This is a genomic window from Kitasatospora setae KM-6054 (genome assembly GCF_000269985.1).
Classification (GTDB): Bacteria; Actinomycetota; Actinomycetes; order Streptomycetales; family Streptomycetaceae; genus Kitasatospora; species Kitasatospora setae.
The window spans coordinates 2117592-2232934 of sequence record NC_016109.1 but is presented as its reverse complement, the minus strand read 5'-3'; the positions used below and the strand labels follow the sequence as shown (position 1 = coordinate 2232934).

At 74.4% G+C, this 115343-nt stretch carries 99 protein-coding genes and 1 pseudogene (2 of these 100 cut by a window edge); 56 read left to right on the top strand and 44 right to left on the bottom strand.

The window, feature by feature from the left end:
• The 3 genes from treY to glgX all read right to left on the bottom strand — a co-directional run.
• Nucleotides 1-1531, bottom strand: partial view of a malto-oligosyltrehalose synthase gene (treY, locus tag KSE_RS09865; RefSeq protein WP_014135149.1) — the 5' portion only. Its footprint begins 860 nt before the window's first position; only the first 1531 of its 2391 coding nucleotides appear in the window; its start codon is at nucleotides 1529-1531; its stop codon lies off the left edge, out of view.
• Nucleotides 1532-1610: 79 nt separating this feature from the next.
• The gene (locus tag KSE_RS09860) at nucleotides 1611-2432 is read right to left on the bottom strand and encodes an SDR family oxidoreductase (protein ID WP_231873354.1); all 822 of its coding nucleotides are present in this window, start codon (nucleotides 2430-2432) and stop codon (nucleotides 1611-1613) included.
• Between the two features lie 112 nt (nucleotides 2433-2544).
• A complete protein-coding gene (gene glgX, locus KSE_RS09855) occupies nucleotides 2545-4653 on the bottom strand; it encodes a glycogen debranching protein GlgX (protein WP_014135147.1) in 2109 nt (702 codons plus the stop codon).
• Nucleotides 4654-5055: 402 nt separating this feature from the next.
• On the opposite strand from glgX, the gene KSE_RS09850 reads away from it, so the two are divergent.
• A complete protein-coding gene (locus KSE_RS09850; RefSeq protein WP_014135146.1) occupies nucleotides 5056-6303 on the top strand; it encodes an SAV2148 family HEPN domain-containing protein in 1248 nt (415 codons plus the stop codon).
• A 127-nt stretch (nucleotides 6304-6430) separates the two neighbouring features.
• Entirely contained in the window at nucleotides 6431-7138 is a 708-nt protein-coding gene (locus KSE_RS09845; RefSeq protein WP_014135145.1) for an exonuclease domain-containing protein, read from the top strand.
• A 39-nt stretch (nucleotides 7139-7177) separates the two neighbouring features.
• Here the strand turns inward: KSE_RS09845 and KSE_RS42755 are convergent, their stop codons facing one another.
• The 3 genes from KSE_RS42755 to KSE_RS09830 form a co-directional block, all read right to left on the bottom strand.
• Nucleotides 7178-8194 carry a polysaccharide deacetylase family protein gene (locus KSE_RS42755; protein WP_014135144.1) on the bottom strand — a complete coding sequence of 339 codons (1017 nt, stop codon included), beginning with the start codon at nucleotides 8192-8194 and terminating at the stop codon, nucleotides 7178-7180.
• Between the two features lie 150 nt (nucleotides 8195-8344).
• Nucleotides 8345-9223, bottom strand: a complete 879-nt coding sequence (locus tag KSE_RS09835; protein ID WP_014135143.1) for a phosphotransferase — start codon at nucleotides 9221-9223, stop codon at nucleotides 8345-8347.
• A 32-nt stretch (nucleotides 9224-9255) separates the two neighbouring features.
• Entirely contained in the window at nucleotides 9256-11460 is a 2205-nt protein-coding gene (locus KSE_RS09830) for an MMPL family transporter (RefSeq protein WP_051055756.1), read from the bottom strand.
• Nucleotides 11461-11962: 502 nt separating this feature from the next.
• On the opposite strand from KSE_RS09830, the gene KSE_RS09825 reads away from it, so the two are divergent.
• The 3 genes from KSE_RS09825 (at nucleotide 11963) to KSE_RS09815 (ending at nucleotide 16603) form a co-directional block, all read left to right on the top strand.
• Complete coding sequence (locus KSE_RS09825; RefSeq protein WP_014135141.1) at nucleotides 11963-14131, top strand: MMPL family transporter; 2169 nt, start codon at nucleotides 11963-11965, stop codon at nucleotides 14129-14131.
• A gap of 297 nt (nucleotides 14132-14428) precedes the next feature.
• Nucleotides 14429-14632, top strand: coding sequence for a cold-shock protein (locus KSE_RS09820; RefSeq protein ID WP_014135140.1), 204 nt, complete (start codon nucleotides 14429-14431; stop codon nucleotides 14630-14632).
• A gap of 186 nt (nucleotides 14633-14818) precedes the next feature.
• Nucleotides 14819-16603: a DEAD/DEAH box helicase gene (locus tag KSE_RS09815; RefSeq protein WP_014135139.1), complete on the top strand. Its 1785-nt coding sequence runs from the start codon at nucleotides 14819-14821 to the stop codon at nucleotides 16601-16603.
• 157 nt (nucleotides 16604-16760) lie between these two features.
• Here the strand turns inward: KSE_RS09815 and KSE_RS09810 are convergent, their stop codons facing one another.
• On the bottom strand, nucleotides 16761-17213 hold the full coding sequence (locus KSE_RS09810; protein ID WP_014135138.1) for a MarR family winged helix-turn-helix transcriptional regulator: 453 nt from the start codon (nucleotides 17211-17213) through the stop codon (nucleotides 16761-16763).
• Between the two features lie 144 nt (nucleotides 17214-17357).
• On the opposite strand from KSE_RS09810, the gene KSE_RS09805 reads away from it, so the two are divergent.
• Nucleotides 17358-17879 carry a hypothetical protein gene (locus tag KSE_RS09805; protein WP_014135137.1) on the top strand — a complete coding sequence of 174 codons (522 nt, stop codon included), beginning with the start codon at nucleotides 17358-17360 and terminating at the stop codon, nucleotides 17877-17879.
• Between the two features lie 157 nt (nucleotides 17880-18036).
• Here the strand turns inward: KSE_RS09805 and KSE_RS09800 are convergent, their stop codons facing one another.
• Both KSE_RS09800 and KSE_RS09795 read right to left on the bottom strand, forming a co-directional pair.
• Nucleotides 18037-18552 (bottom strand): methylated-DNA--[protein]-cysteine S-methyltransferase, encoded by a 516-nt coding sequence (locus KSE_RS09800; RefSeq protein ID WP_014135136.1) that lies wholly within the window; start codon nucleotides 18550-18552, stop codon nucleotides 18037-18039.
• Entirely contained in the window at nucleotides 18549-20114 is a 1566-nt protein-coding gene (locus KSE_RS09795) for a DNA-3-methyladenine glycosylase 2 family protein (protein ID WP_014135135.1), read from the bottom strand. Before KSE_RS09795 ends, KSE_RS09800 begins: the two co-directional genes overlap by 4 nt.
• A 278-nt stretch (nucleotides 20115-20392) precedes the next feature.
• On the opposite strand from KSE_RS09795, the gene KSE_RS39835 reads away from it, so the two are divergent.
• Nucleotides 20393-20950: a DUF4365 domain-containing protein gene (locus KSE_RS39835; protein WP_014135134.1), complete on the top strand. Its 558-nt coding sequence runs from the start codon at nucleotides 20393-20395 to the stop codon at nucleotides 20948-20950.
• Nucleotides 20947-22221: a hypothetical protein gene (locus KSE_RS09785; protein ID WP_014135133.1), complete on the top strand. Its 1275-nt coding sequence runs from the start codon at nucleotides 20947-20949 to the stop codon at nucleotides 22219-22221. Before KSE_RS39835 ends, KSE_RS09785 begins: the two co-directional genes overlap by 4 nt.
• Nucleotides 22222-22338: 117 nt before the next feature.
• Here KSE_RS09785 and rsgA read toward each other — a convergent pair whose 3' ends face one another.
• Together rsgA and KSE_RS09775 are read right to left on the bottom strand one after the other, a co-directional pair.
• Nucleotides 22339-23460: a ribosome small subunit-dependent GTPase A gene (rsgA, locus tag KSE_RS09780; RefSeq protein ID WP_014135132.1), complete on the bottom strand. Its 1122-nt coding sequence runs from the start codon at nucleotides 23458-23460 to the stop codon at nucleotides 22339-22341.
• 301 nt (nucleotides 23461-23761) lie between these two features.
• Complete coding sequence (locus KSE_RS09775) at nucleotides 23762-24979, bottom strand: YihY/virulence factor BrkB family protein (RefSeq protein ID WP_014135131.1); 1218 nt, start codon at nucleotides 24977-24979, stop codon at nucleotides 23762-23764.
• Between the two features lie 182 nt (nucleotides 24980-25161).
• Here KSE_RS09775 and KSE_RS46310 point away from each other — a divergent pair, with 182 nt between their 5' ends.
• The 11 genes from KSE_RS46310 to KSE_RS09725 all read left to right on the top strand — a co-directional run bounded on the left by KSE_RS46310 (nucleotide 25162) and on the right by KSE_RS09725 (nucleotide 34918).
• Nucleotides 25162-25245, top strand: a complete 84-nt coding sequence (locus tag KSE_RS46310) for a putative leader peptide (RefSeq protein ID WP_318264789.1) — start codon at nucleotides 25162-25164, stop codon at nucleotides 25243-25245.
• Nucleotides 25246-25435: 190 nt separating this feature from the next.
• Nucleotides 25436-27157: a nitrite/sulfite reductase gene (locus KSE_RS09770; RefSeq protein WP_014135130.1), complete on the top strand. Its 1722-nt coding sequence runs from the start codon at nucleotides 25436-25438 to the stop codon at nucleotides 27155-27157.
• Nucleotides 27154-27330, top strand: coding sequence for a hypothetical protein (locus KSE_RS43340; protein ID WP_014135129.1), 177 nt, complete (start codon nucleotides 27154-27156; stop codon nucleotides 27328-27330). Before KSE_RS09770 ends, KSE_RS43340 begins: the two co-directional genes overlap by 4 nt.
• Nucleotides 27314-28012, top strand: a complete 699-nt coding sequence (locus KSE_RS09765; RefSeq protein WP_014135128.1) for a phosphoadenylyl-sulfate reductase — start codon at nucleotides 27314-27316, stop codon at nucleotides 28010-28012. The genes KSE_RS43340 and KSE_RS09765 overlap by 17 nt, the downstream gene beginning before the upstream one ends.
• Nucleotides 28013-28075: 63 nt before the next feature.
• Nucleotides 28076-28642, top strand: a complete 567-nt coding sequence (gene cysC, locus KSE_RS09760) for an adenylyl-sulfate kinase (RefSeq protein ID WP_014135127.1) — start codon at nucleotides 28076-28078, stop codon at nucleotides 28640-28642.
• Nucleotides 28639-29577, top strand: coding sequence for a sulfate adenylyltransferase subunit CysD (cysD, locus tag KSE_RS09755; RefSeq protein WP_014135126.1), 939 nt, complete (start codon nucleotides 28639-28641; stop codon nucleotides 29575-29577). Before cysC ends, cysD begins: the two co-directional genes overlap by 4 nt.
• A gap of 3 nt (nucleotides 29578-29580) precedes the next feature.
• Nucleotides 29581-30900 carry a sulfate adenylyltransferase subunit 1 gene (locus KSE_RS09750; RefSeq protein WP_014135125.1) on the top strand — a complete coding sequence of 440 codons (1320 nt, stop codon included), beginning with the start codon at nucleotides 29581-29583 and terminating at the stop codon, nucleotides 30898-30900.
• A gap of 236 nt (nucleotides 30901-31136) precedes the next feature.
• Nucleotides 31137-32285 (top strand): aliphatic sulfonate ABC transporter substrate-binding protein, encoded by a 1149-nt coding sequence (locus KSE_RS09740; protein WP_051055156.1) that lies wholly within the window; start codon nucleotides 31137-31139, stop codon nucleotides 32283-32285.
• Nucleotides 32286-32413: 128 nt separating this feature from the next.
• Entirely contained in the window at nucleotides 32414-33217 is an 804-nt protein-coding gene (locus KSE_RS09735) for an ABC transporter ATP-binding protein (protein ID WP_014135123.1), read from the top strand.
• On the top strand, nucleotides 33204-34109 hold the full coding sequence (locus KSE_RS09730; RefSeq protein ID WP_014135122.1) for an ABC transporter permease: 906 nt from the start codon (nucleotides 33204-33206) through the stop codon (nucleotides 34107-34109). Before KSE_RS09735 ends, KSE_RS09730 begins: the two co-directional genes overlap by 14 nt.
• A 5-nt stretch (nucleotides 34110-34114) precedes the next feature.
• Nucleotides 34115-34918, top strand: a complete 804-nt coding sequence (locus tag KSE_RS09725) for a sirohydrochlorin chelatase (RefSeq protein ID WP_014135121.1) — start codon at nucleotides 34115-34117, stop codon at nucleotides 34916-34918.
• A gap of 216 nt (nucleotides 34919-35134) precedes the next feature.
• On the opposite strand, the gene KSE_RS09720 is transcribed toward KSE_RS09725, so the two are convergent.
• Complete coding sequence (locus tag KSE_RS09720) at nucleotides 35135-35554, bottom strand: DUF7878 domain-containing protein (protein WP_014135120.1); 420 nt, start codon at nucleotides 35552-35554, stop codon at nucleotides 35135-35137.
• A gap of 17 nt (nucleotides 35555-35571) precedes the next feature.
• Nucleotides 35572-35931, bottom strand: coding sequence for a hypothetical protein (locus tag KSE_RS09715; protein WP_014135119.1), 360 nt, complete (start codon nucleotides 35929-35931; stop codon nucleotides 35572-35574).
• A 79-nt stretch (nucleotides 35932-36010) separates the two neighbouring features.
• On the opposite strand from KSE_RS09715, the gene KSE_RS09710 reads away from it, so the two are divergent.
• On the top strand, nucleotides 36011-36313 hold the full coding sequence (locus KSE_RS09710; protein ID WP_033258185.1) for a hypothetical protein: 303 nt from the start codon (nucleotides 36011-36013) through the stop codon (nucleotides 36311-36313).
• Here the strand turns inward: KSE_RS09710 and KSE_RS39830 are convergent.
• A protein-coding gene (locus KSE_RS39830; protein WP_106437899.1) for an IS5 family transposase occupies nucleotides 36279-37084 on the bottom strand; the annotation gives its coding sequence in 2 pieces (ribosomal slippage) (nucleotides 36279-36769 and nucleotides 36769-37084; 807 coding nt in all). The genes KSE_RS09710 and KSE_RS39830 overlap by 35 nt on opposite strands.
• A 322-nt stretch (nucleotides 37085-37406) precedes the next feature.
• Complete coding sequence (locus tag KSE_RS09695) at nucleotides 37407-37913, bottom strand: MarR family winged helix-turn-helix transcriptional regulator (RefSeq protein WP_014135116.1); 507 nt, start codon at nucleotides 37911-37913, stop codon at nucleotides 37407-37409.
• 167 nt (nucleotides 37914-38080) lie between these two features.
• On the opposite strand from KSE_RS09695, the gene KSE_RS09690 reads away from it, so the two are divergent.
• The gene (locus tag KSE_RS09690; protein WP_014135115.1) at nucleotides 38081-39532 is read left to right on the top strand and encodes an MFS transporter; all 1452 of its coding nucleotides are present in this window, start codon (nucleotides 38081-38083) and stop codon (nucleotides 39530-39532) included.
• A 116-nt stretch (nucleotides 39533-39648) separates the two neighbouring features.
• On the opposite strand, the gene KSE_RS09685 is transcribed toward KSE_RS09690, so the two are convergent.
• The 3 genes from KSE_RS09685 to KSE_RS09675 all read right to left on the bottom strand — a co-directional run bounded on the left by KSE_RS09685 (nucleotide 39649) and on the right by KSE_RS09675 (nucleotide 41700).
• Nucleotides 39649-40371, bottom strand: coding sequence for a DUF305 domain-containing protein (locus KSE_RS09685; RefSeq protein ID WP_014135114.1), 723 nt, complete (start codon nucleotides 40369-40371; stop codon nucleotides 39649-39651).
• Complete coding sequence (locus tag KSE_RS09680; RefSeq protein ID WP_014135113.1) at nucleotides 40368-41099, bottom strand: DUF3105 domain-containing protein; 732 nt, start codon at nucleotides 41097-41099, stop codon at nucleotides 40368-40370. The genes KSE_RS09685 and KSE_RS09680 overlap by 4 nt, the downstream gene beginning before the upstream one ends.
• Before the next feature lie 112 nt (nucleotides 41100-41211).
• Nucleotides 41212-41700 carry a hypothetical protein gene (locus tag KSE_RS09675; RefSeq protein ID WP_014135112.1) on the bottom strand — a complete coding sequence of 163 codons (489 nt, stop codon included), beginning with the start codon at nucleotides 41698-41700 and terminating at the stop codon, nucleotides 41212-41214.
• A 301-nt stretch (nucleotides 41701-42001) separates the two neighbouring features.
• Between KSE_RS09675 and KSE_RS45750 the strand changes: the two genes are divergently transcribed.
• Complete coding sequence (locus KSE_RS45750) at nucleotides 42002-43516, top strand: protein phosphatase 2C domain-containing protein (RefSeq protein ID WP_014135111.1); 1515 nt, start codon at nucleotides 42002-42004, stop codon at nucleotides 43514-43516.
• Between the two features lie 19 nt (nucleotides 43517-43535).
• On the opposite strand, the gene KSE_RS09665 is transcribed toward KSE_RS45750, so the two are convergent.
• Nucleotides 43536-44138 (bottom strand): TetR/AcrR family transcriptional regulator, encoded by a 603-nt coding sequence (locus KSE_RS09665; RefSeq protein WP_014135110.1) that lies wholly within the window; start codon nucleotides 44136-44138, stop codon nucleotides 43536-43538.
• An 83-nt stretch (nucleotides 44139-44221) separates the two neighbouring features.
• A complete protein-coding gene (locus KSE_RS09660; protein WP_231873152.1) occupies nucleotides 44222-44941 on the bottom strand; it encodes a GntR family transcriptional regulator in 720 nt (239 codons plus the stop codon).
• A gap of 135 nt (nucleotides 44942-45076) precedes the next feature.
• Between KSE_RS09660 and KSE_RS09655 the strand changes: the two genes are divergently transcribed.
• The 3 genes from KSE_RS09655 (at nucleotide 45077) to KSE_RS45745 (ending at nucleotide 48981) form a co-directional block, all read left to right on the top strand.
• Nucleotides 45077-45313: a hypothetical protein gene (locus KSE_RS09655; protein ID WP_014135108.1), complete on the top strand. Its 237-nt coding sequence runs from the start codon at nucleotides 45077-45079 to the stop codon at nucleotides 45311-45313.
• Nucleotides 45310-45555, top strand: a complete 246-nt coding sequence (locus KSE_RS09650; protein WP_014135107.1) for a hypothetical protein — start codon at nucleotides 45310-45312, stop codon at nucleotides 45553-45555. The genes KSE_RS09655 and KSE_RS09650 overlap by 4 nt, the downstream gene beginning before the upstream one ends.
• Nucleotides 45556-45675: 120 nt before the next feature.
• A complete protein-coding gene (locus KSE_RS45745; protein WP_014135106.1) occupies nucleotides 45676-48981 on the top strand; it encodes an SdrD B-like domain-containing protein in 3306 nt (1101 codons plus the stop codon).
• 85 nt (nucleotides 48982-49066) lie between these two features.
• Here KSE_RS45745 and KSE_RS09640 read toward each other — a convergent pair whose 3' ends face one another.
• Genes KSE_RS09640 through ureA form a run of 3 tightly spaced genes read right to left on the bottom strand, consistent with a single transcriptional unit; the run spans nucleotide 49067 to nucleotide 52622 of the window.
• On the bottom strand, nucleotides 49067-50113 hold the full coding sequence (locus KSE_RS09640) for an agmatine deiminase family protein (RefSeq protein ID WP_014135105.1): 1047 nt from the start codon (nucleotides 50111-50113) through the stop codon (nucleotides 49067-49069).
• A 30-nt stretch (nucleotides 50114-50143) separates the two neighbouring features.
• On the bottom strand, nucleotides 50144-51865 hold the full coding sequence (locus tag KSE_RS09635) for an urease subunit alpha (protein ID WP_014135104.1): 1722 nt from the start codon (nucleotides 51863-51865) through the stop codon (nucleotides 50144-50146).
• Nucleotides 51866-51902: 37 nt separating this feature from the next.
• Entirely contained in the window at nucleotides 51903-52622 is a 720-nt protein-coding gene (ureA, locus tag KSE_RS09630) for an urease subunit gamma (protein WP_014135103.1), read from the bottom strand.
• A gap of 308 nt (nucleotides 52623-52930) precedes the next feature.
• On the opposite strand from ureA, the gene KSE_RS09625 reads away from it, so the two are divergent.
• Nucleotides 52931-53437, top strand: a complete 507-nt coding sequence (locus KSE_RS09625) for an ATP-binding protein (protein WP_014135102.1) — start codon at nucleotides 52931-52933, stop codon at nucleotides 53435-53437.
• Nucleotides 53438-53720: 283 nt separating this feature from the next.
• Entirely contained in the window at nucleotides 53721-56051 is a 2331-nt protein-coding gene (locus KSE_RS09620; protein WP_014135101.1) for a SpoIIE family protein phosphatase, read from the top strand.
• A 21-nt stretch (nucleotides 56052-56072) separates the two neighbouring features.
• Here the strand turns inward: KSE_RS09620 and KSE_RS09615 are convergent, their stop codons facing one another.
• The 5 genes from KSE_RS09615 to KSE_RS09595 form a co-directional block, all read right to left on the bottom strand.
• Nucleotides 56073-57089, bottom strand: coding sequence for a DUF2637 domain-containing protein (locus tag KSE_RS09615; protein ID WP_014135100.1), 1017 nt, complete (start codon nucleotides 57087-57089; stop codon nucleotides 56073-56075).
• Between the two features lie 153 nt (nucleotides 57090-57242).
• Nucleotides 57243-58115 (bottom strand): (2Fe-2S)-binding protein, encoded by an 873-nt coding sequence (locus tag KSE_RS09610; RefSeq protein WP_014135099.1) that lies wholly within the window; start codon nucleotides 58113-58115, stop codon nucleotides 57243-57245.
• Between the two features lie 94 nt (nucleotides 58116-58209).
• Entirely contained in the window at nucleotides 58210-58989 is a 780-nt protein-coding gene (locus KSE_RS09605) for a hypothetical protein (protein WP_051055154.1), read from the bottom strand.
• A gap of 299 nt (nucleotides 58990-59288) precedes the next feature.
• Nucleotides 59289-60179: a hypothetical protein gene (locus tag KSE_RS09600; protein ID WP_014135097.1), complete on the bottom strand. Its 891-nt coding sequence runs from the start codon at nucleotides 60177-60179 to the stop codon at nucleotides 59289-59291.
• A 301-nt stretch (nucleotides 60180-60480) separates the two neighbouring features.
• Nucleotides 60481-61215 carry a nucleotidyltransferase family protein gene (locus KSE_RS09595; RefSeq protein WP_014135096.1) on the bottom strand — a complete coding sequence of 245 codons (735 nt, stop codon included), beginning with the start codon at nucleotides 61213-61215 and terminating at the stop codon, nucleotides 60481-60483.
• A gap of 260 nt (nucleotides 61216-61475) precedes the next feature.
• Between KSE_RS09595 and moaA the strand changes: the two genes are divergently transcribed.
• Nucleotides 61476-62507, top strand: a complete 1032-nt coding sequence (gene moaA / locus KSE_RS09590) for a GTP 3',8-cyclase MoaA (RefSeq protein ID WP_014135095.1) — start codon at nucleotides 61476-61478, stop codon at nucleotides 62505-62507.
• Nucleotides 62508-63083: 576 nt separating this feature from the next.
• Nucleotides 63084-63833: an HNH endonuclease family protein gene (locus tag KSE_RS09585; RefSeq protein ID WP_014135094.1), complete on the top strand. Its 750-nt coding sequence runs from the start codon at nucleotides 63084-63086 to the stop codon at nucleotides 63831-63833.
• Nucleotides 63834-63952: 119 nt separating this feature from the next.
• On the opposite strand, the gene KSE_RS09580 is transcribed toward KSE_RS09585, so the two are convergent.
• Both KSE_RS09580 and KSE_RS09575 read right to left on the bottom strand, forming a co-directional pair.
• Entirely contained in the window at nucleotides 63953-66433 is a 2481-nt protein-coding gene (locus KSE_RS09580) for an ArnT family glycosyltransferase (protein WP_014135093.1), read from the bottom strand.
• A gap of 156 nt (nucleotides 66434-66589) precedes the next feature.
• The gene (locus KSE_RS09575) at nucleotides 66590-67765 is read right to left on the bottom strand and encodes an alpha/beta hydrolase (protein WP_014135092.1); all 1176 of its coding nucleotides are present in this window, start codon (nucleotides 67763-67765) and stop codon (nucleotides 66590-66592) included.
• 181 nt (nucleotides 67766-67946) lie between these two features.
• On the opposite strand from KSE_RS09575, the gene KSE_RS09570 reads away from it, so the two are divergent.
• On the top strand, nucleotides 67947-69806 hold the full coding sequence (locus KSE_RS09570; protein ID WP_014135091.1) for a HEAT repeat domain-containing protein: 1860 nt from the start codon (nucleotides 67947-67949) through the stop codon (nucleotides 69804-69806).
• A 74-nt stretch (nucleotides 69807-69880) separates the two neighbouring features.
• On the opposite strand, the gene KSE_RS44470 is transcribed toward KSE_RS09570, so the two are convergent.
• Both KSE_RS44470 and KSE_RS09560 read right to left on the bottom strand, forming a co-directional pair.
• Nucleotides 69881-72244, bottom strand: coding sequence for a glycosyl hydrolase family 18 protein (locus KSE_RS44470; protein ID WP_051055153.1), 2364 nt, complete (start codon nucleotides 72242-72244; stop codon nucleotides 69881-69883).
• Between the two features lie 162 nt (nucleotides 72245-72406).
• Complete coding sequence (locus KSE_RS09560) at nucleotides 72407-73867, bottom strand: MFS transporter (protein WP_014135089.1); 1461 nt, start codon at nucleotides 73865-73867, stop codon at nucleotides 72407-72409.
• A gap of 94 nt (nucleotides 73868-73961) precedes the next feature.
• Here KSE_RS09560 and KSE_RS09555 point away from each other — a divergent pair, with 94 nt between their 5' ends.
• The 4 genes from KSE_RS09555 (at nucleotide 73962) to KSE_RS09540 (ending at nucleotide 80624) form a co-directional block, all read left to right on the top strand.
• On the top strand, nucleotides 73962-74858 hold the full coding sequence (locus tag KSE_RS09555; RefSeq protein ID WP_014135088.1) for a LysR family transcriptional regulator: 897 nt from the start codon (nucleotides 73962-73964) through the stop codon (nucleotides 74856-74858).
• 133 nt (nucleotides 74859-74991) lie between these two features.
• Nucleotides 74992-76083, top strand: coding sequence for a Nickel transporter NicT (gene nicT / locus KSE_RS09550; protein WP_014135087.1), 1092 nt, complete (start codon nucleotides 74992-74994; stop codon nucleotides 76081-76083).
• A gap of 263 nt (nucleotides 76084-76346) precedes the next feature.
• Entirely contained in the window at nucleotides 76347-78776 is a 2430-nt protein-coding gene (locus KSE_RS09545) for an endonuclease/exonuclease/phosphatase family protein (RefSeq protein ID WP_014135086.1), read from the top strand.
• A gap of 189 nt (nucleotides 78777-78965) precedes the next feature.
• A complete protein-coding gene (locus KSE_RS09540) occupies nucleotides 78966-80624 on the top strand; it encodes an FAD-binding dehydrogenase (protein WP_014135085.1) in 1659 nt (552 codons plus the stop codon).
• A 110-nt stretch (nucleotides 80625-80734) separates the two neighbouring features.
• Here the strand turns inward: KSE_RS09540 and KSE_RS09535 are convergent, their stop codons facing one another.
• Nucleotides 80735-81235, bottom strand: a complete 501-nt coding sequence (locus KSE_RS09535) for a DinB family protein (RefSeq protein ID WP_014135084.1) — start codon at nucleotides 81233-81235, stop codon at nucleotides 80735-80737.
• Nucleotides 81236-81330: 95 nt separating this feature from the next.
• Between KSE_RS09535 and KSE_RS09530 the strand changes: the two genes are divergently transcribed.
• The 4 genes from KSE_RS09530 to KSE_RS09515 all read left to right on the top strand — a co-directional run bounded on the left by KSE_RS09530 (nucleotide 81331) and on the right by KSE_RS09515 (nucleotide 86630).
• A complete protein-coding gene (locus tag KSE_RS09530) occupies nucleotides 81331-82095 on the top strand; it encodes an aminotransferase class IV (protein ID WP_014135083.1) in 765 nt (254 codons plus the stop codon).
• Between the two features lie 148 nt (nucleotides 82096-82243).
• Complete coding sequence (locus KSE_RS09525; protein ID WP_051055151.1) at nucleotides 82244-83866, top strand: purple acid phosphatase family protein; 1623 nt, start codon at nucleotides 82244-82246, stop codon at nucleotides 83864-83866.
• A gap of 176 nt (nucleotides 83867-84042) precedes the next feature.
• Entirely contained in the window at nucleotides 84043-84456 is a 414-nt protein-coding gene (locus KSE_RS09520) for a hypothetical protein (RefSeq protein WP_014135081.1), read from the top strand.
• Entirely contained in the window at nucleotides 84453-86630 is a 2178-nt protein-coding gene (locus tag KSE_RS09515) for a tetratricopeptide repeat protein (protein ID WP_014135080.1), read from the top strand. Before KSE_RS09520 ends, KSE_RS09515 begins: the two co-directional genes overlap by 4 nt.
• A gap of 7 nt (nucleotides 86631-86637) precedes the next feature.
• On the opposite strand, the gene KSE_RS09510 is transcribed toward KSE_RS09515, so the two are convergent.
• From KSE_RS09510 to KSE_RS39820, 3 genes are all read right to left on the bottom strand, one after another.
• Nucleotides 86638-87492 carry a methionyl-tRNA formyltransferase gene (locus tag KSE_RS09510; protein ID WP_014135079.1) on the bottom strand — a complete coding sequence of 285 codons (855 nt, stop codon included), beginning with the start codon at nucleotides 87490-87492 and terminating at the stop codon, nucleotides 86638-86640.
• 76 nt (nucleotides 87493-87568) lie between these two features.
• The gene (locus KSE_RS09505) at nucleotides 87569-88192 is read right to left on the bottom strand and encodes a DUF6879 family protein (RefSeq protein ID WP_014135078.1); all 624 of its coding nucleotides are present in this window, start codon (nucleotides 88190-88192) and stop codon (nucleotides 87569-87571) included.
• Nucleotides 88185-88454 (bottom strand): hypothetical protein, encoded by a 270-nt coding sequence (locus tag KSE_RS39820; protein ID WP_014135077.1) that lies wholly within the window; start codon nucleotides 88452-88454, stop codon nucleotides 88185-88187. The genes KSE_RS09505 and KSE_RS39820 overlap by 8 nt, the downstream gene beginning before the upstream one ends.
• 326 nt (nucleotides 88455-88780) lie before the next feature.
• On the opposite strand from KSE_RS39820, the gene KSE_RS09500 reads away from it, so the two are divergent.
• Nucleotides 88781-89113 (top strand): YnfA family protein, encoded by a 333-nt coding sequence (locus KSE_RS09500; RefSeq protein ID WP_014135076.1) that lies wholly within the window; start codon nucleotides 88781-88783, stop codon nucleotides 89111-89113.
• A gap of 10 nt (nucleotides 89114-89123) precedes the next feature.
• On the opposite strand, the gene KSE_RS09495 is transcribed toward KSE_RS09500, so the two are convergent.
• Together KSE_RS09495 and KSE_RS09490 are read right to left on the bottom strand one after the other, a co-directional pair.
• Complete coding sequence (locus tag KSE_RS09495) at nucleotides 89124-89618, bottom strand: hypothetical protein (protein ID WP_014135075.1); 495 nt, start codon at nucleotides 89616-89618, stop codon at nucleotides 89124-89126.
• 243 nt (nucleotides 89619-89861) lie between these two features.
• Nucleotides 89862-91073: a pyridoxal phosphate-dependent aminotransferase gene (locus KSE_RS09490; protein ID WP_014135074.1), complete on the bottom strand. Its 1212-nt coding sequence runs from the start codon at nucleotides 91071-91073 to the stop codon at nucleotides 89862-89864.
• A 99-nt stretch (nucleotides 91074-91172) separates the two neighbouring features.
• On the opposite strand from KSE_RS09490, the pseudogene KSE_RS09485 reads away from it, so the two are divergent.
• The 5 genes and pseudogenes from KSE_RS09485 to KSE_RS09465 form a co-directional block, all read left to right on the top strand.
• Nucleotides 91173-91526: pseudogene (locus tag KSE_RS09485) on the top strand (winged helix-turn-helix transcriptional regulator); the annotation flags it as partial.
• 68 nt (nucleotides 91527-91594) lie between these two features.
• The gene (locus tag KSE_RS09480; RefSeq protein WP_014135072.1) at nucleotides 91595-92098 is read left to right on the top strand and encodes a hypothetical protein; all 504 of its coding nucleotides are present in this window, start codon (nucleotides 91595-91597) and stop codon (nucleotides 92096-92098) included.
• 49 nt (nucleotides 92099-92147) lie between these two features.
• Complete coding sequence (locus KSE_RS09475) at nucleotides 92148-92657, top strand: hypothetical protein (RefSeq protein WP_014135071.1); 510 nt, start codon at nucleotides 92148-92150, stop codon at nucleotides 92655-92657.
• Nucleotides 92658-92737: 80 nt separating this feature from the next.
• On the top strand, nucleotides 92738-93283 hold the full coding sequence (locus KSE_RS09470; RefSeq protein WP_014135070.1) for a sigma-70 family RNA polymerase sigma factor: 546 nt from the start codon (nucleotides 92738-92740) through the stop codon (nucleotides 93281-93283).
• Between the two features lie 155 nt (nucleotides 93284-93438).
• Nucleotides 93439-94353, top strand: a complete 915-nt coding sequence (locus KSE_RS09465) for an IS982 family transposase (protein WP_014135069.1) — start codon at nucleotides 93439-93441, stop codon at nucleotides 94351-94353.
• 17 nt (nucleotides 94354-94370) lie between these two features.
• Here the strand turns inward: KSE_RS09465 and KSE_RS09460 are convergent, their stop codons facing one another.
• Nucleotides 94371-96485: an MMPL family transporter gene (locus KSE_RS09460; protein WP_014135068.1), complete on the bottom strand. Its 2115-nt coding sequence runs from the start codon at nucleotides 96483-96485 to the stop codon at nucleotides 94371-94373.
• A gap of 166 nt (nucleotides 96486-96651) precedes the next feature.
• Here KSE_RS09460 and KSE_RS09455 point away from each other — a divergent pair, with 166 nt between their 5' ends.
• The 8 genes from KSE_RS09455 (at nucleotide 96652) to KSE_RS09420 (ending at nucleotide 104135) form a co-directional block, all read left to right on the top strand.
• Nucleotides 96652-97677, top strand: coding sequence for a MerR family transcriptional regulator (locus KSE_RS09455; RefSeq protein ID WP_014135067.1), 1026 nt, complete (start codon nucleotides 96652-96654; stop codon nucleotides 97675-97677).
• Between the two features lie 79 nt (nucleotides 97678-97756).
• Nucleotides 97757-98215 carry a MarR family winged helix-turn-helix transcriptional regulator gene (locus KSE_RS09450; RefSeq protein ID WP_231873151.1) on the top strand — a complete coding sequence of 153 codons (459 nt, stop codon included), beginning with the start codon at nucleotides 97757-97759 and terminating at the stop codon, nucleotides 98213-98215.
• 116 nt (nucleotides 98216-98331) lie between these two features.
• Nucleotides 98332-99387: a Dyp-type peroxidase gene (locus KSE_RS09445; RefSeq protein WP_014135065.1), complete on the top strand. Its 1056-nt coding sequence runs from the start codon at nucleotides 98332-98334 to the stop codon at nucleotides 99385-99387.
• On the top strand, nucleotides 99384-100184 hold the full coding sequence (locus KSE_RS09440) for a family 1 encapsulin nanocompartment shell protein (protein ID WP_014135064.1): 801 nt from the start codon (nucleotides 99384-99386) through the stop codon (nucleotides 100182-100184). Before KSE_RS09445 ends, KSE_RS09440 begins: the two co-directional genes overlap by 4 nt.
• A gap of 304 nt (nucleotides 100185-100488) precedes the next feature.
• A complete protein-coding gene (locus tag KSE_RS09435) occupies nucleotides 100489-101727 on the top strand; it encodes a cytochrome P450 family protein (RefSeq protein WP_014135063.1) in 1239 nt (412 codons plus the stop codon).
• Nucleotides 101724-102017 carry a cytochrome P450 gene (locus KSE_RS09430; protein ID WP_014135062.1) on the top strand — a complete coding sequence of 98 codons (294 nt, stop codon included), beginning with the start codon at nucleotides 101724-101726 and terminating at the stop codon, nucleotides 102015-102017. Before KSE_RS09435 ends, KSE_RS09430 begins: the two co-directional genes overlap by 4 nt.
• Nucleotides 102014-103264: a cytochrome P450 family protein gene (locus tag KSE_RS09425; RefSeq protein ID WP_014135061.1), complete on the top strand. Its 1251-nt coding sequence runs from the start codon at nucleotides 102014-102016 to the stop codon at nucleotides 103262-103264. The genes KSE_RS09430 and KSE_RS09425 overlap by 4 nt, the downstream gene beginning before the upstream one ends.
• 85 nt (nucleotides 103265-103349) lie before the next feature.
• Complete coding sequence (locus KSE_RS09420; protein ID WP_014135060.1) at nucleotides 103350-104135, top strand: SGNH/GDSL hydrolase family protein; 786 nt, start codon at nucleotides 103350-103352, stop codon at nucleotides 104133-104135.
• Between the two features lie 17 nt (nucleotides 104136-104152).
• Here the strand turns inward: KSE_RS09420 and KSE_RS09415 are convergent, their stop codons facing one another.
• Nucleotides 104153-104539 (bottom strand): PPOX class F420-dependent oxidoreductase, encoded by a 387-nt coding sequence (locus tag KSE_RS09415; RefSeq protein ID WP_014135059.1) that lies wholly within the window; start codon nucleotides 104537-104539, stop codon nucleotides 104153-104155.
• 29 nt (nucleotides 104540-104568) lie between these two features.
• Entirely contained in the window at nucleotides 104569-105879 is a 1311-nt protein-coding gene (locus tag KSE_RS09410; protein ID WP_014135058.1) for a glycosyltransferase 87 family protein, read from the bottom strand.
• Between the two features lie 289 nt (nucleotides 105880-106168).
• On the opposite strand from KSE_RS09410, the gene KSE_RS09405 reads away from it, so the two are divergent.
• Both KSE_RS09405 and KSE_RS09395 read left to right on the top strand, forming a co-directional pair.
• Entirely contained in the window at nucleotides 106169-108508 is a 2340-nt protein-coding gene (locus tag KSE_RS09405; RefSeq protein WP_014135057.1) for a Tex family protein, read from the top strand.
• A gap of 490 nt (nucleotides 108509-108998) precedes the next feature.
• Nucleotides 108999-109304 (top strand): hypothetical protein, encoded by a 306-nt coding sequence (locus KSE_RS09395; RefSeq protein WP_014135055.1) that lies wholly within the window; start codon nucleotides 108999-109001, stop codon nucleotides 109302-109304.
• 50 nt (nucleotides 109305-109354) lie between these two features.
• Here the strand turns inward: KSE_RS09395 and KSE_RS09390 are convergent, their stop codons facing one another.
• Together KSE_RS09390 and KSE_RS45735 are read right to left on the bottom strand one after the other, a co-directional pair.
• On the bottom strand, nucleotides 109355-109918 hold the full coding sequence (locus tag KSE_RS09390) for an NUDIX domain-containing protein (RefSeq protein ID WP_051055148.1): 564 nt from the start codon (nucleotides 109916-109918) through the stop codon (nucleotides 109355-109357).
• Nucleotides 109919-110037: 119 nt separating this feature from the next.
• A complete protein-coding gene (locus KSE_RS45735) occupies nucleotides 110038-113178 on the bottom strand; it encodes a hypothetical protein (protein WP_014135053.1) in 3141 nt (1046 codons plus the stop codon).
• A gap of 386 nt (nucleotides 113179-113564) precedes the next feature.
• On the opposite strand from KSE_RS45735, the gene KSE_RS09380 reads away from it, so the two are divergent.
• Complete coding sequence (locus KSE_RS09380; protein WP_014135052.1) at nucleotides 113565-114113, top strand: hypothetical protein; 549 nt, start codon at nucleotides 113565-113567, stop codon at nucleotides 114111-114113.
• A gap of 53 nt (nucleotides 114114-114166) precedes the next feature.
• Here the strand turns inward: KSE_RS09380 and KSE_RS09375 are convergent, their stop codons facing one another.
• Nucleotides 114167-114799: an FMN-dependent NADH-azoreductase gene (locus KSE_RS09375; RefSeq protein WP_014135051.1), complete on the bottom strand. Its 633-nt coding sequence runs from the start codon at nucleotides 114797-114799 to the stop codon at nucleotides 114167-114169.
• 146 nt (nucleotides 114800-114945) lie between these two features.
• On the opposite strand from KSE_RS09375, the gene KSE_RS09370 reads away from it, so the two are divergent.
• On the top strand, nucleotides 114946-115343 hold the 5' portion of the coding sequence (locus KSE_RS09370; RefSeq protein ID WP_033259370.1) for a TetR/AcrR family transcriptional regulator. The gene runs 244 nt beyond the window's last position; the window shows 398 of its 642 coding nt (coding positions 1-398); the start codon lies at nucleotides 114946-114948; the stop codon falls past the right edge of the window.

The following is a 115343-nucleotide window of genomic DNA, read 5'->3' as shown; positions in this document are numbered from 1 at the left end:
GCGCCGTCATCGAGGCCGGCCACAGCCGCTCCTGCTCCGCGCACCAGCGGTGGAAGCCGTCCACCGGCAGCCCCGGCCGCTCCGGCAGGCCGCCCACCTCGTTCAGCGACAGCAGCGCGTTGAACCGGTAGAACGCGGTGTCCTCCACGCCCTTCGCCGCCACCGCCGACGCCGTCTGCCCGAACCGGTGGCAGAACTCGTCCCGGGCCGCCGACCGCCCCAGCCGACCCAGCGCCAGCTCCCGCACCAGCCGCTCGGTCGCCGGGGCGTCCGGCGCGGGCGCCAGCGCCGCCACCGCCTCGGCCGGCGCCTCCTCGCCCGGCACCACGTACGGCCGGTACACCGGGTAGCCGGTCAGCAGCCCCTCCAGCGCCCGGCGCACCGCCAGCGGCGAGTGGTCCGCCAGCTCCGGGCCCTCCGCGCAGATCCGCCCCACCAGGCGCACCAGCCGATCGGTCTCCGCCGCCAGCGCCCCGCCCGGCGCCACCATCTCGGCCCGCCCGGCCCGGCTCGCCGCCGCCGCGTCCAGCGGCTCCCCGGCGTCCCGCCGGTAGGCCGCCACCAGCTTCTCCGCGCCCCGCGGATCGGTCAGCACCCCGTCGATCCGGCGCAGCGCGTCGTACCCCGTCGTCCCCGCGCACGGCCAGTCCGCGGGCAGCGCCTCGTCGCCGGTCAGGATCTTCTCCACCACCGTGTACGCCCCGCCGGTCGCCTCCGCCAGCCGGCGCAGGTAGCCGCGCGGATCCGCCAGCCCGTCCGGGTGGTCGATCCGGAACCCGGCCAGCACGCCCTCCCGGTGCAGCCGCAGCAGCACCGCGTGGGTCGCCTCGAACACCTCCGGGACCTCCACCCGGACGGCGATCAGGTCGTTCACCGTGAAGAACCGCCGGTAGTTGACCTGCTCGTCGGCCAGCCGCCACCAGCACAGCCGGTACCACTGCCGCTCCAGCAGCTCCGGCAGCGGCAGCCCGGCGGTGCCGGGCCGCAGCGGGAACTCGTGGTCGTGGTAGCGCAGCACCTCGCCGTCCACCACCAGCCGCTCCAGCACCGCGCCCAGCCGGTCGCCCAGCAGCGGCAGCAGCAGCCGCCCCCGCTCCGGCGCGTCCACCGGCCCCGGCTGGGCCTGCCAGTCGATGTCGAACCAGGCCGCGAACGGGTCGTCCGGGCCGTTCCGCAGCACCTGCCACAGCGGCCCGTTCAACCGCTCCGGCACCGGCAGCGCCATGTGGTTCGGCACCACGTCCGCGATCAGCGCCAGCCCGTGCGCCGCCGCCTCCGCCGCCAGCTCGCGCAGCGCCCCCTCGCCGCCGAGCTGCTCGCTGATCCGGCCGTGGTCGACCGTGTCGTAGCCGTGCGTCGACCCCGCGACCGCCTCCAGCAGCGGCGACAGGTGCAGGTGCGACACGCCGAGCGCCGCCAGGTACGGCACCGCCCGGCGGGCGTCGCGCAGGGTGAAGTCCGGCTGCAGCTGGAGCCGGTAGCTGGCCGTCGGCGGGACGGCAGTCTCGGGGCGTGCGGCGGCTGACGTCATACCCGCATGCCTACCCCGGCGGTCCGCTGCCCACCGCCCGTACTGCGCCGAACGGGCGCCCCACCGCCCGCCCCGCCGCTCAGACCGGATCCGGCACCGGCGCCTCGCCCGCCAGCTCCCGGGCCGCCGCGAACTCCGCCGCCTCCCCGGCCAGCGCCGCCGCCACCAGCGCGTACGCGTCCGGCCCGACCGGCACCCGCACCGGCCCCGACTCCGCCGCGACCGCGCGCAGCACCAGCTCGGCGAACGCCTCCGGCCGGTTCAGCTCCGCCGCCTCCGCCATCCCGCGCAGCGCCCCGCGCATCGGCGCCAGCGCCTCCCCGTACTCCGGCAGCCGGGCCGCCGTCTCCGCGACCGACGTCCCGTACGAGGTGGCGAACCCGCCCGGCTCCACCACCGTCACCCGGATCCCGAACGGCGCGGCCTCCGCCGCCAGCGCCTGGCTCATCCCCTCCAGCGCGAACTTGCCCGTCACGTACGCCCCCAGGCCGGGGAAGGCCATCCGGCCGCCCACCGAGGAGACGTTCACGACGTGCCCGCCGCCCTGCGCCCGCATCAGCGGCAGCACCAGCCGGGTCAGCCGCCACGGCGCCACCGCCAGCACCTCCAGCTGGTCGCGCAGCTCCTCGTCGGAGACCTCCTCGACCGCCCCGAACAGGCCCACCCCGGCGTTGTTCACCAGCACGTCCACCCCGCCGAACCGCTCCCGGGCCAGCTCCACCGCCGCCGCGCAGTCCGCGGCGCTGCGCAGCTCCAGCCGGGCCCGGACCACCCGCTCCGGGAGCTCCTCGGCCAGCGCGTCCAGCGGCGACGCCCCCCGGCTGGTCGCCACCAGCCGGTCCCCGCCCGCCACCACCGCTCGCGCGAGCGCCAGCCCCAACCCCGACGAACAGCCGGTCACCAACCACCGACGAGACACTTCGTACCCCCTCTGATCTGCGGTTTCGTACTGTGCGAGGGGGTACCCGGGGGCGGCCGGGGTTAGGCGTGCGGGTCGGGGGCGAACCGGCGCACTACGCCGGGCGCTGGAGCACCATCAGCGCGCGGTCCGGCAGGCGCAGGGTGTCGCCGGCCTTGACGCGCGGGCCGGTGCCGCGGGCGGGGAGGGCCGGGAGGGCGGTGTCGACGACGACCTGCCAGGCCTCGCCGTGGTCGGCGGGGACGGTGAAGACCAGCGGTTCGAAGTGGGCGTTGAAGAGCAGCAGGAAGGAGTCGTCGACGATCTTGCCGCCGCGCCGGTCCGGTTCGGAGATCGCGTTGCCGTTGAGGAAGACGGTCAGCGACTTCGCGTACGAGGTCGACCAGTCCTGTCCGGTCATCTCCTCGCCGGCCGGGGTGAACCAGGCGATGTCGGTGAGGTCGTCGCGGGTGCCGGAGACCGGCCGGCCGTGGAAGAAGCGGCGGCGGCGGAAGACCGGGTGGTCGCGGCGCAGCCAGATCATGCCCTGGGTGAACTCCAGCAGCGCGGCGTCCGCGCCCTCCCAGTCCACCCAGGTCAGTTCGGAGTCCTGGCAGTACGCGTTGTTGTTGCCGCGCTGGGTGCGCCCGGCCTCGTCGCCGTGGCCGAGCATCGGGACGCCCTGGGAGAGCATCAGGGTGGCGATGAAGTTGCGCTGCTGGCGGGCCCGCAGCTCCAGCACGGCGGGGTCGGTGGTGTCGCCCTCGGCGCCGCAGTTCCAGGAGCGGTTGTGCGACTCGCCGTCCCGGTTGTCCTCGTGGTTGGCCTCGTTGTGCTTGTCGTTGTAGGAGACCAGGTCGCGCAGGGTGAAGCCGTCGTGGCAGGTGACGAAGTTGATCGAGGCGATCGGGCGGCGGCCGTCGTCCTGGTAGAGGTCGGCGGAGCCGGTCAGCCGGGAGCCGAACTCGGCCAGCGTGGCGGGCTCGCCGCGCCAGAAGTCGCGGACGGTGTCCCGGTACTTGCCGTTCCACTCGGTCCACAGCGGTGGGAAGTTGCCGACCTGGTAGCCGCCCTCGCCGAGGTCCCAGGGCTCGGCGATCAGCTTGGCCTGCGAGACCACCGGGTCCTGCTGCACCAGGTCGAAGAACGAGGAGAGCCGGTCGACCTCGTGGAACTGCCGGGCCAGCGTCGCCGCCAGGTCGAACCGGAAGCCGTCGACGTGCATCTCGGTGACCCAGTAGCGCAGCGAGTCCATGATCATCTGGAGCACGTGCGGACTGCGCATCAGCAGCGAGTTGCCGGTGCCGGTGGTGTCCTCGTAGAACCGCTGGTCCTTGGCCAGCCGGTAGTACGAGGCGTTGTCCAGGCCGCGGAAGGACAGCGTCGGACCCAGGTGGTTGCCCTCCGCGGTGTGGTTGTAGACCACGTCGAGGATCACCTCGATGCCGGCCGCGTGCAGCGCCTTCACCATCGACTTGAACTCCTGCACCTGCTGGCCGCGGTCGCCGGTGGAGGAGAACGAGGAGTGCGGCGCGAAGAACCCGACCGTGTTGTAGCCCCAGTAGTTGGACAGCCCCAGGTCGCGCAGCCGGTGGTCGCGGACGAACTGGTGCACCGGCATCAGCTCGATCGCGGTCACCCCCAGCTTCGCCAGGTGCTCGATCACCGCCGGGTGCGCCAGCCCCGCGTACGTGCCGCGGATCTCCTCCGGGATGCCCGGGTGCCGCCGGGTCAGGCCCTTCACGTGCGCCTCGTACAGCACCGTGCGGTGGTAGTCGGTGCGCGGCGGCCGGTCGGTGCCCCAGTCGAAGTACGGGTTGATCACCACCGAGTGCATGGTGTGCGGCGCCGAGTCCAGGTCGTTGCGGCGCTCCGGCGCCCCGAAGTGGTAGCCGTACACCGACTCGTCCCAGTCGATGTGCCCGCTCATCGCCTTCGCGTACGGGTCGAGCAGCAGCTTCGCCGCGTTGTGCCGCTGCCCCAGGCCCGGCTGGTACGGGCCGTGCACCCGGAAGCCGTACCGCTGGCCGGGCTGCACGCCCGGGAGGTAGGCGTGCCGGACGAAGGCGTCGGTCTCGCGCAGCTCGACCACCGTCTCGGCGCCGTCCTCGGCGATCAGGCACAGCTCGATCCGGTGCGCGCTCTCGGAGAACACGGCGAAGTTGGTCCCGGCGCCGTCGTAGGTGGCACCGAGCGGGTACGGCTGCCCCGGCCAGACCTGCATGAGTCCTCGACTTCCCTGAGCCAGACGCGAATCGGCGCTCCGGCGGGGTGATTCCCGGCGGAGCGCCCGGCCATGTGCGGGGCGTCGGAGGGGTGACGCACGGCACACCCGCATACTCCCCAACGGCGGCCGGAACTCCGCGCCCATTCACGCGTTGTTCGCCCGAACGGGTGTCCCAGGGGCCCGGCCCGTCGGCGTGGCGTGCCCGCGCGGTGACGGACCGTCGGGAGCCGTCCCGGTTGCTGTCAAGAGGGCTGCGGCCCGGCCGCGCCGGGCGATACGCTTGATCGTCCGGATCGCGAGCCCCGGGCCCACGCGGCGTGCGAGCAGTGGCCGCCGGCGTGGACGGATTCGGCGGACGCGCCGTCACCGCAGGGCGGCGGACGAGAGGTGAGGTAGCGGATGGGGTTCCCCGCCGGCGGCGACGGCACGGACCCGCGGGCCGGCGGCAGCGAGGCCCCGACCCTGATCGTCCGCGGCGGCCGCGGCCCGCTGCCCCCGCAGGGCGGCCCGCTGGAGGGCATGCCGCCCGCCTGGGCCGCCGAGCAGTGGGACGACGCCTACCGCCGGGTCCGGCTGGCCGGCCGCGCCTACGTCTGGCTCAACCTGGTCGAACAGCGGATGCGCGCCCTGGTCGACGAGGTGCTGCGCCCGGTCTACGCGCCCGCGCACGGCGAGGAGTGGGTCACCGCCGCCGCCGGACCGGCCGGCGAGGAGTGGGTGCACCGGGCCGCCGCCGTCCGCGAGGTCTCTCGCCGCAAGGGCTACCTGCTCGACCCGGTCGACGACGAGCCGCTGGTCTTCCTCACCCTGCCGCAGCTGCGCGAACTGATGGTCCAGCACTGGCCCTGCTTCGAACCGCACCTGGTCGACCGCCGGGAGATCGAGCTCGCCCTCGACGAACTGGAGGTCGCCCGGCACGTGGTCTCCCGCAACCGGGCCCTCACCCGCACCGTCCTCGACCAGACCGAGCGGGCCGCCGCCCGGGTGCTCGCCCTGCTCGACGGCACCCACGGCGGCGTCCCCGCCGACGTGGTCGAGGAGTTGGTGGCCGGCCGCTACGCCGACGTGGTCGCCGTCCACCCCGACCGGGTCCGGCTGCAGCGCGACCTGCCGGTCGAGGACCTGCTCGACGGCGCCCGCCGGCTCGACGCCGTCGGCATCGGCCTCGGCATGCTCTGCCAGAACTACACCGGCAAGCGGCTGGTCCGGCTGGCCGGCGACGGCTGCCGGATCCGGCTGCTGTTCCTCAACCCGGCGAGCAGCGCGGTGCGCCGCCGCGAACGCGAACTCGGGATCGGGCGCGGCGAGTTGGGGCGCGCCGTGGAGATGAACATCATGCACGTGCGGCGGGTCCGCGCCCGGCTGCGCGACCAGGGCAGCTTCGAGATCCGGGTGTTCGACGACCTGCCCCGGTTCACCGCCTACCTGGTCGAGGGCCCCCGCACCACCGGCGCGGGCGGCCGCCGCCGCTCCACCGACCTCGGCGTCGTCCAGCCCTACCTGCGCAGGGCGCGCGGCATCGAGTCGCCCGCGCTGGTGCTGCGCGGCGGCGCCGGACAGGAGTCCGGCGGCACCGAACCCGGGCTGCTGGAGGTCTACCGCGAGGAGTTCGAGGACCTCTGGGGCGACTCCCGGCCGGTCTCCTGAGCGGTCTGCTCAGCGGCCCCCGGGCGGCTCCCGGGCGGCTCCCCGAACGGGTGGGCGCCGTGGGCGCTGTCACTGCGGCGCGCGATGATGGACCCGTCTTGGCAGTGCTGACGGAAGGACACACCCCATGACCTGGTGGAAGGGGCCGCTCACCGGTTTCGACCTGGAGACCACCGGCACCGACCCGGAGGAGTCCCGGATCGTCACCGCCGCCGTGGTCGACACCCTCGGCGGCGGCGTGCAGGGCGCCACCACCTGGCTGCTCGACCCGGGCGTCCCGATACCGGACGAGGCCGCCGCGATCCACGGCATCACCGACGCCGAGGCCCGCGCGAACGGCCGCCCCGCCGCCGAGGCGATCGAGGAGATCGCCCGCACGCTGGCCGAACGGCTCGCCGCCGGGCGCCCCGTGGTCGCCTTCAACGCCCCGTTCGACCTCTCGCTGCTCGACGCCGAACTGCGCCGCCACGGCCTGCCCACGCTCGCCGACCGCCTCGGCGGCCCGGTCGCCCCGGTGGTCGACGCGATGGTCGTCGACCGCGCGCTGGACAAGTACCGCAAGGGCTCGCGCACCCTGCAGCGGGTCTGCGAGGTCTACGGCGTCGAACTGCGCGACGCCCACGAGGCCGGCAGCGACGCGCTCGCCGCCGTCCGGGTCGCCGTCGCCCTCGGCCACCGGTACCCGGCCCAGGCCGGCGACCTCCCGCTGGACGAACTGCACCGCCGCCAGGTCGACTGGCACCGGGACTGGGCGGCCGGCCTGCAGAGCTGGCTGCGCCGCAAGGACCCGGCGGCCGTGGTCGACCCGCGCTGGCCGCTCAAGGCCGCGTCCTGAGCCCTCCCCGGACGGGCCTCCCCGGGCGGGCCCGCCGGGTCAGGACTGCGGGAAGTCGAAGGTGTAGCCCTGCGCGACCAGCCAGGGCAGCAGCTGCTTGAGCGCGGCCACGGTCTGGGTGCGGTCGCCGCCGCCGTCGTGCATCAGCACCACGCCGCCCGGCCGCAGGTTCTGCTGCACGTTGGAGACGATCGCCTGCACGCCCGGGCGGGCCCAGTCGCGCGGGTCGACCGTCCAGCCCAGCGACTTCATGCCCAGGTCGGCGCCGATCCGCTCGTTCTCGGCGGTGAAGTCGCCGCCCGGGGCGCGCCACCAGGTGACCGCCGGGTCGCCGCCGGCCGCCTTCTCGATCATCGCCTTGGCGTCGCCGATCTCGGCGACCTGCTGCTCGTGGGTCTGGGCGTGCATCGGCTGCGGGTGGTCCACGGTGTGGTCGCACAGCCGGTGGCCCTCGGCGAGGATCCGCTGCACCGCCGCCGGGCGGGCCTGCGCGTTGGTGCCGATCTCGCAGAACGTCGCCTTGGCGCCGTACTGCGCCAGTAGGTCCAGCACCTGGCCGGTGGCCGGGCCCGGCCCGTCGTCGAAGGTCAGCGCGACCGTCCTGCCGCCCGAGGCGGTGTGCCGCAGCACCCCGGTGGCCGGCGCGTGGGTGGACGGGGACGCGGCCGGCGCGCTGGCCGCCGGGGCGGACGGGGCGGTGGGGCTCGTGGTGGCCGAGGCGAACGGCGAGGCGGGCGCGCCGGTCGGCGTGCCCGCGGGGCTCGCGGACGGTGTACGGGTGCTGGTCGGCGTCGAGGTCGCGGTCGGGGTCGCCGTCGCCGCCGCGGAGGACTCGTCCGCGCCGGGCGTCGGCCGGGCCGCCCCGGTGGTGCTCCCGCCGCTCGCCCCGGTCGTGCCGCCGCTCGCGCTCGGCGACGCCGAGCGGTGCGCGGCGTCCCCCGCCGCGGTGGGGGAGCCCGGCGCGCCGCACGCCACCAGCAGGGCGGAGGTGCCGAGCAGCGCGGCGGCACCGAGCAGAAGGGGACGACGGGGGTTGGGTATGCGGGACTTCACCATGGGGCGACTCCTGACGTCGTACCCGCCGCCGGGGGGCGGGGCGTCCGGTACGACGCCAGGCACGAGCGGGGTGGTTCCGTCCGGATGTGCGCCGCGCCACAAGGCGGTTGGTGTGCGCTCCGCCACAGGGCGGGGACCGGACGGAAGCGGTCAGAACGCGAACCAGCGTACTGCCGTCGCCCCTTCGCGCAAGGAGTCCACCCGGCGCCTGAACTCGGCCGCAGCGGCCGGGTTCCCGGCCGCCTGCTGGGCGACCCACGCGGCGCTCGCGGTCTCCCTGGCGCCGCGCAGCACCGCGAAGCCCGGCCAGGCGCGGACGTCCCACCCGTAGGCGGCGTCGAACGCGGCGACCTCCTCGGCCGGGACGCCGTAGCGGTCCTGACTGAGCGCCAGCACCACCAGGTCGTGCTCGCGGAGGTCCGCCGCCATGTACTCCAGGTCGAGCAGCACCGGCCCGTCGGCGGTCACGTGCACGTTGCGCGGCAGCGCGTCGCCGTGGATCGGGCCGGGCGGCAGGGCCGGGGCCAGCTCGGCGATCGCGGTGACAAAGGTCTCTTTTCGGACACGGAGGAAGTCCGTGTCGGCCGGGTCGACGTGCCCCTCGGCCGCGGCCAGCCAGCCGTCCACCGGCGCGAGCAGCTCGCGCCGCCCCAGCGGGACGGGCGCGGCGGGCAGCGCGTGCAGCGCGGTCAGCAGCGGGGCCAGGTCGACCGGGCGGGCCGGGCGGACGGCCGGGGGCAGCCGGTGCCACCAGGTCACCGGGTGGCCGCCGACCACCGTGACGGCCGGCGCGGCCGGGCGCACCACCGGCACGCCCGCGCCGTCCAGCCAGCCGGCCAGCGCCAGCTCGCGCTCGGCCCGGGCGGCGTCCCCGGCGGTGCGGCCGACCTTGGCGACCAGCCGTTCGGCGGGCAGGTCGAAGACGGCGTTCTGCCCGAGCGCCAACAGCGCGGCCCCGGCCGGGTCGATCCCGGCCGGGGCGCACGCCTCCTGCAGGAGGGCCAGTGCCCTCGGTTCGTCGAAGATCACCCGTCCATTGTCGGGCAGCGGGTGCCGGGGCCCTAGCGGCGGGCCCCGGCCGCCTCCAGCGGCGCGGACGGCCGCCCGCCGCCGTCCGCCGGGGCGCCCTCGCCCCCGATCCGGGGCAGCCAGCCCAGCCAGCGCGGGAGGTACCAGTTCCGCTCGCCGAGCAGGCTCATCACGGCGGGGAGCAGTACGGCCCGGATGATCGTCGCGTCGATCAGGACGGCGACGGCCAGGCCGACGCCCATCTGCTTCATGGACTGCATGGAGAGCGTCCCGAAGACCGCGAAGACGCCGACCATGATGACCGCGGCGCCGGTGACGACGCCGGCGGTGGTGCGGATGCCGTGGGCGACGGCGGCGCGGGTCTCCAGGCCGCGGTCGCGGGCCTCCTTGATCCGGGAGACCACGAAGACGTGGTAGTCCATCGAGAGGCCGAAGAGGATCACGAACAGGAACAGCGGGACCCAGCTCTCCACCGCGCCGACGCCCGCGGTGCCGACCAGCGAGGCGCCCACGCCGTGCTGGAAGACCAGCGTGAGCACGCCGTAGGCCGCGCCGACCGAGAGCAGGTTGAGCAGCACCGCGGTGACGGCGACGGCCAGCGAGCGGAACGAGAGCAGCATCAGCAGGAAGGCGAAGGCGACCACGAAGCCGAAGACCGGCAGCATCGAGTCGGACATCTGCCGGTTGAAGTCGACCGAGCCGGCGGTGCGGCCGGTGACCGGGGCCTCGGTGCCGGGCACCCGGCCGACCGTGGCGGGCACGACCTCCTCGCGCAGGGCCTTCAGGGCGGCGGCGGAGGTCTCGTCGTTGCCGCTGCCGTAGAGCGGGATGTCGACCGTCGCGATGTTCTGCGCGGCGTGCACCCGGATCTCGGTCGGGCCGTGCATCCGCCCGGTGGCGAGGGCGCGGGACTGCAGCTCGGCGAGGGCCCGGGTCATCTCCGGGGAGGTGATGTCGCGGGCCTTGACCACGACGGTGGCGGGGGCCGGGCTGCCGGGGAAGGCGGCCTCGACCCGCTGCGAGGTGGCGACCAGGGCGTTGCCCGCGGGCAGTTGCTGCTGGAAGGTCAGGTTGGCGGTGCGCATGGTCAGCAGCGGGGCGGCGACCGCCAGCAGCACGGCGGTGGCCAGCACGGCGGCGGCCAGCGGGCGGCGCAGCACCGGAGTGAGCACCGCGTTCCAGAACCGGCCGCCCTCGCCGGCGTCCCGCCGCAGGCGGTGCAGGAGCGGGACGCGGCCCTTCTCGACCCGGTCGCCCAGCATCGACAGCAGGGCGGGCAGCACGGTCAGCGAGCCCAGCACGGCGGTGACCACGACCACGATGGTGGCGAAGGACATCGCCTGGAAGTCGGCGATGCCGGTGAGGAACATGCCGGCCATCGCGACCACCACGGTGACGCCGGAGACCAGCACGGCCCGGCCGCTGGTCGCGGCGGCGATCCGCAGCGCGGTGGCGTGGTCGCGCCCGGCGGCCCGCTCCTCGCGCTCGCGGCGCAGGTAGAACAGGCAGTAGTCGACGCCGACGGCCAGGCCGACCAGCAGCATCACCGAACTGGCGTCGTCGCTGGTGTGCAGCAGGCCGGAGGCCAGCGCGACCAGGCCGCCGGCCGCGATGAACGCGGTGACCGCCAGGACCACCGGCAGCACGGCGGCGACCACGGCCCCGAAGGCGACCAGCAGGATGCCCAGGGCCAGCGGCACGGCCGTCCACTCGGCGCGGGCGAAGTCGTTCGTGAACTGGTCGCTGAACCACTTGCCGGAGCTGGCCTCGCCGTACTCCTCGATCAGGAAGCCGGCGTGCTGCCGCTGCGCGCCGGCCACCGCGTCCATCACCGCGGGCACGTTGGCGACGGCGGCCTCGCGGTCCGCCCCGTTCACGGTGAACCGGAGCAGCGCGGAGTGCCGGTCGGCCGAGAACGCCCCGCTGTCGTACGGGCTGACCGGCTCGCCGACCTTCCCGGTGCCCCGGACGGCGGCGGCCACCTGCTCGACGGCGGCCCGGAAGGCCGGGTCGTCGGCCGTCAGCGAGGCGCTCTGCACCAGCACGGTCTCGCCGGCCGGGGAGGTGATGCCCGCGTCGTCCAGGATCCTCGCGGCCCGGGCGACCTGCCCGGGCATCGACTCGGACTCGGTGACCTTGTCGGAGCCGTGCACTCCGCCCAGGTACGACACCAGGACGACGAACAGGAGCCACCCGAAGACCGCGGTCTTCCGGTGGCGGGCGCTCCAGGCGCCCATGGTGGCGGCGATTCCCTGCTTCACTGCTGCTTCCCCCAGGGTGTCGGGCGGTGTGACCGCCCCGGTCGGTGGGCCGCGGACGACGGTCGCGGCGGCACAACCAACGCTAGGAAAGGGCGTCCTGACGGACCATCCGGCTAGTCACCGACTTCTCCCTGGCCCTGTCCTCAGCACCGGGCGGGGGGATAGCCCCACCCCCGGGGTCGGGATCTCCTCCTCAGGTGGGGTTCGGAGTCCACCCTGAGGGGGAGCGGACTCCACCCGGAGCACGAGGTGGAGCACCCTCCGGCCGGGTGACGATAGTGCGGGGCCGGCTCCGTGGCCGCCCCAGGGGGCAGACGCGAAACCCACTTGCCGGGCGGCAAGTAAGGTCCCGTAAGATGCTCGCTAGTCCTTACCTGCCGACCGGCTAGATCCCACCGGGGTCCGCGCGCCGGTCAGAGCCGTTGCCCGGTCCCCGTCCCCAGGCGGCGGTGAATCATGCCCAGGAGGCATTTCGAGCATGTTCCACCGACTTGGACACTTCGTCGTCAAGCGGGCCTGGTGGGTGATCATCGCCTGGGTGATCGCCTCGATCGGCTTGGCGGCCTTCGCTCCGAAGATGAGCGCTTCGACCGACGAGTCGGAGTTCCTGCCCAAGCACTACGAGTCGATCCGGGCCGCCGTGGTCCAGGAGGACAAGTTCCCGGCGGAGTTCTCCCCGGCGGCCATCCTCCTGTTCGAGCGGACCGACGGCGGCGCCCTGACCGACGCCGACAAGGCCGACATCACCAAGATCACCCAGGGGCTGACCGACCAGCACATCAAGCTGGTCGAGCAGGTCATCGCGCCCTCGGCGCAGACGCACACCATCTCGGCGGACGGCCGCTACGGGATGGGCATGGTCTCCATCGACAAGACCAAGATGCAGACCGACGAGTACACCGACGCGGCCAAGGCGCTGCGCACCGAGGGCAAGAAGCTCGCCGAGGGCACCTCGCTGAAGTACCAGGTCGGCGGCCAGGCCGCGATGTCCCTGGACCAGAAGGAGTCCTCCAGCGCCACCGACGCGATCACCATGTTCGCCACCGTGGTGCTGATCGTGGTCATCGTCGGCGTGATCTTCCGCGGCTTCCTGGTCGGCTGGCTGCCGGTCCTGCTGTCGCTGTTCCCGATGATCGCGGCCAGCGGCCTGATCGCCTTCGTCACCAAGATCCTCGACCTGAAGACCTCGCCGATCGCCTCGGCGATCCAGATCGTGGTCATCCTCGGCGTCGGCACCGACTACTTCCTCTTCCTGATGTTCCGCTTCCGCGAGCGGCTGCGCGCCGGTGACGACCGCAAGTCGGCCGTCGCCAACGGCGTCGGCCGGGTCGGCGAGGCGATCGCCTCGGCGGCCGGCGCGGTCACCGTCGCCTTCGCCGTGCTGCTCCTCTCCGAGCTGGGCATGTTCACCGCGCTCGGCCCGGCGCTGGCCATCTCGGTCATCGTCACCGCGATCGCCTCGCTCACCCTGACCCCGGCGCTGCTCGCGGTCATCCCGGCCAAGGCCACCTTCTGGCCCGGCAAGAAGTGGATGGAGGAGCCCAAGGGCGCCCGCTTCCACAAGCTGGGCAGGACCGTCGGCAACCGCCCCGGCCTGGTCGCGCTGGTCTCCGGCGGCCTGCTGGTCGTCCTCTCGCTGGCCGGCCTCGGCTACCAGGGCACCTTCGACATGGCCAAGAGCATGATGCCGAAGGACAAGGAGTCCATGGTCGTCATGGACACCATGATGAAGGGCGGCTCCCAGGGCGCGGCCGACCCGACGCACGTCTTCCTCACCACCGGCACCGGCGGCGGCAGGCTCGACGCCGGCGCGCTGGACGGCTTCGCCGCCAAGATCGGCCAGGTGCCCGGAGTGGCCAGCGTCGACGCCGAGCCGAAGACCAGCCAGGACCAGACCACCGCCGACTTCAAGGTCACCCTGAAGGACTCCGCGGCCAGCAACGCGGCGATCGACTCGATCACCAAGCTGCGCTCCGCCGCGCACGCGGCCGCCCCCGGCGGCACCGAGGCGCTGGTCGGCGGCACCTCGTCGGTCTACAAGGACATCAACCTGGCGATGACCCACGACTACAAGCTGGTCTTCCCGGTCGCGGGTCTGCTGATCCTGCTGATCCTGGGCCTCCAGCTGCGCAGCGTGGTCGCCCCCTGGTACCTGATGGCCTCGGTCGGCCTCGGCTTCGCGGCGACCCTGGGCGCCACCACGCTGGCCTTCCTCAAGATCGGCTCCGAGCCCGGTCTGATGTTCATGCTGCCGATCTTCATCTACCTGTTCGTGGTGGCGATCGGCACCGACTACAACATCCTGATCATCGCCCGCCTGCGGGAGGAGGCCCGCGAGGGCCGCAGCCCGCGCGAGGCGGCCAAGGAGGCGGTCCGGCACGCCGGTCCGACCGTCGCGGCGGCCGGCTTCATCCTGGCGGCGTCCTTCGCGACCTTCATGCTGGCGGGCAACGTGCTGTTCGCCGAGCTGGGCTTCGCGCTGGCCATCGGCATCGCGCTGGCGGCCTTCGTGATGGCGATGTTCTTCACCCCGGCGATCACCGCCCTGCTCGGCAAGGCGGCCTGGTGGCCCGGGCACGGCGCGATGCCCGACCACGGCGCCACCTCGCTCGACAAGCGCGAGCCGGAGCCGGCCGGCCGGGCCTGACCCGGCGGCGGTAGCGGGCGAGTGCGGGGGCATGCGGGCCGAACGGTCCGCATGCCCCCTTCGCGCGTCCGCGAAACGCGGTGTGACCAGCGCAACCATTGCCGCCGTTGACGAGGGCCGACGTGCTATTGTCGAAGCAGTTGCAGTATTGGTTCCCATGAACGTGTGTGTGCGCCTGCTGGTTCCAACCGACAGGCGCATTTGTTTTGTCCGGTGTTTAGTCTCCGGATGGGGATCGCGGCTACGTGGGGCGCACGAGGTGTGTGTCCCAATGCCCCAGTGAAAGTGGAGACGGTTATGGCTACCGGCACCGTGAAGTGGTTCAACAGCGAAAAGGGCTACGGCTTCATCGAGCAGGACGGCGGCGGCGCCGACGTGTTCGCTCACTACTCGAACATCCAGTCGACCGGCTTCCGTGAGCTGATCGAGGGCCAGAAGGTCGAGTTCGACGTCACCCAGGGCCAGAAGGGCCCGCAGGCGGAGAACATCCGTCCCATCTGAGTCCCGGCTCACGCCGACTCGTAGATGTTGCAGGCGAGGGCCCGTGCCTCCACAGGGTACGGGCCCTCGTCCATGCCGCCCGACGGCCGGGGCGGCCCTTCCAGCTTTCCGACGGCCGACACGTTTCCCAGCCCCGCGGCGGATCCCCGCGCGCGGTGGCCGGCGGCCCCAGGAAGTGGAACACGCATGCCCGAACAGTCCCGTCCCCGCACCGACCGTCCCCGTACCGAGCGCTCCCGCGCCGAGCGCCCCGCCGGCTCCGAGCAGCCGCGCGGGGAGAAGCCGCGCGGCCGCGGCGGGAAGCCGCGCGGCGGCGCCCCCCGGGCCGGTGGCGGCGGTGAGCAGCAGCCGCGCCGTCCGCGCCGCGGCGGCGGCAGCCCCGTGCCCGCGGTCGCCGAGGACTTCACGCCCGTGCAGGGCACCCCGTCCCGGCCGCCGGCGGCGAGCTTCGCCGAGCTGGAGCTGCCGGCCGGGCTGATGCGGGAGCTCGGCGCGCAGGGCGTCACCGAGCCGTTCCCGATCCAGGCCGCGACCCTCCCGGACGCGCTGGCCGGACGCGACGTGCTCGGCCGCGGCCGGACCGGCTCCGGCAAGACCCTCGCCTTCGGCCTGCCGCTGCTGGTGCGCACCGCCGGCAAGCGGGCCACCGCCCGCCGCCCGCTGGCCCTGGTGCTGGTGCCCACCCGCGAGCTCGCCCAGCAGGTCACCGAGGCGCTCGCCCCGTACGCCGGGGTGCTGAACCTGCGGATCACCACCGTGGTCGGCGGCATGTCGATCACCCGCCAGTCCAACCAGGTCCGGCGCGGCACCGAGGTGCTGGTCGCCACCCCCGGCCGGCTGGACGACCTGATCCAGCGCGGCGACGTCTTCCTTGAGGACGTGGCGATCACCGTCCTCGACGAGGCCGACCAGATGGCCGACATGGGCTTCCTGCCGCAGGTCGTCAAGCTGCTGGAACAGGTCGCCGACGGCGGGCAGCGGATGCTCTTCTCCGCCACCCTCGACCGCAACGTGGACCGCCTGGTCAACCGTTTCCTCACCGACCCGGTCACCCACTCGGTGGACCCGTCGGCCGGCGCGGTCACCACCATGGACCACCACCTGCTCCAGCTCGAACCCGCCGACAAGGCCGAGACCACCGCCCGGATCGCCGCCCGCGACGGCCGGGTCATCATGTTCGTCCACACCAAGCACGGCGCCGACCGCCTCGCCAAGCAGCTGCGCGCCCACGGCGTCGTCGCCGCCGCGCTGCACGGCGGCAAGTCGCAGCCGCAGCGCAACCGGGTCCTCGACCAGTTCCGCGAGGGCGAGGTCACCGCGCTGATCGCCACCAACGTGGCCGCCCGCGGCATCCACATCGACGGCCTCGACCTCGTCGTCAACGTCGACCCGCCGATCGACCACAAGGACTACCTGCACCGCGGCGGCCGCACCGCCCGGGCCGGCGAGTCCGGCACCGTCGTCACCCTGGTGCTGCCCGAGCAGCGCCGCGAGGTCAACCGGCTGATGAGCATCGCCGGGATCCGGCCGACCGTCACCAAGGTCCGCCCCGAGGACGGCGAGCTGGGGCGCATCACCGGCGCCCGCACCCCCAGCGGCGTCGCCGTCACCCTGCCCGTCCCCGCCACCGCCCAGCCCGCCGCCCCGGCCGCCACCCGCGAGCAGAACGCGGGCGGCACCGAGAACGGCTCCGGCGGCGGACGCGGCCGGGGACGCGGCCGCGGCGGCGCCAAGCCCGTCGACGGCGAAGCCCGCCGCCGCCCCGCGAAGCGCGCCGACGCCGGCCTCCCCAAGGACGTCGACATGAGCGGCAACCCGCGCCGACCCCGCCCCAAGCAGCGCCCCGGCGCCGGCAACACCCAGATGGCCGCCGGCTTCATCGGCAAGGCCTCCGGCCGGGCCAAGCCGGGCTCCGGCGCGAAGAGCGGCTCCAACTACGGGACGGGCCGCCAGCGCCGCAAGGCCGACTGACGGGCCGGCCCTCCGGTACGGGACGGCGGTCCCGGCCGGACCCCGGTCGCCGTGTGGCGTCGAGGGTCCGGCCGGGACCGCCGTCGGCGTTCGGGGGCGCGGGCCGATCCGGGGGATCCGGGGGAGAAGGGCGCGGGGCCCGGGTGGGCCGCCGGGGTCAGTCCGCGGGCTTCGAGAGGGCGCGGACGGCGGTGGCCAGCGGGGCGAGCTCGGGGCGCTGCTCGGCGGCGGCGAGGGCTTCGGCGAGGGCCTGGTCGTTGGTGGGGCGGGCTTCGGCGAGGAGGTCCAGGCCGGCCGGGGTGACGTTGGTGTAGATGCCGCGCCGGTCGGTGGGGCAGAGGTAGCGGGCGAGCAGGCCGCGGTCCTCCAGGCGGGTGACCAGGCGGGTGGTGGCGCTCTGGCTGAGCACGACCGCGTCGGCGAGCTGGTTCATCCGGAAGTGGCCGCCGTCGCCGTCGTGCTGGTCGGAGAGCACGTTCAGGACGGAGAACTCGCGGACGCTGAGTTCGTGCTCCGCCTGGAGGGCGCGTTCGACGTGCGCCTCGATCCGGCCGTGCAGGGCGGTGAGGGCGCACCAGCCGTGCGCCAGGCCGGGGTTCGGTCGGGTCATGGCCGTGCTCCCTTCGTCGGTGGGTCCTAGTGGTGACAAGCTTAGTCCGGATGTGCAAATTCCCGCGCCTGCAAGTATTGCCCGGGCGGGACGGGACGGGACAGGGCGGGGCGGGGCATGACGGCACAGGACGCGAGGAGACCGGTGAGGGAACGGGCGGCGCGGCTGGACGCGCAGGAGGCGGCGCTGGACGCGCTGCTGGCCGCGCTCGACGAGCGGGTCGGCGACGACGCGGCCGAGCCGGACGCGCGGGTCGCGGCGCTGGACGCGCGGGCCCCCGGCTACGCGCAGTACCACCGGATCGGGCACAAGCGGCAGGCCGCGTACCGGCGGCTGGCCGGGGACCGGGCGGCGGCCCGGGCGCACTACGCGCCGGTGCTGGCGGCGCTGCTGGCCGACGACGACCTCTCCTCGCCGTGCTGGCTGGCGCAGGTGCTGGTGGTCGCGGGCGGGCGCCGCCGGCTGCAGGAGGAGCTGGTCGCCGCGGTCGAGGGCGGCGAGCCGCTGCGGCAGGCGTGCGCGGTCGGCGCGTGGCGCTGGGCGGACGCCCCGTACCCGGACCTGGCGGAGCGTTTCCGGGCGGCCCGGGTGGCCGCGGCGGAGCGGGCCGCGGATCCGTGGGTGCACGAACGGCTGGGTGATTCCCGTTCTGGCTCGAACGGGTGACCGGGCGGCGGATTCTTTGCCATCCGATGACCGACCCGTGGTCTTCCCCCGGTCGGATTCCGGCGCCCCGGAAGGTTCGCGTCCGCGGTTGAACCAGCCCGCGCCCGAACGATTCTGACGAGCCGTCATGCCGTCCGGCACCCGCTGCCGGGCCGACTCAGAACAGCAGGCCGCCGGCCTCGTGGGCGAGCAGCCAGCGCTTGGCGTCGATGCCGGCCGCGAAGCCGGTGAGGGCGCCGTTCGCGCCCATGACGCGGTGGCAGGGGCGGATGATCAGCAGCGGGTTGGCGCCGACCGCGCCGCCGACGGCGCGCACCGCGCGCGGGGACTGGCCGGCGGCGTCGGCGAGTTGGCCGTAGGTGAGGGTGGTGCCGAAGGGGATGTCGTCCAGGGCGTCCCAGACCTGCTGCCGGAAGGGGGTGCCGACGGGGGCCAGCCGGAGGTCGAAGGCGGTGCGCTCGCCGGCGAAGTAGCCGGTGAGCTGCTCGACGGCCGGGGCCAGCGCGTCGGCGTCCGGCTCCCAGTCGGCGGCGGGCGCGGTGCGGGCGCCCTTCTGGCCGGGCGCGGTGACGGCGGCCAGCGCGAAGCCGTCGCCGTCGCGGACGCCGCTGAGCAGCAGCGGGCCGAGCGGGCTGGCCATGGTGGTGAAGAGGGTCGGGGCGGCGGTGCTCATGGCTGGTCCTCGCGGGGCTGGCGGGTGCGGGTCGGGGCGGCGGGCCGGGTGGCGGCGGGTCGGGCGGTGGCGGCTGCCGCGGTGGCGGCCGACCAGAGGTGGTGCAGGGCGTAGGAGCGCCAGGGCGACCACCGGGCGGAGCGTTCGGCGGCGGTGCGCGGGTCGCCGGGCTCGCCGAGGGCGCGCAGACCGTCCCGGACGCCGATGTCGGTGGGGAGGAAGACGTCCGGGTCGGCGAGCGCGCGCATCCGCAGGTAGCCGACCGTCCAGGGGCCGATGCCGGGCAGGGCGAGCAGGTCGGCGGCGGCCTGTTCGCGGTCGACCCCGGGGTCGAGCCGGACGGTGCCGTCGGCGAGCGCCGCGCACAGGCCGAGCAGGGCCCGGCGGCGGGCGTTCGGCATCGCCAGGTGCTCGGGGTCGGCGGCGGCGAGGGCGGCGGAGGTCGGGAAGAGCAGGCGCAGTCCGCCGTCGGCGGCGGGCAGCGCGGTGCCGTAGCGCTCGGCGAGCCGGCCGGCCAGGGTGCGGGCGGCGGCCACGGTGACCTGCTGGCCGAGCACGGCCCGGACGGCCAGCTCGTGCGGGTCGACGTGGCCGGGCGAGCGCAGCCCGGGGCGGGCGGCGGCGAGCGGGGCGAGCAGCGGGTCGGCGGCGAGCCGGGCGTCCACCGCGTCCGGGTCGGCGTCCAGGTCGAACAGGGCGCGCAGCCGGTGCACGGCGGTGGTCAGGTCGCGCAGGTCGGTGAGGGTCAGCCGGCAGTCCAGCCACCCCCGGTCGAGCGGCTCCCCGGGGGCGAGCCCGTCGACCTCGGCCAGCCCGTGCCCGTACGGGAGGGCCAGGGTGCGCCGGTAGGTGCGGGTGCCGGGGCGGGGGCCGGGGACGACCTCCTCGACGCCCGGGACGGCCCGCAGGCCGAGGAAGTCGAGCAGGTGGCCGGTGTCGATCGCGCCCCGGTAGGCCAGCCGCAGGGCCAGCGTGCCGCCGCCGGCCGGGCTGCGTTGGTGGCCGCCGTGCTCGCCGCGCAGTGCGGACGGCGTGCGGTCGTACACCTCGCGGATGGTGTCGTTGAACTGCCGCACCGAGGCGAAGCCGGCCGCGAACGCCACGTCGGTGACCGGCAGTTCGGTGGTCTGCAGGAGCAGCCGGGCGGTCTGCGCGCGCTGCGCGCGGGCCAGGGCGAGCGGGCCGGCGCCGAGCTCGGCGGTCAGCTGCCGCTGGAGTTGCCGGGAGCTGTAGCCGAGCCGGGAGGCCAGCCCCGCGACGCCCTCGCGGTCGACCACGCCGTCCCCGATCAGCCGCACCGCGCGGCCGACCAGGTCGGCGCGGTGGTTCCACTCCGGCGAGCCGGGCACCGAGTCCGGCCGGCAGCGCCGGCAGGCCCGGTAGCCGGCGCCCTGGGCGGCGGCCGCGGTCGGGTAGAAGGTGCAGTTGGCGCGCTTGGGGGTGGTGGCCGGGCAGCTCGGACGGCAGTAGATGCCGGTGGTCCGCACCGCCGTGAAGAACACCCCGTCGAAGCGGGCGTCCCGGCTGTCCACGGCCCGGTACCTGGTCTCGTCGTCGATCACGCCCTCCAGTCTGCGCGATCGCCCGGACCCCGACTGGCGGGATTCGGACATCGCCGTGGGCCCAGCTCGCATGAGTGGTGGTCCGGCCGTTTCGGCTCGCACGCGCCGGACAGGTCGGCCCTGTAGCAGGGCCCGCTTCCGGCCTTCCAAGCGCCATCGATCGATGTCAGACCAACCGCTAAACTGATCGTGCGTCAATGCCCTGCCCCGTTCGCTGGCGCCATCCGCCGAGGTGGCGGGATGTTCGAATCGACCGTGAATCGGCAGGTACGCGCAAGGTGCATGGCAGCGAGGAGCCTCCTTACTGTGGGCTCACGCCTTCCGCTGCCAAGGAGCAGGTCAGTCTGGGATGGCTGACGCTCGTAACGAGCGCGGCAGGATGTTCGCTGAGCGATCCACGCACCGACTACAACGGCTGGGACGTCACCGTGTTCTCCCACGCGGAGTACCGGCGGTTCACCGAACCGGGGTTCGACGTCCAGCTCAAGGCTACGAGCAGTGCGAGCGTGGCGCGCCGGCTCAGCAACGGCGACTTCTCGTTCTCGCTGGACACATCCACGTACCAGAAGCTCCGCAACCCGAAGCGGTACAACCGGGCACTTCTCGTCGTCCTGATCCTGCCGCCGGGAAGCGGTCCGGCTGACTGGGCAGTTCGGGACGAATCCGGGCTACGCTCACCGGGAATCATGCTGTGGTCCGACCCTCTCGACTGGACGGCCGAGCCGGCCGACGGGCAGGGGTCCGTGACCGTGACCCTGGGCCGAAACGACCACTTCGACCCAGAATTCATCCAGAAATTCATGAAGGAGCTCGGCGACGGAGGGAGCTGGCGATGAAAACCACGGACTTCGACAGCTTCCGGAAAATGGCCTCTGGATTTTCTCCGACAACAGTCACCCGCTTCCTCGCCACGCAGGGCTGGACGCTGGAGCACCGCATCGAAGGAATCAAGGAGATCTGGAGCAGTCCCACCGGTTCCGAAGGATCGGAACCAGAATGGGTGATGATCCCCTTTGCAACCGATTACGTGGACTTCGATCGCCGTTTCAGCGAGTCTCTGGCTGCCGTCTCACAGATCTTCGACTGCAGCGCCGAAGAGCTTTCCCGGAAAATCAGTTCCTTCGATACAGATGTCCTAAGTGTCCGCCTCTCCGGAAGGGCCATGGGCGATACAGTTTCGCTGGCCGAAGGGGAGCAGGTCATCCATGGAGTCAACCTACTGTTGAAGAATTTCACCTACGCGGCTGTCGCAGGCCATGTCCGTCATGGCCGTGGCCGGATGCCGAATCGGGTGTCTGAATTCATGCAGAGCAACGTCCGTCTAGGACAAACCCGCCGCGGCAGTTTCATTATTACCTTTACCGTTCTGCTGGACGAGCCGGACCGGCCATCGACCCCAAAGAGTCATGCCCCCGACCACTACGACGAGTTCGATGAGCAGCTTCCTCTCGCTCGCAGGATGATGATGATGCTTGCCCGAGCGGTCTGCTTGGCGAACGCCTCGGCATACGGGGGGACAGGGCATGGAACGGCTGGGACGCCGAACGGAGAGTTCCATGAGGAACTAGCCGGGATGGTCCTGGAAACCATTGGAAAATTCCAAAACCTGAATGATCTCAAGGAAATTGACTTCTCCTTCTCCTGGGCCTCCGCGCTGCCCGCCCCCACTGTGGAGCAGAGTTTTTTCTCGTTCCAACTGGAGGACCTGAAGGAATTTCATCCGCAGATGGAAGGCGTGAGGCCAAAAACCTTGCCCCTTCCTGGTCCTGAGCACATAGCTCTCGCAAGGGAAGAAAAGGTTCCGGAAGTAATTTCAACAGCCCACCGGGGAGAGGCACAGGAAACGATCATCTCCGGGCGTGTCACCACCTTGGAGCGATCATATGACGGTGGAGTGGTGACTATCGTCGTGGATGATTCACGCCCTCCTTTGAATGTTCGCTTCAGGCTGCCGGAATCCGGCTATAAATTGGCTGTCCAAGCGCACCTGATGAACACCTCCATTGTGGTGGGCGGACATCTGGGGAGTTCCGGCCGGGTCATCGAGTTGGAGAATGCCGTGCTGGACGTTAAGGAAACCGAGGGACGTCTTCGCGCCCTGTCATAACGGCGGCGGCAGGCGGCCCCGCCCGAACATCTCAGGACATGGAGAAGCGCCCACCACCGGCGAGGTGGTGGGCGCTTCTCCGCTCTGATGCCTCTGGAGCCCCTCGACTACTGCCGATCAGGGCTTGGGGCGGGAGCGGGTGCTCTTGGTGAGCTGCTTGCGGTGGCGGGCGCGTTCGGCGCGCAGGCGGGCGTCGGTGCGGGCGGCGATCCAGTCGTTCTCGCGCTGGAGCTTCAGGAAGCTCTCCCAGCGGCGCTCGGGGAGGGTGCCGTCGGCGAGGGCGGCGCGGACGGCGCAGCGGGGTTCGGTGCGGTGGGAGCAGTCGGCGTAGTGGCAGTCGGCGGCGATCGCGCTGATGTCGGCGAACGCCTGGCCGATGCCCTCGCCGCCGCCGAACAGGCCGACGCCGCGCAGGCCGGGGGTGTCGATGACGGCGCCGCCGGCCGGCAGCGGGACGAGCTCGCGGACGGTGGTGGTGTGGCGGCCCTTCTCGTCGACCGAGCGCACCTGCTGGACGGTCATCGCGGCCGTCCCGGTGAGCGCGTTGGTGAGGGTGGACTTGCCGGCGCCGGACTGGCCGATCAGCGCGCAGGAGCCGGTGGCCCGGGCGCGCAGTTCGGCCATCCCCTCGCCGGTCTCGGCGCTGACCGTCAGGACGGTGACACCGGGGGCGATCGCCTCGACGTCCGCCCGGACGAAGTCGCCGTCGTGGACCAGGTCGGACTTGGTCAGGACGATCAGCGGTTCGGCCCCGGACTCCCAGGCGAGGGCGAGCAGGCGCTCGACCCGGCCGGGATCGGGTTCCGCGGCGAGCGAGACGGCGATCAGTACGGTGTCGACGTTGGCGGCCAGGACCTGGCCTTCGGAGCGCTTGTGGGCGCCCTTGCGGATGATCGCGGTGGTGCGGGGCAGCACCGCCGCGAGGGCGGGGGCGGGCCGGGCGCCCGGGTCGTAGGCGACCCAGTCCCCGGTGCAGGGGTTGTGCGCGGTGTCGGCCGTCATCACCGGACGGGTGGCGGCGCGCCGGACGGCGGGCTCGCCCGTCCCGGGGTCGACGAGCAGCACCTCGCAGCTGCCGCGGTCCATCCGGACGATCCGTCCGGGCAGCAGCCCGGCGGCGGCGTGGCGGGTGAAGGCGGCGGCCCGGTCGTCCGTCCAGCCGAGCCCGGCGAGCGGGTGGGCGGCGGGCGGCGTCGGGGAGGCGGGGGTGGTACGGGTGGGGACCTGCGTGGCGGTCAACGGGGATCCTTCGCGGAGAGGGGCGGCCCCGGCCGCGGGCGGCGTCAGCGGGTGCGCGACACCGGGAGGCGGTGGACCGGGGGCCGGGTGGTGGTGGACTCGGCGGACTGCTGGACACGGGGGAAGACTCCTGCGTGAACAGGGCTCACGGTCCTCACCTCCTTCCTCTCCGGACGTGCCTCGCGCACCCCGCCACGGGGTGCGCTCGATCGGCGGACGCCACGCTAGCCGCCGTCCACGACCCGCGCCACCGAATTTCCCACCGGTCTCAGCGGCCGCTCCCGCGCCGGTCCCGCCGGTCTCAGCGGCCGGTGCGGCGGCGGCGTTCGGCGCTGCCGCCGAGGCGGCGGCGGACGTCGCGGTGCGGGAGGAACCCGGCCCAGCGCTCGGGGTACTCGCTGGGGGCGGGCTGGTCGTCGTCCTCGTCGAAGAGGTCGTCGTCGTGGCCCTCGGCGAGGCCGAACTGGCGGGCCCGTTCGGCGCGTTCGACGGCCCGGCGGGCGGCGGCCTCGCGGCCGCGCTGGACGGCGGCGTCCTCGGCGAGGCGCTCGTTCTCGGCGCGGGCGTCGGCGGTCTCGACGGTGGGCCAGCGGCGGTCGATCGCGGCGTTCATGGCGGCGCCGATCAGGACGGCCAGCGCCACCACGAAGATCCACAGCAGCACGGCGACGGGGGCGGCGAGCGAGCCGTAGACGGAGTGGCCCTCGACCGAGCTGACCAGGTAGAGCCGGAGCGCGACGCTGCAGACCACCAGGACCAGCAGGGCGACCAGCGCGCCGGGGATGTCCTCGCGCCAGGGCGTGGAGACCGGGACGGCCACGTGGTAGAGGCTGGTCAGGAAGACCACCAGCAGGACGATCGCGGCGGGCCAGTAGAGCGCGTTGATCACGCCGGCCCAGCTCTGGAAGGTGCCGATCAGCAGTCCGGGCCCGGCGACCAGCAGCGGCAGCACCAGCGAGCCGATCACCAGCGCGCCGAGGTAGAGGCCGAGCGACATCAGCCTGGTCTTGACCAGTCCGCGCTTGCCGTCGAGGCCGTACATCACGGTGATGGTGTCGATGAAGATGTAGAGCGCCCGCGATCCGGACCAGAGCGAGAGCAGGAAGCCGAGCGAGATGAGGTCCGGCCGGGCGCTGTCGAAGACGTCGCGCAGCAGGGGTTGGACGATCTCGTCGATGGAGCTTTGTGAGAGCACCGTCCCGGATGCCGAGACGATGTCCTGCTTGAGCTTGTCGATGGTGCCGGCCCCGAGGATGTCGTCGAGGTAGCCGAGGGTGCCGGCCAGGCAGAGCAGCAGCGGCGGGATGGAGAGGAGCGTGAAGAACGCGGCCTCTCCGGCGAGGCCGGTGACCCGGTACTCGACGCAGGTGTTGGTGGTGTCCTTCACCAGCGCCCACAGGGTGCCGTACCAGGTGCTGCGCTTCGCCGCCCGGCGCTTTCCGCCGCGGCGGCGGGCGGGTCGGTCGCCGCTCGGCCCGGGGCCCTGGGCCGGGTGGGGGGAACTGCCTGCTGCTTGCACGCCCCTACGGTATCGGCCCGGGCCGTTCGCCCGGTGCGGGGCGGCCCGGGCGGGACGGCCCTCGACCGGCCGGACCGCCCCGAACTGCCCCGGATCGGGCCTGGTCCCATTATGCGGAACAATCAGGTCCAGCATTCGGACGTTAGTGGACCGCGAGTCGCTCGCCGTGCGAATCTCTTGCCATGTCTAGCGCCGGAACCACCCTAGTTGGCCGACTTCACGTCGACCTCCTTCGCGTGTCCAGCGCCATCTGTCCGGTGACCTGAGCCCGCAAGCACGCCGCACCGCACCGGCGCCATCCCCGTCGTAGCGGATGCGCGCAAGACCTGCCCGGCCAGCGTCGCCCCTCCCGTCCGCCTGCGTGGGACCCGTCACGACAGACCGCAGGTGGGAGCGGAGCGCGTCCGGGGACCGCCAGCACCTCGCACCTGCCAAGCCGCTCAAAGGATTGACACCATGGCCCGCACTCCCGAAACGGTCGAGCCTCAGGCCGGAGCCGCCCCGGCGGCCCGCCCCGCCGCCCGCAAGGTGACCCGCCACCGCGGCGAGGGCCAGTGGGGCATGGGGCACTTCACCCCGCTCAACGGCAACGAGCAGTTCAAGAAGGACGACGACGGTCTCAACGTGCGGACGCGCATCGAGACGATCTACGCCCACACCGGCTTCGCCGGGATCGACCCGAACGACCTGCGCGGCCGGATGCGCTGGTGGGGCCTGTACACCCAGCGCAAGCAGGGCATCGACGGCGGCCGGACGGCCGTCCTGGAGCCGCACGAGCTCGAGGACGAGTTCTTCATGATGCGGGTGCGCATCGACGGCGGCCAGCTGACGGTGGCCCAGCTGAAGGCGATCGGCGAGGTCTCCGAGCAGTACGCCCGCGGCACCGCCGACCTGACGGACCGGCAGAACGTCCAGTACCACTGGGTGCGGATCGAGGACGTCCCGGCGATCTGGGAGAAGCTGGAGGCCGTCGGCCTGTCCACCACCGAGGCGTGCGGCGACTGCCCGCGCGTGGTGATCGGCTCCCCCGTCGCGGGGATCGCCGAGGACGAGATCATCGACGGCAGCTGGGCGATCGACGAGATCAACCGCCGCTACATCGGCAACAAGGAATTCTCCAACCTGCCGCGCAAGTTCAAGACCGCGATCTCCGGTTCGCCGCTGCTCGACGTGGTGCACGAGATCAACGACATCGCCTTCGTCGGCGTGGTCCACCCCGAGCACGGCCCGGGCTTCGACCTGTGGGTCGGCGGCGGCCTGTCCACCAACCCGAAGCTGGGCGTCCGGCTCGGCGCCTGGGTGCCGCTGGAGGAGGTCCCGGACGTCTGGGCCGGCGTGATCGGCATCTTCCGCGACTACGGCTACCGCCGCCTGCGCACCCGCGCCCGGCTGAAGTTCCTGGTCGCCGACTGGGGCCCGGAGAAGTTCCGCCAGGTGCTGCAGGACGAGTACCTCAAGCGCGAACTGCTCGACGGCCCCGGCCCGCAGGAGCCCAGCGACCGCTGGCGCGACCACGTCGGCGTGCACCGGCAGCGCGACGGCCGGTTCTACGTCGGCTTCGCGCCGCGGGTCGGCCGGGTCAACGGCAAGCTGCTCGGGCAGATCGCCGACCTGGCGGCCGCGCACGGCACCGACCGGCTGGCCACCACCGTCGAGCAGAAGATGCTCGTCCTGGACGTCGCCGAGGACCAGGTGGAGTCGCTGGTGGCCGGGCTGGAGGCGCTCGACCTGCGGGTCACCCCGTCGACCTTCCGGCGCGGCACGATGGCCTGCACCGGCATCGAGTACTGCAAGCTGGCGATCGTCGAGACCAAGGGCCGCGGCCAGTCGCTGATCGACGAACTGGAGCGCCGCCTGCCGGAGTTCGACGAGCCGCTGAGCATCAACATCAACGGCTGCCCGAACGCCTGCGCCCGGATCCAGACCGCCGACATCGGCCTCAAGGGCCAGCTGGTCACCGACGCCGACGGCAACCAGGTCGAGGGCTTCCAGGTGCACCTGGGCGGCGCGCTCGGCCTGGACGCCGGCTTCGGCCGCAAGATCCGCGGCCTGAAGGTCACCAGCGCCGAACTGCCCGACTACGTCGAGCGCGTGCTGACCCGCTACCAGGCGGACCGGCAGGACGGCGAGCGGTTCGCCCAGTGGACCGTGCGGGCCACCGAGGAGCAGCTGTCGTGAGCGAGCGTGCCGCGCCCTTCTACTGCCCGTACTGCGGGGACGAGGACCTGCGCCCGTCCGAGAGCGGCCACGGCGCGTGGGAATGCCGGTCGTGCCGCCGGGGCTTCCAGTTGAAGTTCCTCGGCCTGCTGTCAACGAACCACGGGGGTACCGGACATGACGACCGCGACTGACTACGAGGCGATAGCCGTCGCCGCGGGTCGCGACCTGGAGGAGGCCAGCGCGCAGGACGTCCTGCGCTGGGCCGCCGACACCTTCGGCAAGCGGTTCTGCGTCACCTCCTCGATGGAGGACGCGGTGGTCGCCCACCTGGCCTCCACCGCGCTGCCCGGCGTGGACGTGGTCTTCCTGGACACCGGCTACCACTTCCCGGAGACCATCGGCACCCGGGACGCGGTCGCCGCGACCATGCCGGTCAACGTGATCACGCTGACCCCGAAGCTCACCGTGGCCGAGCAGGACGCCCAGTACGGGCCGCACCTGCACGACCGCGACCCGGACCTGTGCTGCTCGCTGCGCAAGGTCGAGCCGCTGAACCGCGGCCTGGGCGGGTACGACGCCTGGGCGACCGGCCTGCGCCGCGACGAGTCGCCGTCCCGGGCCCACACCCCCGTGGTGGCCTGGGACCCGAAGCGCCGCAAGGTGAAGATCGCCCCGATCGCCCGCTGGACCCAGGACGACGTCGACGCGTACGTCCAGGCCAACGGGGTGCTGCTGAACCCGCTGCTGTGGGAGGGCTACACCTCGATCGGCTGCTCGCCGCTGTCCTGCACCGCCAAGCCCGGCGAGGGCGAGCAGGGCCGGGCCGGCCGCTGGGCGGGCTCCGGCAAGACCGAGTGCGGCATCCACCTCTGAGCCCCGCCGCCGGACCCACCGCACCACCTGAACCACCGTCACCAACCGTCAGGAGAGACCACCGTGACCACCGCCGAGAATGCGGCCGCCGGCCGCGAGCGCGGCGCCACCGTGTGGCTGACCGGCCTGCCCAGCGCGGGCAAGACCACCCTCGCGTTCGCGCTGGCCGAGCGGCTGCGCGCCGAGGGCCACCGGGTCGAGGTGCTGGACGGTGACGAGATCCGCGAGTTCCTCTCCAAGGGCCTGGGCTTCACCCGCGAGGACCGGCACACCAACGTCACCCGGATCGGCTTCGTCGCCGAGAAGCTGGCCGCCAACGGCGTCAAGGTGCTCGCCCCGGTGATCGCCCCGTTCGCCGACTCCCGCGCCGCCGTCCGCGAGCGGCACGCCGGCAACGGCACCGAGTTCCTGGAGATCCACGTCGCCACCCCGGTCGAGCTCTGTTCCGAGCGCGACGTCAAGGGCCTGTACGCGAAGCAGGCCGCCGGCGAGATCTCCGGCCTGACCGGGGTCGACGACCCGTACGAGGCGCCCGAGCGCCCGGAGCTGCGCCTGCAGACGCAGGGCCGCACGGTCGCCGAGTCCGCCGCCGAACTGCACGCCTTCCTGACCGAGAGGGGCTTGGCATGACCGTCACCACGCAGCGCCTGTTCCGGGCCGAGGACACGCCCTTCGCGCTGTCCCACCTGGACGCCCTCGAAGCGGAGTCGGTGCACATCTTCCGCGAGGTCGCGGGCGAGTTCGAGCGGCCGGTGATCCTGTTCTCCGGCGGCAAGGACTCCATCGTGATGCTGCACCTGGCGCTGAAGGCGTTCGCGCCCGCGCCGGTGCCCTTCGCCCTGCTGCACGTGGACACCGGGCACAACTTCCCCGAGGTGCTCGCCTACCGGGACCGCGCGGTCGCCAAGCACAACCTGCGGCTGCACGTCGCCGCGGTGCAGGACTACATCGACCGCGGCGTGCTGCGCGAGCGCCCGGACGGGCTGCGCAACCCGCTGCAGACCGTCCCGCTGCTGGACGGCATCGAGGCGGGCAAGTTCGACGCCGTGTTCGGCGGCGGCCGCCGCGACGAGGAGAAGGCCCGGGCCAAGGAGCGGGTCTTCTCGCTCCGCGACGAGTTCGGCGCCTGGGACCCGCGCCGCCAGCGCCCCGAGCTGTGGTCGCTGTACAACGGCCGGCACGCGGCCGGCGAGCACGTCCGGGTCTTCCCGCTCTCCAACTGGACCGAGCTGGACGTCTGGCAGTACATCGAGCGCGAGGGCATCGAGCTCCCGGAGATCTACTACGCCCACCGGCGCGAGGTGTTCAAGCGCGACGGCATGTGGCTGACCGCCGGCGAGTGGGGCGGCCCGAAGGCCACCGAGCCGGTCGAGACCCGGCAGGTCCGCTACCGCACCGTCGGCGACATGTCGTGCACCGGCGCGGTCGACTCCGACGCCGACACGATCGAGGCCGTGATCACCGAGATCGCCGCCTCCCGCCTCACCGAACGGGGGGCGACCCGCGCCGACGACAAGATGTCCGAGGCCGCGATGGAAGACCGCAAGCGCGAGGGGTACTTCTAAGCAATGAGCACCACCGAAGAAGCAACCGCCACCTCGCTGCTGCGCTTCGCCACCGCGGGCTCCGTCGACGACGGCAAGTCCACCCTGGTCGGCCGGCTGCTGCACGACTCCAAGTCGGTCCTCGCCGACCAGCTGGAGGCCGTCGAGCACGCCTCCCGCCGGCGCGGCCAGCAGGCCCCCGACCTGGCGCTGCTCACCGACGGCCTGCGGGCCGAGCGCGAGCAGGGCATCACCATCGACGTCGCGTACCGCTACTTCGCCACCGCCCGGCGCCGGTTCATCCTCGCCGACACCCCCGGCCACGTGCAGTACACCCGGAACATGGTCACCGGCGCGTCCACCGCCGAGCTCGCCGTCGTCCTGGTCGACGCCCGCAACGGCGTGGTCGAGCAGACCCGCCGGCACGCGGCGGTCGCCGCCCTGCTGCGCGTCCCGCACGTCGTGCTGGCCGTCAACAAGATGGACCTGGTCGACTACGCGGAGCCGGTCTTCGCGGCCATCGCCGCCGAGTTCACCGCCTACGCGGCCTCGCTCGGCGTCAAGGACGTCGTCGCGGTGCCGATCTCGGCGCTGGCCGGCGACAACGTGGTCGAGCCCTCGGCGCACATGGACTGGTACGGCGGCCCGACCCTGCTGGAGCACCTGGAGACGGTGCCGGTCGGCACCGACCCGAGCGCCGAGCCGGCCCGGTTCCCGGTCCAGTACGTGATCCGGCCGCAGAGCGAGGAGCACCACGACTACCGCGGCTACGCGGGCCAGCTGGCCTCCGGCGTGCTGCGGGTCGGCGACGCGGTGACGGTGCTGCCCTCCGGCCACACCAGCACCGTCGCGGCGATCGACGCGCTCGGCGTCCCGACCGAACTGGCCTGGGCCCCGCAGTCGGTGACCGTCCGGCTGGCCGACGACATCGACATCTCCCGCGGCGACCTGATCGCGGCCGCGCCGCTGCCCGTCCCCACCAAGGACATCGAGGCGACGGTCTGCCACCTGAGCGAGCGCCCGCTGCACGTCGGCGCGAAGGTGCTGCTCAAGCACACCACCCGCACCGTGCGCGCGCTCGTCAAGGAGATCAGCTACCGGATCGACATCGACTCGCTCGAACAGCGCTCCGGCGCCGAGGGGCTGAACGTCAACGACATCGGCCACGTGGTGCTGCGCACCGCCGAGCCGCTGGCCCTCGACGACTACACCGAAAACCGCCGCACGGGTTCGTTCATCCTGATCGACCCGTCCGACGGGACCACGCTCACCGCCGGCATGGCGGGCGAGGCGTTCGACACCGTCAGCACCACCGACGCTTCTCACGAGGAGGACTGGGTCTGATGCCCAGCGAGGCGTTCTCGGGCATGGACAAGGAAGGCGGCCGCATCGGCAGCGGCGTCCTCGGCAGCGGCCAGGGCGGCCTGACGCGATGTGGGGGCGGACAGGGGCGCTGAGCCCCTGTCACCGGGCCCGCTGCCGTCGCTCCTCCCCACAGCAGGAACGACGGAGGCGGTCCGGCCTCCGACAGCACCTCAGGCACGCGGTACTTCCTTCTCTCTCGAAACGGGACACCTCTCATGGCACCGAGCACCCAGCCCACCCATACCTCCGCACGCCCCGCCGCCGGCCGGACCAGACGCGCCGCCGTGGCGGCCGTCGCCGTGCTGACCACCGCCGGCCTGCTCTCGGCCTGCTCGTACGGCGCGAAGAGCGACGACAAGGCCTCCGCGGCCCCGGCCGCCTCCGCCTCCGGCGCGAAGCTCTCCGCGGACACCGTGAAGATCGGCTACTTCGCCAACCTGACCCACGGCACCGCGCTGGTCGGCCTCAAGCAGGGCATCATCCAGCAGGAGCTGGGCGGCACCAAGATCAAGACCCAGGTCTTCAACGCCGGCCCGGCCGAGATCGAGGCGCTGAACGCCGGCTCGATCGACATCGGCTGGATCGGCCCCTCCCCGTCGATCAACGGCTACACCCAGTCCGGCGGCAAGTCCCTGAAGATCATCAGCGGTTCCGCCTCCGGCGGCGTCAAGCTGGTCGTCAACCCGGACAAGATCAAGACCCTGGACGACCTCAAGGGCAAGAAGCTCGCCACCCCGCAGCTCGGCAACACCCAGGACGTCGCCCTGCTCAACTACCTGTCGGAGAAGGGCTACAAGGTCGACGCCCAGACCGGCGACGGCGACGTGAAGGTGCTCCGCACCGACAACAAGGTCACCCCCGACGCGTACAAGTCCGGCTCGATCGACGGCGCGTGGGTGCCCGAGCCGACCGCCTCCAAGCTGGTCAGCCTGGGCGCGAAGGTCCTGCTCAACGAGAAGGACGTCTGGCCGGACAAGAAGTTCGTCATCACCAACATCATCGTCTCGCAGAAGTTCCTCACCGAGCACCCGGACGTGGTGGAGGCGGTGCTGCGCGGCTCGGTGAAGACCAACGCCTGGATCAAGGCCAACTCCGACCAGGCCAAGACCGCCGCGAACGAGCAGATCAAGGCCGACGCCGGCAACGCGCTGGACGCCGCCATCCTCGACCCGGCCTGGCAGGACATCGACTTCATCGACGACCCGCTGGCCAACACCCTGCAGGCCGAGGCCGACCACGCCGTCACCGCCGGTCTGCTCAAGAAGCCCAACCTGGCCGGGATCTACGACCTGACCCTGCTCAACAAGGTGCTGAAGGCGAACAACCAGCCGGCCGTCGCCGACGCCGGCCTGGGCGCCAAGTAACTCCTTCCAGGCCCCGAGGTCCGCACCCCGCGCCCGCCCGACCGATGCCCACTCACCGGGCGGGCGCGGGGTCGGACCCCGGACACCGATCCCTGCCCTGCCCGGAACCACACCCGCAGGAGGTGCCCGTGACCACGGCACTGACCACCTCGCCCGACGTCCCCGGCGCGGGAAGTCCGGACGGCGACACCGCCGTCCGGATCTCGCACGTGCACAAGACCTTCGGCCGTCCCGGCACCGCCGCACCGGTGCTGGAGGACATCAACCTCACCGTCGCCCCCGGAGAGTTCGTCACCCTGCTCGGCGCCTCCGGCTGCGGCAAGTCCACCCTGCTCAACCTGGTGGCCGGCCTGGACAAGCCGACCTCCGGCACCATCGAGGTGCCCGGCGGCCGGCCCGCGCTGATGTTCCAGGACCACGCGCTGTTCCCCTGGCTCACCGCCGGCAAGAACATCGAACTGGCCCTCCGGCTGGCCGGCGTCCCCAAGGCCGAGCGGCAGCCCGAGGCCGAGCGGCTGCTCGAACTCGTCCGGCTGAAGGGCTCCTACAAGAAGCGCGTGCACGAGCTGTCCGGCGGCATGCGCCAGCGCGTCGCGCTGGCCCGCTCGCTCGCCCAGGGCTCGCAGGTCCTGCTGATGGACGAGCCGTTCGCCGCGCTCGACGCCATCACCCGGGACGTGCTGCACGACGAGATCACCCGGATCTGGGCGGAGAAGCGGCTCGCCGTCCTGTTCGTCACCCACAACGTCCGCGAGGCGGTCCGGCTCGCCCAGCGCGTCGTGCTGCTCTCCTCGCGCCCCGGCCGGGTCGCCAAGGAGTGGCGGATCGACCTGCCGCAGCCGCGCCGGATCGAGTCGGCCGGGGTCGCGGACCTGTCCATCGAGATCACCGAAGAACTGCGTGGGGAGATCCGCCGCCATGTCCAGCACTGACACCGCCGCTCCCCTCGCCAAGGCCGCCGCCGCCTCCGACGACGCCAGCGTCGAGGCCGGCCTCGACGCCCTGGAGACCGTCCAGGCGCAGCGCACCCCGATCGGCGCGGTGCTCCGGCAGAAGGTCCTGCCGCCGGTCCTCGGCGTCCTGCTGGTGCTGGCCGTCTGGCAGCTCGCCTACAGCCTGGAACTCACCACCCCCGACAAGCTCCCCAGCCCCGCCGACGTCTGGGACTCGCTCACCGAACTCTGGTACGCGGGCACGCTGTTCTCGATCATCTGGACCAGCGTCTGGCGCGGCCTGTCCGGCTTCGGCCTGTCCGTGCTGATCGGCACCCCGATCGGCCTGGTCGTCGCCCAGCTCAAGCCGGTCCGCGCCGCGCTCGGCCCGGTGCTCTCCGGCCTCCAGTCGCTGCCCTCGGTCGCCTGGGTCCCGGCCGCCATCATCTGGCTCGGCATCACCAACTCGGCGATGTACGCGGTGATCCTGCTCGGCGCCGTCCCGTCCATCGCCAACGGCCTGATCAGCGGCATCGACCAGGTCCCGCCGATCTACCTGCGGGCCGGCCAGACCCTCGGCGCGACCGGCCTGCGCGGCGCCCGGCACATCCTGCTGCCGGCCGCGCTGCCCGGCTACCTCTCCGGCCTCAAGCAGGGCTGGGCGTTCTCCTGGCGCTCGCTGATGGCCGCCGAACTCATCGCCTCCTCACCCGACCTGGGCCTCGGCCTCGGCCGGTTCCTGGAGAACCAGCGCGAGTTCTCCAACATGTCCGGCGTCTTCCTCGGCATCCTGCTGATCCTGATCGTCGGCGTCGCCATCGACCTGCTGTTCTTCTCCCCGCTGGAGCGCCGCGTCCTGCGCAGCCGCGGCCTCCTGGTCAACTCGCGCTGACACCCATGGCACCACGCACCACACCCGCGTCCCCCGCCTCCACGCCTGGAGGCGGGGGCACCGGGCTCCCCCCGCTGCTGCTGCTCGCCCACGGCTCCCGCGACCCCCGGCACGCCGCCACCGTCGAAGCGCTCGCCGACACCGTCCGCGCCCTGGCGCCCGGCCTCACCGTCAGCACCGCCTACCTCGACCACTGCGCGCCGCGGATCACCCAGGTCGCCCCCCGGCTCACCGACGCCGTCGCCGTCCCGCTGCTGCTCAACCGGGCCTTCCACGCCAAGCACGACATCCCCGCCGCGCTGCGCGCCGCCGGCTCGGCCATCCCCGTCGCCGACGTCCTCGGCCCCTCCCCGCTGCTGCTGGACGCCCTCGACCGCCGCCTCGCCGAGACCGGCTTGGACGTCGCCGACCCCGCCGTCCGCGCCCGCACCGGCATCGTGCTCGCCGCCGCCGGCTCCTCCGACCCGGCCGCCAACGCCACCACCCGCGCCGTCGCCGCCCACTGGCACCGCACCCGCGGCTGGGCCGCCGTCACCACCGCGCACGCCTCCGGCACCGGCCCCAGCACCGCCGACGCCCTCGCCGCCCTCCGCCGCGAGACGGCCGTCCGCACCACCGCCGTCGCCCCCTACCTGCTCGCCCCCGGCCTCCTCCCCGACCGCATCGCCACCGCCGCCACCACCCACGCCGCCGACCACCTCGCCCCCGTCCTCGGCGCCGCCCCGGAACTCGCCCACCTCGTCCTCACCCGCCACGCCGACGCCGCCCGCACGGCGGCCGCCGACTCCCCGGGCGCGCGCACGGCCTGACGGCGGGCCACGACGAGGGAAGCCGGGGGCACCTTCGTTCCTTTTCGCGGGCCGCAAGAGCTGGTCCGGGAGTCTTCCGGAAAGCACTGTGGGACCCGGGAAGCCCGGGTCCCACAGTGCTTTTCCAGGGGGCAGCTCTGCTGCCTTCGGAAGCCGGTGAGGGCTTCCGGGACGGTGGACACTCCTAGCGAAGGAGCATCCACCGGTATCCGCTGATCAATCCCGGGTCGCGCCGATGAAGCTCGGATCGATTCCCAGGGCGGCGACGTCTTTGCGCACGTCTTCCACGAACCCTTCGATGCCGCGTGCGAGGACAGCCCACGGGACGGGCGCCGGAGTCCTGTCGTCGGCGAACATCGACCCCGCCGTCCAGCCCGAACCGCTTCGGGTGATCGTGACGGATCCCGGTTCGGGGAACGAGAGCGACGAGAAGGAGAAGTCCGTTGCCACGTCTTCGCCCTGGGCGATCCATCGCGCCAGCTCCCGCGCGAGTTCCGCGATCGGGAAGGCGAATTCCGAGTAGATCACCCCGGCCTCGTCGCTCAGTTCGAAGTCCGCTTCGATGTTGACGAGGTAGTCGGCGATCGTTGATCCGCGCAGATCGGCCGCGTTGATGCCGTGGTAATCGATTCTCATTGGAGCGGCTCGCTTCCTCACGGGTTGACGGGGAGGGCGTTGATCACCCGGCCGTCGTTCGACACGATGATCCTGATGCCCGTCTGCCCCTGGGTGCCGATGACCCTTCCCGTGTCCACCTCCACCTTAAAGGTGTCGCGGAGCCCGTTCTGCATGAACACCGCCTTGTCGGACTTGAGTGCCTGAGCCACCCAGCCCTGGACCTCGGCGATGTCGGCGGAGTCGAACTTCGCCCAGGTTCCTCTGGAGAAGGAGAGGTGCTTGTTCTTGATGAAGAAGGCGGAGGGATTCTCCACCGCCTTCAGCACGGCCGAGTTCGCGGCCTGGAGGCAGAACCCGGTGTTGTGCACGAGGACCGGCGTATTGCCCGCCAGCACGTAGAACTCGTAACACGATCTTGCAGTTGTGCCGAGCGGCCCCGTTTTCGCACGCTTGGTCGACCGGGATACTTGGGCGATGGACAGCTATGAGGGGCCAGCGAGGTTGGAGTGGTGGGCCAATGGGTCGACGTGCCTGGGCGAGTTCGACGTGCAGGTATCGATCCGTCCCGCCGACGACAACTGGGTCTGTGACGCGCTACTCGGCCCTGAACTCCTGTCGGATGATCGTCGCGAGGTGTTCGACCGCTTGATGGATCTCGATCCGGTCTTCACCCTGCGCTTCCATGAGGGCAGCGAGATCCTGGTCGATGTCGTGAAAGCCAGAGACGGCGAACGTCTGGCGGTCACGGTCTGCGAGTCGGCTGAGCAGGCCGCCTGAGGCGCCGCCAACAGATGATCGCGCAGGCCAGCGAGACGAGGGCTTCGTGCAGATCGAGGCGCCTCTCCCAGCGGACGGCGAGGCGCTTGAACTGGTGGAGTTGGGCGAAGGTCTGCTCGACGACACAGCGGAGCTTGTCGAGGCCGATGATGTCGGGTTCGCCGCGGCGGGAGATGACGGGCAGGATCCGGCGTTTGCGCAGTTCCTGGCGGTTGGGGTTGCTGTCGTGGCCCTTGTCGCCGAGCAGGGCGTCGGGGCGCTTTCGGGGGTGTCCGACCCGGCCTGCAACCGGCGGGATGCCGTCGACCAGGTCGAGGGTCAAGGTGACGTCGTTGACGTTGGCGGCGGTGGTGATCACGTGGAACGGGATGCCGCCGCCGTCGCTGATCAGGTGGTGTTTGCTGCCGGTCTTGCGGCGGTCGACCGGCGACGGGCCGGTTGCCTCGCCCCCTTTTTCGCGCGCACGTGGGAGGCGTCCACGCGGGCGCGCGTCCAGTCGATCAGTCCGGCCGCGTTCAACTCGGCCAGGAGTATGCGGTGCAGGGCCTCGAACACCCCGGCCTTCTGCCGGCGGCCGAGTCTGCGCCAGCAGGTCTGCCCGGAGCCGAAGCCCAGCTCCGGCGGCAGTTGCTGCCAGGTGATGCCGGTGTAGAGCACGAACAGGATGCCCTGCAGACACAGCCGGTCGTCCACCGGACGCGGGCCCGGCGACCGCTCCGGCCATGCCGGCAGCAGCGGCTCGATCCGGGCCCACAGCTCGTCGTCCACCATCCACGGCTTGTTGCTCACGCCATCACGAACGGACGAATCGTCACATCGGTCACGCCCCACCAGTAATGATCACCAAGATCGTGTTACGAGCTCTATGTCGTCGAGCAGACCTTCGCCCAGCCCCACCAGTTCAAGCGCCTCGCCGTCCGCTGGGAGAGGCGCCTCGACCTCCACAACGCGTTCGTCTCACTTGCCTGCGCACTCATCTGCTGGCGACGCCTCAACAACCCACCCTCATGATCGTGTTACGAGTTCTTACGAGAAAGCAAGATCGCCCCGCCATCCCTGCGGTGCGGGAGCGGCGGGGCGCGGGCGGGGCGCCTCAGCGGAGCAGGTCGGTGCCGGCCAGGGAGTGGGCGAGGCGGTCGAGGCCCGGGAGGGCCAGCATGACGGCGGCGCGGTCGGTCGGGGTGAGGGTTTCGAGGGCGGTGGCGAGGCGGCGTTCGTGGGCGTTCTGCCAGTCCCGGAGCTGTTGGTGGCCGGCTTCGGTGAGGGCGATCCGGGCGGTGCGGCGGTCGCCGGGGTCGGGTTGGCGGTCGACCAGGCCGGCGTCCAGGAGCTTGGAGATCAGGCCGCTGACGGTGTTGGGGGCGAGGCGCTGGCGGGTGGCCAGTTCGCCGACCCGCAGGGGGGCGGGTGCGAGGGTCTGGAGCAGTTCGACCTGGGCCATCGGCAGTGCCTCCCAGGGGAATTCGGAGCGGATCGAGCTCCGCAGCGCCCGGCGCAGCCGGGTGATCACGTCGGTGAGCTGCTGGGCCCCGGCGAGTGCGTCGTCGGCCGTGTCCGCAGGGTCGGACGGGTGCGGGACGGGCTGGGGCTGCGAGGACATGCCGGACAGCGTAGCGCCCGGCGATCGGCGGGCTGCCGGGAGTCCGTCCGTCCACCGGCCGGAACGCCCCGCTGGTCCGAGGGCGGTGTGGGCGGGGGCGGGGAGGGGCTGCTCGGGGGCCGAAATGCTCCTTGAACGATTATGTCGTTAACAGATATGTTCTGCGCATGGCTGAATCCGCGGTCGCCGCCCGCCTGCTCGACTCCCTGCAACTCGCCGAACGCCCCCGCCCCCGCGCCGTCGCCCGCTGGCCGCACGCGCACTGGCTGGCCGTCGGCACCGTCTGCCTGGGCGCCTTCCTCGGCCAACTCACCGCCAGCGTCACCTCGTTGGTGTTCCCCGCGCTCGAAGGCCACTTCGCCGCCCCGTTCGCCGCCGTCGAGTGGGTCTCGCTGGCGTACCTGCTGGTGCTGGTCGCGCTGCTCGCCCCGGTCGGGCGGCTGTCCGACCTGGTCGGCCGCAAGACCGTGTACCTGGGCGGATTCGTGGTGTTCGCCGCCGCCTCGCTCGGCGCCGGACTGGCCGGGAACCTCGGCGTGCTGATCGGCTGCCGGGCCGTGCAGGCCGTCGGCGGCGCGATGATGCAGGCCAACAGCGTCGCCCTGGTCGCCCGCGGCGTGCCCGAGCGGGCGATGCGCACCGCGCTCGGCGTGCAGGCCGCCGCCCAGGCGCTCGGCCTGGCGCTCGGCCCGACCCTCGGCGGCCTGCTGGTCGCGCACGCCTCCTGGCGCTGGGCGTTCTGGGTCAACGTGCCGATCGGCGTGCTGGGCCTGCTGGCCGGCTGGTTCCTGCTGCCCCGGACCTTCCCCGACGGCCGCCGCCCCGCCCGCCCGGAGCGGCACCCGGAGCGGCGTACGGAGCAGCGCGAGGGCCGGTTCGACCTGGCCGGCCTGCTGCTGCTGGGCGGCTCCTCCACCGCGCTGCTGCTCGCGCTCTCCGCCGCCTCCGGCCTGCCGCTGCCCGGCTGGGCGGTCGCCGTCCTGTCGGCCGCGGCCGCCGCCGGGACGCTCGGCCTGGTCCGGCAGGAGCGCCGGGCGGACCGTCCGATCATCCCACCGGGCCTGGTCAACACCCCCGGCATCCGGGCCGGCCTGCTGGTCGCGCTGATCGGCTACCTGCTGCTGTTCTGCCCGCTGGTGCTGGAGCCCGTCGTCCTGGTCGGCGGGGGCGCCGGCGCCACCGCCGCGGGCGCCGCGATCACCGCGCTGCCCGCCGCGTTCGCCCTCGCCGCCACGGCCGGCGGCGCCCTGCTGCCGCGCCGCTGGAGCGACGCCGCCCGCTGCCGCTGCGGCGCCCTCACCGCCGCCGCCGGACTGCTCGCCCTGGCCCTGCTGCCCGCCCCCGGCCCGTGGACGACCGCCGCGCCGCTGCTGCTCACCGGCTACGGCCTGGGCCTGCTGCTGCCCGCCAACAACGCCCTGGTGATGCGGGCGATACCCGCGCAGAGCTCGGCCGTCGGCGGCGGACTGGTCAACATGGTGCGCAGCCTGGGCACCGCGTTCGGCACCGCCCTGCCGGTGCTCGCCGTCCACCAGGCCGGCCCGGCGGCGGGCGGCCGGGCCGTCCCGCTGCTGCTCGCGGCGGTCGCGCTGCTGGCCGCCCGGCTCTGCCGGGACTGAACCGGGACTGGACCGGGCCGGGAACGCCGGAGGGCGCCGCCCCGGGAGGAGACTCCCGGACGGCGCCCTCCGGCGCGACGTGCCGTGCTGCGATGCGACGGGCCGACGGCCCCGGCTCAGGGAGCCGGCCGCGCGCCGCGTTCGGCGAGCATGTCCGTCATCAGCTGGATCTCGGAGTGCTGCGCGTCGACCATGCCCTGGGCGAGCCGCTTCTCCGGGGCGTTGGTCCCCGCGTCCACGTACGCCTGGGCCATCTCGGCGCCCGCCTTGTGGTGCGTGATCATCAGCTGCAGGTAGTACACCTCGGCGTCCTGGCCGCTGAGCGAACGGAGCCTGTCCAGCTCGGTGTTGGTCGCCATGCCGGGCATCAGCGCGCCGTCGTGCGCCTCGTACGGGTGGTTCATCCAGGTCATCGGCTTGGCGGTGGTGTTCTGCGACAGGCCCCACTGGTCGAGGAAGCCCATCAGCATGCCGCGCTGGTTGGCCTGGGTGTTGATGATGTCGAACGCGAGGCCGCGCACCTCCTCGTTCTGGGTGCGGTCCCGGACGAGGAAGGACATGTCGATGGCCTGCTGGTGGTGGGTGGCCATGTCGCGGGCGAATCCGGCCTCCGCCGAGCCGGTGACCGGCGCGGCCGGGGCGGCGGCGGTCGGGCTGCCGGACGCCGGGGTGCTGCCGGAGACCAGCGCGGGCACGGCGAGCCCGAGCGCGACCACGGCGGCCAGCGCGGCGGGCCACCAGAACCGCCGCCGCCCGCGCGGGGCGGCCGGGGACGCCCCGTGCTCCGTGGACTCCTCGTGCGCGTCCTGCCCGCCGCCGTCGGCGGGGGCCGCGGTCACATCTGCCCCGAGCTGCAGCTCGCGCCCTGTTCGAGCGTCTGCGGGCCCTGGACGAACTTGGCGAGGAAGGTCTCCACCCGCGGGTCGCTGGCCGAGTCCACCACCAGCTGGTTGCTCCACGCGGTCAGCGTGATGGTGCCCTGCTCGTCCGGGTACGGGCTCATCAGGGTGTACGGGGTGGCCTTGACCTTGTCACCGAGGGTCTTGATGTCCTCGGGGGTGGCCTTGCCGTTGTAGGTGACCCAGACCGCGCCGTGCTCCAGCGAGTGGACGGCGTTCTCGTTCCGGACCGGCTTGTCGTAGACGTTGCTCATGCAGGTCTGCCAGACCGGGTCGTGGTCACCGCCGACCGGCGGGGTCTGCGGGTACTTCACGTCCGTCTTGACGTGGTTCTGGGTGAGCTTGCCGAAGGTCTGCAGGCCCGGGATGTCGGCCTTCGCGGCGTCGTCCTTGGCCTTCTGCGCGGCGTCGGCGGCGACCTTGGCGGCGGCGGCCTTCTTGTCGTTCTTGTCCTTGGCGTCCAGTGCCAGCCAGGTGCCGCCGCCGATCATGGCGAGCACCAGGGCGGACGAGATGCCGATGGTGAGGATCTTGTTGCGGCGCTCGCGGCGCTGCTCGACGGCGCGCAGCTCGGCGATCCGGGCCCGGCGGTCGGCCTGCTGGGCGGACTTGCTGCCCGGCTTCGGCTGCTTGCCGGTCGGGTTGGACTGCTTCGAGGCGGAACCCATGGGTGTCTTCCTTGTCCCCGCCGTGCTCGGCACGGCGGTCTGCGGTGGGGTGGGGGCAGCGGAGCCGCCGACCTCCCCGCGCGGCGGGGCGTCGGTCGGCGGTGGGTTCCGCTCAGGACCGGTGAACCTGCAGGACGTGCAGGTCGGGGGCGTGGTGCGACCCCGTCGGGGTGCCGCAGGCCGCGGCAGCGGCCGGCGCCGGCGGGGCGACCAGCAGCGGACGGACGGCCGTGCCGGGCTGCGGAGGCGCGTTCGGCAGGTGCGACTCCGGGCCGCAGAAGGGGTGGCTGGAGCAGCCGTGCCCGGGCACCTGGCCCGGACCCTCCGCGACGCACAGGATGAACCCCGCGCCGGGCGCGTCCGAGGCCGCGGCCGGGTGCTGGGCCGCCGGGTGCTGCGCCGCGTCCGCGCGCTCCCCGGCGGTGGCGGCCCGGGCGGACGGCCCCTCGGCCGGCTTCGCGACCGGACGCGCGGACACGCCGTGCGCCTCCGGGCCGGACGCCGGGGCACCGCTCAGCGTCCGCGCGCTCGCGGCGCACGGCAGCAGCGCGAGCAGCGCGGCCAGCAGCAGGGACCACAGCACCGCCACCGGGCGGAGCACCGCGTGAGCGGGCCCTCCGGGGCGAGTACGAGATCCTGGCGCGGTCATGCGCACATATTAATCAGCCGATCGGGTGAAGCGATGCCCCCATCGGACTCTCATTTTCCGGCCGAACGCCTCTCGACCCCGTCCCCGAAGGCCCTGTTGGCGCCCGCCCGCACCCGCTCCGCCCCGCCCGGGCGTCCCGGTGGCCGGAACACCTCCCCGGCCGTCCGCGCGATGTCCCGAATCCCGGACAGCGTCCTCGTCCTTCGGAAGAATGACCAGACGTCCGGCCCCCTCACGGATCAGGAGCGGTCAGTTGAACGAGCAGGGCGCAGCCAGGCAGCCCCGTCCCGACGACACCTGGTGGCACACCGTCTACGCGGGCCCCGCCGGCACCCTCCCCGACACCCCGGCCGCGCACACCGACACCGGCACCGTCGACGACTGGTTCACCACCGCCGCCGGACTCATCGCCCCGCAACGCCGGCCCACCACCGACGAGACCCCGCCCCCGGCGGAGGCGCCGGCGGCCCCGGACGAGCCGGCGGACGAGCCGGCGGACGAGCCGGTGCACGAGGCGGAGGCGTCGCTCGGCTCGTCGCCGCGCAGCTGGGCCGAGGCGGCCTGGCCGGACCTGCCGGACGAGACCGAGATCACGGCGGCGGCACCGGCGGCCGCGCCGGAGCCCGAGCCGGAGCCGGTGCCGGAGCCGACACCGACGCTGGCGGACGTACCGCTGGCGGCGCCCGAGCCCGAACCGGTGTCGATGCTGAAGCCCGTACCGGAGCCGGAGCCGGAGCCCGCTCCCGCACCGGAGCCCGCACCCGCTCCCGCACCGGAGCCCCCGCCCGCGCCCGCACCGGCGGCCCGGCAGCCGGAGCGGGCCGCGCCGTGGACGGGGCGTCCGCAGGTGCCCGCCGTGCCGCACGTGGGGGAGCGGCCGCCGACGTACGCGCCCGAGCCGACCAGCCTGGCCGCCGCCGATCCGGCCGGGTTGGGCGCGGTGGTGCCGGACACCGCGATCGACGGCGCCCAGTTCGCGGGCACCACGCTGCGGGCGGTGTCGATCCGCGGCGACTCCGCCCGCTACCGGGGTGAGCCGCGCACCGACAGCCTGCTCACCGTCCGGTTCGGCGAGGGCGAGGAGGCGCTGGTGCTGACGGTGCTGGCCGCGCCCGCCCGCCGGGCCAACGCCGGCTGGGGGTCGGCCGCGGCCGCCGAGGCGTCCCGGCAGCTCGCCGCCGCGATCGGCCGCAGCCGGGCCGAACTCGCCGCCGACCTGCGGGCCGGCGCCCGTGACCGGCTGCGCTACGGCCTCCAGCGGATCGCCCTGCAGGCCGCGGCGCACCTGCGCAGCGCCGCCGAGGAGGCCGCCGGGGGCGCCGACGGGACGCCGGCCGGGCTGCCGCCGGAGGAGACCGCGTCGCTGCACTGCCTGCTGATGTCCGCCGACCCGGCCGCGACCCACCGCGCCGCGTTCGGCACCGGCCCGGGCGGCCTGTACCTGCTGCGCTCGGGCCACTGGATCGACGCGTACGCCGCGCGCCTGCTGCACCACCCCGACGGGCAGCCCCCGCTGCCCCCGGCCGCGATGCCGGCGCCCCGGCCGTTCCGCTTCCGCCTCGTCCCGGCCACCTCCGGCGACATCCTGCTGCTGTGCACCCCGGGCCTGGCCGAGCCGATCGCCGAGGAGCCCGCCGTCGCGCACTTCCTCTCCAACCACTGGGCGCACCCGCACCCGCCGGGCACCGTCGACTTCCTGCGCCAGATCCACGTCCGCGCCAAGGGCTACGCGGACGACCGGACCGCGGCGGCGGTCTGGACGGAGTAGGGCGGCCCCGGCGCGGCCGTCAGATCCCCAGCAGGGCGTGCGCCGCCTCGCGGGCCTGGGCGAGGGCGGCGGGGCGGGTGGCGTGCGGGAGGCCGATGGCGAGCGGGATGGCGAGGCCGTCGAGCAGGGCGCGGAGCTGGGTGGCGCGGGCGGGGGTGGTGCCGGCGGCGGGGAGCAGGCCGGCGGTGCGGCCCTCGGTGAGGAGGGCGGTGAGGTCGTCCTGCCAGGGGGCTTCGATGTCGAGCTGGCCCTGGCGGAGTTCGGCGGTGCCGGGGGAGCGGCTCCAGACCTCGATCCAGAGGATCCAGCGCGGGTCGCCGGGCCCCTCCGGGAGGTACAGCTCCAGGTAGCGGTCGAGCCGTTCGAGGACGGGCGCCCCGGGCCGGGCGAGCTCGCGGCCGCGGCGCTCGCCGAGCTGGGCCTCGCTCCAGCGGAGGGTCTCCAGCAGGAGCTGGTCCTTGCTGCCGAAGTAGTAGAGGAGGTGTCCGGCGCTCATGCCGAGCTGTTCGCCGAGGCCGGCCATGGTGAGCCGGGCGAGGCCGTGTTCGGCGATCGCGGCGCGGGCGGCGGCGTAGACCTCTTCGCGGGGGCGCGCCGGGCGGCGGGGGCGGGGCTGCGCCATGGGTGGGTGCTCCTCGGGGGTGGTGCGGTTCGGAGCCCAGTCTCCCCCACGGCGTCGGCGCGGGCGGCGCGGGCGGCCCCGGTTCAGTCGCCGGGGCGGCGCCCGTACCGGGTGGCCCAGAGCTCGCCGGGCAGGACGAGGTCGGCGGTCTCGACGGGCCGGCCGGTGGCCCGGTCGTAGTGGGTGCGGCGGACGGCGAGGGCGGGCGCGCCGGGGAGCAGGCCGAGGGTCTGGGCCTCGGCGCGGGTGAGGGCGCGGGCGGTGACCTCCTCGACGGGGTCGCCGACCTCGATGCCGATCAGGGCCATCCGCGCGGGGATCCCGATCCCGGTGTACGGGCCGGCCTCGGGCAGCACCACCAGGTGGTGGCCGGTGACGGACATCGGCTCCCAGGACTCGGCGAGGTAGCCGGGGTCGCCGTCGACCAGGTAGAGGTACGAGGTGTGCATGACCGGGCTGCCGGGTTCGACGCCGAGGCGTTCGGCGAGTTCGCCGGTCGCGGCCTCGGTGGTGGAGTGGCTCTGCCAGGTCGCGGCGGCGCCCTGTTCGGCGAGGCCCTCGGTGTCCGGGCCGGTCTTGCCGTCGCCCCGGCGGACCAGCACGCGGCGCGGTTCCTCCACCCGGACGAAGTAGCCGCGGCCCTGCTTGGCGAGCACCACGCCCTCCTGCTCCAGCAGCCGGTACGCGGACTGGCCGACGCCGTGCGAGAAGCCGTACTGGGCCCGCAGCTCGGCCAGGGACGGGAGTTGACTGCCCGGCGGGTACTCGCCGGCGGCGATCCGCTCGCGGATCTGCTCGGCCACCTGAAGGTAAGCGGAGGGCCCGCTGGCGGTCATCGACGTCCTCCGAGGGGTGTGCGGTCCGGCCAATCGGTGACACAGTATCCCTCGTGGCACTACTCTACGTGTAGAGCATAGCCCTATGCGTACCCTGGGGGAGTGGTGCAGATCAGCACGCGCGCGTCCGACCTGCGGACGGCGATCGAACGGGCCACCGGCGTACGGGCCGACGTGCGGTCCGCCCCCGGCAGCACCAGGATCACCATCCCCTGCCCGCCCGACGACATCCCGACCTGGAGCGAACTGCTCCGGGCCCTGCGCACCGCCGACCGCTGGGGGTCCGTCACCGCGGACGGGCAGACCGTCATCTGGGCCCAGATCGAGGAGGAGTCGTGACCGCCGACCAGTCGCAGGCCGGGCCGCCGCCGGGCGGCCCCGCGCAGGCCGGGCCACCGCCGGGCAGCCCCGACTACCGCTACCGCCCCTGCCGGGAGTGCCCGCGCTGTACAGCCGGCACCGACCGGGCCGCCACCCTGGAACGGGACTGCTGGGACGCCTTCCTGACCGGCACCGTCGCCGCGATGGCCGAACGCCGCCGACGCGAGCGCCACCGCGAGGAGGAGGAGCGCTGGTACTGAGTCCGGGTGACCGGCCGTCAGCCGGACGGCCGGAAAACGCTGCGCCGGACGGGTGAAAAGTGCGCAGATCGGTTCGCGCCGCCCCCGGTTCGGTGCCTGCGGTCCGATGAACTGCGCGCTATGCGTACTCCCCAACGGGCCGGACGGATCGCCTCCGTCCTGACGGTACTGGCCGCCTCGCTGTTCGGCAGCGGCGTGGTGGCCCCCTCGGCCCAGGCCGCCGTGTCGTTCACCAAGACCGCCGACAAGAGCACCGTCGCGCCGGGGGAGAACGTCACCTACACCCTGCAGTACTCGTGCTCGGTCACCGAGTGCCTGAACGGCCGGATCACCGAACAGCTGCCCGCGAGCATGGAGTTCGTCTCCTGGGTGCCCGACCCGAGCACCGTCGACGTGGCCGGCTCGACCGTCCCCGCGGCCGGCGCGACGGGCGGCAGCCTGGACATCAAGCTGCAGAGCCTCAGCCCGGGCACCACCGCCGCCGTCCGGGTCACCCTGCGCTTCCCCAACTGGACCACCGGCAACGGCACTTCCGCCACCAACACGGCGCAGCTGACGGTCGACGGCGAGAGCCCGCAGACCGGCACCGCCACCGTCACCGCCCAGGTCGCCCCGACGTACCAGACCACCAAGGGCGTGCAGACCGCCAGCGCGGACGGCCGCACCGTCACCTACCAGTTCAGCGCCTGCTCCACCGACGGCGTCAACGTCGACCTGGACAGCAGCCGGCTGTTCGACACGCTGCCCGCCGGGGCGGTCGTCGACACCGGCCGCTCGCCCGGCTGGAGCCAGGTCGCGCCCGGGCCGAACACCTGGGGCTACGACATCGGGGAGTTCCGCTCCGGCAACGGCCAGGCCGGCTGCCGCACCCCCGGCGTGCTCGTCGTCTACTACCCGGAGGCGGACTTCCCCACCGGCACCACCTCCACCAACAACGTCGAACTGCTCGGCGACCCGCTCGGCACCGACCCCGAGCAGAGCCTGTCCAGCGCGCAGGCCACCACCAGCCAGTTCCAGCCGCCGATCACCGACGTCCAGGTCACCGCCAGCAAGAGCTGGGCCGCCTCCTCGGTCTCCGGCGACCTCAACGGCTTCAGCCTCTTCACCACCAACACCGCCGCGCCCGCCACCAGCCTCACCATGACCGACCCCGGCACCGGCACCACCGCCGACCTCTACGACTGGCTCTACCCGCAGTCCCTCCAGTTCCAGCCGTGGAACCCGGCCGGCATCACGATGGCCTTCCAGTACCGGCTCAACGGCGACCCGACCTGGCTGACCTTCACCCCCGGCACCCCCTTCGACGGCGCCACCGACCGCCGGGTCACCTTCGCCGAGGGCGCCGGCGACCCCGCCGCCGACGTCCTCGGCATCCCCGCCGGACGCTGGCTCGACGGCCTCCGGTTCACCTGGAACGGCGACCTGCCCACCGGCTGGTCCCCCGGCGGCAGCGTCCAGGTCGTCACCCAGGTCCTCGCCACCGGCCACGACGGCCGCCCCGCCCCCGCCCCGCTGACCAACTGCGTCACCAACACCACCACCGACGGCACCACCACCGCCGCCGCCACCGGCTGCGCCGACACCACCGTCACCCCCGCCACCAACCTCGGCGCCGCCAAGACCACCACCGCGGGCGCCGTCACCTCGGCCGGCGGCACCGCCACCTTCGAGGTGATCCCCTACAACCGCACCGGCCGCGCCCTGGACCGCCCGCTGGTGCTGTACGACGTCCTCCCGGCCGGCCTGGTCTACGTCGACGGCTCGCTGCGCACCACCCCCGGCTACCCGGACGCCAAGCTCCCGCAGTCCGTCGAGGTGGTCCCCGGCGCCGACGGCCGGCAGATCCTCAAACTGACCTGGCCGGCCGGCGCGCCCGACATGACCTACCTGCACGACCAACTCGCCTACCGGGTGCGGTTCGACGTCCAGGTCGCCGGCAGCGTCCGCTCCGGGACCCTCACCAACGAGGTCTTCGTCACCGCCGACCGGCCCACCCTGCCGGTCAGCTGCTTCTACAACGGCGCCGACAGCGGCGTCCCCGACCTGCTCGACCTGAACGGCGACGGCGACCGCACCGAGACCATGTGCCACGCCACCTCGCAGGTCGAGGTGCAGGTGCCGAGCGTGCTGCGCTCCTACAAGGAGGTCAAGGGCGACCTCGACGCCGACTACGGCAGCATGGGCACCACCACCCCCGGCGGCCGGCTCTCCTACCGGATGACCGTCCGCAACGACTCGCCCGACCCGGTCACCGCGTTCCTCTCCTACGACCGGCTGCCCACCCCCGGCGACGGCTACGTGCTGCACCCCGAAGCCCCCCGCGGCAGCGCCTGGGCGCCCGCTCTGCGGACGCCGCTGACCAGCAGCGACCCCAGTGTCGTGATCGAGTACACCACCACCAGGCAGCCCTGCGTGGACGCCCTGCTGCCGCCCGCCGAGGACCCCGGCTGCGACCCGAACGCGGTCTGGAGCACCACCTTCCCCGGCCCCGGCAACGCCGCCTGGTTCCGGATCAGCCGCCCCGGCACCCTCGACCCCGGCGCCTCCTTCACCCTGGAGTGGCCCATGACCGCCCCCTACGACGCGCCCGACGCCGCGTACGCCTGGAACTCCTTCGGCTACACCGCCACCGACAACACCGGCAGCCGGCTGCTCCCGGCCGAGCCCGCCAAGGTCGGCGTCGCCGTCCGGCAGACCGCGCCGTCGGACAACGCGCTCGGCGACCTGGTCTGGCGCGACGACAACCGCGACGGCCTCCAGCAGCCCGGCGAGCCCGGGGTGGCCGGGGTGGGCGTGGCGCTGCTCGACGCGGCCGGCGAACCGGTCCGCGACCTGAACGGCACCCCGGTCACCGCCACCACCGACGCGAGTGGCCACTACCTGTTCGACCGGCTGCCCGACGGCTCGTACGCCGTCCGCTTCGACCTGGCGACGCTGCCGAAGGACCACACGGTCACCGCCCGGCACGTCGGCGGCGACCCGGCGATCGACTCCGACGGCGACCCGGTCACCGGCCTGACCCAGACCGTCCCGCTGGCCGGCGGGCAGCGCTACCTCGACCTCGACCTGGGCCTGCTGCCCCCGGAGCCCGAGCCGAGCCCCAGCCCGTCGCCCAGCCCGTCGCCCAGCCCGTCCGGCTCGACCTCGCCGAGCCCGTCGCCCTCGCCGTCGCCCTCGTCCAGCCCGTCGGGTTCGATCTCGCCGGCGCCCTCGCCCAGCCCGAGCCCCAGCCCGAGCGCCGGCTCCTCGGGCGGCACGGCGTCCCCGCTCCCGCCCGTCCCCTCGCCGAGCGAGAGCGGCGGCAGCCTCCCGCACACCGGTTCCGACGTGCCCGGCAGTGCGCTGGGCCTGCTGGCCGGGGTGCTCACGGTCGGCGGTGTACTGCTGACCGTGCTGGCCAAGCGCCGCTCCGGACGCCGCCACTGACCGGTCACGCGTGACGGCCGCGGGCCGGAACTCCCCTCCACGACGGGGGAGTTCCGGCCCGCGGCCGTCACCGGGGCCGGCGCGCTCAGGGGCGCGGCTGCTGCTGGGTGATGCAGTGGACGCCTCCCCCGTTCGCGAAGATCTCGCGGGCGTCGACCAGTTCGACCACGCGGCCCGGGTAGACCCGCTCCAGGACCGCCTTGGCCTGCTCGTCGCGAGGGTCGTCGAACGCGCACAGCACGACCACGCCGTTGGCCACGTAGTGGTTGATGTACGAGTAGTCGACCGGCTCGCCGTCCTCGTCGAACAGGACGGTGGGGGCCGGGAGTTCGATGACCTCCAGGGTGCGGCCGCGGGCGTCGGTGGCGCCGCGCAGGATCTCGGCGAGCTCCTGGCAGACGGCGTGGTCGGGGTGGGCCGGGTCGGACTGGGAGTGCACCAGCACGGTGCCCGGGCGGACGAACGAGGCGACGATGTCGATGTGACCGCGGGTGCCGAACTCGTCGTAGTCGCGGGTGAGTCCGCGCGGCAGCCAGACCGCCTTGCTGGTGCCCAGGTGGGCGTGCAGCTCGGCCTCGACCTGCTCGCGGGTCCAGTCGGCGTTGCGGCCCTCGCCGAGCTGCACGGTGTCGGTGACCAGGACGGTGCCCTCGCCGTCGACGTGGATGCCGCCGCCCTCGTTGATCAGCCGGGAGGCGAAGCGCCGCACGCCGGTCAGCTCGGTGACGTGCTCGGCGATGTCCTGGTCCTTGTCCCAGCGGGCCCAGGACTGCGCGCCCCAGCCGTTGAACACCCAGTCGGCGGCGGCCACTTCGCCCTGGTCGTCGACCAGGAAGGACGGGCCGATGTCGCGCATCCAGGCGTCGTTCAGCGGCCGCTCGACGGTCTCCACCCCGGCGGCCAGGTAACGCCGGGCGTCCTCGGACTCACCGGTGTTGACCACCACGGTGACCGGCTCGTACCGGACCAGGGTGTTGGCGACCCCGGCCCAGGCGCGGCGGGCCGCGTCCAGCTGCTCGGCGCCGTCGAAGGTCGGGTTGGCGGTGGGGAAGGCCATCCAGGTGCGCTCGTGCGGGTGCCACTCGGCGGGCATCCGGAAGCCGAGCGCGGCGGGGGTGGGGGAGCTGCTCATGGGTTCGAGTCCTATGCGGGGGAGGGGAGTTCAGAGGAAGTAGAGGCGGCTGAGCGCGACCGAGTCGGCGGGCGCCGAGCGCAGCGGCTCGCCGTCCAGCGAGACCAGCCCGGTCGCGGAGACGTCGACCTTGCCGACCCGGCCGTTGCGCAGCATCGACCGCGGCCCGATGCCGCGCGTCCCGCGCACGCCCACCCGGCGCCTGCGGGTGGGCAGTTGGTCACCGGCGACGTCCAAGTAGGCGGAGTCGGCGGCCGCCTGGGCGACGAACGCCACCGACAGGTCCGCGGCAGTGGCCCCGTGCGCGCCGAACTGCGGCCCCAACACCAGGGGTTCGCACCGGTCGGTGGAGGCGTTCGGGTCGCCGACCACGCCGTACGCCGGGAAGCCGGCCTTCAGGACCAGCTGCGGCTTGGCGCCGAAGTGGTCCGGGCGCCAGAGCACCAGGTCGGCCAGCTTGCCGACCTCGATCGAGCCGACCTCGTGCGAAAGGCCGTGCGCGATGGCCGGGTTGATGGTCAGCTTGGCGATGTAGCGCAGCACCCGCTCGTTGTCGTCGCCGCCCTCGGCCGTCCCGTACGAGCCGGTGCCGTCCAGCGGGCCGAGTTCGGCCTTCATCTTGCCGGCCATCGCGAAGGTGCGGCGCACCGTCTCGCCGGCCCGGCCCATGCCCTGGGCGTCGGAGGAGGTGATGCCGATGACGCCCAGGTCGTGCAGCACGTCCTCGGCGCCCATCGTCCCGGCCCGGATCCGGTCGCGGGCCATCGCCGCGTCGCCCGGCAGGTCGGGCTTGAGGTCGTGGGCGGAGACGATCATGTCGTAGTGCTCGCCCAGCGCGTCCCGGCCGAACGGCAGGGTCGGGTTGGTGGAGGAGCCGATGACGTTCTCGACGCCCGCCATCTTCAGCACGTTCGGGACGTGGCCGCCGCCGCAGCCCTCGATGTGGAAGGCGTGGATGGTGCGGCCGTCGAGGACGGAGAGGGTGTCCTCGACTGACAGGCACTCGTTCAACCCGTCGGTGTGCAGGGCCACTTGGACGTCGTACTGCTCGGCGACCCGCAGCGCCGTGTCCAGCGCCCGGGTGTGCGCGCCCATGTCCTCGTGCACCTTGAAGCCGGACGCGCCGCCCTCGGCCAGCGCCTCCACCAGCGGCGCCGGGTCGGAGGACGAACCGCGGCCCAGGAAGCCGATGTTGACCGGCCAGGCGTCGAAGGCGTTGAACGCGTGCCGCAGCGCCCAGGGCGAGTTGACGCCGACGCCCCAGACCGGGCCGAACTCCTGGCCGATGATCGTGGTCACCCCGGAGGCCAGCGACGCCTCCATGATCCGCGGCGAGAGCAGGTGCACGTGGGTGTCGATCGCGCCCGCGGTGGCGATCAGGCCCTCGCCGGAGACGATGGTGGTGCCGGTGCCGACCACCACCTCCACCCCGTCCAGGGTGTCCGGGTTGCCGGCCCGGCCGATCGCCGCGATCCGGCCCGCCCGGATGCCGATCGAGGTCTTCCGGACGCCCAGCACCGCGTCGATCACCAGCACGTTGGAGACCACCACGTCGCAGGTCTCCCGGACGGCGGCGGGCTTCAGGTGCAGCCCGTCCCGCGCCGTCTTGCCGAACCCGGCCAGGAACTCGTCGCCCGGGGCCTGCGAGTCCGACTCGACCCGGACGATCAGGCCGGAGTCGCCGAGCCGGACCCGGTCGCCCGCGCGCGGGCCGTGCACCGAGATGTAGTCGTGCGGGGTGATGGCGCTCATGCGGGGTCCTTCCGGGGGGTCGAGGGGGCGGCGGCGGTCACGGGGTCGGCTCGGCGTCGTCGCCGGCGGGGTACTCGGTCAGGTAGCCGGTCGCCCGGGCCTTCGCCAGCGCCGCGTCCTTCGCGCCCGGCGCGTCCAGCGGGCCGTCCACCAGCCCCGCGAACCCGATCGCCACCCGGGCGCCGCCGATCGGCACCAGGCCGACCTCGACCGTCGCGCCCGGGTCGAACCGCACCGAGGAGCCGGCCGGCACCGCGAGGTGGGTGCCGTACGCGGCGGCCCGGTCGAAGGCCAGTCGCGGGTTCGCCTCGAAGAAGTGGAAGTGCGAGGTCACCGAGATCGGCACCGAGGCGGTGTTGCGCACCGGCAGCAGCACCGTCTCCTCCACCGGGTCGTACCCCGCGCCCGGGCCCGGCAGCGCCGCGCCCGGGGCGTCCTCGCCCAGCGAGCCCGCGCCGCGGAACGGGTCGGTGACCACGGCGAGCCGCGTCCCGTCCTCGAACACCGCCTCGACCTGCACCACGGTCACCACGTCCGCGACGCCCGGCAGCACGTCCGCCGCGCTCAGCACGGTGCGGCCGGCCTCGATCGCCTCGGCCAGCCGGCGGCCGTCGCGGGCCGCCTCGCAGACCGTGTCGGCGATCAGCGCGGTCGCCTCGGGCACGTTCAACCGCACGCCCCGCGCCCGGCGGGCGCGGGCCAGTTCGGCCGCGGTGAAGATCAGCAGCCGGTCCCGTTCGGTGGGGGTCAGTCGCACGGTGCCTCGCTTTGCGGGGGTCGCGGAGGGAAGGTCGGTACAGATGTTAGAACGCCGTTCAAACCTAGCACCGCCGACACCCCGGACGCAGGACCGGGAGGCGGGCCCGGGGAGGCGGAAGCGGAGCCGCGGGCGGACGGGCCGGCCGGCCGCCGCCCGCCGCCCCGGCAGGTCCGGAGGCGTTCCGGAAGGTTTCCGGAGGGTTTTGCGTGAGCTGAGTGGGCAAGAGGAGAGCGAGAAGCGGCAGCCGGCCCGGCGGGGGACGAGGGGCGGCCGCCTTGGGACTACCGCGGGGGCAGCAGAGGTTGATGGACGGTCAGGCGAGGTTTCCGCGGCAGCGGTCGGCCACGTGGCGGGAGGACGCCGAGTACCGGGGGCCGGCCCACCGGGCGCCGGGGCACCAGCCGGCGGAGCACCAACCCGGCTGCGCGCTGCACCGCCGGGTGCACGCCTCGCTGGACGCGGCGGACCTCCCGGCGGTCGGCGCCGTCCGCCGGCGGCTCCGGGCGGCGCTCGACCACTGGGGCGTCCCGGCCGAGCTCGCCGACACCGCCGAGCTGCTCGCGTCCGAGCTGGTCACCAACGCGCTGGTGCACACCGGCCGCGGCGCCGTCTTCGACGCCGTGCTGACCGAGCAGTCCCGGCTGCGGGTCGAGGTGCAGGACGGCGCCGCCCAGGCGCCCAGCCGCCGCCCCGCCTCGGACACCGCCACCTCGGGGCGCGGGCTGTTCCTGGTCGAGGCGCTCGCCGACGACTGGGGCGTCCAGCTGCGGGCCGACGGGAAGACCACCTGGTTCGAACTGGCCGCCGCCTGAACCGGCTCCGCCGCCCGAACCGGTCCCGCGCCCGAACCGGCTCCGCCGCCGTCCGAACCGGTAATTCCGGGTCCGGACGGGTGTGGCGCGCGGGATGAATATGCCGGACGTGATCGTGTGCGATCCGTACCGTTCGGCCCCCCGGCATTGCCGCCTTGCCGAACATACGAGAGGGTAGTGAGAATGTGTGCCAGTAGGCACACGCAACCATCGCGGTCCGGCCGGCCCAGCAGGGGACACGGAAACCCCAGCGGCCGCCCGGCAAGGCACCGGCAGGAGAAGCATGGCCACAGAGCCCGAGGCGCCTGGGCCCGCCCGCCGTACCCCGCCCGCCCAGGCCGCCAGGAACGAGACCACCGCGAACCCGCTGCGCGCCGCCGTCGGCACGCCCGCCGGCGGGTTGAACGGCGGGTCGAACGGCGGCCCGGCGGGCGGGACGACCGGCGGCACCGGCGGGCGGACCGTGCCCGCGCCGGCCGGCCGCGGCCTGTCCACCCGGAGCGGCGACTCCAGCCCCGAGTGGCTGGAACCCGCGATGGCCGCCAACGGCATCGGCTCGTTCGACTGGGACGTCCGCCGCGACATCCTGGTCGGCGACCAGCGCGCCTGCGCGATCCTCGGCCTCACCGGCCAGCCCTTCGACCGCACCTCCGCCGCATTCCTCGCCCTGCTGCACCCCGAGGACGCCCCCGTGGTGCGCCGCCGGGTCGAGCGCGCCGTCGCCGAGCTCGGCCAGTGCGGCGCCTACTACCGGACGGTCTTCCCGAACGGCGAACTGCACGCCGTGCGCTTCCGCGGCCGGGTGCTCGCCGACGCGTTCGGCCGCCCCTCCCGGATGGTCGGCTTCGTCTGGGACGCCACCGTCGAACTGCACAAGCGCGAGCGCGCCGACGAACAGGCCGTGCTCCGCGAGGAGCGTTCCCGGTTCATCAAGGAGGCCGCCCGCGCGCTCTCCGAGGCCGTCACCGTCCGGGACGTCGCCCGGGTCTTCACCGAACTCCCGCTGCCCGGCCTCGGCCCCGACGGCCTCGCGCTGGCCTCGCTGGAGGCCGGCCGGATCGCGCTGCTCGGCTCCAGCGGCTACCACAGCGCGCTCAGCGACCAGTTCGACCGGATCCCGCTCGCCCCCACCCACCCCGCCGCCGAGGCGATCCGGCAGCGCGCCCCGATCTTCGTCTCCAGCCGCGAGGAGTACCGCGACCGCTACCCCGAAGCCTGGGACTGGGCCGAGGACAGCGGCCGCTCCTCCTGGGCGTTCCTCCCGCTGGTCGCCAGCGGCCGCCCCACCGGCATCTGCGTGGTCTCCTTCGACGACGCCCGCGAACTCGACACCGACGAGCGCACCCTGCTCTCCACCCTCGGCGGCCTCGTCGCGCAGTCCCTCGCCCGGGCCCGCCTGCACGACGCCGAACACGAACTCGCGGCCGGCCTCCAGCGCGTCATGCTGCCCCGCACCGTCCCCGCCGTCCCCGGCGTCAGCACCGCCGTCCGCTACCTCGCGGCCGGCTCCGGCCTGCAGATCGGCGGCGACTGGTACGACGTCGTCCCGCTGCCCGGCGGCCACGTCGGCCTGGTCATCGGCGACGTCCAGGGCCACGACGTGCACGCCGCCGGCATCATGGGCCAGCTCCGGATCGCGCTGCGCGCCTACGCCGCCGAGGGCCACCCGCCCGCCGCCGTGATGGCCCGCGCCTCCCGCTTCCTCGCCGACCTCGACACCGACCACTTCGCCACCTGCACCTACGCCGAGGTCAACGTCGACTACGGCGTCGTCTACGCCGTCCGGGCCGGCCACCTCGACCCCGTGGTGCGCCGTGCCGACGGCACCGCGCACCCCGTCCCGGTCTCCGGCGGCCTGCCGCTGGGCGTCGACCCCGACGAGGAGTACCGGGTCACCCGGTTCAGCCTCGACCCCGGCGAGACCGTCGTCCTCTGCACCGACGGCCTGGTCGAAGCCCGCGGCATGGACCTCGACACCGGCTTCGCCCGGCTCTGCGCCACCGTCTCCGGCGAACTCCCCGGCATCGACGAGTCACCCCGCGAACCGCTGGAGGAACTCGCCGACCGGATCACCACCCAGGCCGCCGACAGCGGCGAACGCGAGGACGACATCGCCCTGCTGCTGCTCCGCTGGGACGGCCCCGCCGGCGGCCGCGCCGCCCAGCAGCTCCGGCGCCGGATCGGCCAGGCCGACCTCGCCCGGATCGCCGAACTCCGCGGCGAACTCCGGGACGCGCTGCGCCGCTGGGGCGTGCCCGAACTCATCGACACCGCCGAACTGCTCTCCTCCGAACTCGTCACCAACGCGATCCGGCACACCGACCGCGACGCGATGTTCACCGCCCGCCTCTACCAGGAGCACGGTCGGCAGCAGGAGCACGGCGAGCGGCCGGGCAACGGCGAGCGGCCGGGGAACGGCCGGGGCCCGGAGCAGGGGCGGGCCCGGCTCCGGGTCGAGGTCGAGGACGAGTCCGACCTCTGGCCGACCCGCCGCACCCCGGGCGAACAGGCGTCCTCCGGGCGCGGGCTGATGCTCGTCGAGGCGCTCGCCGACACCTGGGGCGTCGAACCGCGGGGGACCGGCAAGCGGATGTGGTTCGAGCTCAGCGGCTGACGGCTGACAGTGACCTCGGGGCTAGCCGAACTGCTGCTCCAGGTCCTTGAGCTTCTGCTCCAGGGAGTCGAGCCGGGGCAGCGTCACGGTGTCCTCGTCGGGGGTGAGGTCGATGCTGCGGTGGGCGGCGGGGGTCGCCGGGAGGCCGGTGGGGGCGGCTATGGCGGGCTCCGTCGGGGCGGCCGGGACGGCGGCGGGGGCGGGGGCGGGTTCGAGCTGGCGGGCGGCGCGGTGGCGCCAGCCGCTGCCGGGCTGGCGGCCGATCGCCCGGATCTCGGCGCGTTCCCGGCGGGAGGCCATCCGGCGGCGCTCGCGGTTCTCGGCGGCGGTCCGCTTGTCGTCGCGGACCTCCTCGACCGCCTCGTCCAGCGTGCGGACGCCCTCCAGCAGCATCAGCGACCACGCCGCGTACGTCTCGCGCGGCGCGCGCAGCCAGCGGACCACCCGGATCTGCGGCAGCGGGCGCGGGACGAGGCCCTGCTCGCGGAGGGCGGCGACCCGGGTCTGCTTCAGTGCGCGGTCGAACAGCACGGCCGCCGAGAGCGACATTCCGGCGAAGAACTGCGGCGCGCCGTCGTGCCCGAGCCCGCGCGGGGCGTGCACCCAGTTGAACCAGGCGGACGCGGCGGCGAACAGCCAGACCAGCAGGCGCGAGCCGAGCGCCGCGTCGCCGTGGCTGGCCTCGCGGACGGCGAGGACGGAGCAGAACATCGCCGCGCCGTCGAGACCGAACGGCACGAGGTACTCCCAGCCGCCGGAGAGGCCGAGGTTCTGCACCCCGAAACCGACCAGGCCGTGGAAGGAGAGCGCGGCGGCGACCGCGGCGCAGCAGAAGAGCAGCAGGTAGGAGGCGCCCCCGTAGAGCGACTCGGTGCGGCGGCGGCGCTCCTGGGCGCGCTCCCAGGCGGAGTCCGGACCGCCCTCGGCGGAGCCGGCCGTGCCGGTGCGGCTGCGGGCGAAGGCCAGCAGGGCGATGACGGCCAGCAGGACGGCCGTACCGGCGACGGCCCAGCCCAGCGGTATGTCCGAGAGTCTCATGACCTGCTCCAGCCTCGCTTTCCGCTGTCGTGATGGCGGGGACCATCATGGCGGAGAAATTCGGTGATCAAGGCGGGATCGGGGCCATTACCCCGTTAGGGGGGAATTTCGGGCGGCGTGGAAAATATTGTCAGACCGATTAGTGCGTCAGATCTATTTGGCACGGGGGCAGCTGACGCAGAGTTCGGCCGGGCGGACGGTGTAGTACAGGCAGCAGCTGACCCGGGTCCGGGTCCGGGCCGGGATCGCAGCCTGGGTCGGAGCCTCGGTCGGAGCCTGGGTCGGCGTCGGAGTCGGGGCTTCGCTGTCGGACGCGTCCGGCTCGCGGAAGCCCGGGGTACCGACGAACGGGGCCGCCGCCGCGTCGCCGGTCAGCAGGGCGGTCAGCTCGGCCACCGCGCGGGGCTCCTCGCCGAGCAGGCCCGCCGCGTACCAGAGGCCGTCCACCACGTCGTCCGTGACCAGCGCCCACAGCGTGCGCGGGCCGCGGCGCACCGCGGGGCGGAAGGCGGCCAGCAGGGGCGTGAAGTGCTCGGCGAGCGCGGTGCGCAGGGCGGCGTCGAGCGCCGGGCGGTCCGGGACGACCAGGGCGTCGGGGCGGCCGGCCGCCGGGTCGTCGGGCAGGCAGTGGAAGCCGGCCGGGCGGGCGGTCAGTTCGCCGGTGGTGCGGTTGATCGAGACCCGGTCGACCGGCAGCAGCGGGACGCGGCGCTCCAGCAGCCAGGGCAGCGTGAAGGCGAGCGCGACCGGCCAGGCGTAGCGGTGCAGGCTGAACCCGGCGGTGACGTCCGGCCGGGACGGGGTGCCGTACAGGTCGAGGCCGAGCCGCTCGTCGAAGGCGATCATCGCGTCCAGGGCGGCCCGGTCCCCGGCGAGCGCGGCGGCGGTGGTCCAGCCGGGGCCGGTGCGCGGGGCGGCGTGGTGGATCCGCAGGTCGGGGAAGGCCCGGCCGAGGCGCAGCCAGCTGCTCAGGCAGGGCGGCGCCCCGACGGACGAGGGGGACTGCTCGACCTGGTGGGTGGTCACGCGGGCTCCCGGGTGGTGCTCCCGGGGGCGGGCCCGGGCACGGCGAGGTGGACCCGCCCGGACAGCCGCTCGCGCCGGGCAGGTAAGGCTCACCTTAGCTGATGCCGCGCCGCAGGTCGCGCCGTGCACCGCCGTCCGGGGGGCTGGGCTGCGCCGGGATCTGCGCCAGCTGTCGCGCCAACCACACCGGCACCCCGCCGAGCGCCTGCACCAGCCGGGACGCCTCCGCGCGCAGCCGCTCCGCCTCGGCCGGCTCCGACACCTCCGCCAGCGAGGCCAGCGCCGGCGCCACCCCCACCGTGAAACCCAGCTCCTCGCGCAGCCGCAGCGAGACCGCGAACCCCTCCCGGGCCCGCTCCCGGTCGCCCGCCGCCCAGGCCAGGCCCGCCAGGTGGCGCCAGGTCGAGGAGCGCAGCAGCTCGTCCCCCCGCTCGCGGGCCCCCTCGTGCGCCCGGGCGTACGCGCTGTGCGCCGCCACCGGATCGTGCAGCAGGTTCTCGGCGACCAGCCCGCGCCGGAAGTCCAGCAGCGGCCGGCCCGGCGTCCCCGGCGCCAGCAGCGCGGACGTCCGCCCCAGCGCGGCCTGCGCCTCGTCCAGCCGGTCGCGCCGGCCCAGCACGCTCGCCACGTACGCCAGGAACCCCCGCGCACAGGACGCCGCCGCACGCGCCTCGATGCCCGCGACCGACGCCTCCGCCTGCCGCAGCGCGTCCTCCGCGCGCTCCCAGTGGTCGGCGGTGAACAGACACTGCTCGATCAGCAGCTCGGCGCGCTGGAGCGCCGCCGCCGGGTCCCGGCCGGCCTGCGGGCGGAGCAGGTCCGCCGCCTCCTGCCAGCAGCCGCGCGAACGCAGCCGCCAGACGACGTCCGCCATGCCCCCCGGGGCAGTCCCGTGCACCGACAACGCCACCTCCTTGTGCGCGCCATGCAACGACCCGCCGGCCCAAGGGCCCGCGCCGTGGCGGCAATTCAACACGCGCGGGAGCTTGTGCACCAGATCACGAGCGCGAGGAGATCCGGAACGGCTCGATCCGGATGGTGGGGTGCGCGGGCGTTCCGCGCGGGGTTGGCGGGCCGCTGTCGGGGGTGGTGGCGGGTAGTCGCCGGGGGTGCTGGCGGGTAGGTGTCGGGGGTGCTGGCGGGTAGGTGTCGGGGCGTTGCCGGGGGCGCGGGTCAGGACGTCCAGCCGGTCTCCATCAGCGCCTCGGCGGCGCCGTTCGACGGCTGCGGGATGCCCGCCGCGTCCAGGGTGAACAAGGCCACCAGCAGTTGCTCGCCGCGCACCACGGTCTGCCGGGAGTAGCCGGAGACGGTGAACATCGCGGCCGCGACGTCCTCACTGTGCAGGGTCTCCAGCCACAGGCACTCGACCGCCTTCACGTCGGCGGGCTCCGTCCAGGTGTCCACCCGGGCGATCATCCGGCCGCCGAGCAGGGTGGTCGAGTCCCGCTCCTGGCCCGGCAGCAGCTCCAGGTCGTAGAAGCCCAGCCACTGCAGGTAGCGGGCCGCCGTCAGCACCGCGTCCTGCGGCGTACGCACCGGCTGCGGGCGGAACGGCGGCCGCAGCGCGCGGGCCGCGCCCGAACCGGCCGCCAGCTGCCCGCCGTCCGCGGCGGCCGGGTCCGGGGCCGGGGCGGACGGGGGCACGGCGGTGGTGTACGGGCGGGCGGTCTGCGCCGGGCGCGCGGCGGAGCGCGGGCCGATGTGCGGCCCGGCGCTCTGCAGGCGCGGCGCCCGGTCCACCGGCAGCCGGACGATCACCCCGCAGTCGCAGGTGAACTCCGGCTGCGGCCACTGGTCGCTGCGCCCGCAGTGCGGACAGCGCATGCTCAGCCAGGAGTCCTCCCAGGAGCGGAACCGCACCTGCACCGGCACCCCGCCGCGCAGCAGCGGCACCCGCAGCTGCGCCCCGCACGGGCAGGGCAGGCTCGGCGGCTCGTACCGGTGCTCGGCCCGGCACGCCGGGCAGCGCAACTGGCTCGCGCCCGACGGCGAACCGGGGGAGAAACCGACCGGCCCCGCGGTGGTGGTCTCGGCGTCTGCGGCGTCCTCGGGCAGCGGCATGGCGGGTCACCGTCCGTTCGGGTCGGCTGGGAGGGGATAAGCCTCCATCCTGGCCGATCGCCGCCCCGACCGGTGCGGAATGAGGGATTCCTCCAGCGGAGTTGAGGTGGGGGAAAGGTGCGCGACCTGTCGCGCGCCGGGGGCGTGCGCGCCCGCCGTGACGGCAGGGGCGGACGGGGGGCGGGAGACGGTTGCGGCCGGGGCCGCCGCAAGCTGATGGTGGGTCAACTGTTGTGTGGCGTAAGGGCAGTAGGGCTGTTTCCGGCCACGGCGGGGCCGGGTGGGGGTGGGTGGTGGGGGCTCATCGGTTCGGTCCGTTGTCCGGTCCGGCGTCCGGTCCGGCCTCTGGTCGGGCCGCCGGCGAGGTCGGGTCGATGCCCCAGCGGATCAGGTCGGCCGGGGTGTCGAGGTCGTCCGGGACGGCTACGCCGGTGCAGTCGACCAGCGCCACCGGGCGGGACGCCAGCAGGGCGCGGGCGCCCGCGTCGCCGGCGGCGGTGGCCAGCAGGAAGGGGAAGTGCGCGGCGCCGATCAGCACCGGGTGGGCCCGGCGGCCGCCGTACGCGCAGGAGGCGAGGTCGGTCCGTCCGGTGTGGGTCGCGAGCAGGCGCCGGACCGCCTCCGCGGTGACGCCCGGGGTGTCCACCAGCAGGACCAGGACCGCCGTCGCGTCCGGCGGCAGCGCGGCCAGGCCCGCGCGCAGTGAGGAGGCCATGCCCGAGCGCCAGCCGGGATTGTCGACGAGTCGATACTGTCTGGTCGCCGTCGGGGCGCCCGTCCCGGTGGCGGTGGCGGTGGTGGGGTCGGCGGTGCTGGTGGCGGCGGCAGCGGCCGTGCTGCCCGCGGCCGCCGCCCCCAGCACGGCCCGCACCTCGGCGGACGCCGCGCCCAGCACCGCCACCGCCCCGTCGCAGCCGCCCGCCCGGGCCGTCGCCAGCGCGTGCTCCAGCAGGAGGCGACCCCGGTAGGGAAGGAGCGCCTTCGGCCGCCCGCCCAGCCGCGAGCCGCCACCGGCCGCCAGCACCAGGGCCGGCACCCGCAGTTCCGCCCCGGGGGCGGGGTCGGGGCCGGGGCCGGGTGCTGGCCCGGACTCTGCGTGGGGTTCCGTCCCGGGGTCCGATGCGGGTCCCGTCCCGGGGGCCGTCCCGCCTGCCGCGTGCGCCATGCCGGCCAGTCTGCCCCGGTCGCCTGACCGACCGCCTTGGACGATCCGACAGGCCCGGTCCGCCGCCGGTCCGCCGCTCCCGGCCGTTCCGTCCCTGGACCGGGCACCGGCCGTCCCCGTTCACTGGCCCCATGGCCCCGCGCACCACTGACGTCCCCGCCACCGCTCCCGCCACCGCCCCCGCACCGCTGGTCGACCGGTACGGCCGGGTCCACACCGACCTGCGGATCTCGCTCACCGACCGGTGCAACCTGCGCTGCACCTACTGCATGCCCGCCGAAGGACTCGACTGGCTGCCGCGCGGCCAGACCCTCGACGACGACGAACTGCTCCGGCTGGCCCGGATCGCCGTCCACCGCCTCGGCCTCCGCACCCTCCGCCTGACCGGCGGCGAACCGCTGCTGCGCCGCGGCCTGCCCGCCCTGCTGGCCCGGCTCGCCGAACTCGGTGCGGAGCTCTCGCTCACCACCAACGGCATCGGACTCGCCCGGCGCGCCGCCGAGTTGAAGCACGCCGGACTGCACCGGGTGAACGTCAGCCTGGACACCCTGCGTCCCGAGCGCTACGCGGCCCTCACCCGCCGCGACCGGCTGGTCGACGTACTGGCCGGACTGGCCGCGGCGAAGGCCGCCGGGCTGGAACCGGTCAAGGTCAACGCGGTGCCGGTGCGCGGCGTCAACGAGGACGAACTGGTCGACCTGGTCGAGTTCGCCGTGGCCGGCGGCTACCGGATGCGCTTCATCGAGTCGATGCCGCTGGACGCCCAGGGCGCCTGGGACCGCACCGCGATGGTGACCGCCGCCGAGGTCCTGGAGGTCCTCGGCTCCCGCTGGCGCCTCGTCCCGATCGGACGGCACGGCAACGCGCCCGCCGAGGAGTGGCGGCTGGCCGGCACCGACCACGTGGTCGGCGTGATCGCCTCCGTCACCCGCCCGTTCTGCGGCGGCTGCGACCGCGTCCGGCTGACCGCCGACGGCCAACTGCGCAACTGCCTGTTCGCCACCGAGGAGTCCGACCTCCGGGCCCTGCTGCGCTCCGGCGCCGACGACGCCCGGATCGAGCGCGCCTGGCGGGACTGCGTCGCCGGCAAGAGCCCCGGGCACCGGATCGGCGACGCCGACTTCGTCCGGCCGGACCGGCCGATGTCAGCGATCGGGGGCTGAGAGCGGGGCTGAGGGCGGGGCGGGGGAGGGGGTTTGGGCGGGACGGGTGGTGCTGCGGGGCCGGTGGCGCGACATCCGTGCCGTGGCATCGATGTCGTGTCATTCGTGACGTGCTGTCCATGTCGTGACATCGGTGCTGAGGCATTGATGTCGTGACATCGATGATGGGTCATCCATGCTTCGGCATCGATGACCCGTCACTGATGACGCCACACCGATGCTGCGACATCGATGCCGCGACACCGGTGATGGTGCATCGATGTCGCGACATGGATGAGGCGACATCGGTGCCGCGACATGCGTGCCGTGACATCGATGGCGTGACACCGATGACGCGACACCGATGACGCGACACCGGTAGTCAGTGGCCGGCGGACGGCGCCCGTGACCGCTCGGCGGCGGCTGTCGGCGACTCTTGGCGGCCGTTGGCGGAGGCAGGCCGGATCGGGGCGGTGCGGGGTCGACATTTGCCCGGTTTGTGAGGTGTGTCATGCCGGACCCCGGTTGGCTTGACCAGGCGGGGCGGGGCTGGTCTTCTGGTGGGCCGTCAGAGTCACCCAGTCGCAGAGGAATGCCGTGCGCTCCCGCCGTACCGCTGTCGTCGCCGTCCTGTTGCTCGGTCCGCTCGCGCTCGCCGGGTGCACCAGCGCGAAGAAGGGGAGCGGGGGTGGCAGTAGTTCGGGGGCGGCCTCGCAGGGGACGAATCCGCTGCAGAACCCGGACGGGACCAAGCCCGGGCTGGCGCCGGTCGGCTCCGACGCCGACAAGAAGGCCGGGCGGGACCTGATCGCCAAGGTCAAGACGGCCGATCCCGGTCCGAAGACCGGTTACGACCGCGACCAGTTCGGGCCGCCGTGGACCGACAACGTGGACGGGGTCCCGCTGGGGCACAACAACTGCGGGACGCGCGACGACGTGCTGGCCCGGGACGGGCAGAACGTCGAGCACAAGGACGGCTCGGCCTGCGTGGTCACCGGGATGACCATCTGGGACCCGTACACCGGCAAGACCGTGCAGTGGAACAAGCAGCAGGCGTCGAAGATCCAGATCGACCACGTGATGCCGCTGTCCTACGACTGGCAGCAGGGTGCCGCGCAGTGGGACAAGGCGAAGCGGGTGCAGATCGCCAACGACCCGCTGAACCTGATCCCCGCCGACGGGTCGCAGAACGCCTCGAAGGGCGACTCCGGTCCGGCGACCTGGCTTCCGGCCAACACCGCGGTGCAGTGCTCGTACGCGATCCGGTGGGCGCAGGTGTCGCTGAAGTACCAGCTGCCGGTGACGCCCGCCGACAAGAAGACGATGCTCTCGCTCTGCGGCGGGTGAGGGGTGTGAGGTAGGCCGCGCCGGGACGCGCGGAGGCCCGGGGCCGGTCGGGCTCCCCGGGGGACGGGGAGCCCGACCGGCCCCGGGCGTTCTCGGGGACGCCGACCGGTCGGCCGGGGTCAGCTGCCGGACTTGGGGGTCGCGGTGAGGTCGTACATGGTGGTGCTGCCGACCGTCTTGGCGGTGTAGGCGGACGACACCCAGGAGGCGATCTCCGAGGAGTAGCTGGAGCCGCCCATGCCGCCGCCGCCCATGCCGCCGCCACCGATGAACCAGTGCACCTTGCCCTCGGCGACCAGCTTCTTGAAGCCGTCCAGGGAGAGCGACGGGTCGCTGCCGTTGAAGCCGCCCAGCGCCATCACCGGTTCGCCGCTGGCGAGCTGGTAGCTGGCCTGGTTCTGCGAGCCGACCGCGGCCGCGACCCAGGTGTACTTGTCGGCGTCCTGCTTGAGCAGGTCGGCCACCTCGGCGGAGACCTGGGCGCCGTTCAGCAGGCCGCCCATGCCGCCGCCTCCCATCCGACCGCCGGCCATGCCGCCCGTGCCGCCGAAGCCGCCGCGGCCGTCCCGGCTCTCGCCGGTGCCGGTGCCGGTGCCGGTGCCGGTGCCGCCGCCCGGGAAGCCCGGGAAGGTGCCGTTCTGGCCGCCCGTCCGGCCGCCGCCCGGGAAGCCGCCGCCCGGGAAGGTGCCGCCGCCCCGGCCGCCGCCGGGGAAGCCGCCGCGGCCGCCGAAGCCGCCCCGGTCGCCCTGGACGGCGGGGCCGGCCGTGACGATGGAGCCGCTGTGGCCGGTGGAGACGGTGTCGAGGGCGTACGCGGTGGGGCCGGCCAGGCCGGCGGCGAGGGCGGTGAGGCCCGCGAGGGTGGCGATCCGGCGGCCGGTGGGGCCGGCGATCCGGGTGGAGAAGAGCAGGGCGAGGGCGGCGAGGATGCCGCCGATCAGCACCGCGTTGCGCAGCCACGGTACGAACTGGGAGCTGCGGCCGAGCAGTTGGTGCGCCCACCAGGCGGTGACCAGGACGGTGACGGCGAGCACCGCCGCGTACGGCAGTCGGTGCCGGGCCCGCCAGAGGCCGTCGGCGCCCATGCCGACCAGGGCGGCGACCGCCGGGACGAGGGCCACCGTGTAGTACTGGTGGAAGATGCCGGACATGAAGCTGAAGGTCAGGCCGGTGGAGAGCAGCCAGCCGCCCCAGACCAGGAAGGCGGTCCGGGCCGAGTCGGTGCGCGGGTGGCGGCGGGTCGCCCACAGGCCGAAGGCCAGCAGGATCAGCGCGGCGGGCATCAGCCAGGCGATCTGCCCGCCGATGTCGCCGTCGAACAGGCGGGTGAGGCCGGTGGAGCCCCACATGCCGCCACCGCCGCCGGGGGCGCCACCGCCGCCGGGGGTTCCGGTGCCGCCCGGGACTCCGGCGCCGCCCGGGCCCCCGAAGAGGACGCCGCCCTCGGCGCCGCCGCTGAGGAAGGTGCTGCGCCCCCCGCCGCCGACCGAGCCGGTCTCGTTGCCGGTGATCCGGCCGAAGCCGTTGTAGCCGAAGGTCAGCGAGAGGAAGGAGTTGTCCTGCGAGCCGCCGATGTACGGGCGGGCGGAGGCCGGCATCAGCTCGACGATCGCGACCCACCAGCCGCCGGCCACCACCATCGCGACGGTGCCGTACAGCAGTTGGAGGAGGCGGCGGCGCGGCGCGGTGGGCGCGCAGACCAGGTACACCAGGGCGAAGCCGGGCAGCACCAGGAACGCCTGGAGGGTCTTGGCGAGGAACGCCAGGCCGAGCATCACGCCGACGAAGACGATCCAGCGGGTGGACGCCGCCTCGGTGGCCCGGACGATGCCGTACGCGGCCAGCGTGAGCAGCAGCACCAGCAGCGCGTCCGGGTTGTTGAAGCGGAACATCAGCGCCGCGACCGGGGTCAGCGCCAGTGCGGCGCCCGCGACCAGGCCGCCGAGCGCGGAGAAGCGGCGGCGCACCGTCGCGTACACGGCGGCGACCGTGCCGACGCCCATCAGGACCTGCGGGGCTAGCACGCTGAACGAGTTCAGGCCGAGGATCCGGGCCGAGAGCGCCATCGGCCACAGCGACAGCGGCGGCTTGTCGACGGTGATGAAGTTCGCCGCGTCCGAGGACCCGAAGAACATCGCCTTCCAGCTGACCGAGCCGGCCTGGACGGCCGCCGAGTAGAAGGCGTTCGCCCAGCCGGAGGCGGTCAGGTTCCAGAAGTACAGGACGGCCGTCGCCAGCAGCAGGCCGAGGAACGCCGGGCGCACCCAGCGGGCGTCGTCCGCCCGTCCCCGCCAGGTGCGGGCGGGCAGCGTGCGCAGCCGGCCGGCCCAGGAGGCCCGGCCCTTGGGGCCGACGGGCGGCAGCGCGACGGGCGGGAACAGCGCCTCAGCGGGCCGCTCGCCCCCGGCCCCGGCGGGCGGGAGCGGCGTCGCGTCGGGCCACCGGGTGGGCCCGGCCGCCGGGTCGGCCGCGGCGCCTGCCGTGCTGCCGGCCGTGCTGCCGGTCGGGCTGTCGGCGGCGGCCGCGACCGTCGGCGGCGGGTACTTCGCGGCGTCGGGCCACGGCTCGCTGGTCGGAGGAACGGAACTGGACGTGGTCATGGGCACTACGCTCGGAGGCCCGGCTGAGAGGGTGATGAGAGGCGGCTGTGAGGCCGCTCTAATCTCCTCGCGAACGGGTGGCGTACGCCTCGGCGAGGGGCGCGGAAGGGGCGTGCGGGCCCCGGAAGGGGCGGGTGCGGCCCGGCTGACGGTCAGTCAGCTCGCGGCCGAGCCCGGGGCGGCCGAGCCCGGGGCGGCAGCGGTGGCCGGAGCCGAGCCCGGGGCGGCGAGGCGTTCGCCGAGCCAGGTGAGGGCCGGGGGGATCTCGCGGGTCCAGGTGTGGAAGTTGTGGCCGCCGCTGTCCAGGGTGATGGTGGACAGCTTGGTCGGGGCCTTGAACGCGGCCACCATCTCCTGGGTGGGCCCGTAGTTCTCCTCGTTGCGGCTGGTGGCGAGGAGCAGCGAGACCGGCGGGCCGGGGTGGTTGCGCAGCCGCCAGAGCAGGTCGTTGTCCCGCTTGACCTGGTCGCTGCCGCCGAACAGGTCGCCGGTGGTGGGGTCGTTGTGCACGTCGTAGTAGCCGGACAGCGCGATCGCCGACCGATACGCGTCGGGCTTGCGCAGCGCGAACTTGACGGCGCAGTAGCCGCCGGTGGAGTCGCCGATCACGGCCCGCGACTCGGGCCGGTCGTCGACCCGGTAGGAGGCGGACATCGCCTTCGGCAGGTCCTCGGTGAAGAAGGTCTCCACCTGCGGGCCGTTCGGGACGTCCATGCACTCGGTGTCGCGGTTGCCGACCAGGGTGGGCCGCATCATCACCAGCACGGTGGGCGGCAGTTCCTTGGCCTCGATGGCCTTCAGGGTGGACGCCGGGTACTGCAGCAGCGAGATCAGCTTCTCCGGCGTGCCCGGGTAGCCGGACAGCGCGAGCAGCATCGGGAAGCGGGTGTTCGCGTACGCCGGCTGGAAGTACTGCGGCGGCAGGTAGACGTACGCGGGGGTGCCGGTCAGGCCGGTGGCCGCGCCGTGGATCTCCACCTGCTGGATCACCCCGGAGCGGTCCTGCGCGGAGCCCTGCGCCGAGTACATCTTCTGCTCGCCGGTCACCGCGACGGCCTTGCCGCCGGGCTGGTGGTCGACCACGGTGCCCGGGCTGCCGTCCAGGCCGAGCAGGTCGCTCCAGGTCGAGTAGAAGCCGAAGTACGAGTTGGCGACCAGGCCCATCGCGACCAGCACCGCGACCTGCGTCCCGAAGAACGCCCCGAGCCGGCCGAGCCAGGACCGCCAGCTGCGGCCGCCGAGCCGGGGCCACAGCCACATGGTGGCGGCGAACGCGGCGACGGCCACCAGGGTGGCGATGATCTGCAGGGGGAGTCCGGTCAGGCTGGGCACCCGATGATCGTAAGGTACGCCTTCACCGGGCTCACAGCGGGATCCCAGCGGGCTCCCAGCAGGTTCACGGTTCGGCCAGGCGCTCCCCAATCGCTGCCCAAGCGCTCCCCAGGCGCTCCCCAAGCGGGCCCCTCGCCGGCGGCGCAGGGCCGTCACTCCTCCCGGCTAGGCTCCGGCGATCATGAGGACACCCGAGGAACTGCACCTGGTCGACTGGACGGCCCTGGAGCGCGGTTGCGGAGACGGCGACCCGCCCGAGCTGATCCGGGCGCTGTACGCCGCGGACCGGGACGTGGTCGATGCGGCGCTGGACGCGCTGTTCGACAGCGTGCTGCACCGTGACGCCGTGTACCCGGCGGCGGTCGCCGCCGTCCCGTACGTGGCGCACGCCGCCGCGCACGCCACCCACCGGCGGCACGTCATGCTGATGTTCCTGTCCATGGCGGGCGGGGTGCAGGAACAGGTCTGGACCGAGTGGGAGGCGGAGGGCGGCGCCCGGGTCGCCGAGGAACTGCCCGGCCTGCTGCACCTGCTGCGGGACGCGGAGCCGGAGGTGCGGCGGCAGGCCGTGCGGGCGGCCCGGCGGGCGGCGGGGGAGTCGCTGCCGCCCGCGGTGGCGGCGCTGGCGGCCCGCCTGCGGGAGGATCCGTCCGGACGGGTGCGGGCCGAGGCGCTGATGGTGCTGAACCGCCTGGAGGCCGACCCGGCCGGGCGGCTGCGGGCGGCGCTGGCCGACCGGTCGCCCGCCGTCCGGGCCACCGCCGCGCTCTGCCTGCTGGAGCGGGCCCGGGCGCCGTACCCGGCCGCACTGGTGGACGTGCTCGTGGTGGACGCCGGTGATCCGGAGTTCCGGGCCGACTGGGACGGCTGGTTCCCCGGTGTCGGTATCACCGAGGACCGGCTGGAGCGGCTGCTCGACGCCGACCCGGCGGCCGGGCTCGCGGTCGCGGCGGGCTGGATCGCGGCCGGTGACCACGAGTCCCGCGGGGTCCGCCGCGCGCTGCGGGTGGCCGACACCTGCCGCGGCCGGGACGCCGAGATCGCCGCGCTGCTGCTCGCCGCCCTGGCGCGGCGGGGCGGGGCGGGACGGATGGTGGACGTCCTGGGCGGCCTCGCCGACTGCGTGGGGCGCGGCGTCGACCCGGCGCCGGTCGTCGAGGCGGCGCTGCCCCTCCTCGGCTCCTCCGACGAGGCGACCTCCCGGTGCGCCCAGGGGATCCTGGCCGAGGCCGGCGACACCCGGCTGCTCGACCTCGTCCCCGACCCCGACCCGTCCGCGCTCGCCGTGCTGGCCGCCCGCACCGGCGACCCCGCCCTGTGCCGCCGGGTCCTGCGGCCGGAGCCGGTCGGTACCTGCTGCGACAGCTGGCACGGCAGCCCCCGCGACGTGCTCCTGAACGCCCTCACCCCGGCGCGCGCCGCCCCGCTGCTGCCCGACCTGGTCCGGCTGCTGCGCACCTCGCCGAGCCCGCAGCTCGCCCACGCGCTCGCCGGGCTCGACCTCGCCGACCCCGAACCGGTCAGCGAGCTGGTCGCGTTGACCGGCCACGCGAACCCGGTGCTGGCGCGTGCCGCCGCCGTCGCCGCCGCCCGGCTCGGCGCCGACCCGGAGCCCGCGCTGCGGCTGCTCGCCGAGGGCCTCGCCGAGGGCCTCGCCGGGAGCGAGCGGCACCTGGCCGACACCGCCCTGCTCGGGCCGGTCGGCGCACCGCTGCTGCCGCTGGTGGAGCGCTACCTGACGGCCGACCACCACGCGCGGGTCCGGGTGGACGCCGCCGAGGCGCTGTGGCGGATCACGGGGGACGGGGAGCGGGCCGCCCCGCTGCTGCTCGCCGAACTCGGCCCGAGCCGCCACGGGGTGAAGGCGTTGACGCTGCTGCGCCGGACGGGTCGGCCGCTGCCGCCCGAGCAGCGGGCGCTGGTCGCGCGGTGGCCGGACGCGAGCCCGGCCGAGTTGCGGGAGCGGAACCTGCTCTGGGGTCCGGAGGATGACGCGCGGATGTGCGAGGAGGTCCGGCTGCTGCGCGCCCGGCAGCCCTGACCCGGGGGCGGAACGGCGGCGGCCCGCCGCACCCTCCGGGGAGGGTGCGGCGGGCCGCCGGTCGGTGACGGGTGTCAGCCCAGGCTGTTGTAGATGGTGTTCAGCAGGGTCGAGCTGTCGTCGTCGTTCTCCAGGGCGAAGGCGAAGATGCCGCCCAGGCCCTTGTTCTTGGCGTACGCGGCGCGGGCCTGGATGGCCTTCGGGTCGTCGCCGGTCCAGAAGTTGGTGCCGTCGTAGACCCAGGTGCTCTCGGTCACCGGGTCCCAGTGGGTGTTCTGGGCGGTGAGGGTGAGTTCGCGCCAGCTGGCCAGGCCGGCCTCCTGGCTGCCGGGCTTGGCGGGGGTGGCGCCGGTGGCCTTCTGGTAGAGGCCGTAGTTGTCACCGGCCTGGACGCCGGTCCAGCCGCGGAAGTAGAACGGGATGCCGAGGATGATCTTGTTGGACGGGAAGCCGCCCTTGATCCCGTACTCCGGCAGGCCGGTGGTGTACGCGGCGAGCGTGGTGTCCACGTTGTACTTGGCGGTGCCGGGGGCGATCGGCGTGGTCGGGTCGGCCGGGCTGTCGTGCAGCGGGTCCTGGAGGTTGGTCGGGCCGGTCGCGTCCCACGAGCCGTGCATGTCGTAGGTCATGATGTCGGCGTAGTCCAGGTACGCGCCGATCTTGTCGGTCTCGATGTACTGGATCTTGTCCTGGCCGGACGGCAGGGCGGCGGTCAGCAGGAACTTCTTGCCGAGGGTCGCGCCGTACGAGTCGAGCTGGCTGCGGAACTCGGCGAGCAGCGCGGTGAAGTTCTGCTTGTCGGCCGCCGAGTAGTGGTTGCCGGTGTGGCCGCCGGCCGAGCCCGGGTACTCCCAGTCGATGTCGATGCCGTCGAAGATGCCGGTGGCGCTGGCCGCGCCGCCGGAGGCGTCACCCGCGACGCCGGTCGGCAGGTTGCCCTTGAGGAACATGTCGATGCAGGACGAGACCAGCTTCTTGCGCGAGGCGTCGGTGGCCGCCGCGTCGGAGAAGTACTTGGAGTAGGTCCAGCCGCCCAGCGAGAGGGTGACCCGCAGGTTCGGGTTCTTCGCCTTGAGCTGGCGCAGCTGGTTGAAGTTGCCCTTCAGCGGCTGCTGCCAGTCGTCCGCGGAGCCGTCGACCGAGATGGCGCCGGAGAAGTCCATCTGGTAGTCGGCGTACGCGTCGGCCGCGCCGTCGCCCGCGTTCGGGTTGTCCTCGTGGCTGGCGTCGGAGGCCTTGACGGCCTCGAAGCAGTTGAGGTTGGTCGGGTGGATGTTCTCGAACGCGTACGAGATGACGTCCAGCTTGGCGCCGGCGCCCGAGGTGTTCACGTTCTTCGGGTAGTAGGCGGCGTCGTACACCGACCACTGGTCGAAGTACGCCGACTTGAGCGGCTTGGCGGTGGCGGGCGCGGCGGCGGTGGTGGTGGTCACCGCGGCGGACTGCTGCGAGGCGTGCCCGGCCTTGTCGTACGCCTGGACGGTGAAGGTGTACGAGGTGCTCGGCAGCAGCGAGGAGACCGTGATGCTGGTGCCCATCGAGGTGCCGACCAGCTGGCCCTTCGACCAGACCTTGTAGCCGACGTAGTTGTCGGTCGAGTCGGTCGACGCGGTCCAGTTCAGCACCACCGCGTTGGCGGTGGTCCGGGTGACCGCGAACCCGCCCGGGACGGTGATCTTGCCGTCGCCGGCCGGGCCGTTGCCGGTGCCCGAGCTGGAGCTGGGGCTGCCGGACGGCGACGCGGAGGCCGAGCCGGACGGGCTGGACGAGGCCGAGTTCGACGGGCTCGGCGAGGCCGAGGTCGAGGCCGAGGCGGAGGTCGAGGCCGAGGCCGACGCGCTGGGCGAGGCGCTCTGCGAGGCGCTGGCCGAGGCGCTCGGGGTGGTGGTGGTCGTCCCGGGGCCGCTCAGCACCAGGTCGTCCGCCTGGTACGCGCCGGTGCCGTACCAGCCGTGGGTGAACACCGTCACCGAGGTGGTGGACGCGCCGGTGGTGAAGGTGGTGCTCAGCTGGGTGTAGTTGGCGGCGCCCGGCGTCCAGGTGGACGCGTTCACGCCGGTGCCGGTGGCGCCCAGGTACACGTAGCTGCCCTTGAGGAAGCCCGACAGCGTGTACTTGGTGTTCGGCTGGACGGTGACGACCTGCTGGCACTGGCCGGTGTCCGCGGCGGTGGCGTTGCCGTTCAGCGCGTAGGACCCGCCGTGCACGGGGGTGCTCACCACCGAGCCGTTGGTGCAGGTCCAGCCGCTCAGCGAGCCGGACTCGAAGTCGCCGTTGGCCAGCAGGTTGACGGTGGCCGCCGAGGCGGAGCCGAGCGAGAGCGCGAGCGCCGTGGAGCCGACGGTCATCGCGGCGGCCACCACGAGGGCGCCGGCCCGGCGGCGGGACGGAGCCCGGCGCGGGGTCGACTCGGTTGCGGGCGTGGCCCGTTCAAGCATGGGAGGAACCTCCGGAGGTGTGGGGTTGTCCGGTAGGTGCAGTCGTCCGTGGGGGACCAGGTGGGAGCCTGCGCGCTTGGGGTGAGCGCGTCACCTAGATTGGACTGGACCATTCGGCGCGGTCAAGGATTTCGGCCCACGAACCGTCAGGAAGCTTTCCGATCAGTCGTTTCGGGGGTTTTGCGGCCCCCCTCCCCGCCGGGGGCGGCCCCGGCCGGAGACCAGCAGCACCGCGGGCAGCGCGACGCCGGCCAGCACCCAGCCCGCGGCCGGCAGCGTCGCCAGGGCGCCGAGCACCGCCACCCCCAGCGCCGACCCCGCCTGCCGGACCCCGTTCAGGGCGCCCTGGCCGGTGGCCGCGTACTCCGGCGGGGCGGCGACGGCCATCGCGGCCGCCGCCCCCGGGATCGAGAGGGTGCCGGTCGCGGCCAGCGCCAGCTCCGCCGCCACCAGCAGCGGCACCGGCGGGTGCGGCCCGCCGCACAGCGTCAGCAGCAGCCCCGCCAGCACCCCCGCCGACATGCCGGCCAGCAGCACCGGGCGCGGACCGTACCGGGCCACCAGCCGACCGGTGAAGAACGGCATCACGCACACCGGGAAGGCGATCGGCAGCGAGGCCAGCCCCGCCTCCAGCGGACTCAGGCCGTAGCCGTGCTGGAGCCGCACCGCGAACAGGTACAGCCCGCCGAAGTACCCGAAGCAGGACACCGCCGCCGCGACCATCGCCACCCGCACCCTCGGCAGGGCCAGCAGCGCCGGCGGCAGCACCGGCGCGACCGCCCGGCGCTCCACCGCCGCCAGCGCGGCGAAGCACAGCAGCGCCGCCCCGACCGGCACCAGCGCCGCCGGCCCGCCCCAGCCCCCGGAACCCGCCGCGCCCGCCTCGACCAGGCCGAAGGTCAGCAGGCCGAGCCCGGCGGTGCACAGCGCCAGCCCCGGCCGGTCCAGCGCGCGGACCGCCCGGACCGGCGGCGCGGGCAGCCTGCGGGCCAGCAGCAGCGCCGCCAGCGCGATCGGCGGGTTCACCAGGAACGCCAGCCGCCAGCCGCCCAGTTCGACCAGCGCCCCGCCGAGCACCGGGCCGGCCGCCGCGCCCAGGCCGCTGAGCGCCGTCCAGGCGCCGATCGCCCTGGTCCGGCGGCCCGGATCCGGGTTCAGGTGGATCAGCAGCGCCAGCGAGGCGGGCACCAGCCCCGCCCCCGCCGCCCCCAGCAGCGCCCGCCCGCCGATCAGCCACCCGATCCCGGGCGCCGCCGCGCAGACCGCCGACAGCACGGCGAACAGCCCCAGCGCCCAGCCGTACACCCGCCGGGCGCCCCACCGGTCGGCGACCACCCCGCCCGCGAGCAGCAGCCCCGCGAAGACCACCGTGTACGCGTCCACCGCCCACGGCAGCGCGGCGGCGGCCGGGCGCAGCGAGGACTGCACGTCCGGGACGGCCACGTTCAGGACCGAGGTGTCGAGCAGGACGAGCAGGTTGCCGGCCGCGATCCCGGCGAAGGTCAGCCCGGCGCGGACCCGCGAGGCGGGGCTACCGGGGGCAGACGGGGAAGGGGAAGGGGAAGGGGAAGGGGAAGGGGAAGGGGAAGGGGAAGGGGACAGGAGGGGAGGTGCCGTGGTCATGGCCGCAGCCTGGCCCGGCGGGCGGGCGGTCCGCGACGCCGGGAATCCGATGGCCCCATCGGAGTGTCCGATAAGGGGTGATTAGGCTGGGGCGGTGGACTCCCGTCATCTGCGCGCCCTCGTCGCGGTCGTCGACCACGGCGGCATCTCCGCCGCCGCCCAGGCCCTCGGCTACGCCCAGTCCAGTGTCAGTGCCCAGCTCGGGCGGCTGGAGGCCGAGTTGGGCGTCAGCCTGCTGGTCCGGGCCGGCACCGGCGCGGTGCCCACCGAGGCCGGCGCCCGGGTGCTGCCGCACGCCCGGGCCGCCCTCGCGCTGGAGGACCAGCTGCGCCGGGCCGCCCTCGGCGACCGCCCCCGGCTCCGGGTCGGCGCCCAGGAGTCGCTCGCCCACGCCTGGGTGCCCGACCTGCTGGCCGCCGCCGCGTACGCGGGCACCGGCCCCGGGGCGGACGTCGAACTCACCGTGGCCGACCGGGCGACCCTCGAAAGGCGTTACGCCGCCGGGGAGTTGGACCTCGTCCTGCAGTACGACAACGGGGCCCGCGGCCTCGGCCCGCACACCGTCGTCGGCCATGACCGGACGGTCCTGGTGGCCGGCCCCGGGCACCCGCTGGCCGGGCGGGAGCGGGTCACGCCCGAGCAGCTCCTCCCGTACGAGTTCCTGGTCGCCGAGCGCGGCTGCACCGCCGAGATGCTCGTCGACCGGCTCGGCCGCGACCTGCTGGCCGGGGCCCGGCTGACCACGTTGCAGGGTTCGCTGTCCGCGCTGCTGCGGCTGGCCGGGCACGGTCACGGCCTCTCCCTGCTGCCCGAGCCGGCCGTCGCCCGGGAGTTGGAGGACGGCGAGCTCGTCGAGCTGCGGCTCACCGAGCCGCTCCGCCCGGTCGCGATCCTGGCCCGGCGGCGGCCGCGGCCCGGGCCCGGGGTGGAGGCCGCGGTGCGGTCCCTGCTGGCGGTGGTGGGCCGGGTGGGGCCGGCGGCCCGGCGGTGAGGGTTCCGAGCGGGCGGGCGCGCCCGTTGTGCGCCCCTGGCTCGTAGTTGCACATAACTTGCAATTGCATCCATATAAGCGGAAGGATGGCCCGGCTCACCACCTCGCACCACCGCCCCTGGAGGGAACGCCCATGGCAGCGCCCAGCCGTCTGCGCGACCGGCTCACCCGGGAGGAGTGGCTCCGGCTCGCCGGGATGGGCGGGTTCGTCCTGCTCCTGCACGTGGTGGGCTGGGTGACCCTGCTCGCGGTGATCGCGCCGCAGCACTACGACGTCGGCGGGCAGGTGTTCGGGGCCGGGATGGGCCTGACCGCCTACACGCTCGGCATGCGGCACGCCTTCGACGCGGACCACATCGCGGCGATCGACAACACCACCCGCAAGCTGATGGGGCAGGGCAAGCGCCCGCTCTCGGTGGGCTTCTGGTTCTCGCTCGGCCACTCGTCGATCGTCTTCGGCCTGTGCGCGCTGCTGGCGTTCGGCATCCGCTCGCTGGCCGGCCAGGTCGAGGCCGACGACTCGGCGCTGCACAACGCCACCGGCCTGATCGGGGTCAGCGTCTCCGGCACCTTCCTGGTGCTGATCGGCCTGATCAACCTGGGCGCGTTCAACGGCATCCTCAAGGTGTTCCGGCGGATGCGCCAGGGCGACTTCGACGAGGCCGAGCTGGAACGGCAGTTGGACAAGCGCGGCTTCCTGAACCGGATCCTCGGCCGGGTCACCCGGGCGGTCACCAAGCCGTGGCACATGTACCCGGTGGGCCTGCTGTTCGGCCTCGGCTTCGACACCGCGACGGAGGTCTCGCTGCTGGTGCTGGCGGGCGGCGCGGCCGCCTTCTCGCTGCCCTGGTACGCGCTGCTGGTGCTGCCGATCCTGTTCGCGGCCGGCATGAGCCTGCTGGACACCATCGACGGCTCGTTCATGAACTTCGCCTACGAGTGGGCGTTCTCCAAGCCGGTCCGGAAGATCTACTACAACCTGACGGTGACCGGCCTGTCGGTGATCGTGGCGCTGGTGATCGGCGTGATCGAGCTGGTCGGCCTGCTCGCCGAGAAGCTGGACATCACCAGCGGCCCGATCGGCTGGATCGGCTCGCTGGACCTCAACCTGGTGGGCTACGTGATCGTCGGCCTGTTCGTGGTGACCTGGGCCGGGGCGCTGGCGTTCTGGAAGTTCGGCCGGGTCGAGCAGAAGTGGGGCGCGAGCCTGCGCGAGCAGGCGTAGCGGCCGGGTCCGGGTTTCGAGGTCAGGGGGCGTCCCGTCGGGGCGCCCCCTCCGCATGTCGGGAACTGTTCACGTCGGCACCCTTGTCGCGTCAACTTCTACGCGCGTATCTTCTGGAACCGGATCTACGCGAGTAGCCCGCCAGGACCGCCCGGACGCCCGGACCGGCCCCGGCCGCCAGCCTTCTGACGAACCCTCGACACCACCCGGGGCGCCCGCGCGGCGCCCGGGCCCCGGTCCTGCCACGAAGGAGCCCCGCAACGGTGCCCAGCCCCACTCCCGCCCGCCGCTCCCGCCGCACCCTGCTGCGCGTCACCGCGACGGCCGCGGTCGCCGCGTCCCTGCTGGCCGTCCCGCTGCCGGGCGCGTCCGCCGCGCCGTCCGCCGGCGCGGTGATCGCCGAGGTGTACGGCGGTGGCGGCAACTCCGGCGCGACGCTGAAGAACGACTTCATCGAGCTGGGCAACCCGTCCGGCGCGGCCTTCGGCCTGTCCGGCTACAGCGTGCAGTACCTGCCGGGCAGCCCGAGCGCCTCCAGCCAGTGGGGCGTCACCGCGCTCAGCGGGTCGGTCGCCCCGGGCGGGCGCTACCTGGTCGCCGAGGCCCCGGGCGCGGGCGGCACCACCGACCTGCCGGCCGCCGACGCGAGCGGCACCCTGGCGCTGTCGGCGACCAGCGGCACCGTCGCGCTGGTCAACGGCACCACCGCGCTGACCTGCAAGACCGCCGCGGACTGCGCCGCCGACCCGCGGATCGTCGACCTGGTCGGCTTCGGCACCGCCGTGGTGCGCGAGGGCAGCCCGGTCACCGGCGCGTCCAACACCGCCTCGGTGGCCCGCGCCGCCGCGCTCGCCGACACCGACGACAACGCCAAGGACCTCGCGGCCGGCGACCCGACGCCGACCAACACCAGGGGCGAGAGCGCGGGCGGCGGCACCACCACCCCGCCGACCACCCCGCCGGTCCCCGGCGACCTGCGGATCCACGACATCCAGGGCACCACCCGGGTGTCGCCGAAGAACGGCCAGACCGTCACCAACGTGCCCGGCGTGGTCACCGGCGTCCGCGCGTACGGCACCAAGGGCTTCTGGATCCAGGACCCGAACCCGGACGCCGACCCGGCCACCAGCGAGGGCGTGTTCGTCTACACCTCCGCCGCCCCGACCGTGAAGGTCGGCGACTCGGTGCTGGTCACCGGCAAGGTCAGCGAGTACTACCCGAACAGCGCGGGCGGCTCGCAGTCGGTCACCGAGCTGACCGGCCCGAAGACCACCGTGCTGTCCTCCGGCAACCCGGTGCCCGCGCCGGTCGTGCTGGACGCCGCGAACATCCCGGCGGCGTACGCCCCGGACGCCGCCGGCGGCTCGATCGACGCGCTGCCGCTCGACCCGGCGACGTACGCCCTCGACCGCTACGAGTCGCTGGAGGGCATGAACGTCCAGGTCGCCGACGTGCCGGTGGTGCAGGCCACCGACAAGTACAACGAGCTGTGGGTGGACGCGGTCGCCACCGACCCGCGCACCGCCCGCGGCGGCGTGGTCTACCTCGGCTACGACCAGCCGAACAACGGCCGGATCATGGTCCAGTCGCTGCCGCCGCTCACCCAGGTGCCGTTCCCGGTCGCCAACGTCGGCGACCGGCTGACCGGCGCCACCGCCGGCCCGCTCGACTACAACCAGTTCGGCGGCTACACCATCGCCGCGAACACCCTCGGCGCGGTCCAGGACAACGGGCTCACGCCCGAGGTCGCCGAGCCGGGCAAGAAGAACGAACTGACCATCGGCACCTACAACGTCGAGAACCTCGACCCCGGCGACGGCCCGGAGAAGTTCGCCCGGCTCGCCCAGGGCGTCGTCACCAACCTCGCCTCGCCCGACATCGTCGCCCTGGAGGAGATCCAGGACGACAACGGCGCGGTCAACGACGGCACCGTGGGCGCCGCCACCACCGTCCGGACCTTCGTCGACGCGATCAAGGCGGCCGGCGGCCCCGCGTACGACTGGCGCTCCATCGACCCGGAGGACGGCAAGGACGGCGGCGAACCCGGCGGCAACATCCGCCAGGTGTTCCTGTTCGACCCGGCCCGGGTGTCCTTCACCGACATCCCCGGCGGCACCGCCACCACCGCCGTCGACGTCACCGGCAAGAACCACAAGACCAGCCTCACCGCCTCGCCCGGCCGGATCGACCCCGGCAACGAGGCCTGGACCTCCAGCCGCAAGCCGCTGGTCGGCCAGTTCGAGTTCAAGGGCAAGCCGGTCTTCGTGATCGCCAACCACTTCAACAGCAAGGGCGGCGACCAGGGCATCGACAGCCGCTTCCAGGCCCCCACCCGCTCCTCCGAGGTGCAGCGGGTCAAGCAGGCCACCGTCGAGCAGGCGTTCGTCGCCAAGCTGCTGGCGGCCGACCCGAAGGCCCGGATCGTCTCGCTCGGCGACTTCAACGACTACCAGTTCTCGCCCGCGCTGCAGACCCTGACCAAGGACGGCGTGCTCCGCGACCTGGTGAACGAACTCCCCGCCGAGGAGCGCTACTCGTACGTCTACCAGGGCAACTCGCAGGTCCTCGACCACATCCTGGTCAGCCCCGCGCTGAAGCCCGAGAAGACCCACTACGACGTGGTGCACATCAACAGCGAGTTCGCCGCCCAGGCCTCCGACCACGACCCGCAGGTGGTCCGGATCAAGCCCTGACGGCCCCCGGGTCCTCCCGGGCCCTCCCGCGCCCTCCCGTCTCCTCCCGCACCAGGCAGCCCCCGCCCGTCCCGGCGGGGGCTGCCGCGCGTCCGGGCGGGGCGGAAGTTACCGGTGGGTTGACCCGGGGGCGCGCAGGCCGGAGGATCGGGGCACCCCCCGAGCCAGGTCTGGAAGGACGCCCCCCGCATGGCCTACGACGCCGACGTCATCGTGATCGGAGCGGGCCTCGCCGGCCTCGCCGCCACCGCCGAACTCGCCGACGCCGGACGGAAGGTGCTGCTGCTCGACCAGGAGCCGGCCGGGTCGCTCGGCGGGCAGGCGCACTGGTCCTTCGGCGGCCTGTTCCTGGTCGACTCGCCCGAGCAGCGCCGGCTGCGGATCAAGGACTCCCGGGAGCTGGCCTGGCAGGACTGGCTCGGCACCGCCGGCTTCGACCGCGACGAGGACGCCTGGGCCCGCCGCTGGGCCGAGGCGTACGTCGACTTCGCGGCCGGCGAGAAGCGCGCCTGGCTGCACGGGCAGGGCGTCCGGCTGTTCCCGGTGGTCGGCTGGGCCGAACGCGGCGGACTGCTGGCCTCCGGGCCCGGCAACTCCGTGCCGCGGTTCCACATCACCTGGGGCACCGGCCCCGGCCTGGTCGAGCCCTTCGCCCGCCGGGTCCGCGAGGCGGTGAAGGCCGGCCGGGTCGAACTGCGCTTCCGGCACCGGGTCACCGGCCTGGCCGCGAGCGCCGGCAGCCTGGACACCGTCAGCGGCGAGCTGCTCGCCCCGTCCGCCGTACCGCGCGGCGAGGCCAGCTCGCGCGAGGCCGTCGGGCACTTCGAACTCCGCGCCCAGGCCGTGATCGTGGCCTCCGGCGGCATCGGCGGCAACCACGACAAGGTCCGCGCCGCCTGGCCCGAACGGCTCGGCACCCCGCCCGCCAAGCTGCTCTCCGGCGTCCCCGCGCACGTCGACGGCCTGCTGCTGGACGTCGCGGGCGCGGCCGGCGGCCACCTGGTCAACGGCGACCGGATGTGGCACTACACCGAGGGCATCGAGAACTGGAACCCGATCTGGGCCCGGCACGGCATCCGGATCCTGCCCGGCCCGTCCTCGCTCTGGCTCGACGCCACCGGCAGGCGGCTGCCCGTCCCGCTGTTCCCCGGCTTCGACACCCTCGGCACCCTCGAACACATCATGCGCACCGGCCACCAGCACACCTGGTTCGTGCTCACCCAGAAGATCATCGAGAAGGAGTTCGCGCTCTCCGGCTCCGAGCAGAACCCCGACCTCACCGGCCGCTCGATCCGCCAGGTGCTCGGCCGCGCCCTGCCCGGCGCCACCGGCCCGGTCGAGGCGTTCAAGCGGCACGGGCCCGACTTCGTGGTCGCCGACACGCTGGAGGAACTGGTCCGCGGCATGAACGAGCGGCAGGGCGACGCCCCCGCCATCGACGGCGCCGAACTGCGCCGCGAGATCGAGGCCCGGGACCGCGAGATCGCCAACCCGTTCAGCAAGGACCTCCAGGTCACCGCCGTCCACGGGGCCCGGCGCTACCTCGGCGACAAGCTGATCCGCACCGCCGCCCCGCACCGGCTGCTCGACCCCAAGGCCGGCCCGCTGATCGCCGTCCGGCTCAACATCCTCACCCGCAAGTCGCTCGGCGGCCTGCAGACCGACCTCGACTCCCGCGTCCTGCGCGCCGACGGCAGTGTCCTGGACGGCCTCTACGCGGCCGGCGAGGCGGCCGGCTTCGGCGGCGGCGGCGTCCACGGCTACCGCTCGCTGGAGGGCACCTTCCTCGGCGGCTGCCTGTTCTCCGGCCGGACGGCCGGGCGGGCGGCGGCGGCCGCCACCGCGTAGCCTCCGGCCTCCGGCGGGCGGTGGGCGGTGGGCGGTCGGTCGGTCGGCGGCGGGCGGTGGTCGGTCGGCGGGCAGCCGTCAGCGGGCGGTGGTCGGTCGGCGGGCAGCCGTCAGCGGCCGGTGGCGCCGTCGAGCTGCTCGCGCAGGATGTCGGCGTGGCCCGCGTGCCGCGCGGTCTCGCTCGTCATGTGGGCCAGCACCCAGCGCAGCGAACGCGGCTCCGGGCCCACCGGCGTGGCGGTCGGGGCGTCCGGCCCGGCGGCGGCGCGGACGATCGCGTCGCTGTCCGCGCAGGCCGCCCGGTAGTCGGCCAGCACCTGCCGGGCGGTCAGCTCCTCGGGCACCGCCATGCCGAAGTCGACCTCGCGGAACTCCTCCCGGCCCGCCACGTGGTGGCCGAACCAGTACCGCTCGGCCGCCGTCAGGTGCCGCACCAGGCCCAGCAGGTTCGTCCCGGTCGGCACCAGGACCCGGCGCAGCTCCCCCTCGCCCAGCCCCTCGGCCTTCTTCAGCACGGACTCCCGGGCGAAGCCCAGGAAGGCGAGCGCGGTGTCGAGCTCGCCCCCGTCGGCGAACGGGACGGGACGGCGCTGGCTCTCGATCTTCGTCATCCCGCGAACCTAACCGGACCGGCCGTCGGCGGCACCCGATTTCCGGACCGCCGCCCGGGGTGCGCGAAGATGGGGGCGTGAGCGGAGGAGACGCGGTGGCGGAGCTGGACGGGCGGCCGGTGTCGGCGGCGCAGTTGCAGGTGCTGGCGCTGACGAACTACGGGCACTTCACCACCATGCTGGTGGAGGACGGCCGGGTGCGCGGTCTCGACCTGCACCTGGAGCGCCTGGAGCGGGACTGCGCGGCACTGTTCGGCGTGCGGCCGGACCGGGAGCGGGTGCGGGGCTTCGCTCGGCGGGCGGTGCCCGCGGCGGGCACGGTGGCGGTGCGGGTGACGGTGTTCGACCCGGCGATCGACCTGGGCAGCATCGGCGGGCCGACCGAGCCGCGGCTGCTGGTGACGGCCCGTCCGGTGGGCCGCGGTGCGCCGGGGCCGATCCGGGTGCGGACGGCGCGCTTCGAACGGGAGCTGCCGGAGGTGAAGAGCGTCGCGCTGTTCGGGGCGCTGCGCCAGCGCCGGCTGGCCCAGCAGGCCGGGTTCGACGACGCGCTGTTCGTGGACCGGGACGGCGGGGTGACCGAGGGCGGGACGTGGAACGTCGGGTTCCTGCGCGGGGGCGAGGTGCTGTGGCCGCGCGGGGCGTACCTGGCGGGGACGGCGATGGCGCTGCTGCGCGGCGTGTGCGGCGGCACGGAGGAGCGGGTGGGGCCCGAACTGGCGGGTGTCGACGCGGTGTTCGCGACCAACGCGGCGGTCGGGGTGCGCCCGGTGGCGGCGGTCGACGGGCGCCCGTACGACGCGGCGGGGGTGGCGCGGCTGCGCGCGGCGTACCTGGAGGTTCCGGGCGAGCAGCTCTGAGCCAGGGCCCTCCCAGGGCCCCGTCGGGCCGTCGCCGACCGGCTTTGCCATCCCATGGTCGGAACATGTGCTCGGCCAGACCGGTGCGATGACGGTCGTTCACCGACCATCAGGGCGGCGGCCACCGGCCGCTGACAGTCTCCCGCGCATGGATATCCCCAACATGGGCGTGCCCGCCGCCCTCGCCGCCCGGATGAGCATGGCCGAGCAGCACGAGTACCTGCGCAGCAAGCTGTCCCGCCGCACCCTGCTGCGCTCCAGCGCGGTCACCGTCGGCGCGCTGGCCGTCGGCGGGGCGCTGGGCTCCGGCACCGCGTTCGCCGACCCGGCCGTGAAGACCGGCAGCCCGACCGACGGGGTGACCGGCTCGCTGGTCGCCCCGACCGGCCGCCACCTGCAGTTCGGCGCCGACGCCGCCACCCAGATGCGGGTGTCCTGGCAGGTGCCGGCCGCCGTGAAGAAGCCGTTCCTGCGCTTCGGCCGCCACCCCTGGGAGCTCAGCCACCGGATCGAGGCCGAGGTGCGCGCCCTGCACACCCCCGCCCTCACCCCGACCGGCACCCCGGTCGACCAGTACTACCTGCACGTCGAGCTCGACCACCTGCAGCCCGGCACCACCTACTACTACGGCGTCGGCCACGAGGGCTTCGACCCCGCCTCGCACCAGGCGATCTCCACCCTCAGGACCTTCACCACCGCGCCGTCCCGCAACGGCCGCCGGGGCCGCCCGTTCGAGCCGTTCACCTTCACCGCCTTCGGCGACCAGGGCGTCTCCGCGCACGCGGCCGGCAACGACAACGTCATCCTGGCCCAGCACCCGGTCTTCCACCTGCACGCCGGCGACATCTGCTACGCCGACCCGATGGGCCAGGGCCTGGACACCGACAAGTCCGCCTACAACGCGCTGACCTGGGACGCCTTCCTCGCCCAGACCGAGCCGGTCTCCGCCGGGATCCCGTGGATGGTCTCCTACGGCAACCACGACATGGAAGCCTGGTACTCGCACAACGGCTACGGCGGCGACGACGCCCGCTTCACCCTCCCGACCAACGGCCCGGACCCGCGCAAGGCCCCCGGCGTCTACGCCTTCAGCTACGGCAACGTCGGCGTCATCTCGCTGGACGCCAACGACGTCTCGTACGAGATCCCGGTCAACTTCGGCTACACCAACGGGCAGCAGACCCAGTGGCTGGAGCGCAAGCTGCGCGAGCTGCGGGCGGACGAGTCGATCGACTTCGTCGTCGTCTTCTTCCACCACTGCGCCTTCTCCACCACCCACCAGCACGCCTCCGAGGGCGGCGTCCGCGAGGCGTGGGTCCCGCTGTTCGAGAAGTACCGGGTCGACCTGGTCGTCAACGGCCACAACCACGTGTACGAGCGCACCGACGCGATCCTCGGCAACAAGGTCAACAAGGCCGTCCCCAGCGGCGCCACCGTCGACCCGGCCAAGGACGGCGTCGTCTACGTCACCGCCGGCGCGGCCGGCCGCAGCCTCTACTCCTTCGACGCCCCCGACACCTACGAGGGCCACGAGAACCACCAGGACCAGGTCGTCACCTACCACTTCGACAAGGGCGCCGTGAAGGTCCCCGAGACCGTCGCCTGGTCCCGGGTCCGCTACACCGGCTACTCCTTCATCAAGGTCGACGTCACCCCCGCCCACCGCGGCGCCACCGCCACCATGAAGGTCGCCGCCCTCGCCGAGAACGGCACCCAGATCGACCACTACACGATCACCCGCCGCGCCGGCCGCACCGAACACGGCCACTGACCGCCCCGCCCAGGCCCCCGGAACCCGCCGCGGCCGGGCTCCGGGGGCCGCGCCGTCTCCCGTTTCCCCGACCCGCCGATCAGGTCCCGAACCGGCCAACACCCGTCCGATCACGGCACGTTGACCCGGCAACAGCCCTAAGGTGGTAGCCCGGACGGATCGAGGAGGGGCAGCGGATGGACGCGGAGATCACCCTGTTGGCAGGCACGGCGGGCACGACCATCGCCACCCTGCTGGCCACCGAGACCTGGAACAGCGTGCGCGCCGGTGTGCTCGCCCTGTGGCGCCGCGTCCGACCCGACCACGAGGCCGGCCTCGCCGCCCAGCTGGACGCCTCCCGCCGGGACGTCCTGGAGGCCGGGGCGGCCGGCGACGAGCAGACCGCGGCCGAGGTCGCCGCGGAGTGGCGGGGACGGGTCCGCCGCCTGCTCGAAGCCCACCCCGAACTCGTCGCGGACCTGCGCGCCCTGCTCGCCGAACTCGCCCCCGACACCCCGGCCGCCGCCCCCGCGGTGGTCCAGCGCGCGGAGGCCGCGGGCAGCTCCCGGGTCTACCAGGCCGGCCGTGACCTGCACATCGGTCGGCCGTGACGGCCGCCAACGAGGGCCGGGCCACCGGGCACGGACGGGTCTACCAGGCCGCCGGCGACCAGCACGTCACCGAACACCACCACCACCACTCCGAGACCTGGGCCGGCCCGGACTCGGTCCGGCACCCGCCCGTCGGCCGCGCCCCGGCCATCCTGCGCGACCGGGGCGAACTGCTCGAACGCCTGCGGGCGGCCGTCGCCGCCGACACCGGCAACGAGGTGCTCGTCCTGCACGGCCTGGGCGGCTGCGGGAAGACCGCCGTGGCGTGCGCGGTCTTCGAGCACGCCACCCGGGAGCACGGACGGCTCGGACTCTGGGTCAACGCCTCCGACCCGGCCTCGTTGCGGGCCGGCATGCTGGCCGTCGCCGCGGACCGCGGCGCCGAGGACGGCGCGCTGACCGCCGCCCGCAACGGCCTGCGCGCCGCCGCCGACCTGGTCTGGCACCACCTCGAACGCTCCGACCAGCCCTGGCTGCTGGTCCTCGACGACGCCGACGACCCCGCCGTCCTCCGGGACGGCGGCTGGCTGCGGACCAGCCCGCGCGGGGTCGTCCTGGTCACCACCCGGCAGGCGGCCGGGCACTGGTGGCCCGCCGCCGAACTGCTGCACGTCGGCGTCCTCCCGCGCGCCGAGGCGGCCCAGGTCCTCTGCGACCTGGCCCCCGGCACCGGCAGCGCCGAGGACGCGGCCGCCGTCGCCGACCGGCTCGGCCGGCTCCCGCTCGCCCTGACCCTGGCCGGCGGCTTCCTCGCCCACCAGGTGATCTCCCCCTGGACGATGGAGGAGTACGGGCGGCGGCTGCGGGAACGCCAGGACCCCATCGAGCTGATCGACCGGGGAGCGCTCGCCCCCGGCCACGACACCCGCCACCTGGTCAGCGGCACCTGGCAGCTCTCGCTCGACTCCCTGGTCGGCCAGGGCCTGCCCGAGGCCGTCACCCTGCTCCGGCTGCTCTCCTGCTGGTCCCACGACCTCCTCCCGCTGCCGTTGCTCGCCCACAGCGGCCCCGAACTGCCGCTCCCCGACGACCGGGTGGAGACGGCCGTCCGGGGCCTGCTCAACCACTCGCTCACCGAACTCGTCCCCGGCGAACTCCGCTGCCTGCGCACCCACGGCGTCCTGCTGGACAGCGTCGCCCGGGCCACCCCCGCCGACCAGCGCGACCGGCTGGCCGCCTCGGCGGCCGGCCTGCTGCTGGGCTCGCTGCCCGCCCGGCCGGAACGCGGCCTGCGCGACAACCGGCTCACCCCGCTCGCCCCGCACGTCCTGGCGCTGCTGCGCCGGGTGCTCTCCTGGCCCGAAACCACCACCGCGACCGCCGAGTCGGCCGCCGCCTGCGCCCTGCGCCTGGCGACCGCCCAGCACCGCTCCGGCGACTACGCCTCGGCGCTCGCCGCCGCAGAGCGGGCGGCGGACCTCGCCGGGCAGCGGCTGGGGGCCGACCACGTGCTGGTGCTGCGGCTGCGGCAGCGGATCGGGAAGGCCACGGACCGGCTGGGCCGGCTGGAGGAGGCGGCGGCACTGCACCGCGCCGTGCTCGCCGACCTCGAACGGGTCGCCGGCCCCGACGACCCGGACACCCTGACCTCCTGCCTGCACCTGTCCAGGCCGCTGACCTGGACCGGACACCCGGCGGAGGCGGTACGGCTGATGCACCGCGCCGTCGCCGGACGCACCGCCCGGCTGGGGCAGTGGCACCCGCTGACCCTGGAAGCGCGGGCCTGCCTGCTGGAACTGCCCCCCGGCCCCGACCTTGAACGGGAGGCGCCGTCCGGCCCCGGACTGGTCGCCGACTGCCTCCGCGAGCTCGGCCCGGACCACCCGGTCACCCTCGCCGCCGACCTCAACTGCGCGGGCGCCCTGCTCGGCACCGGCCGGCCCGCGCAGGCCCTGCCGTCCGCCCGGCGCGCGCTGGAGGCGCACGAGCGCCGCTTCGGGGCCGACTACCCGATCACCCTCGCGGCCCGCAGCCTGCTCAGCGGCGTCCTGGACGCGCTCGGCCGGCACCGGGAGGCGATCGGGCAGGCGGAGGCCGTCCTGGCCTGGCGGGAGCGGGTGCTCGGCCCGGACCACCCCTGGACGGTGGGGGTCGGTGAGAAGCTGGCCAGGTACCGGCGCTCGCTGGCGGCGGCGGAGCCGCAGGAGCGGCAGGGGCCGGCGGGGCCGGCCTGAGGCCGGCTCAGTGGCCGGGCTCGCGCTCCGCCGGCAGGGTCCCGGTGACCCACAGCGGGCCGTCCCCGCAGGCCACCTCGACCCCGTCCGCGGGCAGCAGCGAGGTGCGCAGCACCCGTACCCGCCGCCCGTCGACCACCGCGACCGGGCCGGACCGCCCCGAGCTGCCGAACCGGAAGGCCCGGACCTGGTGGTGGACCGCCGTCCGGGCGTCCGCCCAGTCGATCCGGGAGAACGCGGGCTCCATCCAGCCCGCGTAGGAGGCCGCCGCCTCGTCCTGGGGGATGCCGGGGGAGCCGCGTTCGGCCTGCTCCAGCGCGGTCGGGAGCAGCTGCTCGACGTGCGCGTCGACCTCCCGCCACAGCGGCTCCGGGAGGACGTCGTCGGCCAGCGGGATCCCGGCCCGCTGAGCGAGGATCCCGCCGGTGTCGAACCCGTCCGCCATCCAGTGGACGCTCACGCCGATCTCCTCGTCGCCGTTCCTGATCGCCCAGTTCACCGGGAGCGGCCCCCGGTACTTCGGCAGCATCGAGGTGTGCACGTTGAGGGCGCCCAGCCGGGTCGCCCGCAGGGCCTCCGGCGGAACCAGCCAGGGGAACCCGTAACAGACCGCCAGATCGGCCCGGTACCCGGCCAGCAGGTCCGGCAGAGCGGCCTTCCGCCCGGGCACCAGCAGGTCCATGCCGTCGGGCAGGGCGTCGACGATCCGGCCCGCGGTGTCGCCCGCGCCGTCCCGGGTCGGCCCGCCCGGCCGCAGCGAGCGGGCGTGCAGGTAGGCGACCGGCGCGTGCCCGGCCTTCCGGCAGACGCCGTCGAGCAGGGCGAAACCCTGCGCGGAGTACGAGATGAGGATGACGCGCACGGCTCGCCTTCGGGTACGGGCCGGACCCGGGCCGGATCCGGGCGGGGCGTGACGGTGACGGGAAGGTGACGGGTGGTCAGTCGGGGTGGTCGGCGGCCCGGGGCGGCGGGAGCGTCGCGATCCGGCGGTCGAAGTACTCCCGCAGCGGTTCGCCGAGCCGGTGCATCTCCTGGATCGCCAGTCGGCAGCGGGAGATCTCCCGCGGGTCCGAGAACCGGACGCCCCCGGCCAGCTTCCCCGTGCGGTCGTAGACGATCTCGTACATGACGGTGCTGCCGAGCACGATGATTTCGGGGAGTTCCCCGCCCCCCTCGTAGGAGCGCGTCGCGTTCCCGTCGAGCACCCGGGTGTCCTCGCCGATCACGGCCTTCAGGCGCAGCAGGTGGAGCTCCCACTGGAGGTACGGCGAGACCGGCTCCTCCACGCAGCGGACCCGGTGCAGGGCGAAGCCGTGCTCGGCGATCCGCCGGAAGTAGGTCTCGTAGTGGCCCCGCTGCCGTTCGATCAGGGCCAGTGACTCGTCCCAGTCGCCCCGCCGGAACGCTTCCCAGCTGGCCACGCCGGGCTCCTGGAAGTGCTGCTGCCGTTCGAGCTTCCAGAAACCCGCCGGGCCGCAGTCCCAGAAATACCGGTCGAAGTCCGCCAGGTACTCCTCCAGGCCCAGGTGCCGGCCGGTTCCCTCCGGCTTCGGGCTACGCATCGGGCAGGTCCGCCTTCGCGGCCGCGGCCGTTCTCCGGGGAATCACGACGATGCGTTCGTCCGGGCCCACGGTGAGTTCCGGCGGGAGATGCGGAAGATACGATGATGTAAGGTCTATTCCGACGACGGCGATATCGCCGTTCGCCAATTCCCAGATATCCGGGCAGCCCTGTTCCCCGCCGGTGGTTCCGAGCTCGGCGGGAGACCTGCCGAGGCGTCGGATCAGTGGGGACGAGGGATCGGCTTCCCAGGCTTCGGGCACTGAGGTCCTCCCGTCGGGTCCGTTCAGGTCCGTTCACGGTAGCCGACGGGGCGAGGGGGCGGGATGGTTTTCGGTTGTCGGGCCGCGGGTTTCCAGGAGTGTCCACGGGATATCCAGGGGGTTTCCCGGAGTTTCCGGGTCAACCGGTCGGTCAACGCCGGTTCCGGCACGTGATCGAAATGATTCCGCCCCTCTCCCGCGGCCGGTTAGCGGAAGACAATCCATGACATTCATCGTATTGTGCGCAGGGTCCGCGGTGAGGTCGTGATGCCCGCCCCGGACCGGGTGCTGTCGGGTCCGGGGCGGGCGCCGTCTAGGGTGGGGCGGTGAGCACCGTCCGTTCGATCCTGCTGTTCGCGTTGGCCGCCGTGCTGGAGATCGGCGGGTGCTGGCTGGTCTGGCAGGCGGTGCGGGAGTCCCGGCCGTGGTGGCTGGCCGGGTTGGGGGTGGTCGCGCTGGGGTTGTACGGGTTCACGGCGGCGCTGCAGCCGGACGCCGACTTCGGGCGGGTGCTGGCCGCGTACGGCGGGGTGTTCGTGGCCGGGTCGCTGGTGTGGGGCGTGGTGCTGGACGGGTTCCGGCCGACCCGGTGGGACGTGGTGGGGGTGCTGGTCTGCCTGGTCGGCGTCGGCGTGATCATGTACGGGCCGCGCCGGTAGCCGGGCGGGCTCAGGAAGCGATCCAGCGCCAGCCGTTCTTGTCCACGCAGACGATGGTCCGGCCGGAGGCGTCGGTGCCGGAGACGCCGTGGTCGGAGTTGCGGCAGAACTGGCCCGCCTTGTAGCAGTTGCCCGCGTTGGAGAGCGGGTGGCAGGCCGCCGCCTCCTGGGTGTGCGCCGGGGTCGGGGTCGGCGGCTTGCTGGTGGTGCGGGCGGTGGTGGGGGTGGCCGCGGCCTTCGCGGGCGGGGTGCTCGCGGCGGGCGCCGGGGTGGCCGGGGGAGTGGGCTCGGGCGTCGGGGTGGGGGTTGGGGTGGGGGTTGGGGTGGGAGTCGGCGTGGGCGACGGGGTCGGGGTGGGGGCGGGTGCGGCGGGGGCGCTGCTGCTGTGTGCGGCGGGGCTGGCGGGGGCGACCGGGTCGGTGGGCTCGCAGGCGGTGGCGAAGAGGGCGGCGGCCAGCAGCGCGCCGGCGGCGGAGGCCCGGCGCAGGCGGAGGGAGAGGGACAAGGGGGGCTCATCTCGGGGGAACGGCTCTGGACGAGCCGCCATCCTTCCGAATGTGTGCGATCGGTGGAGTTCCAGTGCCTGGTTCGTTATCGATCGGCAATCCGAATGCCGCGCGGCGCCCCTCCGGCGCGAAGGCGCCCGGACCGTCGACGACGCCCTGCTGCCCGTCCTGGACGGTTGGGACGCGCCCCGCCCCCGCCCCCACCGCCAGGCCGGTGGGCCCGCCGGTCCGCCGACCCGCCGTTACTGCCGGTAGGTCGCCAGGAAGCGGCCGATCCGGCTGATCGCGGTCTCCAGTTCGTCGGCGCGCGGCAGGGTGACGAAGCGGAAGTGGTCGGGGCGGGGCCAGTTGAAGCCGGTGCCCTGGACGATGTGGATCTTCTCGCGGAGCAGCAGGTCGAGGACGAAGCGCTCGTCGTCGACGATCCGGTGCACGGCCGGGTCGAGCTTGGCGAAGGCGTACAGCGCGCCGCGCGGTTTGACGCAGGAGACGCCGGGGATCTCGTTCAGCGCCCGCCAGGTGACGTCGCGCTGTTCGGTGAGCCGGCCGTTGGGCAGCACCAGGTCGTTGATCGACTGCCGGCCGCCGAGCGCGGCCTGCACGGCGTACTGGGCGGGCACGTTGGGGCACAGCCGCATCGCGGCCAGCATGGTGAGCCCCTCCAGGTAGTCCTTGGCGTGCTCCTTGGGGCCGGAGACCGCGAGCCAGCCGCTGCGGAAGCCGGCCACCCGGTACGCCTTGGACAGGCCGTTGAAGGTGAGGGTGAGCACGTCGTCGGCGAGCGCGGCCAGGCAGTGGTGCTCGACGCCGTCGTACAGGATCTTGTCGTAGATCTCGTCGGCGAAGACCAGCAGGTTGTGCCGCCGGGCCAGGTCGAGGATGCCGGTCAGCAGTTCCTTCGGGTAGACCGCGCCGGTCGGGTTGTTCGGGTTGATCACCACGATCGCCTTGGTGCGGTGGCTGATCTTGGCGGCGATGTCGTCCAGGTCCGGGTACCAGTCGGACTCCTCGTCGCACAGGTAGTGCACCGCCTTGCCGCCCGCGAACCGCACCACGGCCGTCCACAGCGGGTAGTCCGGCATCGGGACGAGCACCTCGTCGCCGTCGTCGATCAGCGCCTGCACGGCCATCTGGATCAGCTCGGACACGCCGTTGCCCAGGTACACGTCGTCCACGCCGACGCCCGCGACGCCGCGCTGCTGGTAGTACTGCACGACGGCGCGGCGGGCGGGGAGGATGCCGCGCGAGTCGGAGTAGCCGTGCGCGTTGGCGAGGTTGCGGATGATGTCCTGGACGATCTCCTCGGGCGCCTCGAAGCCGAACGGGGCCGGGTTGCCGGTGTTCAGCCGCAGCACGCTGTGGCCGGCCTCCTCCAGGGCGTTGGCGGTGTCGACGACCGGGCCACGGATCTCGTAGCACACGTCCTTCAGCTTGCTGGACTGGCGAAACTCCATCAGCGGCCTCCCGACCCGTCACCGAACCCCTGCGGCCGGCTTGCTTCGTTCTACCAAGTAAGGACTTGGAAAGTCCAACCTATTGGCTATGCTGACGACATGCCACGCCGAAGCTACGACCAGTACTGCGCCGTCGCCCGCGCCCTGGACGCGGTGGGGGAGCGCTGGAGCCTCCTGATCGTCCGCGAGCTCCTCGCCGGCCCGCGCCGCTACACCGACCTGCACGCCGACCTGCCCGGCGTCTCCACCGACATCCTGGCCACCCGCCTCAAGCAGCTGGAGGGCGAGGGCCTGGTCGCACGCCGCCGGCTGGAGCGCCCCGCCAACGCCACCGTCTACGAGCTCACCCCGCGCGGCGCCGAACTCCGCCCGGTCGTCGAGGCGCTGGCCCACTGGGGCGGCCCCGACCTCGGCGACCCGCGCCCCACCGACGCCGTCCGCGAGCACTGGTACACCGGCGCCTGAACCACCGCGGGCCGCGAGCTGCGGAACTGTCGGCGGGGCGTGCTTGGCTGGCCGCCATGACCACCTCCCCGGGCATCTGGATCACCGCCGTCCCGCCGCTCGACCCGGCCGCCACCAGCGTGCTGATCGCCGTCGACACCACCTCCGCCGACCCCGGCGAGCAGGCCGTCAACGCCCTGCTCGGCTACGGCCACGAGGGCGAGGAGGGCGTCTTCCACCTCCTCCCCGACGACCTCTCCGCCCGCTACACCCGCACCCCCGGCCGGCTCGCCGTCACCCTGGTCACCCACCGCGCCGTCCTCACCCGCCTCCTCGCCGAACACCCGGCCCTGTCGGCGGAGTTCGCGGGCCGGGTGGACCGAGGCGATGGCGACGACTGGGTGCCGCTGCTGCGCCGCGAACTCGCCACCGACTTCGTCCCCGCCGAACGGGACGGCGAGCCGCAGCCCGTCCTGCTGGTCGACCACCCCGGCCCGGCCGCCACGATCGCCTCGGCCGCCGAACCGCTCGCCGCCTTCGCGGCGGGCGAGGCGGGCATCGCGGTCCTCGGCGCCCGGTAGCCGCCAGGGCGGTGGTGGCATCCGGAGCCGGGCGGGGTAGGTTCCGGGCGTGGACGAAACGGATCTGGCCGGCGCCCGGGACGGCTTCCGGGCCGGAGCGGCCGGAGCGGCGATCGGAACGGGCATCGCACTGGCGGCCTGGGCGCTCTCGGCGCTGTTCGGCGACGGCGCGTTCCCGGCGTACCTGCTCGGGCCGCTGCTGATGCCCGCGTCGAGCTTCATCGCCCCGCTGTGGCGCGAACGCCCCGGCCACCGGCGGCCCGCCACCCTGGTCAGCCTGACGCTCTGCCTGCTGTTCGTGGTGGCGGCGAGCACCTTCGGCGGCCTCCTGGACGAGGGCCCCGACCACGCGCAGACCGGCTGGTCGGGCGTGCTCTACCTGCTGACGGTGCTGCTCGCCGCGACCGCCTTCGGCACCCTGGCCGGCCCGCCCGGCGCCGAACCCGGCCGCGACTGGCTGCGCTTCGCCGGGCGCGACCGTCGCTACCACCTCGCGGTGTACGGCGGCCTGACCGCGCTGGCCGTGCTGGTGGCCGGGGGCGCGATCGCCTTCGGCTGAGCCGCCGGGCGGTCCCCGTTGAAACGCTGCACGAACGCTGCGAGTGGCGTCCGGTTCCGGGCGCGGGCGACCGTTGCCGAGTGATAGCGGAACGATACGAGGGCGAACTGGTGGCCCGGGTCGCCCAAGGCGACCGGGACGCCTTCGAGGCCCTGTACCGGCAACTGCTCGGCCCCGTCGGGGCGGTGGTCCGGCGAGTGCTGCGCGACCAGGCACAGAGCGAGGAAGTCGTCCAGGAAGTCTTCCTGGAACTCTGGCGCACCGCCGCCCGCTACCGCCCCGAACGCGGCAGCGTGCACGCCTGGGCGCTGACCGCCGCCCACCACCGCGCCGTCGACCGGGTCCGCGCCGCCCAGGCCGGCGCCGAACGCGAACGCGCGGCCGCCCTGCGCGAGTACCGCCCCGCGTACGACAGCGTCGCCGCCGAAGCCGAACGCCGCATCGAGGACCACGCCGTCCGCACCGCCCTCGCCACCCTCAACCCCACCCAGCGCGAAGCACTCACCCTCGCCTACTGGGGCGGCTGCACCCAGACCCGGATCGCCACCCTGCTCGACACCCCGCTCGGCACGGTCAAGAGCCGGGTGCGGGACGGGTTGCGGCGGTTGCGGGCGGAGTTGGCCTGAGCGGGTGGGGTGGGTGGTGGCCCCTGCGGGGCGGCTGGGGTGGGTGGGGAGGGCGTCGTCGAGTGCCCTCCCCCGGAGGGGGTCCCGGCTAGATGATTGATGCGAAGGGCTTGCTGGCGCGCATGAGATGAAGCGAGGGAGTCCAAAGGTCGGTTGTGACGCCTGACCTGGACTCCCTCGCGACCGCACTCTACGTGAAGACCGACGACCTGCTGAAGCAATCGCCGCATCTGGCACCCTGGCGGCCCGCGGTCGGCCTCAAGCCCCGGCTCACGGACGCCGAACTGGTCACCCTCGCGGTGATGCAGGCCCTGCTCGGCTTCACCTCCGAACGCCGCTGGCTCCGCCATGCCTCGTCCCACCTGCGGCACCTGTTCCCCTACCTGCCCGGGCAGTCCGGCTACAACCGGCGGCTGCGCAAGGCCGCCGACCTCATCGCCCACGTCAACCGCCTGCTCGCGAGGGACACCTCGCTGTGGAGCGACAGCGTGTGGGTCGTGGACTCCACACCGGTGGAGTGCGGCCGCTCCCGGGAGACCGCCAAGCGCTCCGACCTGGCCGGATGGGCCGAGCACGGCTACTGTGCCAGCCACTCCCGATACTTCTGGGGCCTTCGCCCGCACCTGGTGTGCACCCTGCACGGCCTGCCCGTCGCCTTCGCCCTCACCGGAGCCAAGGCCGACGAACGCCAGACCCTGCTCGGCATGCTCCACGCCGAATCCGACCTCGTCCGCACCCTCCCGGGCCAGACCCTCATCGCCGACCGGCACTACTACGGCGCCGCATTCGAGCGCGAACTGGCCGAATGGGGACTCCACCTGCTGCGGCCGGCCCGCAAGGGCGAGCCCCCACGGGCCGGATCCAGCCTGTTCAAGCCCCTGCGACAGGTCATCGAGTCCGTCAACCAGACCTTCAAGGCCCAACTCGACCTCGAACGCCACCAGGGCCGCACCCCGACCGGGGTGACAGTCCGCGTCCTGCAACGCATCCTCGCCCTGACCACCGCGATCTGGCACAACGACCGCACCGGCCAACCCGTCATGCGCTCGCTGACCGCCTACGACCACTAACCCTTCGCATCAATCATCTAGTCCGGTTTGCGGGCCGGCCACCAGGTGCGGCCGCCGAGGTCGTGGACCAGGGCGGGGACGAGCAGGGAGCGGACGAGGAGGGTGTCGAGCAGGACGCCGAAGGCCACGATGAAGGCGATCTGGGCCAGGAAGGCGAGCGGGATGACGCCCAGGGCGGCGAAGGTCGCGGCGAGGACGACGCCCGCGGAGGTGATGACGCCGCCGGTCGCGGTGAGGCCGCGCAGGACGCCGGCCCGGGTGCCGAGGGCCGCGGTCTCCTCGCGGACGCGGGTCATCAGGAAGATGTTGTAGTCGACGCCCAGCGCGACCAGGAAGACGAACCCGTACAGCGGGACGGACGGGTCGGTCGCCGAGAAGCCGAACACGTGCGGGAAGACCAGCGCGGAGACGCCCAGCGTGGCCAGGTAGGAGAGCGCGACGGTCGCGGCCAGCAGGACCGGCGCCAGCACCGAGCGGAGCAGCAGGACGAGCACGGCGAGGATGCAGAGCAGCACGACCGGCATGATCAGCGTCCGGTCGTGCCGGGCGGTGGTCCGGGTGTCGGCCTGCTGCGCGGAGTAGCCGCCGACCAGGGCGTCGGCGCCGTCCACGGCGTGCACGGCGGTCCGCAGCCGGGCGACGGTGGCGAGGGCGGCGTCGCTGTCGGCGGGGTCGGCGAGCGTGGCGTCGAGCCGGACCAGGCCGGCGGCGGTGACGACCGGCGGGGCGGTCGGGGCGCCGCCGGTGTACGGGCGGACCGAGGCGACGCCGGGCACCTGCGCGGCGGCGGCGGTGACGGCGTCCGCGTGCGCGGCGTCGGCGACGATCACGGCCGGGTTGCCGGAGCCGCCGGGGAAGTGCGCGGAGAGCAGGCGCTGCGCGGCGACCGAGGGCTGGGCGGTGGTGAACAGTTCGGACTGCGGCACGCCCCGGGCGTCCAGCAGCGGGGAGCAGGCGGCGAGCGCCGCCAGGACGGCGGCCGAGCCGATCCACAGCGCGCGCGGGCGGCGGCCGACCAGGTCGGCGACCCGCTGCCAGATCCGGTGCGCGCCGCCGGCGCCGTCGGCCTTGGGCCGGGCGGGCCAGAACGCGGCCCGGCCGCACAGCGCGAGCACCGCGGGCAGGAAGGTCAGCGCGGAGAGCACGGCGCAGGCGATGCCGATCGCGCCGACCGGGCCGAGCGCCCGGTTGTTGGTCAGGTCGGAGAGCAGCAGGACGAGCAGGCCCAGGCCGACGGTCAGGCCGGAGGCGGCGACCGGTTCGACCGAGCGGCGCAGCGCGGTGCGGGCGGCCGCGTACCTGTCCCGTCCGGCGGCCAGTTCCTCGCGGAAGCGGGCGGAGTACAGGAGCCCGTAGTCGGTGGCGGCGCCGATCACCAGGATCGACAGCAGCCCCTGCACCTGCCCGTCGACCCGGACGACGCCGTGCCGGGCCAGCGCGTACACGATCGCGCAGGCCGTGGCGAGGGCGAACACCGCGCCCAGGATCACCAGCAGCGGCAGCAGTACCGCCCGGTAGACCAGCAGCAGGATCAGCAGCACCACGCCGAGCGCGACGCCCAGCAGCAGGCCGTCGATGCCGGCGAACGCGCCCGACAGGTCGGCCAGCACCGCGGCCGGTCCGGCCACTCCGGCGACCGCGCCCGGGACCTGCCCGGCCAGGTCGCGGATCGCCTTGACCGCGGTCTTGGTCTCCGGTCCGAGGTCGGCGCGCAGTTGCACCACCGCCTCCAGCGCCCGGCCGTCCTCGGACGGCAGCAGCGGCGAGGTCGGCCCGGTGGCGCCGGGCACCTCGGCGGCGGCCGCCAGCGCCCGGCCGGCGGCGGTCCGCAGCGCGTCGTCGACCTGCCCGGCGGAGGACTCCCAGACCAGCACCACCGGCAGCGTCGACTCGGTGCGGAAGTCCTGCTCCAGCTGCGCGACCCGGGTCGACTCGGCGCTGCGCGGCAGGAACGCCGCGCCGTCGTTGGTCGACACCTCGCCGAGCCGTCCGGCGAACGGCCCGAGCGCGCCGCCGAGCGCCAGCCAGACCAGCAGCAGGACGAGCGGCAGCACGAAGCGGAGCCGTCCGGAGGCGCCGGGCGGCGCGGACGGGGCGGCGGGCGGGGATGCGGGCGGTGCGGGCGTCGGCATGGCCGGAGGATATCTCAATCATTGAGAGACTTTTCAAGGGCGGATCCGCACCGCTGTTCGGAGCCGCCACGGGAACGGATGGGACCGCTCCCCGCGCCCCGGCCCCGAACCGCGCGAACCGGCCGAAGCCCGCCGGGCGGCGGCCCCCAGCGCCTAGGCTGACGGGATGCCAGTAGAACCGCCCGAGGCCGGGGCGAGCACCGGCGAGGTCGCCCGGCGGCTCGGGGTGTCGCCGACCACCGTCCGCTCCTGGGAACGCCGTTACGGGATCGGCCCGGCCGAGCGGGCGGCCGGGCGGCACCGGCGCTGGACCGCGCGGGACGTCGCGGTGCTGGAGGAGATGTGCCGGCTCACCGCGAGCGGCCTGCCCCCCGCCGAGGCCGCCCGGCTCGCCCTGGGCCCGGCCGTGCTCCTCCCGGCGCCGACGGACCCCGCCCCGCCGGCTGCTCCCGCCTCGCCGCCCGCCGCGCAGCCGCTGGTCCCGCAGCCGCTGGTCCCGTCGCCCGCCGTGCCGGCCCCGGCCGGGGAGGTCCGTCCCGAGGTGCGCGGCCTGGCCCGGGCCGCGCGGCGGCTGGACAGCGCCGAGGTGGCCGGGCTGCTGCGCACCGGCGTCGAGCGGCTCGGCGCGGTCGCCGCCTGGACGGACGTGATGGCGCCCGCGCTGCGGGCCGCCGGGCGCCGGTGGGCGGCGGACGGCGGCGAGCGGTACGTCGAGGTCGAGCACCTGCTGTCCTGGCACGTCTCCAGTGCGCTGCGCCGGGTCGCCGAACCGCCGGTCGACGCGGGCGGGTCGCCGGTGCTGCTGGCCGCGATGCCCGGCGAGCAGCACACCCTGGCGCTGGAGGCGGTCGCCGCCGGGCTCGCCGAACGCGGCCTGCCGTTCCGGATCTTCGGCGCCGCGCTGCCCGCCGGGGCGCTGGCGGAGGCGGTCCGGCGCACCGGCCCGGCCGCCGTCCTGCTCTGGTCGCAGACCCGGGCCACCGCCGACCCGGCCCCGGCCCGGGCCGTCGCCGCCACCGCCTGGGGCACCCGCGGCGCCCGGGTCCGCCCCGTCCTGCTGGCGGCCGGTCCCGGCTGGCAGCGGGCGACCCGGCCGCCCGGGGCACTCGCCCCGCGCGACCTGCCGGGCGCGCTCGACCTGTTGGCGCGGGCGGCAGGTCGCGGGGGTGAGGGCGCGGGCCGGGCCCGCTAAGGTCGTGACCGGCCCGGCGGGTGACCGGGCAGGCGGGCGGACGGGCGTGGTGGAGCAGGAGCCGGCGGGACGGCGGCCGGTGGAGCAGCGTGAGTTCGGGCGGCTGCTGCAGGGGCTGGCGTCCGAGATGAACCAGCTCGGGCACGACTTCGCCGCCGCCTCCGGCCTGCACGCCACCGACGTCCAGGCCCTGCTCGCGGTGCTCCGGGCGCCCGACCCGCCCGGCCTCACCCCGGGCGGGCTGCGCGCCCAACTCGGCCTGACCTCCGGCGCGGTGACCGCCGTCCTGGACCGGCTGGAGCGGGCCGGCCACGTCCACCGCACCCGCGACGAGCACGACCGCCGCCAGGTCCACGTGCACTACCACCCGGACGCGGCCCGGATCGCCGGCGAGTGGTTCGCGCCCGTCGCCGACCGCACCGACCGGGTCCGGGCCGAGTTCACCCCGGAGCAGGTCGCCACCGTGGTCCGCTTCCTCACCCGGATGACCGAGGAGCTGGCCGGCCTCCGCGAGCACCGCCGCGCCGAGCCGTCCTGAGTCGACCGGCCGCGCCTGACACGCCCGATTCGGGCGTCATCGCAGGGTATTGAACCTTTTGCCGGGTATGGTCGGCGGGCGTCCGAATGTCCGGCAGCCCCCTGGGAGCACCCGCCATGCCGCAGCCCCAACCGGTCCTCGCCACGCTGACCGGGGCCGCCGTGTTCCTGGTGCTCGCGATCGAGGACGGCGGCGAGGAGACCGTCCGCGACCTGCTGCCCGACCTCGGCGGGCTGGCCCGCACGGTCGGCACCCGGGCGCCGCACGAGCGGGTCAGCGCGGTGCTCGGCATCGGGTCGGACGCCTGGGACCGCCTGTTCGCCGGCCCCCGCCCGGCCCGGCTGCACCCCTTCGTCGAGCTGGCCGGCCCCCGGCACCTCGCCCCCGCGACCCCCGGCGACCTGCTGCTGCACGTCCGGGCCGAACGGATGGACCTGTGCTTCGAGTTGGCGACGCTGGTCAGCCGCCGGCTGGGCGACCGGGTCACCGTGCTGGACGAGACGCACGGCTTCCGCTACTTCGACTGCCGCGACCTGATCGGCTTCGTCGACGGCACCGAGAACCCGGTCGGGCCGGACGCCGCCGACGCCGTCCTGATCGGCGACGAGGACCCGGCCTTCGCCGGCGGCAGCTACGTCATCGTGCAGAAGTACCTGCACGACATGGCCGGTTGGAACGCGATCGGCACCGAGCAGCAGGAGCGGGTGATCGGCCGCACCAAGCTCGACAACGTCGAACTCGACGACGCCGCGAAGCCCGCCGACTCGCACGTCGCGCTGAACACCGTCACCGGGCCGGACGGCGAGGACCGCGACATCTGGCGGCTGAACATGCCGTTCGGGTCGTTCGCCGAAGGCGGCGAGTGCGGCACCTACTTCATCGGCTACGCCCGCGACCCGGGGGTCACCGAGGAGATGCTCCGCAACATGTTCCTCGGCCGCGGCCCCGCCGCGCACGACCGGCTGCTGGACTTCTCCACCCCGGTCACCGGCACCTTCTTCCACGTCCCCAGCGCGGACTTCCTGAACGATCCGCCACCCGCCCCCGGCGCACCCGCCCCGCCCGCCGACACCCCGCCCGCCGACACCCCGTCCGCCGACGCCGTGCCCGCCCCGCCGGTCCGGGACGGCAGCCTCGGCATCGGCAGCCTGAAAAGGAGCCCCGCACCGTGAACAACCTGCACCGCGACCTGGCGCCCGTCTCCGCCGCCGCCTGGGCCGAGATCGAGGAGGAGGCCCGGCGCACCTTCCGGCTGCACGTGGCCGGCCGCCGCGTCGTCGACCTCTCCGGCCCGGACGGGCCCGAGCTCGCCGCCGTCGGCACCGGCCACCTCGCCGACATCGCCGCCCCCGGCAGCGGCGTCCAGGCCCGGGCCCGGGAGGCCCTCCAGGTGGTCGAACTGCGCGTGCCCTTCACCGTCACCCGGGCCGCCGTCGACGACGTCGAACGCGGCTCCAAGGACTCCGACTGGGACCCGGTCAAGGACGCCGCCCGCACCATCGCCCTCGCCGAGGACCGCGCCCTCTTCGACGGCTACCAGGCGGCCGGCATCACCGGCATCCGCGACGGCTCCACCAACCACCCGATCGCGCTGCCCGCCGACGTCCGCGAGTACCCCAACGCCGTCAGCCGCGCCCTCACCGCGCTGCGCCTGGCCGGCGTCGGCGGCCCCTACTCGCTGCTGCTCGGCGCCGACACCTTCACCGCCGTCAACGAGACCTCCGACCACGGCTACCCCGTCCACAACCACCTCGCCCGCCTCCTCGACGGCGAGATCATCTGGGCCCCCGCCGTCGAGGGCGCCGTGCTGCTCTCCGCCCGCGGCGGCGACTTCGAGCTCCACCTCGGCGAGGACCTCTCGATCGGCTACCTCTCCCACGACGACACCACCGTCCACCTCTACCTCCAGGAATCCCTCACCTTCCAGCTCCACACCCCGGAAGCCGCGGTCGCCCTCACCTCCTCCTGACCGGCCCCGACCCCCTTCCCCCGCCCGCTCCGGCCGCCCGGAGCGGGCGGGGTTCTCCGTGCCCGCGGGGGAAGCTCCCGCGCCGGACGGCGCCCGGGCGCGCGGTGCGTCGGGGGCGCGCGGAGTCCGCCGTCGCCCGGTCGTGGCTCCTGCTGGGTCTGCTGTCCTCAACTGTGGCTGGAGATAAGGGAGTTGGGGGTGGCGGGAGCGGATTCGGGCCAAAGTCGAACAGCTGCTTCCGGGGGTGCGGTGCGGGCCCCACCATGGGGGGACGTGCGGGGATTTCCGGTGAGGGGAGCACACCGTGTCCGATTCTTCCGTTCCCAGATGTCCGTTCCTCGATCCGGCGGGCAGCGCGCTGCACGCGGAGGCCGCGGGGCTGCGGGCGCGCGGGCCCGCGGTGCTGGTGGAGTTGCCGGGGGGCGTGCGGGCCTGGTCGGTGACCCGGCACGCGGTGATCCACGCGCTGACCACCGACCCGCGGGTGTCGCGGGACTTCCGGCTGCACTGGCCGGCGGCCGCGGAGGTGCCGCAGGGGTGGGTGCTGGGGCCGGTCGCGTTCCAGGACAGCTTCGTCAACCAGTACGGGGCCGAGCACCGCGCGTCGCGCGGGCGGCTCGCCCCGACTTTCCTGCCGCGCCGGGTGGAGCGGATGCGGGCCCAGGTGCAGGCGACGGCGGACGGGCTGGTGGCGGCGCTCGGCGCGCTCGCCCCGGGCGAGCGCGCCGACCTGCGGAGCACGCTGGCCCGGCCGCTGACGCTGACGGTGATCTGCGACCTGTTCGGCGTTTCGGAGGAGATGCGGGCCGCGCTCTGCGCGGTGATCGACACCGTGCTGGACTCCTCGCTCGGCGAGGAGCGCGCGCTGGCCGCCCAGATCGAGCTGAACGAGCGGCTGAGCGCGCTGCTGGCGCACAAGCGGGCCCGCCCGGCGGCCGACCTGACCAGCGACCTGCTGCTCTCCGACCGTCCGGGCGAGCGGCCGCTGTCCGAGCAGGAGCTGATCGGCACCCTGTTCACGATGATCACCGGCGGCTTCGAGACCGCCGTCAACCTGATCAGCAGCGCCGCGCTGGAACTGCTCGCCGACCCCGCGCACCTGGCCGCGCTGCGGGCCGGCGCGATCGGCTGGGCGGACGTGATCGAGGAGACGCTGCGGTTCGAGGGCCCGGTGATGCACGTCCCGCTGCGGTACGCCGTCGAGGAGATCGACCTCGGCGAGGGCGTGCTGATCGCGAAGGGCGACCCGATCATCATCGGCTTCGCCGCCGCCGGCCGGGACCCGGAGGCGCACCCCGACCGGCCGGACGTCTTCGACCCGGCCCGCGCCGACACGTCGCACCTGGCGTTCGGCTACGGCCCGCACTTCTGCGTCGGCGCGCCGCTCGCCCGGCTGGAGACCGAGATCGCGCTGCGCACCCTGTTCGAGCGGCTGCCCGACCTCGCGCTGGCCGAGCCGGGCCGGGCGCCCGAGCGGGTCCCGTCGATGATCATCAACGGCCCGGCGGCCCTGGACGTGGTGCCCCGGCCGGTGAGCCGATGAGCCCGGACGCGCCCGCCCACCCCGACCGGCCGGACGTCTTCGACCCGGCCCGCGCCGACACGTCGCACCTCGCGTTCGGCTACGGCCCGCACTTCTGCGTCGGCGCGCCACTGGCCCGGCTGGAGGCCGAGATCGCGCTGCGCACCCTGTTCGACCGGCTGCCCGAGCCGGCCGCCGCCGACCCCGGCCGCCCGCCCGCCCGGATCCCGTCCACGGTGGTCAACGGCCCGGCCGCCCTGCCCGTCGTCCCCCGCCCGGTGGTGCGGGATCCCAAGGAGGCGCACGCGTGAACACCGTCCCGTCCGAGCCCTTCCGGGGCTGTCCGGTGCTGGATCCGGCCGCGGCCGCACTGCACGTCGAGGCCGCCGGGCTGCGCGCCCGGGGACCCGCGGTGCGGGTGGAGCTGCCCGGCGGGGTGCTCGCCTGGGCGGTGACCCGGCACGCGGTGATCCAGGCGCTGACCACCGACCCGCGGGTCTCCCGCGACTACCGCCGGCACTGGCCGGGAGCCGGGGACGTCCCGCCCGGCTGGGTGCTCGGGTCGGTCGCCTTCCAGGACAGCCTGGTCAACCACTACGGCGACGCGCACCGCGAGGCCCGCGGCCGGATCGCCCCGACCTTCCTGCCGCGCCGGGTCGAACGGATGCGCCCGCAGGTGCAGGCCACCGCCGACCGGCTGGTCGACGCGCTCGCCGCCCTCCCGCCCGGCGAGCGAGCCGACCTGCGGCACGCGCTGGCCCGGCCGCTGACCATGACGGTGATCTGCGACCTGTTCGGCGTCCCCGCGCACCTGCGCGACCCGCTCGGCGAACTCATCGACACCGTCCTCGACTCCTCGCTCGACGAGGCCGACTCGCTCGCCGCGCTGACCCGGCTGTACGAGCGCCTCGCCGAACTGCTCGCCTACAAGCGGGCCCACCCGGCGTCCGACCTGACCAGCGACCTGCTGCTCTCCGACCGCCCCGGCGCACGCCCGCTGGCCGACCACGAACTGCTCGGCACCCTGCTCACCATGATCGCGGCCGGCTTCGAGACCGCCGTCAACCTGATCGTCAGCGCCGCCCTCGAACTCCTCGACCACCCCGAGCAGTTGGCGGCGGTCACGGCCGGCCAGACCGGCTGGTCGGACGTCATCGAGGAGACCCTCCGGCTGGAGGGCCCGGTGATGTACCTGCCGCTGCGCTACGCGCTGGCCGACCTCGACCTCGGCGAGGGCGTGCTGATCCCCAAGGGCGACCCGATCATCATCGGCTTCGCCGCCGCCGGCCGGGACCCGGAACGCCACCCCGACCGCCCCGACGAGTTCGACCCCGCCCGCGCCGACAAGGGCCACCTCGCCTTCGGCCACGGCCCGCACTTCTGCGTCGGCGCGCCGCTCGCCCGGCTGGAGGCCGAGATCGCGCTGCGCACCCTGTTCGAGCGGCTGCCCGAGCTGGCCGCCGCCGAACCCGGCCGCCGCCCGGCCCGCCTCCCCTCGCTGATCGTCAACGGCCCCGCCGTGCTGGAGGTGGTGCCCCGCCCGGCCACCGCCCGCTGACGCCGCCCCCTGGCACCGCCGCCCGAACGCGTCGTTACGCCTCGGTAGGGTGGGGCGGCAGCGAGCGACGGACCCAGGAGGCGGAGTGCGGCAGTACCGGACGATGGTGGCGGTGGGCGACTCGTTCACCGAGGGGATGTGCGACGACGTCCTCCCCGACGGGCACTACCGCGGCTGGGCGGACCGGGTCGCCGCCGCGCTCGCCGCCGAGGCCGCCCCGGACGGCTTCCGCTACGCCAACCTGGCCGTCCGCGGCAAGCTGATCGGCCAGATCCGGGCCGAACAGGTCGACCTGGCCGCCGCCACCGACGCCGACCTGGTCACCCTCGCGGGCGGCCTGAACGACGTGCTGCGCCCCGGCTGCGACGTCGCCGAGGTCGAACGGCTGCTCGGCGAGTGCGTCCGCGCGCTGCTCGCCGAGGGCCGCACCGTGGTGCTGTTCACCTCCACCGACCCGACCCGGCGGATGGCCGGCAGCCGCCGCCTGCTGCCCGCGATCCTCCGGATGAAGGCGTACGTCGAGAGCCTGGTGCGGGACGAACCCGACCGGGTCGTGCTGGTCGACCTGTTCTCCGCGCCCGGCTTCGACGACCGCCGGCTCTGGGCCGAGGACCGCCTGCACCTCTCCCCGGAGGGCCACCGCCGGGTCGCCCTCGCCGTCCTGGAGGCCCTCGGCCGCCCCGCCGCCGAGGACTGGCGCGCCCCGCTCGCCGACCCCGACCCCCGCACCCGCGCCCGGAAGGCCCGCGACGACGCCCGCTGGCTCGGCACCCACGTCGGCCCCTGGATCGGCCGCCGCCTGCGCGGCCGCTCCTCCGGCGACGGCCGCCCGGCCAAGCGGCCCGAACTGCTGCCCTACGACGGCAGCTGACAGCGCCCGGGCAGCGGCTAGCCGTCCAGCCGGATCGTGATGCCGACCGTGCCGGCCCTGCCGCGACGCAGCCGGCTGCCGAGCAGGGTGAGCCGGCCGAGCAGGCCGTACTTGCGGGCCAGCAGCTGCCGGTAGCGCTCGGTGGTGGCGGCGTCCGCGATCTCGGCGTGCGCGGCCAGCGACTTGCCGCTCGGGTTGCCGCGGACGTCGCACGGGCCGACCAGGACGTCGCCGCGCCGCCGGATCCGCTTGACCTTCCAGGAGCCGGCGGCGGTCCACGCGCCGAGGGTGTCGCCGTCCCGGACCACCCAGACCGGGGTGGGGACGGCGCTGCCGTCCTTCTTGTAGCTGGTGATCAGCAGGTAGTTGCCGGCGGCGAGCCGGTCGAGCGCGGTGTCGGCCATTGGGGGAGTGTACGGCCGCTGACCCCGCGTCACGCGGCGGGGACGGGGTCCGGGTCCGGGTCGGGGCGCGGGTCGCCGTGCGCGCGGTCGGCCGGGCGGGGTTCGGGCGCGGGCGAGACGGTGGCCCGCCAGAGCCGGGCCGCCGACCAGAGCGAGGCGGCCAGCAGCAGCCCGTTGCGCAGCAGGATCACGGCGGTCGGCCACCAGCCGCCGGCCTGCATCGAGTCGAAGAACAGCGGGTAGTCGACGGTGGTGACGCCGACGGCGGGCAGCAGCAGGAACGCCACCGGCCGCTGGGTGGTGCACTCCACGGTCAGGCAGACCGCGCCCAGGCCGATCAGCCAGACCAGGTACTGCGGGGAGATCACCCGGCTGGTGACGGTGAACAGCAGCACCGCGGTCAGCGCCGCGTCGTACGGGGTGGCGGCCGTCCAGCGCCGGGCCCGGACCCGCCAGAGCAGCAGCCAGCCGAACGCGGCGACGGTCAGCAGCAGCGAGAGCTGCGAGATCCGGTGCACGTACCGGCCGAGGAACTCGAACGAGCCGTAGTGCTGCTCGACCCGGCCGGACCAGCCGAACTGCCGGGCCACCTGGAGCACGCTGCCGCCCAGCGACTCGATCTCCACGCCCCGGCCGCGCTGGGCGTGCAGGAAGTCCAGGGTGTGGTCGAAGAACGCGACGAACACCAGCAGCAGGGCCAGCGCCGAGACCGCCGCCGCCGTCCACGCCTGCCGGGTGGTGCGCCCGCGCGGCGTGCCCAGCAGGGTCAGCGCGGGCCACACCTTCACCATCGCGCCGATCCCGGCCAGCACCCCGCCGAGCCGCGGCCGGGACGGGAGCAGCAGCAGCGCGCCGACCGCCAGCGCGGTGGCCGGCAGGTCGTAGCGCCCGTACGGCAGGCCGAGCAGCAGCGGCAGGGCCAGCGCCCACGCCCAGGCCCCCCAGTCGGAGCGCCCCGGGCCGCGGCCGGCCGCCAGCAGCGCGGCCTGCACGACGGCGTCGGCCACCAGCACGATCAGCACGAACGCCTGCAGGTAGCTCAGGAACGGCAGCAGGCCCGGCGCGAGCATCGGCAGCGCCGCGCCGGGCGGGTACTGCCAGGTGACGTCGTCGACCGGGAAGGTGCCGGTGCGCAGCACCTGGTACCAGCCCTGGTAGAGCCGGTGCACCTCGATCGCGGGCTCGGTCCGGCCGGAGCGGATCAGGCCGATCATCACCACCCGGCTGGCGACCCAGTACGCGGCGAGGGCGAGCACCTCGCGGGGCCAGGTGGCGGGGCGGTTCCAGCGGACCGGTCGGGCGGGAGTCCGGACGGCCGGGGCGGGGGCCTGCGCCACCATGTCCTCCTGTGCGCTCGTGTGACGTTCGGATGCCGGGCGGGGGTGCGGCGGGCGTGCGGTGCGGCGGATGCGTGGCGGGGGTGCGGCGGGGCACGCGGCAGGGGCCGCTTGTCTCTCATATCAGACAATCCGGTCGGCCTCCGGGCCGCCCGACGCGTGTCCCCGGACCTCCCCGGAAAGCGCCACGCCACCGGCGACCACCCGGACCACCGGACGGCGTCCGCCGGACCTGCCAGAATGCACGGGCGACACCGCGCAACCGTCAGAAGGGGAGACCGGCACCGTGACCATGCCCGTCGAACGCAAGATCGCCGAAGAACTCGGCGTCCGCGAGAACCAGGTGCAGGCCGCGGTCGGCCTGCTCGACGGCGGTGCGACCGTGCCCTTCATCGCCCGCTACCGCAAGGAAGCCACCGGCGCGCTCGACGACACCCAGCTGCGCACCCTGGAGGAGCGGCTGCGGTACCTGCGCGAGCTGGAGGAGCGGCGCACCGCCGTCCTGGAGTCCATCGAGGCCCAGGGCAAGCTGGACGACGCGCTGCGCGCCCAGGTCCTCGCCGCCGACTCCAAGGCCCGGCTGGAGGACATCTACCTCCCGTACAAGCCCAAGCGGCGCACCAAGGCCCAGATCGCCCGCGAGGCCGGCCTCGAACCGCTCGCCGACACCCTGCTCGCCGACCCCGGCCAGGACCCGGCCGCGCTCGCCGCGACCTACCTCGGCGAGCAGGTCGCCGACGTGCCCGCCGCGCTGGAGGGCGCCCGGGCCATCCTGGTCGAGCGCTTCGGCGAGGACGCCGACCTGGTCGGCTCGCTGCGCGAGCGGATGTGGACCCGCGGCCGGCTGGTCGCCAAGGTCCGCGACGGCAAGGAGCAGGACGGCGCCAAGTTCGCCGACTACTTCGACTTCGCCGAGCCGTACACCAAGCTCCCCTCGCACCGGATCCTGGCCATGCTGCGCGGCGAGAAGGAGGAGGTCCTCGACCTCGAACTCTCCCCGTACGACGGCGAGCAGGAGGCCGACCTGCCCGGCGCGAGCGACTACGAGCAGCGGATCGCCGCCCGCTTCGGCATCGCCGACCGCGGCCGCCCCGCCGACAAGTGGCTCACCGACACCGTCCGCTGGGCCTGGCGCACCCGGGTGCTCGTCCGGCTCGGCATCGACCTGCGGACCAGGCTGCGCGCCGAGGCCGAGGACGAGGCCGTCCGGGTCTTCGCCGCCAACCTGCGCGACCTGCTGCTCGCCGCCCCGGCCGGCACCCGCGCCACCATGGGCCTCGACCCGGGCTTCCGCACCGGCGTCAAGGTCGCCGTCGTCGACGCCACCGGCAAGGTCGTCGCGCACGAGACGATCTACCCGCACCAGCCCGCCAACAAGTGGGACGCCGCGCTCGGCACGCTGGCCCGGCTGGCCGCCGAGCACCGGGTCGACCTGGTCGCGATCGGCAACGGCACCGCCTCCCGGGAGACCGACCGGCTCGCCGCCGACCTGATCAAGCGCCACCCCGAGCTGGGCCTGACCAAGGTGATGGTCAGCGAGGCCGGCGCCTCGGTCTACTCCGCCTCCGCGTTCGCCTCCCAGGAGCTCCCCGGCCTCGACGTCTCGATCCGCGGCGCCGTCTCGATCGCCCGCCGGCTCCAGGACCCGCTGGCCGAACTGGTCAAGATCGACCCCAAGTCGATCGGCGTCGGCCAGTACCAGCACGACCTCAGCGAGCTCAAGCTCTCCCGCTCGCTGGACGCCGTCGTCGAGGACTGCGTCAACGCCGTCGGCGTCGACGTCAACACCGCCTCCGCGCCGCTGCTCACCCGGGTCTCCGGCATCACCGGCACGCTCGCCGACAACATCGTCGCCCACCGCGACGCCAACGGGCCGTTCCGGACCCGGCGGGCGCTCAAGGACGTCGCCCGGCTCGGCCCCAAGGCGTTCGAGCAGTGCGCGGGCTTCCTGCGGATCCCCGGCGGCGACGACCCGCTGGACGCCTCCTCGGTCCACCCCGAGGCGTACCCCGTGGTCCGCCGGATCCTCGCCGCCACCGGCGGGAAGATCGGCGAACTGATCGGCAACGGCCCGGTGCTGCGCTCGCTGCGGCCCGGCGACTTCGCCGACGACACCTTCGGCGTGCCGACCGTCACCGACATCCTCGGCGAACTCGACAAGCCCGGCCGCGACCCGCGGCCCGCCTTCCAGACCGCCACCTTCAAGGACGGCGTCGAGAAGATCTCCGACCTGGAGGTCGGCATGGTCCTGGAGGGCGTGGTCACCAACGTCGCCGCGTTCGGCGCCTTCGTCGACATCGGCGTGCACCAGGACGGCCTGGTGCACGTCTCCGCGCTGTCGAGGAACTTCGTCAAGGACCCGCGCGAGGTGGTCAAGCCCGGCGACATCGTCCGCGCCAAGGTCACCGCCGTCGACGTCCAGCGCAAGCGGATCGGCCTCACCCTCCGCCTCGACGACGACACCACCCCCGGCCCGGCCGGCTCCGGCAACCGCCGCGACTCCCGCCCGCCCCGCCAGGACCGCCAGGGCCGCCCGGACCGCTCGGACCGCCGCTCCGGCGGCAACCCGCCGCCCGCCCCCGGCAACTCCGCCATGGCCGACGCCCTCCGCCGCGCGGGCCTGGGCAAGTAGCGCTTCCCGATCGGCGGCCGGTGCCCAGGACATGCACGGTTTCTGGGCACCGACTCTTCTCGGCGGCTCGCCCCCTGCATGCTTTCAGCGCTCACCCGGTGTGCTTTCAGGGCATACTCGGCATGCTTTCAAGCTCACCCGGCATGTTTTCGGGGCCATACTGGAGGTCCGACCGAGTGGAGCAGGCGAGGAGGTTTCCGTGAGCGCTCAACCGCACCAGCATGCTGACATCCGTCCGGAGATCCCCCGTACCCCCGACGGCATCGCCGCCGCGCTCTTGCCGAGCAGGCGCATGCGGTTCCGCGTCGAGCTGGGGGGCACCGCGACCGGTGAGGCGTTCGAACGCCTGCTTGAGGTGTGGTGGTGCCGGGCCACGCTGGACCAGCGCGGCGGACGCGAGGCCCGGTCTGCCGCTGCTCGCGCCGGTACACTGCCGCTGGGCTCCTGGGATTCCCTGCGGAGCCGGAGGGAGAAGCGGGAGGGCTAGCCGGTGGACGAGGATTTCGACGCCGCCGAACTGTGGCCCGTCGAGCCCTCGTTGGAGGTGGAGGAGTTGCTGGTCGCCGCCCCCGACTCGCTCCACCACGCGGTGCTGGCCGTGCAGTTGCGGCTGATGCGCGATCCCTGGGATCCGGCCAGCGCGTCGATCGGGCGGGACCCGCACAGTCGGGACATCCCATTGGAAGGGCATGCCGCCCTGCTTGAGTACGAGATCGTCCCGGGGCCTCATCGGCATGTGGTGATCACCGCAGTCCAGTGGTGGCACACCGATATCGAGGGCGGGAACCCGTTCTGACGGCCTGGCGAGCCCGGGCCTGTGCCGAGGCGACCGGGCTCGGCCGCCCCTCAGCTGTTGCGGGACTCCACGGCCAGGGCGATGAGTTCGGGCCACCAGGGCTCGCGGTGCTGGGTGAGCAGGCGCTGGGCCTCCGCGGGGGGGACGGGGCGGACCTCGACGACCTGTTCGCCGTCCTCCGGGTTGGTGGGGGAGGAGTCGACCAGGATGTCGGCCCAGCCCCAGAGCCAGGCCTTGACCGGGTGCGGCTGCCAGGGGCGGTAGGGGGCGGCGCCCTCGGAGACCGCCAGGTGGTGGCCGATCCAGGTCGGCGGGCCCAGCAGGCGGGCGCCGGCCTCCTCGCGCAGTTCGCGCTCCAGGCAGGAGCCGACGCTCTCGGCGGCCTCCCGGGTGCCGCCCGGCAGGAACCAGTGGCCCCGGGCGTCCAGGCACAGGACCACGTCGTCGCCGGCGAAGCCGACGAGGTGGATGTTGGTGACCAGTTCGTCGGGTGGCAGCGCGGTGCTGAACTGGGCGTCCATGCCGCCCCACTCCCAGCGCTGCGGCGCGTGCAGGGCCGGGTACCTGGCCGCCAGTTCGGCGCTTTCGCTTGCTCTGCGTGTGGTGTCCGTCATCGATCGATCGTAGTCCCGGGTGGTCCCGAACGGACCCGGATGGTCAACAATGCGGACGAAACGTCACCCTCTCGTGGTGGACCGTCAACTCGGCGCGCCGGGTGTTCACTTCGCCCCCGTCATTCCGGGGCGACGACCACCGCGCGGGCGGCGGCGCGGACGTCCGGGTCGGGGTGGGCGCGCAGGGCGGTGAGCAGCGGGAGCCAGCCGCCGGTCCAGGCGCAGCGGGTGCCGAGGACGTCGGCGAGGGCGGTGGCGAGCAGGCCGAGGGCGGGGGTGCGGCCGGGGAGGAGGGCGAGCAGGGCGGCGGGGGCGGCGGTGTCGGCGGCGGTCGGGAGGGGCGAGGTGCCGGCGATGGCGGCGGCCAGCGGGGCGGCGAGGCGGGCGGCGAGCAGCGGGCGGTCGGCCAGGGCGGTGGCGAGCCGGTCCGCGGCGGGGCCGAAGCCGGGCTGGGCGGGGCGGGCGGCGCGGGCCAGCAGGGCGGCCCGGAGGTCGAGCAACTCCTCGTGCGGGCGCAGCAGTTCGTCGATCCGGTCGAGCACGGCGGGGAACCGGCGGGTGACCGGCAGGGTGGTCAGGGAGGCGATCCGCTGACGGGCGGGCTGGTCGCGGGCGGTGGAGGGGTCGGGCGGGGCGGGGAGGTCGAGCAGGGCGGTGAGGGCGCGGTGCAGCAGGCTGCCGGGCTCGGCGCCGCCGGCCGGGTGCGGGCGGTCGGAGAGCGCGACGGTGCGCAGGGCGAGCGAGGCGGCGGCCCAGACGGCGCGCCGGTCGGGGGCGGCGACCAGGGCGGGCAGCGCGTCGGCGGCCTCCGGCGCGTGCCGGACCCACTCGGGCAGGGCGGCGATCGCGGCCCGGGCCGCCTCCGGCTGCTCGCCCGGCCGGGCGGCGACGGCGGCCACCAGGCGGCCGTAGCGGGCCCGGTGGCGTTCCGGCAGCAGGTGCGGGAGCCGGCCGACGACGGCCTGCCGCAGCTGCGGTTCGGAGGCCGCGGCGGCCTCGGCGAGCAGCGCCCAGACGGGTTCGGCGTCCAGCAGGTCCTGGCAGTGCGCGGCGGCCGCGGCCCGGACGTCGGGGTGCTGGCCGGGGGCGTGGAAGGCGGCGGCGAGCAGTTCGGCGGCGGTGGCGGGCGGCAGCAGGGCCGCGGCCAGCCGGACGGCCTCCTTGCGGGAGGTGACCTTGCTGCCCGTGGTGCGGACGGCCAACTCGGCGAGCAGCGGCGCGAGTTCCCCGGGCGGGGTGTGCCGGGCGGCCTTCCCGGCGGCGTACAGCGCGGTCTTGGCGCGGTCGTCGCCGGCGTGCGCGAGCAGGTCGGGGAGGGCGGCGGCGGGGTCGGTGGTGAGCGGCAGGGAGTCCAGCGCGGTGTCGGCGAGCAGCGGGTCGGGGTCGTCGAGGTGGCGGCGGAGCAGGGCGGCGCCGGCGCCGGGCAGGCGGGCGGCGTGCCAGAGGGCGGTGGCGCGCTGTTCGCGGGTGCGCCAGGCGGTGGCGGCGATCTCGCCGAGCAGGTCGGCGGCGCGGGCGACCTGGCGGGGCGTCCAGCGGTCCGGGTGGTGGGCGGGCGGCAGCGGGCGGTGGTCGCCGGGGCGCAGGAACCGGCCGGTGGGCGGCCGTTCGGCGAGGGCGGCGTCCAGCAGGTCGGTGGCGACGGCGCCCAGGTGGTCGGCGACGGAGGCGCAGAACACGGCGGACGGGTCGTGGGCGAGCGCGGCCCGGACCTTCGCGGTGCGTCCGGCGCGCGGCCGCAGCCACAGTTCCAGCGCCTCGGCGGCGGTCCGCTCGTCGCTGTCGAGGGCGGCCTTGGCGAGCAACTCGTCGAGTTCCGGCAGGTGTTCGGCACGGGCGCCGAGGGCGCGGGTGAGGGCGAACAGCAGCCGGTGGCGGTACTCCGGCCGTTCGGCGTCCAGCCAGGGGCGCAGCGCGGCGAGCACTTCGCGCTCCTGGCCGCGGCGCAGGCGGCGGGCGAGCGGGGGGAGGTGGAGCGGGCCGCCGCGGGCGGTGAGCTGTTCGAGGGTCAGCAGGGCGTGGGTGAGCAGGTCGGGCCGGGCGCCGGTGGGGTGGGCCTCGATGACGCGGAGCGCGACGGTGGTGAGCGCGCCGCGGGTGGCGTGCGAGCAGTCGCGGGCGTCCAGCGCGTCGGTGGCCAGGGCGGTGAGGGCGTCGGCGTGCGCGTCGGTGAGGCGCGCGGCGGGGAAGACGGTCAGGGCGGTCAGCGCGCGCTGCCGCACCGGGTCCTGCTCGTTGCGCAGCCGGGCCACCAGGTCGGCGAGCAGGGTGCCGGGCGCGGCCGGGTCCGGGTCGGCGGCGGCCGCGGCGACCAGGTGGGCCCAGGCTTCGGAGCGTTCGGCCGGGTCGGGGCGCCGGGTGAGCGCCAGCAGGTCGGCGCGGGCCTCGGCGGGGGCCAGCAGGGCGGTGTAGTCGAGCAGTCGGCGTTCCGGCCAGCCCTTGGCGGCCTGTTCGGCGTGCAGCCGGCGGGCCTCCCGGTGGCGGCGTTCGCGGGGCAGCAGGCGCAGCACGGGGAGGGTCAGCCGGGTGGCGTCCTGCGGCTGCCGGTCGGCGGCGGCGTCCAGGAGCGCGGCCCGGCGGGCGGGCGGGACGGCCCGCAGCAGGGCGGCGAACAGGCGCGGTTCGGGCAGCCAGCGGCGGCCCAGCGCGGGCAGCGAGGGCGGGTCGGCGGCGGCGAGCCGGTTCAGCACCGTCCGGCTGGGGGCGGGTTCCCAGGACGGGAGCGGGCGTTCGGGGTCGGCCAGCCAGGCGGTGGCGCGTTCGGCGTCCACCGCGAGCAGGTGGCCGAAGCCGGCGGCGACCGGCGGCGGCACGGTCCGGCCGGGGCGGCGCTCCAGCAGGTCGAGGACCCGGGCCGGGCGCAGCGGCAGCACGGCGGCGACCGGCGCCCCGTACCGCTGCCACCAGTCGGCGCGCGGGTCGGCGGCCCGGGCGGCCAGTTCGCGCTCGACGTGGTCGAGGACGGCGTCCGGGTGCCGCCGGGCCAGGACCGACCAGGAGCGCAGCGCGACGGCCAGCGACGGCAGTTCGGCGGCGACCACGGCGGGCGGGCAGGCGGCGAGCAGGGTGGCGGCCTCGGCCTCGCCCCAGTGCGCGCGGGCCACCGGCAGCAGCCGGGCGGCGAGTTCGGCGCGCCGGCCGCGGACCACCGTCCGGCGGATCGCCCGCCGGACGGCGAACGAGGCGTGCGGGTAGGCGGCGAGCACCGCCTCGTCCAGGCCGGGCAGGGTGCGCAGCGCGTCGACGGCGCGGCCGCGCACCAGGGGGTCCGGATCGGTCAGCCGGTCCGCCAGCAGGTCGGCCCGGCCGGTCAGGGCCGCGGCGGGCGGGGAGTGGGAACCGGCCCGGTCGGCCGCGCTTACTGACTGTGGGGGAGCGCGACGGACCGGGCCGTGTGGGGGTTGGTTCCCAACACCCGTCCAGGAGACGGGTTCTGAATCACCGTGCGCGGAGCGGCGAACCGTTCCGTGCACTCAAAATGCCCGGGTCGCCGAGGACCGTCAAGCGTTCCCGGGGCACTTCAGCCGCGCTTAAGGCTCCCTTCGCCGCCAGCACCGGTTCGAGGCCGAACCGCCCGCCGTGCGAAGATCGACGCGGCCCGGCGCGGGGCGGGCCCGGGGGGCGAGGGGGGCGAGGGGGGAGCGGGATGCTGCTGACGCTGACGGGCGGCGCGGGCGCCGGGAAGACCACCCTGGCCGCGGCGCTGGCGGTGAGCGCCCCGGCCGGGCCGGTGGCGGTGCTGCACGGGGACGACTACTACCACGTCGAGCCGGGGCCCGGCCGGGGCGTCTGGGCGCCGGACGAGAACGGGGTGCCGCGGCTGGATGTCGGCCACCCGGACTCGGTGGACGCCGCCCGGCTGGACGCCGACCTCGCCGCCGCGCTCCGGCGGGCCGAACTCGTGATCGTCGAGGGCCTGTTCGCCCGCCTCGCCGGGGCGGGCCGGGACCGGCGGCTGGACGTGTTCGTCGACCTGCCGGCCGACCTGCGGCTGGTTCGCAAGATCGACCGGAAGTGCGTGCGCGGCGGCTTCCCGCTGGAGGTGCTGCTGCGCAACTACCTGGCGCACCGGCGGGACGCGCACGAGCGGTACGTCGAACCGCTGCGGGCCGGCTGCGCGCTGACCGTCGACGGCGGGCGGCCCCCGGCGGAGCTGGCGGCGCGGGTCTGGGCGGCGGTGGCGGCGAACGCCTGAGGGCGCCGCTCGGCGGCGCCCTCAGGGGTGTCACGGGGTCGGGCGGGTGCGGGTCAGCCGCGGACCAGGGCCTTGCCGGCCGCGTCGGCGGCCTCCAGGGCCTGGGTGTGGTACTCGGCGGCGAGGCCGCGCAGCGACTCCATCGCCGGGTTGACCTGGGCCAGGGTCAGTTCGCGGCGGACGGTGGTCAGGTCGGCGCCCCAGACGTCGCGCAGGATGCGCTCCAGGTACGGGGTGGAGTGGTCCCAGCCCTCGCGCGGGGTGCCGGGGGCGAAGCCGCCGCCGAGCGAGGTGGCCAGCACGACCGGCTTGTCCTTGAGCAGTTCGTCGGTCGGGCCGGCGCCCGCGATGACCAGGTCGACCCAGGTCTTGAAGTGCTGCGAGACGCCCCAGTTGTAGAGCGGCACGGCGATGATCGCGGCGTCGGCGGAGCGCAGCTCCTCGGCGAGCTCGGCGCCGAGCGCGACGGCGGCGCGCTGCTCGGCGGAGCGCTGGTCCTCGGGGGTGAAGGCGCCGAGGGTGGCGTGCGTCCAGGCGTCGCCGGGCAGCGGGTCGGTGCCCAGGTTGCGGCGGGTGACGGTGCCCTCCGGGTGGGCGGCGGCCCACGCGGCCTCGGCGGTGCCGGCCAGCTCGGAGCTGGTCGAGGTGCCGGGGATGATGCTGGCGTCCAGGCGGAACAGGTGCATGCGGAACTCCTCGGGGCGGGCCCGGGCCGGGGCGGGCGGGCGGGCATGGCGAACGGGCATGGCGAACGGGGCGGTGCGGGCCGGGCGGCGTCGCACTCGACGTAAGCGGACTTTACCCCGTTTCTCGCTGCGGGTAAATTGTGGTCATGGACAGCCCCCCGGTGAACCTGATCCCGTTCGGCCGGCCCCCCGCCGAGCGGGCGGACGCCGCCCGCAACCGCGAAGCCCTGCTCTGCACCGCCCGCGCGATGATCGCGGAGGCCGGGGTCGACCAGGTCACCATGGACGGCCTCGCCGAACGGGCCGGCCTCGGCAAGGGCACCGTCTTCCGCCGCTTCGGCACCCGGGCCGGGATCTTCCGCGCCCTGCTCGACGCCGAGGAGTACCGCTTCCAGGAGCAGGTGCTCGCGGGCCCCCCGCCGCTCGGCCCCGGCGCCGACCCGGTCGACCGGCTGATCGCCTACGGCCGCGCCCGGACGTCCTTCCTGCTGGACCGCCGCGACATCGCCCGGGCCGGACTGGAGCGCAAGGGCCCCGTCCCGCC

Coding starts and splice junctions, on each gene's coding strand:
- KSE_RS09810 (WP_014135138.1), bottom strand. CDS start 17,213: ATGACCCGACCGAACCCCGGCCTGGCGCACGGCTGGTGCGCCCTCACC.
- KSE_RS09445 (WP_014135065.1), top strand. CDS start 98,332: ATGCCGCAGCCCCAACCGGTCCTCGCCACGCTGACCGGGGCCGCCGTG.
- KSE_RS09580 (WP_014135093.1), bottom strand. CDS start 66,433: ATGACCACGTCCAGTTCCGTTCCTCCGACCAGCGAGCCGTGGCCCGAC.
- nicT (WP_014135087.1), top strand. CDS start 74,992: ATGGCAGCGCCCAGCCGTCTGCGCGACCGGCTCACCCGGGAGGAGTGG.
- KSE_RS44470 (WP_051055153.1), bottom strand. CDS start 72,244: ATGCTTGAACGGGCCACGCCCGCAACCGAGTCGACCCCGCGCCGGGCT.
- KSE_RS09695 (WP_014135116.1), bottom strand. CDS start 37,913: ATGTCCTCGCAGCCCCAGCCCGTCCCGCACCCGTCCGACCCTGCGGAC.
- KSE_RS09375 (WP_014135051.1), bottom strand. CDS start 114,799: ATGCACCTGTTCCGCCTGGACGCCAGCATCATCCCCGGCACCTCGACC.
- KSE_RS09480 (WP_014135072.1), top strand. CDS start 91,595: ATGACCACCTCCCCGGGCATCTGGATCACCGCCGTCCCGCCGCTCGAC.
- KSE_RS09540 (WP_014135085.1), top strand. CDS start 78,966: ATGGCCTACGACGCCGACGTCATCGTGATCGGAGCGGGCCTCGCCGGC.
- KSE_RS09750 (WP_014135125.1), top strand. CDS start 29,581: ATGAGCACCACCGAAGAAGCAACCGCCACCTCGCTGCTGCGCTTCGCC.
- KSE_RS09505 (WP_014135078.1), bottom strand. CDS start 88,192: ATGCGTAGCCCGAAGCCGGAGGGAACCGGCCGGCACCTGGGCCTGGAG.
- KSE_RS42755 (WP_014135144.1), bottom strand. CDS start 8,194: ATGGTGAAGTCCCGCATACCCAACCCCCGTCGTCCCCTTCTGCTCGGT.
- KSE_RS09850 (WP_014135146.1), top strand. CDS start 5,056: ATGGGGTTCCCCGCCGGCGGCGACGGCACGGACCCGCGGGCCGGCGGC.
- KSE_RS09520 (WP_014135081.1), top strand. CDS start 84,043: ATGGACGCGGAGATCACCCTGTTGGCAGGCACGGCGGGCACGACCATC.
- moaA (WP_014135095.1), top strand. CDS start 61,476: ATGGCCCCGCGCACCACTGACGTCCCCGCCACCGCTCCCGCCACCGCC.
- KSE_RS09815 (WP_014135139.1), top strand. CDS start 14,819: ATGCCCGAACAGTCCCGTCCCCGCACCGACCGTCCCCGTACCGAGCGC.
- KSE_RS09720 (WP_014135120.1), bottom strand. CDS start 35,554: ATGAGAATCGATTACCACGGCATCAACGCGGCCGATCTGCGCGGATCA.
- KSE_RS09615 (WP_014135100.1), bottom strand. CDS start 57,089: ATGAGACTCTCGGACATACCGCTGGGCTGGGCCGTCGCCGGTACGGCC.
- KSE_RS46310 (WP_318264789.1), top strand. CDS start 25,162: ATGTCTAGCGCCGGAACCACCCTAGTTGGCCGACTTCACGTCGACCTC.
- KSE_RS09770 (WP_014135130.1), top strand. CDS start 25,436: ATGGCCCGCACTCCCGAAACGGTCGAGCCTCAGGCCGGAGCCGCCCCG.
- KSE_RS09390 (WP_051055148.1), bottom strand. CDS start 109,918: ATGACGGACACCACACGCAGAGCAAGCGAAAGCGCCGAACTGGCGGCC.
- KSE_RS09725 (WP_014135121.1), top strand. CDS start 34,115: ATGGCACCACGCACCACACCCGCGTCCCCCGCCTCCACGCCTGGAGGC.
- KSE_RS09380 (WP_014135052.1), top strand. CDS start 113,565: ATGCTGCTGACGCTGACGGGCGGCGCGGGCGCCGGGAAGACCACCCTG.
- KSE_RS09460 (WP_014135068.1), bottom strand. CDS start 96,485: ATGCCGACGCCCGCACCGCCCGCATCCCCGCCCGCCGCCCCGTCCGCG.
- KSE_RS09680 (WP_014135113.1), bottom strand. CDS start 41,099: ATGGGTTCCGCCTCGAAGCAGTCCAACCCGACCGGCAAGCAGCCGAAG.
- KSE_RS09825 (WP_014135141.1), top strand. CDS start 11,963: ATGTTCCACCGACTTGGACACTTCGTCGTCAAGCGGGCCTGGTGGGTG.
- KSE_RS09690 (WP_014135115.1), top strand. CDS start 38,081: ATGGCTGAATCCGCGGTCGCCGCCCGCCTGCTCGACTCCCTGCAACTC.
- KSE_RS09765 (WP_014135128.1), top strand. CDS start 27,314: ATGACGACCGCGACTGACTACGAGGCGATAGCCGTCGCCGCGGGTCGC.
- KSE_RS09625 (WP_014135102.1), top strand. CDS start 52,931: ATGGACGGTCAGGCGAGGTTTCCGCGGCAGCGGTCGGCCACGTGGCGG.
- KSE_RS09820 (WP_014135140.1), top strand. CDS start 14,429: ATGGCTACCGGCACCGTGAAGTGGTTCAACAGCGAAAAGGGCTACGGC.
- KSE_RS09800 (WP_014135136.1), bottom strand. CDS start 18,552: ATGAGCACCGCCGCCCCGACCCTCTTCACCACCATGGCCAGCCCGCTC.
- KSE_RS09665 (WP_014135110.1), bottom strand. CDS start 44,138: ATGGCGCAGCCCCGCCCCCGCCGCCCGGCGCGCCCCCGCGAAGAGGTC.
- KSE_RS09785 (WP_014135133.1), top strand. CDS start 20,947: ATGAAAACCACGGACTTCGACAGCTTCCGGAAAATGGCCTCTGGATTT.
- KSE_RS09405 (WP_014135057.1), top strand. CDS start 106,169: ATGCCCGTCGAACGCAAGATCGCCGAAGAACTCGGCGTCCGCGAGAAC.
- KSE_RS09570 (WP_014135091.1), top strand. CDS start 67,947: ATGAGGACACCCGAGGAACTGCACCTGGTCGACTGGACGGCCCTGGAG.
- KSE_RS09600 (WP_014135097.1), bottom strand. CDS start 60,179: ATGCCGCTGCCCGAGGACGCCGCAGACGCCGAGACCACCACCGCGGGG.
- KSE_RS09640 (WP_014135105.1), bottom strand. CDS start 50,113: ATGAGCAGCTCCCCCACCCCCGCCGCGCTCGGCTTCCGGATGCCCGCC.
- KSE_RS09525 (WP_051055151.1), top strand. CDS start 82,244: ATGGATATCCCCAACATGGGCGTGCCCGCCGCCCTCGCCGCCCGGATG.
- KSE_RS09560 (WP_014135089.1), bottom strand. CDS start 73,867: ATGACCACGGCACCTCCCCTCCTGTCCCCTTCCCCTTCCCCTTCCCCT.
- glgX (WP_014135147.1), bottom strand. CDS start 4,653: ATGCAGGTCTGGCCGGGGCAGCCGTACCCGCTCGGTGCCACCTACGAC.
- KSE_RS09740 (WP_051055156.1), top strand. CDS start 31,137: ATGGCACCGAGCACCCAGCCCACCCATACCTCCGCACGCCCCGCCGCC.
- KSE_RS09410 (WP_014135058.1), bottom strand. CDS start 105,879: ATGGTGGCGCAGGCCCCCGCCCCGGCCGTCCGGACTCCCGCCCGACCG.
- KSE_RS09845 (WP_014135145.1), top strand. CDS start 6,431: ATGACCTGGTGGAAGGGGCCGCTCACCGGTTTCGACCTGGAGACCACC.
- cysD (WP_014135126.1), top strand. CDS start 28,639: ATGACCGTCACCACGCAGCGCCTGTTCCGGGCCGAGGACACGCCCTTC.
- KSE_RS09710 (WP_033258185.1), top strand. CDS start 36,011: ATGGACAGCTATGAGGGGCCAGCGAGGTTGGAGTGGTGGGCCAATGGG.
- KSE_RS09415 (WP_014135059.1), bottom strand. CDS start 104,539: ATGGCCGACACCGCGCTCGACCGGCTCGCCGCCGGCAACTACCTGCTG.
- KSE_RS09490 (WP_014135074.1), bottom strand. CDS start 91,073: ATGGAGTTTCGCCAGTCCAGCAAGCTGAAGGACGTGTGCTACGAGATC.
- KSE_RS09455 (WP_014135067.1), top strand. CDS start 96,652: ATGCCAGTAGAACCGCCCGAGGCCGGGGCGAGCACCGGCGAGGTCGCC.
- KSE_RS09635 (WP_014135104.1), bottom strand. CDS start 51,865: ATGAGCGCCATCACCCCGCACGACTACATCTCGGTGCACGGCCCGCGC.
- KSE_RS09730 (WP_014135122.1), top strand. CDS start 33,204: ATGTCCAGCACTGACACCGCCGCTCCCCTCGCCAAGGCCGCCGCCGCC.
- KSE_RS09620 (WP_014135101.1), top strand. CDS start 53,721: ATGGCCACAGAGCCCGAGGCGCCTGGGCCCGCCCGCCGTACCCCGCCC.
- KSE_RS09605 (WP_051055154.1), bottom strand. CDS start 58,989: ATGGCGGACGTCGTCTGGCGGCTGCGTTCGCGCGGCTGCTGGCAGGAG.
- KSE_RS45745 (WP_014135106.1), top strand. CDS start 45,676: ATGCGTACTCCCCAACGGGCCGGACGGATCGCCTCCGTCCTGACGGTA.
- KSE_RS09430 (WP_014135062.1), top strand. CDS start 101,724: ATGAGCCCGGACGCGCCCGCCCACCCCGACCGGCCGGACGTCTTCGAC.
- KSE_RS09830 (WP_051055756.1), bottom strand. CDS start 11,460: ATGGGCGCCTGGAGCGCCCGCCACCGGAAGACCGCGGTCTTCGGGTGG.
- KSE_RS09535 (WP_014135084.1), bottom strand. CDS start 81,235: ATGACGAAGATCGAGAGCCAGCGCCGTCCCGTCCCGTTCGCCGACGGG.